Annotated in this window: 69 protein-coding genes (1 of these 69 cut by a window edge); 29 read left to right on the plus strand and 40 right to left on the minus strand. The window is 72.8% G+C overall.

Going from position 1 to position 82349, the window contains the following annotated elements; genetic code table 11:
* The 4 genes from ACH495_RS14960 to ACH495_RS14975 form a co-directional block, all read left to right on the plus strand.
* Positions 1 to 131: the end of a glycosyltransferase family 4 protein gene (locus tag ACH495_RS14960; protein WP_396858285.1), read on the plus strand. It extends 1663 nt beyond the left edge of the window; only the last 131 of its 1794 coding nucleotides appear in the window; the start codon falls outside the window, past its left edge; the stop codon is at positions 129 to 131.
* On the plus strand, positions 128 to 1696 hold the full coding sequence (locus tag ACH495_RS14965) for a glycosyltransferase family 2 protein (RefSeq protein WP_396858286.1): 1569 nt from the start codon (positions 128 to 130) through the stop codon (positions 1694 to 1696). Before ACH495_RS14960 ends, ACH495_RS14965 begins: the two co-directional genes overlap by 4 nt.
* Before the next feature lie 3 nt (positions 1697 to 1699).
* Positions 1700 to 2983 (plus strand): nucleotide sugar dehydrogenase, encoded by a 1284-nt coding sequence (locus ACH495_RS14970; RefSeq protein ID WP_396858287.1) that lies wholly within the window; start codon positions 1700 to 1702, stop codon positions 2981 to 2983.
* Between the two features lie 200 nt (positions 2984 to 3183).
* Positions 3184 to 4932, plus strand: coding sequence for a CDP-glycerol glycerophosphotransferase family protein (locus ACH495_RS14975; protein ID WP_396858288.1), 1749 nt, complete (start codon positions 3184 to 3186; stop codon positions 4930 to 4932).
* A 57-nt stretch (positions 4933 to 4989) separates the two neighbouring features.
* Here the strand turns inward: ACH495_RS14975 and ACH495_RS14980 are convergent, their stop codons facing one another.
* Together ACH495_RS14980 and ACH495_RS14985 are read right to left on the minus strand one after the other, a co-directional pair.
* On the minus strand, positions 4990 to 5532 hold the full coding sequence (locus tag ACH495_RS14980) for an acyltransferase (RefSeq protein WP_281939354.1): 543 nt from the start codon (positions 5530 to 5532) through the stop codon (positions 4990 to 4992).
* A 66-nt stretch (positions 5533 to 5598) separates the two neighbouring features.
* A complete protein-coding gene (locus tag ACH495_RS14985) occupies positions 5599 to 5937 on the minus strand; it encodes a DUF952 domain-containing protein (protein ID WP_396858289.1) in 339 nt (112 codons plus the stop codon).
* Positions 5938 to 6022: 85 nt separating this feature from the next.
* Here ACH495_RS14985 and ACH495_RS14990 point away from each other — a divergent pair, with 85 nt between their 5' ends.
* Positions 6023 to 6679, plus strand: a complete 657-nt coding sequence (locus ACH495_RS14990; protein ID WP_396858290.1) for a response regulator transcription factor — start codon at positions 6023 to 6025, stop codon at positions 6677 to 6679.
* Positions 6680 to 6689: 10 nt separating this feature from the next.
* Positions 6690 to 8141 (plus strand): sensor histidine kinase, encoded by a 1452-nt coding sequence (locus ACH495_RS14995; RefSeq protein WP_396858291.1) that lies wholly within the window; start codon positions 6690 to 6692, stop codon positions 8139 to 8141.
* 6 nt (positions 8142 to 8147) lie between these two features.
* Here the strand turns inward: ACH495_RS14995 and ACH495_RS15000 are convergent, their stop codons facing one another.
* The 4 genes from ACH495_RS15000 to ACH495_RS15015 all read right to left on the minus strand — a co-directional run bounded on the left by ACH495_RS15000 (position 8148) and on the right by ACH495_RS15015 (position 12325).
* On the minus strand, positions 8148 to 9101 hold the full coding sequence (locus ACH495_RS15000; RefSeq protein WP_396858292.1) for a TAXI family TRAP transporter solute-binding subunit: 954 nt from the start codon (positions 9099 to 9101) through the stop codon (positions 8148 to 8150).
* Between the two features lie 55 nt (positions 9102 to 9156).
* The gene (locus tag ACH495_RS15005; protein WP_396858293.1) at positions 9157 to 9807 is read right to left on the minus strand and encodes a hypothetical protein; all 651 of its coding nucleotides are present in this window, start codon (positions 9805 to 9807) and stop codon (positions 9157 to 9159) included.
* Between the two features lie 108 nt (positions 9808 to 9915).
* Positions 9916 to 10713, minus strand: a complete 798-nt coding sequence (gene yaaA / locus ACH495_RS15010; RefSeq protein ID WP_396858294.1) for a peroxide stress protein YaaA — start codon at positions 10711 to 10713, stop codon at positions 9916 to 9918.
* A gap of 22 nt (positions 10714 to 10735) precedes the next feature.
* The gene (locus ACH495_RS15015) at positions 10736 to 12325 is read right to left on the minus strand and encodes a hypothetical protein (protein ID WP_396858295.1); all 1590 of its coding nucleotides are present in this window, start codon (positions 12323 to 12325) and stop codon (positions 10736 to 10738) included.
* A gap of 118 nt (positions 12326 to 12443) precedes the next feature.
* Here ACH495_RS15015 and ACH495_RS15020 point away from each other — a divergent pair, with 118 nt between their 5' ends.
* Positions 12444 to 13484, plus strand: a complete 1041-nt coding sequence (locus ACH495_RS15020; protein WP_396858296.1) for an App1 family protein — start codon at positions 12444 to 12446, stop codon at positions 13482 to 13484.
* Positions 13485 to 13599: 115 nt separating this feature from the next.
* Here the strand turns inward: ACH495_RS15020 and glgB are convergent, their stop codons facing one another.
* The 4 genes from glgB to ACH495_RS15040 form a co-directional block, all read right to left on the minus strand.
* A complete protein-coding gene (glgB, locus tag ACH495_RS15025) occupies positions 13600 to 15702 on the minus strand; it encodes a 1,4-alpha-glucan branching protein GlgB (protein WP_396858297.1) in 2103 nt (700 codons plus the stop codon).
* Positions 15690 to 17786, minus strand: a complete 2097-nt coding sequence (locus ACH495_RS15030) for a maltotransferase domain-containing protein (RefSeq protein WP_396858298.1) — start codon at positions 17784 to 17786, stop codon at positions 15690 to 15692. The genes glgB and ACH495_RS15030 overlap by 13 nt, the downstream gene beginning before the upstream one ends.
* A gap of 220 nt (positions 17787 to 18006) precedes the next feature.
* Entirely contained in the window at positions 18007 to 18234 is a 228-nt protein-coding gene (locus ACH495_RS15035) for a winged helix-turn-helix domain-containing protein (protein ID WP_396858299.1), read from the minus strand.
* A gap of 7 nt (positions 18235 to 18241) precedes the next feature.
* Positions 18242 to 18469 (minus strand): winged helix-turn-helix domain-containing protein, encoded by a 228-nt coding sequence (locus tag ACH495_RS15040; RefSeq protein WP_396858300.1) that lies wholly within the window; start codon positions 18467 to 18469, stop codon positions 18242 to 18244.
* 171 nt (positions 18470 to 18640) lie between these two features.
* On the opposite strand from ACH495_RS15040, the gene ACH495_RS15045 reads away from it, so the two are divergent.
* Together ACH495_RS15045 and ACH495_RS15050 are read left to right on the plus strand one after the other, a co-directional pair.
* Entirely contained in the window at positions 18641 to 18799 is a 159-nt protein-coding gene (locus ACH495_RS15045) for a hypothetical protein (RefSeq protein WP_396858301.1), read from the plus strand.
* A gap of 31 nt (positions 18800 to 18830) precedes the next feature.
* On the plus strand, positions 18831 to 19925 hold the full coding sequence (locus tag ACH495_RS15050; protein WP_396858302.1) for a helix-turn-helix domain-containing protein: 1095 nt from the start codon (positions 18831 to 18833) through the stop codon (positions 19923 to 19925).
* On the opposite strand, the gene ACH495_RS15055 is transcribed toward ACH495_RS15050, so the two are convergent.
* From ACH495_RS15055 to ACH495_RS15070, 4 genes are all read right to left on the minus strand, one after another.
* Positions 19922 to 20695, minus strand: a complete 774-nt coding sequence (locus tag ACH495_RS15055) for a phosphotransferase family protein (RefSeq protein WP_396858303.1) — start codon at positions 20693 to 20695, stop codon at positions 19922 to 19924. The two genes, ACH495_RS15050 and ACH495_RS15055, sit on opposite strands and share 4 nt — an antisense overlap.
* Positions 20696 to 20842: 147 nt before the next feature.
* Positions 20843 to 21568 (minus strand): class I SAM-dependent methyltransferase, encoded by a 726-nt coding sequence (locus tag ACH495_RS15060; RefSeq protein ID WP_396858304.1) that lies wholly within the window; start codon positions 21566 to 21568, stop codon positions 20843 to 20845.
* 42 nt (positions 21569 to 21610) lie between these two features.
* Positions 21611 to 21973 (minus strand): Uma2 family endonuclease, encoded by a 363-nt coding sequence (locus tag ACH495_RS15065; RefSeq protein WP_396858305.1) that lies wholly within the window; start codon positions 21971 to 21973, stop codon positions 21611 to 21613.
* 109 nt (positions 21974 to 22082) lie between these two features.
* Complete coding sequence (locus ACH495_RS15070) at positions 22083 to 22448, minus strand: winged helix-turn-helix transcriptional regulator (RefSeq protein ID WP_396858306.1); 366 nt, start codon at positions 22446 to 22448, stop codon at positions 22083 to 22085.
* Positions 22449 to 22569: 121 nt separating this feature from the next.
* Between ACH495_RS15070 and ACH495_RS15075 the strand changes: the two genes are divergently transcribed.
* A complete protein-coding gene (locus ACH495_RS15075) occupies positions 22570 to 22959 on the plus strand; it encodes a VOC family protein (protein ID WP_396858307.1) in 390 nt (129 codons plus the stop codon).
* A 29-nt stretch (positions 22960 to 22988) separates the two neighbouring features.
* Here ACH495_RS15075 and glgA read toward each other — a convergent pair whose 3' ends face one another.
* Entirely contained in the window at positions 22989 to 24176 is a 1188-nt protein-coding gene (gene glgA, locus ACH495_RS15080; RefSeq protein ID WP_396858572.1) for a glycogen synthase, read from the minus strand.
* 103 nt (positions 24177 to 24279) lie between these two features.
* Between glgA and glgC the strand changes: the two genes are divergently transcribed.
* Positions 24280 to 25512 carry a glucose-1-phosphate adenylyltransferase gene (glgC, locus tag ACH495_RS15085; protein ID WP_396858308.1) on the plus strand — a complete coding sequence of 411 codons (1233 nt, stop codon included), beginning with the start codon at positions 24280 to 24282 and terminating at the stop codon, positions 25510 to 25512.
* 33 nt (positions 25513 to 25545) lie between these two features.
* Positions 25546 to 27189: a phosphoglucomutase (alpha-D-glucose-1,6-bisphosphate-dependent) gene (gene pgm, locus ACH495_RS15090; protein ID WP_396858309.1), complete on the plus strand. Its 1644-nt coding sequence runs from the start codon at positions 25546 to 25548 to the stop codon at positions 27187 to 27189.
* 3 nt (positions 27190 to 27192) lie between these two features.
* Here pgm and ACH495_RS15095 read toward each other — a convergent pair whose 3' ends face one another.
* Together ACH495_RS15095 and wecB (ACH495_RS15100) are read right to left on the minus strand one after the other, a co-directional pair.
* Positions 27193 to 28059, minus strand: a complete 867-nt coding sequence (locus ACH495_RS15095; protein WP_396858573.1) for an NAD(+)/NADH kinase — start codon at positions 28057 to 28059, stop codon at positions 27193 to 27195.
* Between the two features lie 123 nt (positions 28060 to 28182).
* On the minus strand, positions 28183 to 29265 hold the full coding sequence (gene wecB / locus ACH495_RS15100) for a non-hydrolyzing UDP-N-acetylglucosamine 2-epimerase (RefSeq protein WP_396858310.1): 1083 nt from the start codon (positions 29263 to 29265) through the stop codon (positions 28183 to 28185).
* Positions 29266 to 29421: 156 nt separating this feature from the next.
* On the opposite strand from wecB (ACH495_RS15100), the gene ACH495_RS15105 reads away from it, so the two are divergent.
* Positions 29422 to 31566 carry a bi-domain-containing oxidoreductase gene (locus ACH495_RS15105; RefSeq protein WP_396858311.1) on the plus strand — a complete coding sequence of 715 codons (2145 nt, stop codon included), beginning with the start codon at positions 29422 to 29424 and terminating at the stop codon, positions 31564 to 31566.
* On the opposite strand, the gene ACH495_RS15110 is transcribed toward ACH495_RS15105, so the two are convergent.
* Genes ACH495_RS15110 through ACH495_RS15120 form a run of 3 tightly spaced genes read right to left on the minus strand, consistent with a single transcriptional unit; the run spans position 31560 to position 36492 of the window.
* On the minus strand, positions 31560 to 33293 hold the full coding sequence (locus ACH495_RS15110; RefSeq protein ID WP_396858312.1) for an ABC transporter ATP-binding protein: 1734 nt from the start codon (positions 33291 to 33293) through the stop codon (positions 31560 to 31562). The genes ACH495_RS15105 and ACH495_RS15110 overlap by 7 nt on opposite strands.
* 56 nt (positions 33294 to 33349) lie before the next feature.
* A complete protein-coding gene (locus ACH495_RS15115; RefSeq protein ID WP_396858313.1) occupies positions 33350 to 34525 on the minus strand; it encodes a glycosyltransferase family 4 protein in 1176 nt (391 codons plus the stop codon).
* Entirely contained in the window at positions 34522 to 36492 is a 1971-nt protein-coding gene (locus tag ACH495_RS15120) for a heparinase II/III family protein (RefSeq protein ID WP_396858314.1), read from the minus strand. Before ACH495_RS15120 ends, ACH495_RS15115 begins: the two co-directional genes overlap by 4 nt.
* Before the next feature lie 358 nt (positions 36493 to 36850).
* On the opposite strand from ACH495_RS15120, the gene ACH495_RS15125 reads away from it, so the two are divergent.
* On the plus strand, positions 36851 to 38377 hold the full coding sequence (locus ACH495_RS15125; RefSeq protein WP_396858315.1) for a hypothetical protein: 1527 nt from the start codon (positions 36851 to 36853) through the stop codon (positions 38375 to 38377).
* Here the strand turns inward: ACH495_RS15125 and ACH495_RS15130 are convergent.
* From ACH495_RS15130 to ACH495_RS15145, 4 genes are read right to left on the minus strand one after another with little or no spacing between them, the layout of a single operon-like run.
* Positions 38374 to 39747 (minus strand): glycosyl transferase family 1, encoded by a 1374-nt coding sequence (locus ACH495_RS15130; RefSeq protein ID WP_396858316.1) that lies wholly within the window; start codon positions 39745 to 39747, stop codon positions 38374 to 38376. The two genes, ACH495_RS15125 and ACH495_RS15130, sit on opposite strands and share 4 nt — an antisense overlap.
* An 18-nt stretch (positions 39748 to 39765) precedes the next feature.
* Positions 39766 to 41049, minus strand: coding sequence for an O-antigen ligase family protein (locus ACH495_RS15135; RefSeq protein ID WP_396858317.1), 1284 nt, complete (start codon positions 41047 to 41049; stop codon positions 39766 to 39768).
* Positions 41046 to 42269 (minus strand): glycosyltransferase family 4 protein, encoded by a 1224-nt coding sequence (locus ACH495_RS15140; protein WP_396858318.1) that lies wholly within the window; start codon positions 42267 to 42269, stop codon positions 41046 to 41048. The genes ACH495_RS15135 and ACH495_RS15140 overlap by 4 nt, the downstream gene beginning before the upstream one ends.
* An 11-nt stretch (positions 42270 to 42280) precedes the next feature.
* Positions 42281 to 43615 (minus strand): glycosyl transferase family 1, encoded by a 1335-nt coding sequence (locus ACH495_RS15145; RefSeq protein ID WP_396858319.1) that lies wholly within the window; start codon positions 43613 to 43615, stop codon positions 42281 to 42283.
* Between the two features lie 236 nt (positions 43616 to 43851).
* On the opposite strand from ACH495_RS15145, the gene ACH495_RS15150 reads away from it, so the two are divergent.
* Genes ACH495_RS15150 through wecB (ACH495_RS15160) form a run of 3 tightly spaced genes read left to right on the plus strand, consistent with a single transcriptional unit; the run spans position 43852 to position 47154 of the window.
* Complete coding sequence (locus ACH495_RS15150) at positions 43852 to 44865, plus strand: polysaccharide biosynthesis protein (RefSeq protein WP_396858574.1); 1014 nt, start codon at positions 43852 to 43854, stop codon at positions 44863 to 44865.
* Positions 44862 to 45986, plus strand: a complete 1125-nt coding sequence (locus tag ACH495_RS15155; protein WP_396858320.1) for an NAD-dependent epimerase/dehydratase family protein — start codon at positions 44862 to 44864, stop codon at positions 45984 to 45986. The genes ACH495_RS15150 and ACH495_RS15155 overlap by 4 nt, the downstream gene beginning before the upstream one ends.
* A gap of 43 nt (positions 45987 to 46029) precedes the next feature.
* Positions 46030 to 47154 carry a non-hydrolyzing UDP-N-acetylglucosamine 2-epimerase gene (wecB, locus tag ACH495_RS15160; RefSeq protein ID WP_396858321.1) on the plus strand — a complete coding sequence of 375 codons (1125 nt, stop codon included), beginning with the start codon at positions 46030 to 46032 and terminating at the stop codon, positions 47152 to 47154.
* 78 nt (positions 47155 to 47232) lie between these two features.
* On the opposite strand, the gene ACH495_RS15165 is transcribed toward wecB (ACH495_RS15160), so the two are convergent.
* From ACH495_RS15165 to ACH495_RS15175, 3 genes are read right to left on the minus strand one after another with little or no spacing between them, the layout of a single operon-like run.
* Entirely contained in the window at positions 47233 to 47871 is a 639-nt protein-coding gene (locus ACH495_RS15165) for an acetyltransferase (RefSeq protein ID WP_396858322.1), read from the minus strand.
* Positions 47868 to 49016, minus strand: coding sequence for a DegT/DnrJ/EryC1/StrS family aminotransferase (locus tag ACH495_RS15170; RefSeq protein ID WP_396858323.1), 1149 nt, complete (start codon positions 49014 to 49016; stop codon positions 47868 to 47870). Before ACH495_RS15170 ends, ACH495_RS15165 begins: the two co-directional genes overlap by 4 nt.
* Entirely contained in the window at positions 49013 to 49720 is a 708-nt protein-coding gene (locus ACH495_RS15175; protein ID WP_396858324.1) for a sugar transferase, read from the minus strand. Before ACH495_RS15175 ends, ACH495_RS15170 begins: the two co-directional genes overlap by 4 nt.
* Positions 49721 to 49926: 206 nt before the next feature.
* Between ACH495_RS15175 and ACH495_RS15180 the strand changes: the two genes are divergently transcribed.
* Positions 49927 to 50934 carry a DUF389 domain-containing protein gene (locus ACH495_RS15180; RefSeq protein ID WP_396858325.1) on the plus strand — a complete coding sequence of 336 codons (1008 nt, stop codon included), beginning with the start codon at positions 49927 to 49929 and terminating at the stop codon, positions 50932 to 50934.
* On the opposite strand, the gene ACH495_RS15185 is transcribed toward ACH495_RS15180, so the two are convergent.
* Positions 50897 to 51331: a hypothetical protein gene (locus tag ACH495_RS15185; protein WP_396858326.1), complete on the minus strand. Its 435-nt coding sequence runs from the start codon at positions 51329 to 51331 to the stop codon at positions 50897 to 50899. The genes ACH495_RS15180 and ACH495_RS15185 overlap by 38 nt on opposite strands.
* A gap of 205 nt (positions 51332 to 51536) precedes the next feature.
* On the minus strand, positions 51537 to 54053 hold the full coding sequence (locus ACH495_RS15190) for a Tex family protein (protein WP_396858327.1): 2517 nt from the start codon (positions 54051 to 54053) through the stop codon (positions 51537 to 51539).
* A gap of 167 nt (positions 54054 to 54220) precedes the next feature.
* On the opposite strand from ACH495_RS15190, the gene ACH495_RS15195 reads away from it, so the two are divergent.
* Together ACH495_RS15195 and ACH495_RS15200 are read left to right on the plus strand one after the other, a co-directional pair.
* Positions 54221 to 55483 carry a nucleotide sugar dehydrogenase gene (locus tag ACH495_RS15195; RefSeq protein WP_396858328.1) on the plus strand — a complete coding sequence of 421 codons (1263 nt, stop codon included), beginning with the start codon at positions 54221 to 54223 and terminating at the stop codon, positions 55481 to 55483.
* 45 nt (positions 55484 to 55528) lie between these two features.
* On the plus strand, positions 55529 to 57040 hold the full coding sequence (locus ACH495_RS15200) for a deoxyguanosinetriphosphate triphosphohydrolase family protein (RefSeq protein WP_396858329.1): 1512 nt from the start codon (positions 55529 to 55531) through the stop codon (positions 57038 to 57040).
* A 4-nt stretch (positions 57041 to 57044) separates the two neighbouring features.
* On the opposite strand, the gene ACH495_RS15205 is transcribed toward ACH495_RS15200, so the two are convergent.
* The 6 genes from ACH495_RS15205 to ACH495_RS15230 form a co-directional block, all read right to left on the minus strand.
* Complete coding sequence (locus tag ACH495_RS15205) at positions 57045 to 58190, minus strand: MBL fold metallo-hydrolase (RefSeq protein WP_396858330.1); 1146 nt, start codon at positions 58188 to 58190, stop codon at positions 57045 to 57047.
* Positions 58191 to 58270: 80 nt separating this feature from the next.
* A complete protein-coding gene (locus ACH495_RS15210) occupies positions 58271 to 59218 on the minus strand; it encodes an SDR family NAD(P)-dependent oxidoreductase (protein WP_396858331.1) in 948 nt (315 codons plus the stop codon).
* Entirely contained in the window at positions 59215 to 60399 is a 1185-nt protein-coding gene (locus tag ACH495_RS15215) for a zinc-dependent alcohol dehydrogenase (protein WP_396858332.1), read from the minus strand. The genes ACH495_RS15210 and ACH495_RS15215 overlap by 4 nt, the downstream gene beginning before the upstream one ends.
* 485 nt (positions 60400 to 60884) lie before the next feature.
* A complete protein-coding gene (locus tag ACH495_RS15220; RefSeq protein ID WP_396858333.1) occupies positions 60885 to 61646 on the minus strand; it encodes a succinate dehydrogenase/fumarate reductase iron-sulfur subunit in 762 nt (253 codons plus the stop codon).
* Complete coding sequence (locus ACH495_RS15225; protein ID WP_396858334.1) at positions 61643 to 63577, minus strand: fumarate reductase/succinate dehydrogenase flavoprotein subunit; 1935 nt, start codon at positions 63575 to 63577, stop codon at positions 61643 to 61645. Before ACH495_RS15225 ends, ACH495_RS15220 begins: the two co-directional genes overlap by 4 nt.
* Position 63578: 1 nt before the next feature.
* Complete coding sequence (locus ACH495_RS15230; RefSeq protein ID WP_396858575.1) at positions 63579 to 64310, minus strand: succinate dehydrogenase cytochrome b subunit; 732 nt, start codon at positions 64308 to 64310, stop codon at positions 63579 to 63581.
* Positions 64311 to 64345: 35 nt separating this feature from the next.
* Here ACH495_RS15230 and ACH495_RS15235 point away from each other — a divergent pair, with 35 nt between their 5' ends.
* Entirely contained in the window at positions 64346 to 65278 is a 933-nt protein-coding gene (locus ACH495_RS15235; RefSeq protein WP_396858335.1) for a LysR family transcriptional regulator, read from the plus strand.
* Here the strand turns inward: ACH495_RS15235 and ACH495_RS15240 are convergent.
* Positions 65275 to 65853 (minus strand): TetR/AcrR family transcriptional regulator, encoded by a 579-nt coding sequence (locus ACH495_RS15240; protein WP_396858336.1) that lies wholly within the window; start codon positions 65851 to 65853, stop codon positions 65275 to 65277. The two genes, ACH495_RS15235 and ACH495_RS15240, sit on opposite strands and share 4 nt — an antisense overlap.
* A gap of 67 nt (positions 65854 to 65920) precedes the next feature.
* Here ACH495_RS15240 and ACH495_RS15245 point away from each other — a divergent pair, with 67 nt between their 5' ends.
* Complete coding sequence (locus ACH495_RS15245; RefSeq protein WP_396858337.1) at positions 65921 to 66412, plus strand: FBP domain-containing protein; 492 nt, start codon at positions 65921 to 65923, stop codon at positions 66410 to 66412.
* Between the two features lie 134 nt (positions 66413 to 66546).
* Here the strand turns inward: ACH495_RS15245 and hrpA are convergent, their stop codons facing one another.
* Positions 66547 to 70542 carry an ATP-dependent RNA helicase HrpA gene (gene hrpA, locus ACH495_RS15250; protein ID WP_396858338.1) on the minus strand — a complete coding sequence of 1332 codons (3996 nt, stop codon included), beginning with the start codon at positions 70540 to 70542 and terminating at the stop codon, positions 66547 to 66549.
* A 129-nt stretch (positions 70543 to 70671) separates the two neighbouring features.
* Here hrpA and ACH495_RS15255 point away from each other — a divergent pair, with 129 nt between their 5' ends.
* Positions 70672 to 71145 carry a cytidine deaminase family protein gene (locus tag ACH495_RS15255; protein ID WP_396858339.1) on the plus strand — a complete coding sequence of 158 codons (474 nt, stop codon included), beginning with the start codon at positions 70672 to 70674 and terminating at the stop codon, positions 71143 to 71145.
* 157 nt (positions 71146 to 71302) lie between these two features.
* Here ACH495_RS15255 and ACH495_RS15260 read toward each other — a convergent pair whose 3' ends face one another.
* On the minus strand, positions 71303 to 72235 hold the full coding sequence (locus ACH495_RS15260; protein ID WP_396858340.1) for a MerR family transcriptional regulator: 933 nt from the start codon (positions 72233 to 72235) through the stop codon (positions 71303 to 71305).
* Between the two features lie 119 nt (positions 72236 to 72354).
* Here ACH495_RS15260 and ACH495_RS15265 point away from each other — a divergent pair, with 119 nt between their 5' ends.
* The 4 genes from ACH495_RS15265 to ACH495_RS15280 all read left to right on the plus strand — a co-directional run bounded on the left by ACH495_RS15265 (position 72355) and on the right by ACH495_RS15280 (position 76388).
* Positions 72355 to 73401 (plus strand): FecCD family ABC transporter permease, encoded by a 1047-nt coding sequence (locus ACH495_RS15265; protein WP_396858341.1) that lies wholly within the window; start codon positions 72355 to 72357, stop codon positions 73399 to 73401.
* An 80-nt stretch (positions 73402 to 73481) separates the two neighbouring features.
* A complete protein-coding gene (locus ACH495_RS15270) occupies positions 73482 to 74537 on the plus strand; it encodes a FecCD family ABC transporter permease (protein ID WP_396858342.1) in 1056 nt (351 codons plus the stop codon).
* Positions 74534 to 75406 carry an ABC transporter ATP-binding protein gene (locus ACH495_RS15275; RefSeq protein ID WP_396858343.1) on the plus strand — a complete coding sequence of 291 codons (873 nt, stop codon included), beginning with the start codon at positions 74534 to 74536 and terminating at the stop codon, positions 75404 to 75406. The genes ACH495_RS15270 and ACH495_RS15275 overlap by 4 nt, the downstream gene beginning before the upstream one ends.
* 37 nt (positions 75407 to 75443) lie before the next feature.
* Complete coding sequence (locus ACH495_RS15280) at positions 75444 to 76388, plus strand: ABC transporter substrate-binding protein (RefSeq protein ID WP_396858344.1); 945 nt, start codon at positions 75444 to 75446, stop codon at positions 76386 to 76388.
* Positions 76389 to 76489: 101 nt separating this feature from the next.
* Here the strand turns inward: ACH495_RS15280 and ACH495_RS15285 are convergent, their stop codons facing one another.
* Entirely contained in the window at positions 76490 to 77386 is an 897-nt protein-coding gene (locus tag ACH495_RS15285) for an endonuclease domain-containing protein (RefSeq protein WP_396858345.1), read from the minus strand.
* A 175-nt stretch (positions 77387 to 77561) separates the two neighbouring features.
* The gene (locus tag ACH495_RS15290) at positions 77562 to 78209 is read right to left on the minus strand and encodes a hypothetical protein (RefSeq protein WP_396858346.1); all 648 of its coding nucleotides are present in this window, start codon (positions 78207 to 78209) and stop codon (positions 77562 to 77564) included.
* A 209-nt stretch (positions 78210 to 78418) separates the two neighbouring features.
* On the opposite strand from ACH495_RS15290, the gene ACH495_RS15295 reads away from it, so the two are divergent.
* Entirely contained in the window at positions 78419 to 78661 is a 243-nt protein-coding gene (locus tag ACH495_RS15295; RefSeq protein WP_396858347.1) for an ABC transporter permease, read from the plus strand.
* A gap of 70 nt (positions 78662 to 78731) precedes the next feature.
* A partial coding sequence (locus tag ACH495_RS15300) for an FG-GAP-like repeat-containing protein (protein ID WP_396858348.1) occupies positions 78732 to 82349 on the plus strand: 3618 nt, incomplete at its 3' end.

The raw sequence follows: 82349 nt of genomic DNA on the forward strand, positions 1-82349 counted from the left end.
CGGGGCGGGGGGGCGGGGGGGGGGGGCGGGGCCCCGCGGGGGCCCCGCCGCCGCCCCCCCCCCCCCCCCCCGCCCCCCCCCCCCCCCCCCCCCCCACGCCGGCGCCGGCGTCGGTGGAGGTGGGCGCGTGAGCCAGCCGGACGTGACGGTGGTGGTGGCCGTCTACAACACCATGCCCTACCTGACCGCCTGCCTGGACTCGCTGGTCGGGCAGACCATCGGCCGCGACCGACTGGAGGTCGTCGCGGTCGACGACGGCTCCACCGACGGCAGCGGCGCCGAGCTGGACCGCTACGCCACGCGCTACCCGGAGACGGTCCGGGTGCTGCACCAGGCCAACTCCGGTGGCCCGGCGGCGCCGAGCAACCTGGCGCTGGACCACGCCCGGGGCCGCTACGTCTTCTTCGTCGGCTCCGACGATCACCTCGGGCCGGAGGCGCTGGAGCGCCTGGTCGCCGCCGCCGACCGGTGGGACTCCGACGTGGTGCTCGGCCGGATGGTCGGCGCCAACAAGCGGTACGTGCACCAGGCGGCGTACGCCTGCACCGCGGAGCGGCTCGACCTGTTCGACAGCGCGCTGCCCTGGTCGCTGTCGAACACCAAGCTGTTCCGGCGGGACCTGGTCGAACGGCACGGGCTGCGGTTCCGCACCGACATGCCGATGGGCAGCGACCAGCCGTTCACGCTGGAGGCGTGCTTCCGGGCGAAGAAGATCTCGGTCCTCGGCGACTACGACTACTACTTCGCCGTCAAGCGGGACAACGCCCAGAACATCACCTACGCCAGCCGCTTCGAGGAGCGGTTGCGCTGCGCCGAGGAGCTGATCGCGTTCGTGGCCGGCCTGATCGGGCCCGGCCCGAAGCGGGACGCGGTGCTGGTGCGCCACTTCAGCTGGGAGGTGGCGAAGCTGCTCCGCGAGGAGTTCCTCACCCTCTCCCCGGACGTGCAGCAGCACGTCCACGACCGGGTCCGCAAGCTGGCCGAGGCGTACCTGACCGAGGGCGTGCTCGCCCGGATGGCGTCCGAGGAGCGGTTGCGCCTGGTCGTGGCGCGCGACGGCGGGCTCGACGCGCTGCGCGAGCTGATCGGGCAGCAGGCCGACAAGACGCTGCCCGAGGTGACCGTCGTCGACGGTCGCTGGTACGCCCACCACGTCGGGTTCCGCGACCCCGCGTTCGGCTACCCGGACGACTGGTACGACGTCACCGACCGGGCCGCCGCCCAGCTGGCGAAGCTGACCGCGACCGGGCTGGCCTGGGGGCGGGACGCGGCCGGCGCGCGGGCCCTGGTGGTCACCGCCCGGAGCCGGTGGGCCGAGCTGGCCGAGCTGAGCGCCGAGGCGCTGAAGGTCAGCGTGGGCGATCTCACGGGTGCCACGTCGGTGACGCCGGACGGGCCCGGTACCGTCGTACGGACCGACTTCGCGGTGGACCGGCTGTTGGCGGTCGTCGCGCCGAAGGGGGAACGGCGGACGGTCCGCGCCGAGGTGTCCGCGCTGGGCGGGGCCGGCTCGGCGCCGATGCGCACCGACCGACCCGTCGTCGCGCCCAAGCTGCTGGCCCGCCACGGCACCCGGCTGCACCTCGTCACGCCCACCACGAACCACAAGGGCCACGTGATCGTCGCGATCACACCGGTGACCCCCGGTCGGTTCCTTGCCCGCCTGCGCCGCATCTGGCCCTCTGGAGGAAAGTAGTTCATGAACATCTGCGTCGTCGCGCTCGGAAAGATCGGCCTGCCGCTCGCCGTGCAGTTCGCCTCGAAGGGGCACCGGGTGATCGGTGCCGACGTCTCCGAGCGGGTCGTCCAGCTGGTCAACGACGGTGCCGTCCCCTTCCCGGGCGAGGCCGACCTGGACGTCAAGCTGAAGGAGGCGGTGGCCGCCGGGCTGCTGTCGGCCACCACCGACACCGCCGCCGCGGTCGCCGAGTCGGAGGCGGTCGTCGTGGTCGTGCCGCTGTTCGTGGACGCCGAGGGCGTACCGGACTTCGGCTGGATGGACGACGCCACCCGGGCCATCGCCCGTGGTCTCAAGCCGGGCACGTTGGTCAGCTACGAGACCACGCTGCCGGTCGGCACCACCCGCAGCCGCTGGGCGCCGATGCTGGCCGAGGGTTCCGGTCTCACCGTGGGCACCGACTTCCACCTGGTGTTCAGCCCCGAGCGGGTGCTGACCGGCCGGGTCTTCGCCGACCTGCGCCGCTACCCGAAGCTGGTCGGCGGCGTGGACGAGGCGTCCGCCGCGCACGGCGTGCGGTTCTACGAGGCGGTGCTCGACTTCGACGCCCGCGCCGACCTGGACAAGCCCAACGGCGTGTGGGACCTGGGTTCGGCGGAGGCGTCCGAGCTGGCCAAGCTCGCCGAGACGACCTACCGGGACGTGAACATCGGCCTGGCGAACCAGTTCGCCCGCTTCGCGGACACGGTGGGCGTCGACGTCACCAAGGTGATCGAGGCGTGCAACACCCAGCCGTACAGCCACATCCACTCGCCGGGCATCGCGGTCGGCGGCCACTGCATCCCGATCTACCCGCGGATGTACCTGTGGAACGACCCGGCGGCGACAGTGGTCCGCTCGGCGCGCGAGGCCAACGCCGCGATGCCGGACTACGCGGTCGACCTGCTCGCCGCCGCGTACGGCGACCTGACCGGGGTGGGCGTGCTGGTGCTGGGCGCCGCCTACCGGGGCGGTGTCAAGGAGACCGCCTTCTCCGGCGTCTTCCCGACCGTGGAGGCGCTGCGTCGGCGCGGTGCGACGCCGTACGTCGCCGACCCGATGTACTCGAACGAGGAACTGGCCGCGCACGGCCTGCCCGGTTACGACGGTGAGCCGGTCGGGGCGGCGGTCATCCAGGCCGACCACGCGGAGTACCGCAACCTCACCCCGGCCGACCTGCCGGGCGTGACGGTGCTGGTCGACGGCCGTCGGGTCACCGACCCGGCCCGCTGGGCGGGCGTCCGCCGGGTGGTCATCGGCGGTTGATCCGGATGTGTGGTGGGCCCCGGCCGGACGGCCGGGGCCCGCTTCGTGCTGTGTCCGGTCGGGCACCGGGCGTGAAAGTCGTCGTCCGGTGTTCACCTGTCGGACACCCCGGCAATACTTGCGTCACTTGACCCGTTTAGGGTCGCAGCCGTCCGGTATCGGGCCTTGCCGACATCGGCGGGCAGACAGGGAGCGTGTCGTTGTTCAGCAGAGTACGCAGCCAGCAGGGCCTCGCCGCGGTGGGCGCGACGCTCCTCGGGTACGGCGTCATGATCCTCGCCGGGGCGTTCGGCCTGGTGGTCCCGTACGCGGTGGCCGCGGTGGTCGCGCTCGCCGGTGAACTGGCGCTCGCCACCCGGTACGCCGGGACCGCGGAGCTGCTCGCCAAGGCCGGGGTGGGGGCCACGTTCCGGCGGCTGCTGCGGGACCTGTCGGTGGTCCTGCTGGTGGTCGCCGCCGTGCGGCCCGCCGTCGCCGGCACGGTCGCGGTGCTGCTGCTGCCCGCCGCGCTGTGGACCCTCGCTGTGCTCACCACCGCCGTGACGAAGGCGATCGACGGGCGGGTCGACCCGCCGGCGTACACCCGCAACATCGACCTCGGCGCGCTGCGCCGGGTCCCGGTGCCGCCGGCCTGGGCGCGCGGGCTGGCCGGGCTGCGGATGCCGCTGCTCAACGTGCTGCTGGTGCCGGCGGCGGTGGTGGCCGCCGCCGTCGACCGGGTCGCCCCGGTGGTGCTCACCGCCGCCGTCACGCTGGTCGCCGGCCTGGTCACCGCCGCGGTGCTCGCGCTGACCGCGCTGCGCGGCCGGGGCGGGGCGCCGGGCGTGCTGCCCGCCGTGCACGCCTGGCTGGCCCGGGAGCAGCCCGAGGTGGCGCTCTACTTCGCCGGCCCGGCCAAGGACGTCTACCAGGCCAACATGTGGCTCGCGCCGCTGGCGGCGACCGGCCGCCGCACGGTGGTGCTGCTGCGCGCCGCGGACGCGTTCGACCAGCTCGCCGACACCCGGCTGCCGGTGGTCTGCGTGCCGGCCGGCGTCGACTTCATGAACCTCGACCTGGGCTCGCTGCGGGTCGCGCTCTACGCGGCAAACGTCGGCGCCAACATCCACCTGCTGCGCGAGCCGGGCGTGAAGCACGTCTTCGTCGGGCACGGCGACAGCGACAAGGCGGCCAGCGTCAACCCGTACAGCAAGGTGTACGACGAGGTGTGGGTGGCCGGTCCGGCCGGCCGGGAGCGGTACGCCCGGGCCGCCGTCGGCGTGCTGGACCGCGACATCGTGGAGGTCGGCCGCCCGCAGCTCGCCGGCGTGCACACGTTCGGCTCCGGCGCCACCGACCACACGTTCACCGTGCTCTACGCGCCGACCTGGGAGGGCTGGCTGGACGACGACCCCTACCACACCTCGCTGGTGCTGATGGGGGAGCGGATCGTGGCCGGGCTGCTGGCCGCCGGGAACCTGCGGGTGGTCTACAAGCCGCACCCGTTGACCGGCACCCGCTCGCCGAAGGCGAAGGCGGCGCACGAGCGGATCGTCGCCCGGATCCGGGCCGCCGGCGGCGACACCGATCCGACCTCGCTCGACGGTGCCGCGCACCTGGTGGTCACCGGCCGCACGCCGGCGCTGTTCGACTGCTTCAACGTCACCGACCTGCTGGTCAGCGACGTGTCCAGCGTGGTCTCCGACTTCGTGCAGAGCGAGCGGCCGTACGTGGTGGCGAATCCGGCCGGCCTGCCGGAGGACGAGTTCCGCCGGCAGTTCCCCACCGCGCGGGCGGCGTACCTGCTCTCGGCGGACTGCGGCGAGCTGGCCAAGATCCTGGACGTGACCCGGGCCGGCGACGACCCGATGACCGAGGCGCGGCGGGAGCTGAAGGAATACCTGCTCGGCCCGGCCGGGGCCAACCCGATGGACCGCTTCCGGGACGAGATCGGCCGGCTCTGCGGCTGACCGGCGCACCGACGCGCGGGGGCGACGACCGGTCCGGTCGTCGCCCCCGTGGTGCGTTCAGCCCTGCTGCGGCGGGTTGTCGACGTCCCGGGAGACGACCTCGCCCTTGGCGTCGACCCAGCCCTTGGGCCGGGCCGGGTTGCCGGCGACGAGCTGGTAGGGCTGGACGTCGCGGGTGACCACCGAACCGGCCGCGATCATCGCGTACTCGCCGACCTCGATGCCGCACACCAGCGTGGCGTTGGCGCCGATCGACGCGCCGCGGCGGACCAGCGTCGGCGTGATCGTCCAGTCCGGATTCTGGGCGCGTGGCCGGAAGTCGTTGGTGAACACCGCGCACGGGCCGACGAACACCTCGTCCTCGATGGTCACGCCCTGGTAGACCGAGACGTTGTTCTGGATCTTCACCCGGTCGCCGACCGTGACGCTCGCGTCGACGTACACGTTGCGGCCGATCACACAGCCGGCACCGACCTGGGCGCTCGACCGGATGTGGGCCAGGTGCCAGACCTTGGTGCCGTCGCCGACCCGGGCGCCGTCCTCGACGTCGGCCGTCGGGTGGACGAAGACGGAGGCGGACCGGTCGTTGCTGTCAGTCATTTCCACTCGCATCATTGCGGGGCGCGTCGCGCCGTCGGGCGGGGCTCGACGCAGCATAACGACCGCTCACCCGAGCAGTTCGGCCACCGCGTCGGCGGCCGGCCGGTCCGCCGGCAGCGCATGCGCGGCGATCACCGCGTCGACCGGCAGCGCGGCGTACAGGTGCGGGAAGAGCGCGCCGTCGCGGGACGCCTCCCAGCGCACCGCGTCGCCGAGCCGCGCCTCGTCCACCGCCAGCAGGGTGAGGCCGGTGACGCCGGCGAAGTGCCGGCGCGCGGTCTCCACCACCTGCTCGGCGGCGGAGAGGTGGAGGTAGCCGTCCTGCCGGTCCAGCGCGGTGCCGGCGAAGCTGCCGGCCGCCCGCGCCGCCCGCCACTCGTCGTCGGCGAGAATCTTGTAGATCACCACCGCAGCCTAGAACGGCCCTCGCGTCCGGGCGGCGCGTCTGCCACCATTCCGGGGGCAACTCGTCGAGCGGACGGAGACACGGGTGCGGATCCTCCTGGTCGAGGACGACCGTCGGGTCGCGGCGGCGCTGTCGTCCGCGTTGACCCGCCGGGGCTACCAGGTGGAGCACGCCGCCACGGTCGCCGCCGCGCTCTCCGCCGCCCCCTGCGACCTGGTGCTGCTGGACCTGACGCTGCCCGACGGCGACGGCACCGACCTGTGCCGTGAGCTGCGCCGGCGCAGCAGCCAGCTCGGCATCATCGCGGTGACCGCCCGGGGCGAGGAACGCGACCGGGTGCTGGGCCTGCGGCTGGGCGCCGACGACTACGTGGTCAAGCCGTTCTCGATGGTGGAGTTGCAGGCGCGGATCGAGGCGGTGCTGCGCCGCGCCGCGCACACCGTGCCGGAACGCCACCTGATCGAGGCGGGCGAGGTCCGCATCGACGTGGGCGGTCGGACGGTCAGCGTGGCCGGGCGGGCGGTGACGCTGACCCGCAAGGAGTTCGACATCCTGCTCTCGCTGGCCCGCCAGCCCGGGGTGGCGGTGCCCCGGGACCGCATCCTGCTCGACGTGTGGGGCACCACCTGGGCCGACCGGCACACCGTCGAGGTGCACGTCGGTTCGTTGCGCGGCAAGCTGGGCGACCCGACGCTGGTGGAGACCGTACGCGGGGTCGGCTACCGGCTCCGCGGCGCGTGAGGAGGCCCCGGTGCGCCGCCGGTTGGTGATCAGCTACCTGCTGCTGATGGTGCTGGTGCTGCTCGCGCTGGAGACGCCGCTGGCGGTCACGCTGGCCTCCCGGGAGACCGACCGGGTCCGCGCCGACCGGCTCGCCGACGCCACCCGCTTCGCGTCGCTGGCCGGCCCGGCGCTGCGCGGCGGCAGCCCCGGCCCGCTGGACGGGGAACTGGCCGCCTACGACGACCTCTACCGGATCGGCGCGGCGGTGGTGGACCGGGACCGCCGGACGGTGGCCGCGTCGTCCCGGTGGGAGCCGGGCGCGGGCACCGGCCCGGCGGTCGACACCGCGCTGTCCGGGCAGCAGTTCAGCGGCCCGGAGTCGGTCTGGCCGTGGGTGGACGGCCCGCTGGTGACCGCGGTCCCGATCAACGACGGCGGCGAGGTGCTCGGCGCGGTGGTCACCACCACCCCGGCGGACGCGGTACGTCGCACCGTCACGGTGTGGTGGCTGATGCTGGCCGGCATCGGCCTGCTCGCGGTGCTGGCCTGCGTCTCCACCGCGTTCGGGCTGGCCGGCTGGGTGCTGCGCCCGGTCACCGAGCTGGACGCGGCGACCCACGAGATCGCCGAGGGGCGCCGCACCGCCCGGGTCCGGCCCCGGCTCGGCCCGCCGGAGCTGCGCCGGCTGGCGACCAGCTTCAACCACATGGTCGACGCGGTCTCCGACGTGATGGACCGGCAGCGGGCGTTCGTCGCGCACGCCAGTCACCAGCTCCGCAACCCGTTGACCGCGTTGCGGCTGCGGGTGGAGGAGCTGGGGCCCAGCCTCACCGACCCGGACGGCCGGGCCGAGCACCGGTTGGCGCTCGAGGAGACCGACCGGCTGGCCACCGTGCTCGACGCGCTGCTCACGCTGGCCCGGGCCGAGCGGGAGGAGAACCAGCGGGTCACCGTGGACGCGGGCGCGGCGGCGGCGTCCCGGGTGTCGGCCTGGCTGCCGCTGGCCCGGCACCGGGCGGTCACGCTCCGGCTCGACCCGGTCGACACGCCGGCGTACGCCCGGACCGTGCCGACCGCCATCGACCAGGCGCTCGACGCGCTGATCGACAACGCGGTCAAGTTCAGTGGCGCCGGGGGAGAGGTGACGGTGACCGTACGCCCGGCCGACGGCGGGACGACGCTGACCGTGACCGACACCGGTCCCGGCATGACGGCCAGCCAGCTCGACCAGGCCACCGAGCGGTTCTGGCGGGCACCGGACGTGCAGAACGTGGACGGCGCGGGGCTGGGGCTGACCATCGCCGCGGTGCTCGTCGATGCCTCCGACGGGCGGCTCACCATGCGTCAGGGCGAGCCCCGGGGCCTGGTCGCCGAGCTGTGGTTCCCGGCGCCGCCGGACGATCCGGGCGCCCCCGGCGGCCTCGACGCGGCCGACGAGCCGGCCGCGCCGGAGCGCCACGACGAACCGGTCGGCCGCTGACCCGGGTCAGGGCTTGGCGTCGCGATACCACTGCACCGCGCCCGGGTGCAGCGGCAGTGGGGTGGTCACGATCGCCGACCGGGGGCTCATCCGGCCGGCTGCCGGGTGCGCGGCGGCCAGTTCCTCCCGGCGTTCCATCAGCAACCGGGTCACCTCGCGCACCAGCTCGGCGGGCAGGCTGGCGCGGACGATCAGGTAGTTCGGGTTCGCCACCGTGCTGACCGGATCCGCCTGGTAGACCGAGCGGGGAATGTCCCGGGTGACGTAGACCTGCCCGTACGCGCGCCGCAGCGGCTCGGTCCAGTCGCCCAGGTCCACCATCCGCAGCGAGGTCCGCTGGGCCAGCTCGGCGACGCCGCGCACCGGCAGGCCGCCGGAGAAGAAGAACGCGTCGATCCGCCCCTCGCGCAGCGCGGCCACCGAGTCGTCCAGCCCCAGGTGCTCCTGACGGACCCGGTCACCGCCGAGCTGCGCCACCGCCAGCAGCCGGGTGGCGGTGACCTCGGTGCCGGAGCCGTCGGCGCCCACCGAGATCCGCCGGCCGCGCAGGTCGCCGAGCGTGCGTACCGGGCCGCCGGCGGTGGTGACCAGGTGCAGCAGGTCGTCGTAGACGCGGGCCACGGCGAGCACGGCCGGGTGGGCCGGCTCCCGGGGCGGCAGCACGTCGGCCTGGGTGAAGCCCAGTTCCGCCTCGCCGGCGCCGACCAGCCGGACGTTCTGCGCGGAGGCGGCGGTCACCACCACGTCGGCCCGTACGCCGGGCAGCTCCCGGTTGAGCAGCGCGGCCAGCGACTGGCCGAAGGCGTGGTAGACGGCGGTCGGGCTGCCGGTGGCGATCCGGATCCGCACCGGCTCGGTGGGCTCGTCCCGGCAGCCGGCCACGCCGACGACGAGCAGCAGCAGCAACGCCAGCGGGGCCGCGGTCCGGCGCCGGCCGCGCACAGACCAGTGTCGGCTCACGCGCTGCACTCTGCGCCGTGCACCCGCCGCCGCGCAAGCCCGCTGGCGGTGACGGTCAGCCCAGGGCGGCGCTCTCGGTGATCCGGGCCCGGTGCTCGCCGTTGGCGACGCTCACCAGGAAACAGCCCGAGCCCGGCCGCAGCGCCGCCGGCACCTCCAGCAGCGCCGCGCCGCGCACCAGCACCGCCGCCAGGTCCCGGTCGGTGAGCCGGATGCCGAGGCAGTGCCGGCGTACGTGCCGGCCGCCGGCGAGCAGCGCGGCCCGCCAGACCGCGGTGGCCAGTCGGGGACGCCAGATCCGGCGGGCCGCCGACGCGCCCGGGAACGGCCCGCCGAGCAGCTCGCGGCGACCCTGCCGCCAGCCGGCCGCCAGCAGGTTCGCGTACGTCGGCCGGTGCTCCGGGGGCACCGACAGCCGGTGCAGCTCGTACCGGCGGCGCAGCCCACCGGTGGCCAGCTCGTGCCCGACCGGCACGTCGAGCCGGCGCAGCAGCTGCCGCATCCGGTGCGCCGCGTCCTCCCGGTTGAACTCGGCGATCCCGCCCCGGTACGGGTCGACGTCGAGCCGGCGGCCGGCGGCGGCCGGCGGCGTCGTGCAGCGCACCAGGCAGGCGAGTTCGAAGGCGTCGGTCAGGGTCGGCCAGTCCAGCGGCGGGGGCGACGACGGGCGCGGCCGGTCGAGCAGCGTGGTGGGCTCGGAGAGCATCGGCACAGCTCCTTGGTCGGCGTGGGGGTTCCCCTACCGTGGCCCCTGCCGTCCGCCCGGGAAACCGCTACGCCCGAGCCTTGAGCAAAACTTGCGCGAAGCCGCGCCTCAGAGTTCGGTGACGACCACGTCGAGCTGCCGGGGTCGCCCGGCCGCCCGAGGGCCCTCCTCGACCGTGTACTTCAGCTCGCGCAGCGCCCCCACCAGCGCGTCCGCGCTGCGCGGGCGGGCGTCGGCGAGAAGCAGGTCCCGGACCAGCCGGCCCTTGGTGGCCTTGTTGAAGTGGCTCACCACCGACCGCACCGGTGCGGTGTCCACCAGCCGCTCGTGCAGCACCCGCACCGTCACCGTGCGGTCGGCGACCGGGCCGCGGGGCGTCCAGGTGGCCGCGTACGCGCCGGAGCGCAGGTCCAGCACCGGGCCGCGACCCGCCGCCGCCGTCACGGCCGGCTCCAGCGCGGCCCGCCAGTATGCCGACAGCGCCCCGAGCCCGGGCAGACGCGCCCCGATCGGGCAGCGGTACGGCGGCACCCGGTCGGTGAGCCGCACCGCGCCCCACAGGCCGGAGCTGATCAGCACCGACCGGCGGGCGGCCCGCTGCGCCGCCGGGGTAAGCGTGGCCAGGTCGAGCGCCTCGTAGAGCACCCCGGTGTAGAGCCGCCCGGCCGGGGCGGTCGCCGCCGCCCGCAACCGCGCGTTGCGCCGCAGCTCGCCGCGCTGCCCCTCGCTGAGACCCAGCGCGCCCAGGGCGGCGGCCTCGTCCGGCCCGGCGCACAACTCGACGAGCGCGTCGAGCACCGCGTCCCGGGCCGGGTTCAGCTCGGGCAGGGAGAGCCGGGACAGGTCCAGCCGACGGCCGGTGCCGGCCTCGGCCTTGCCCTCGGACGGGGGCAGCAGGATGAGCATCGGCACAGCGTACGGCCGGACCTCAGCGCCACGGCCGCACGGCGTGCTCCGGGTGGTACACGCGACTGTGCCCGACCTCGGCCACCACCGCCGCGTCGGCCCGCCCGCCCAGCAGCCGCCGCAGGCCCCGCTCGGCCGGCGACCCGACCGCCACCACGTACCCGGGCCGGGCCGCCCGTCCCACCCGCTGCCAGTACGCCGGACAGCGGTTCTGCCCCGGCCTCAGGTTGTCGTCCAGCACGCCGCAGGCCACCGCCTCGCCGGTGTTGAAGATCAGCCGGTGGCAGGTCCAGTAGTCGCCGTACACCTCGTGCAGCCCGGCCCGCAGCACCGCGCCGGCCAGCCGGCGGGCGTCCCGCTCGTCGGCGCGTACCCCGGGCAGGCCGGCCAGGAACGCCGCGGTGCCGGCCAGCGTGGCGGCGGTCAGCCCGGCCAGCACCGCGGCGGCCGGGACGCCGCGCAGCCGGGCCGCCCGGCCGGCGGTGGCGCGCAGCGCGGGCACGGCGGCCCGCCACAGCGGCCAGAGCACCGCCGGCAGCGAGATCTGCAACACCGACAGGTAGCGCGCGTTGGCCAGCGGGTCGGTCGCGGCGAGCGGGCTGCGTACGTACGCCAGCAGCGTCAACGCGGCGCCGGCGACCAGCGCCAGGATCGCCGCGGCCCGGACCCGCGCGGCCTGGTCCGCGGCCCGGCGGTACGCGACCACGCCGAGCCCGGCGGCGGCCAGCAGCAGCACCGGGTAGAGCGCGCCGAACCACTGCGCCCAGCCCGCGCAGCCGTCCATCGGGCAGAGCCCGGAGGCCAGCGGCACGCCCTCCAGCAGCCCGCCGTGCAGCCGCTCCGCCAGTGTCGGGGCGACCCCCTGCTTCGTGCTGATCTCCCGGAACACCGACAGCGAGTCCTGCCCGGGCGGCGCCACCAGGTTGTCCTTGACCACCGGCGCGATGCCCACGGCGAAACCGACGACCAGCAGCACGCCCGGCCAGCCGACCAGGTCCCGGGGGGCGGCCAGCACCAGCACCACGCCGGCCACCAGCAGGTAGGGCGTGATCAGCCAGTCCGACCAGAGCGCCAGCCCGGTGAGCAGCCCGAACGCGCCGGTGGCGAGCCAGCGGTGCCGGACCCGCCGCTCGCCGAGCGCGACGGCGAGCAGCAGCAGCGCCAGCACCGCCGGCTTGACCTCGGGCCGGCCACCGACCACGGTGAGCTGGTCCCGGACCACCCGCTCCGAGCCGAGCGCCAGCAGGCCCACCACGGCCACGGCCAGCCCGGGGGAGAAGAGCCGGCGGGTCAACCGGTACGCCAGCCACAGGAAGATCGCGTAGAGCGCGAGCAGCGGCAGCCGCAGCACCGGCCAGCTCGGCCCGGCCCAGCCCACCAGCGGCGCGGCGAGGTAGGACTCCAGCACCCCCATGTAGTGCTGGCCGTAGAGGAAGACCGGCCGTTCGTGGCCGCCGGCGATGTGCAGGGCGGCCAGGCCGAACGTGGCCTCGTCGCTGTTCGAGGCGGGCACCGTGAACAGCGTCAGCACCAGCCGGTAGCCGACCCCGACCGCGCCGAGCAGCAACGCCACCAGCGCCGACGCGTCCGGGTTGCGCTTCGCTGTCGACACGACCCTGCCCCCGTCGTCGCCCCGACCGCAGTGTGACACGCCGGCCGCCGGGTTCCGGGACGGATCGGCGTAGATCACTCGCGTGGCCGGGCCCGGCCGGTTGTGGCAGGGTTGCTACGTGCCACCCACACCACCGGACCAGCTCGCCGTGCCCCAACTGCACCGCGCCGCGCGCATCGAGGACGCGCTGCACGGCCTGTTGGAGCGCCGGTTGCAGCGCACCGGATGGCAGCCCAACATCATCGCGTACGCCGGCTACGGCGCGCCGGGCTGGGCGCGGGTGCTCTGCCGGGTGCTGCTGGGCCGCCCGGACACCCGCCGGCGAGGCCGGCTGGACAAGGTGCGCGGCTGGCGCAGCTTCGCCACCCTGCCGGCCAAGCACGCCCGGGTGACCATCGAGGTCAACGGCGTGCGCCAGGAGGTGACGGCGGACCGCAGCGGCTTCGTCGACACCGTCGTGGAGGGCGACTTCACCCCCGGCTGGGGCTGCGTACGACTGAGCGTGGCGGACGCCGAGCCGGTGGAGGCGCTGGTGCGCATCCTCGACCCGAACGTCCGGTTCGGCATCCTCTCCGACATCGACGACACGGTCATGGTGACCGCGCTGCCCCGGCCGATGCTGGCCGCGTGGAACACGTTCGTGCTCGACGAGCACGCCCGTAACGCCGTCCCCGGCATGGCGGTGCTCTACGAGCGCCTGGCCACCGCCCACCCCGGCGCGCCGGTCTTCTACCTCTCCACCGGCGCCTGGAACGTGGCGCCGACGCTGACCCGGTTCCTGTCCCGGCACCTCTACCCGGCCGGGCCACTGCTGCTCACCGACTGGGGGCCGACCGCCGACCGCTGGTTCCGCAGCGGGCGGGAGCACAAGCGGGCCACGCTGGCCCGGCTGGCGCGGGAGTTCCCCGAGGTGCGTTGGCTGCTCATCGGCGACGACGGGCAGCACGACCCGGAGATCTACCGGGAGTTCGCCGCCGCCCACCCGGACAACGTGGCCGGCGTGGCGATCCGGCGGCTGTCGCCGACGCAGTCCGTGCTCGCCGGCAGCCTGCCCGCGCCGCAGGGACGGTCCTCCTCCGGCCCGGTGGGCCAGAAGTGGCTGAGCGCCCCCGACGGCGCCGGCCTCTGGAAACTCCTCCGCGAAGCCGAGCTCGTCTAATCTCCCCCCACCCCCTTTTCGCGCGCTGATTCACGGAAAGTGTGGCTATTCCGCGCCGCTTAGCCACGCTTTCCGTGAATCAGCGCGCAAGAGGTGGGGGTGGGGTGGTGGGGGGTCAGTGCTGGCGGAGCCAGAGGACGCCCAGCGGGGGGACCTGGAGCGCTGCCGAGGCGGGGAGGCCGTGCCACGGGACGTTTTCCGCGTGCACCTCGCCCAGGTTGCCCACCCCCGACCCGCCGTAGTGGTGGGCGTCGGTGTTCAGCGCCTCGGTCCACGTGCCGCCGGCCGGCAGGCCGATCCGGTAGTCCGCCAACGGCGTCGCGGAGAAGTTCGCCACGCACACCAGCGTCCCGCCGTCCGGGGCGATCCGGATGAACGACACCGCGTTGTTGGCGACGTCGTCCCCGGCGATCCAGCGGAAGCCGGCCGGGTCGGTGTCCTGCGCCCAGAGCGCCGGCGTGGCCCGGTAGGCGCGGTTCAGGTCGGCGACCAGGCGCTGCACCCCGGCGCGCGCCGGGTCGTGGGTCAGGTACCAGTCGAGGCCGCGTTCCTCGCTCCACTCCCGGTCGTCGGCGAGTTCGCAGCCCATGAAGAGCAACTGCTTGCCGGGGTGCGCCCACATGTACGCCAGCAGCGCCCGCGTGGTCGCCAGCCGCTGCCAGGTGTCGCCGGGCATCTTGCCGGTCAGCGACCCCTTGCCGTGCACCACCTCGTCGTGGCTGATCGGCAGCACGTAGTTCTCGCTCCACGCGTACGCCAGGGAGAACGTGAGCTGATGGTGGTGGTGCTGCCGGTAGATCGGGTCCTTCGAGGTGTAGAGCAGCGTGTCGTGCATCCAGCCCATGTTCCACTTGAATCCGAAGCCGAGCCCGCCTTCGGAGGTCGGCCGGGTGACGCCCGGCCAGGCGGTGGACTCCTCGGCGATCATCAGCACGCCCGGGTGGTGCCGGTAGACCGTGGCGTTGACCTCCTGGAGCAACGCGATGGCCTCCAGGTTCTCCCGACCGCCGTGCACGTTCGGGGCCCACTGCCCCTCCTGGCGGGAGTAGTCGAGGTAGAGCATCGAGGCGACCGCGTCGACGCGCAGCCCGTCGACGTGGAACTCGTCGAGCCAGTAGAGCGCGTTGGCGACCAGGAAGTTGCGCACCTCGTTGCGCCCGAAGTCGAAGACGTACGTGCCCCAGTCGGGGTGCTCGCCGCGACGCGGGTCGGGGTGCTCGTAGAGCGGGGTGCCGTCGAAGCGGGCCAACGCCCACTCGTCCTTGGGGAAGTGCGCCGGCACCCAGTCGAGGATGACCCCGATGCCGGCGGCGTGCAGCCGGTCGACCAGGTGGCGGAAGTCGTCCGGGTCGCCGAACCGGGCGGTGGGCGCGTAGTAGCCGGTGACCTGGTAGCCCCACGAGCCGCCGAACGGGTGCTCCATCACCGGCAGCAGCTCCACGTGGGTGAAGCCCAGCTCGGTGACGTACGCGGTCAACTGCTCGGCCAGCTCGCGGTAGCCGAGGCCGGGTCGCCAGGAGCCCAGGTGCACCTCGTACACGCTCATCGGCTCCTGGTGCGGCTGCCGCGTCGCCCGGCGCTCCAGCCAGCCCGCGTCGTCCCACTCGTACCGGGAGTCGTGCACCACCGACGCGGTGGCCGGCGGCACCTCGGTGCGGACGGCCATCGGGTCGGCCTTGTCCCGCCACCGGCCGTCGGCGCCGAGGATGCGGTACTTGTAGCGGCTGCCGACCGGCACGCCGGGCACGAAGATCTCCCACACGCCGCTGGAGCCGAGCGACCGCATCGGCCAGCCGTCGTCCGGCCCCCAGCCGGTGGCGTCGCCGACCACCCGCACGCCGCGCGCGTTGGGCGCCCAGACCGTGAACGCCACGCCCTCGTCGAAGACCCGGGCGCCGAGCGCCGCCCAGAGCCGCTCGTGCCGGCCCTCGCCGATCAGGTGCAGGTCCAGGTCGCCGAGCGTGGGCGGGTAACGGTACGGGTCGTCGAGCGTCGCGCCGTCCACCTCCACCCGGTAGTCGAGCACCTCGCCGGGGAGCACCGCCTCGAAGACGCCGGCGTCGTGCACCCGCTTCATCGGGTGCCGGTCACCGTCGACGAGCAGCGTCACCTCGCCGGCGCCCCGGCGCAACGTGCGGATCGTGGTGCTCCCGTCGGCCGGGTGCGCGCCGAGCACGGCGTGCGGGTCGTACGCCTCGCCGGCGATCAGCTGGTCCATCGTGCGTCGTCCTTCTCGGCCGGTGCGGTCGGTGCGGTGCCGCCGGACAGCTCGGCGGGTACGTCTTCCACGGTCAGGTCCCGCGCGGCCGGGTGCTCCGGCTCGGCGGTGGCCGGTGGCGCCGGGCGGCGCACGGTGAGCACGTGCGCCGGTTGCAGGTAGGGATCCAGGCGCACCGCGTTGCGCTGCCCCCAGTCGTACTCCGCGCCGGTCAGCTCGTCGCGCACGGTGAACCGTTCGTGCCAGTCGAAGCCGAGCGCCGGCATGTCGAGCGTGGTGTTGCCCCACTGCACCGTGCGGGAGTCGAACGAGCACACCACGATCACCGTGTTGCCGGTCGCCGGGTCGTGCTTCGACCAGCACAGCAGCGCGGGATTGTCGATGTCGTGGAAGCGCAGGTTGCGGAGCTGGTGCAGGGCCGGGTTGTCGCGGCGGACCCGGTTGAGCGTGGTGATGAACGGCGCCAGCGACCGCCCGCGCGCCAGCGCGCCGTCCCAGTCGCGGGGCCGCAGCTCGTACTTCTCGTTGTCCAGGTATTCCTCGGCGCCGGGGCGGGCGACGTGCTCGAACAGCTCGAAGCCAGCGTACATGCCCCAGGACGGGCTCAGCAGCGCGGCCAGCACCGCCCGGATCTTGAACATCGGCGGCCCGCCGTGCTGCAACGACTCGTGCAGGATGTCGGGCGTGTTGGGCCAGAAGTTCGGCCGCATCCAGTCGGCCGAGGCGACCAGCTCCTCGCAGTACTCCCGCATCTCGGCCGCCGTCGTGCGCCAGGTGAAATAGGTGTACGACTGGGTGAAGCCGATCTTGCCCAGCCCGTGCATGATCGCCGGGCGGGTGAACGCCTCGGCCAGGAACAGCACGTCCGGGTCGACGCGCTTGACCTCGGCGATCAGCCAGTGCCAGAAGTCGAACGGCTTGGTGTGCGGGTTGTCGACCCGGAAGATCTTCACGCCCTCGCCGACCCAGTGCCGGACCACCCGCAGCACCTCGGCCCGGATGCCCTCCGGGTCGTTGTCGAAGTTCACCGGGTAGATGTCCTGGTACTTCTTCGGCGGGTTCTCCGCGTACGCGATGCTGCCGTCGGCGCGGGTGGTGAACCACTCCGGGTGCTCGGTGACCCACGGGTGGTCCGGCGCGCACTGCAACGCCAGGTCCATCGCCACCTCCAGGCCCTGCTCGGCGGCGGCGGCGACGAAGTCGCGGAAGTCCTCCGGCGTACCCAGGTCGGGGTGGATGGCGTCGTGGCCGCCCTCGGCCGCGCCGATCGCCCACGGCGAGCCCACGTCGTCCGGCCCGGCGGTCAACGCGTTGTTGCGGCCCTTGCGGTTGACCCGGCCGATCGGGTGGATCGGCGGCAGGTAGAGCACGTCGAAGCCCATCGCGGCAACGCCGGGCAGCCGGTCGAGCGCGGTGACGAACGTGCCGGAGCGGGCCGGCGCGTCCACGGTGGCCGGGATCGCGCCCTCGGAGCGGGGGAAGAACTCGTACCAGGCGGAGAACAACGCGCGCGGCCGGTCCACCCACAGCGTGCGCTCGTCGCCGGTGGTGACCAGCTCGCGGACCGGGTACGCCCAGAGCAGCGGGGCCAGGTCCAGCGCCGGGCTCACCCGCCGGCCAAGATCCTCGTTGTCGTCGCGCAACGCCTTCGCGGCTGTCCGCACGCGCTTCCGGTCGGCCTTCGGCACCAGGTCGAGCGCGGCGGTCAGCACGCGCGTGCCCTCGGCCAGGTCGTTTGCGAGCTCGGCCGCGCCCTGGCCGGCGGCGAGCTTCTTGGTCACCGCGTTCTGCCAGGTCAGGTAGGGATCCTGGAACGCCTCGACGGCGAACCGCCACTCGCCGACCGCGTCCGGGCAGATGGTGGCGTGCCAGCGGTCCTGCCCCGGCTCGCCGGGACGCATCCGGGTGAACGGGCGGGCCGCGCCGTCGGGGCCGAGCCAGACCACGTTGCAGCCGAGCGCGTCGTGGCCCTCGCGGTAGGCGCGTGCCGACACCGGTACGACCTCGCCGACCACCGCCTTGGCCGGGTAGCGACCGCAGGCGACGACGGGGGAGACGTCTTCGATCGGGAACCGTCCAGTCACCCGCTCAACCTACTGCGCGAGATCGTCTCGCGCTCGGCAGCGCCCCCGATGCCCTCCTCGGTGCCCTCCATCGCGGCGGGTGGAACGCCATGGGTGTCAAACGGGCGTTGAGACACCCATGCCGTTCCACCGAGTCGAGCAGACGGCGGCGGATGGAACGCTATGGGTGTCAAACGGGCGTCGAGACACCCATGCCGTTCCACCCGCCGAGCGGGGCGGCTCAGGCGGGTGGGTTCGGGGCCACGAACGAGCCCTTGCCCTGGTGGGTGATGATCCAGCCCCGCTCGTCCAGGATGCGCAAGGCGAGTCTGATGGGCGTGGCGCTCGCGCGATACTGCTCGCAGAGCTCCGCGATGGAGGGCAGCTTGTCCCCGGGCTGCAACGTACCCGCCTGGATCGACGCGATGACGTCGGTAATGACCTGCTCGTACAGCGGTTGTCTGGGCATGGCCAGCTCAGGCGGGTGGGTTCGGGGCCACGAACGAGCCCTTGCCCTGGTGGGTGATGATCCAGCCCCGCTCGTCCAGGATGCGCAGGGCGTATCGGACCGGCCAGGCGCTTGACTGGTACTGCTCACGCAGTTCGGCGATGGACGGCAACTTGTCGCCGGGATGCAGGGTGCCCGCACGGATCGAGGCCGTGACGTCGGCGATGATCTGCTCGTACAGCGGTACCTGCGGCATCGGGGCGCCACCTCTCGTCAGCGATCCGATCTTCGCACTCGGAGTGACACGCCGTGCATGCTCTGTTGACTGTGCAGGCTATGCCTTCTAAGTTGGAGTGGTCGGGGTGCTCTCGTCAGCAACGGAACTTCCCGATTCGTCAGTTCCCGGTGGACCGTTCAGGAGGCGTGGATGCGTGAGCGACCGCACGAGGGGCGGGTGCCGGACGGTGACCGGGTGCTCGGTCCACCTCCACCCGAACGCGCGGCGCTGACCCGGCGGCAGTACGCCTACGGCGGGACCGTCGCGTTGCTCGTACTCGCTCTGCTCCTGCTGGGGTTGGTCCGGTGAGCGGGACGGGCCGGCGGTGAACGAGCTGCCGGTGGGTCGCCGTGTCGCCCAGTGGCGGGTGCGCCGCAACCTGACGCAGCAGCAGTTCGCCGACCGTCTCGGCAAGTCGAAGAGCTGGGTGGACAAGGTGGAACGCGGGGTACGCCGGCTGGAACGGGTGTCCAACCTCCGCGAGATCGCCGACGCGCTCCGGATCGACCTGGACGTTCTGCTCGTCGAGTCGTCGGGCCGGCCGGCCCCGGCCATCGTCGACGTGGAGCGCCTGCGTGCCGCACTCGCCCGCTACCACCTCCCGACCGTCACCCCACCGCCCGACCCGGCGCGGCTGCGGGCCCGGCTGGAACACGCGGAGCAGAGCTACCGGCACGCCCGCTACCCGGCGCTGCTCGAGCTGTTGCCCGACCTGGTGGACGACGCTCGCGCCGTTCCCGCCGGCCCGACGGCCGACGCGCTGCTGGTCCCGGCATACGGGCTGGTCGCCCTGGCCCTGGTGAAGCTCGGCCGGGCGGAGTTGGCCTGGCTGGCCGCCGACCGGGCGATCGCCGTCGCCCGGTCCGCCGCCGACGTGCGGCTCGTCGCCGTCGCCACCGTCCCACTGGCCCAGGCCCTGCGGGCGGCCGGCCGGCGACGGTCCGCGCTGGACGCCGCGCTCGTCGCCGCCCGCCGCGCCGACGACCCCTGCCTCCGCGGCGCGCTGCTGTCGCAGGCCGCACTCGCCGCCGCCGCTCAGGGGAACGGGACCGCCGCCCGCGAACTGCTCGGCCGCGCGGCGCGAGCCGGCGACGAGAAAGGCGACCGCGCGGCGGTCGAGGCCGCGCGGGTGGTCGCCGAGGCGACGCTCGGCGAGGTCACGGCGGCGACGGTACGACACGAGCGGCTGACCGCCGGCGACGAGTGGCGGTGGCTGCCGGCCGAGCACCGGGCCGCGTACCTGCTCGACGTGGCCCGGCTGCACGCCTCGGTGGGCGACGGGCTCCGCGCCGGTCGGGCGCTGCTGGAGGCCGAGCGCACCGCGCGCGGCGAGGTCCACGACCGGCCGGCCGCGCGGGACCTGATCGCCGTGGTGGCGCGGTCGCCGGCCGCCCCGCCCGGCCTGCCCCGTCTCGCCGCCGGCCGGCACGTCTAGGGTTCCCGCATCCGTGCGCGGAGCACGTCGAACTCGCACCCCGGCGCGTCCGGATCGAAGCCGTGCTCGATCAGCCAGGGCGACGCCACCAGGCTGCGCAGCGACCACCAGGCGCGGATCACCTCCCGGTCCGCGTCGGGGCCGTAGCCCGCGAGCAGGTCGTCCAGGCGTTCCTCGTGCCCGAGCGTCAGGATGGCGAGGTCGTACATGGCGTCGCCGGGAGCGGCCTCGGACCAGTCGATGACGCCGGTGACCTCGTCGCCGTCGACGAACACGTGGGTGATCTGCAGGTCACCGTGGATGAACGCCGGTGTCCACGGGCGGAGCGCGGCCCCGGCGATCTCCCGGTTGCGCCGGATCACCTCGGCGGGCAGGGCGGCGTTGGCGAGCAGCCACGCGCACTCGCGGTCGAGTTCGGCCGCCACGTCGTCGAGCCGGCGCCCCGGCCACGGCGGCAACGGCGCGTCGTGCAGCCGCCGGACGGCGGCGCCCGCGGCGGCCCACGCCGCCGGCGACGCGGCCGACGGTTCGCCGAGGAGGCCGAGCGCCGTGCCGGGCACGGCGGCGATCGCGAGGACGGGCGGTTCGTGCCAGCGGACCGCCGGGGTCGGTATCGGCGCCAGGGCCATCGCCCGCACCTCGATGTCGGCGTGCGTCGGGTCGCCGTCGACCTTCAGGAACACGTCGCCGACGCGCAGCGTCGCACGCTGGCGGTGGGCGACGACGACTTCGACGTCCTGCGTGCCGGCCGGCCGGGCGGGATCTGCCATGTCGACCATCCTGGCGGGGACGGTCGTCGATGTCGCCGGAGTTTGCCGGGCGGGACGCGCCCGCCGGTCGGTGACACCGTCACGGCGCACCGCGGCCACCTGCTCGCCTCGTCATGCTGGACCAGCGCCGGCTTCGGCGTCCGGGGCCTACATCGACCGTTGGGCGACGAACACGAACTCCCGGCCGGGGCGGTCGGGCGCCTGCCGCACGTCGAGGATCCGGTAGCCGTTGGTGGCCAGGCTCGACTCGACCTCGTCGCGGTCGCGGAACCGCAGCGTCGAGTCCGAGGTGAGGACCGCGCCGTCGGCGAGGAACCGGTACGTGTGCCGGAACGAGACCAGCGGCAGGTCGACGCCGGTGACGTGGAGGTGCTGCTCCACCGGCCCGACGCCCGGCACGTCCCGGGTGACCGGAGCCGTGGTGGCCCACTCCTCCCAGGCGCGCCGCTCGGGCCGCCGGGTCTCGAGGACGAGGTGCCCGTGCGGGCGGAGCGCGGCATGGATGCCCTGGAGCGTGCGGGCCCAGTCGGTGTCGGTCAGGAAGACCTGCGCCACGTTCCCGGTCATCGTGGCCAGGTCGACGTCGAGCACCGGCAGTGTCGTGGCGTCGCCGTGCAGCCAGCGGACCCGGTCCGCCCCGTCCTTGGCGCGGGCGACGTCGAGGGACGCCTCGGCCGGGTCGACGCCGACCACCGCATGCCCGTGCCGGGCGAGCAGCACCGCCAGGGACCCGGTCCCGCAGCCCACGTCGAGCACTGTGCGCGCGCCCAGTTCACCGGCGATCGCCAGGTAGGCGGCCAGGTCGCCGCGGTCGTCGTCGAAGGCGTCGTAGACCGCCGCGAGACGCGGGTGGGCGAAGATCGCGTCGGGCATCCGGCGACCGTACCCCGGTGCCGCGCCTCGGCGACGGAGTTCTCAGCCGAGGTCGTACTCGGCCGGGCCGGTGTTGAGCACCCAGGCGAGCGGCATGGTCGCTCGCACCTCGTAGCGCTCGCCCGCCAGGCGATGCATCGCGACCGTCTGTGCCGGATCCTGCTCCACGATCCAGTACTGCGGGATGCCGGCGGCGGCGAACTCGCTCCGCTTGGTCACCGTGTCGGTGCCCTCGGAACCGGGCGAGACGATCTCGACGACGAGAAGGACGTCGGCCGTCGGCAGCCACACACCGTCGGCCTGAGCCTTGCTCCAGACCACCAGATCGGGGATGCGTCCGCCGACCCCGCCGCGCCGGCCCGGGATACGCAGCCCGACCGCCTGGGCGATGTGGTCCGCCGACATCGTACCGGCCCCGACGCGCTCGCCGGCCGGTCGACACCGGTTAGGAAGGGCCCCGCCTCTACCGAATGCGTTAACCGGGGGCCCCTCCTTTCGAGCGCCTGGCGGGCGCTCAGGCTCGATCGAACCGTCGGCGCGCGGCCAACACCTCGTCCAGGTGGCGGCGGCTCCACTGACAGAAGCCGTTGATCGTGTCGTGCATGTCCCGCCCGGCGGTGGTCAGCCGGTACTCGGTCCGGGGCGGCAGGGTCGGGTGAGCCGTCCGGTGGACCAGACCCTGCCGTTCCAACTGGCGCAGCGTCACGGTGAGCAACCGGTGGCTGATGCCTGCTACCTGTCGGTGCAACTCGCCGAAGCGGGGCGAGTCCACGCCGATGGCCTCGATCACCGGCAGCGCCCACTTGGTGCCCACGACGTCGAACACCTCCCGGGCGACCGCCTGCACCCGCGCCACATCGGTCGCCGTCGGCGTACCCACGACCTCATCCACTCGGTGTAACCCGCTCACGTGTGCCGCCTCTTACCAAAAAGTGCGTACTTTCCCTGGTCGGAACCATTGTCCTACGGTCTGGTCGGGAACCTTGACGAGAGGGAGAAGCGTGACCGTACTCAAGACGTACGCCCGGCTGTGGGTGGACGACCTGGACACCTCGCTGCCGTTGCTGCGGACGCTGGTCGGCGCGGAACCGGATCTGCGGTTCGGGTTCGGCGCGATCGAGCTGGCCGCGATCGGTGACTTCCTGGTCATCGCCGGCCCCGCCACGCAGCGGGCCACCTACGCGCATGCCTCGGCCACCGTGATCGTCGACAGCCTGGACACGATCGTTGAGGAACTGGACGCCACCGGCGGCGAGGTCACCACGCCGGAGGCGACCAGCCCGACCGGTCGTTACCTCTACGCCCGGCACGCGGGCGGCGCCGAGATCGAGTACGTCGAATGGGTGCCTGAACTGGTCGACCGGATCATCACGCGGGTCCCGCCGCGCTGATCCTCGACCGGCTGCGCGGAGCCCGCGCCTCAGCGCGCGCGGACCGAGCGGTACACGTCGAGGGTCTGCCGGGCGATGCTGTCCCAGGAGAAGTGCTCCACCGCGCGCCGCCGGCCGGCCAGGCCGAACCGCTCGGTGCGCGCCGGGTCGGCGAGCAACGCGTTGATCGCCGCCGCCAGGTCGGCCACGAACGTCTCCGGGGCCAGCGGCGTGCCGGAGCCGTCGGTGGCCTGCTCGATCGGCACCAGCAGCCCCGTCTCGCCGTCGGCGACGACCTCGGGGATGCCGCCGGTCGCGGTCGCCACCACTGCCGTCTCGCAGGCCATCGCCTCCAGGTTGACGATGCCCATCGGCTCGTAGACGGACGGGCAGACGAAGACCGTCGCGTGCGTGAGCACCTGGATCACCTCGGGCTTGGGCAGCATCTCGGCCACCCAGACCACGCCCGAGCGCTTGGCCCGCAGCTCGGCGACCAGATCCTCGACCTCGGCGGCGATCTCCGCCGTGTCCGGCGCGCCGGCGAGCAACACGAGCTGCGTGTCCGCCGGCAGCTCCCGGGCGGCGCGCAGCAGGTACGGCAGGCCCTTCTGCCGGGTGATCCTGCCCACGTACACCACGCTGGGCAGCGCCGGGTCGATGCCGAGCCGGTCGAGCACGTCGGTGCCGGAGTCCGGGGCGTACTGGACGGTGTCGATGCCGTTGTAGACCACCTGGACCTTCGACGGGTCGACCTGCGGGTACGCGGTGAGCACGTCGGCGCGCATGCCCCCGCTGACCGCGATCACCGCGTCGGCGGCCTCCATCGCGGTGCGCTCGATCCAGGAGGAGAGCGCGTACCCGCCGCCGAGCTGCTCGGCCTTCCACGGGCGCAGCGGCTCCAGGCTGTGCGCGCTCACCACGTGCGGCACCCCGTGCAGCAGCTTCGCGGTGTGCCCGGCGAGGTTGGCGTACCAGGTGTGGCTGTGCACCAGGTCGGTGCCGGCGGTGCCGGCGGCCATCTCCAGGTCGACGCCCATGACGCGCAGCGCGGCGTTCGCGCCGGCCAGCCCGGCCGGCTCGGCGTACGCGGTGACGCCCGGCTCGTCGCGCGGCGCGCCGAAACAGTGCACCCGCACGTCGGCGAGGCGGCGCAGCTCGCGGGCCAGGTATTCCACGTGCACCCCGGCCCCGCCGTAGACCTCCGGCGGGTATTCACGGGTGAGCAGGTCGACGCGCATCGGTGCCATGCCCGCACCCTAGTGCAGTGCGCCGGATCGCACCGGGTACGCAAGTGTGGCCGTCCGAGTGGTGAAGTCGCGTCCGGGTGGATAGCGTCTGACCATGGCTGCCAAGGTGCTCGCGATCGTCCTGGCCGGCGGGGAGGGCAAGCGCCTGATGCCCCTGACCACCGACCGGGCGAAGCCGGCCGTCCCCTTCGGCGGGATGTACCGCATGGTCGACTTCGTCCTCTCCAACCTGGCGAACGCCGGCTTTCTCAAGATCGTCGTGCTGACCCAGTACAAGTCCCACTCCCTGGACCGCCACATCACCAAGACGTGGCGGATGTCGACGCTGCTCGGCAACTACGTCACGCCGGTGCCGGCGCAGCAGCGTCGCGGCCCGTGGTGGTTCGCCGGCTCGGCCGACGCGATCTACCAGAGCTTCAACCTGATCAACGACGAGCAACCCGACCACGTGATCGTCTTCGGCGCCGACCACATCTACCGGATGGACCCCCGGCAGATGGTGGAGGACCACATCGCCTCCGGCGCCGGGGTGACAGTGGCCGGCATCCGCCAGCCGCTGAGCATGGCCGACCAGTTCGGCGTGATCGAGGTCGGCGAGGACGGCAAGCGGATCCGGGCGTTCCGGGAGAAGCCCACCGACGCGGTGGGCCTGCCCGACGCCCCCGACCAGATCTACGCCTCGATGGGCAACTACGTCTTCTCCACCCGGGCGCTCTGCGAGGCGGTCGAGCGCGACGCGGAGGACAAGACCAGCAAGCACGACATGGGCGGCAGCATCATCCCGATGCTGGTCGAGCGCGGCGAGGCCAACGTCTACGACTTCAAGGACAACGAGGTGCCCGGCAGCACCGACCGGGACCGCGGCTACTGGCGCGACGTGGGGACGCTCGACTCGTTCTACGACGCGCACATGGATCTGATCAACGTGCACCCGGTGTTCAACCTCTACAACTTCGACTGGCCGATCTACACGGACCAGCCGCCGTACCCGCCGGCCAAGTTCGTCCACCAGTGGGGCGAGCGGGTCGGCCGGGCGGTCGGCTCGATGGTCTCGCCCGGGGCGGTGATCTCCGGATCGCTGGTGGAGAACTCGGTCGTCTCGCCAAAGGTGAAGGTGCACTCCTGGGCGCACGTCGACGGCGCCGTGCTGATGGAGGGCGTCGAGATCGGCCGGCACGCGGTCGTCCGCCGCGCGATCCTGGACAAGAACGTCTACGTTCCGGAGGGCGCCGAGATCGGCGTCGACCTCGAGAAGGACCGCCAGCGTTACACCGTCTCCGACAACGGCGTCGTCGTCATCGGCAAGGGTCAGCGCGTCGAGCCCTGACCGGCCCCACCCATCTTCGAGGAGGATCCCGCAGTGGCCCACCCCCGTGCCGGGCAGCCCGCCGAGCCCGCCGACCTGGTCGACGTGCCGCGGCTGGTCACCGCCTACTACGCCGAGCACCCGGACCCGAGCGACCCGGCGCAGCAGGTCTCCTTCGGCACCTCCGGGCACCGCGGGTCGAGCCTGCGCAACGCGTTCAACTCCGACCACATCCTCGCCGTGACCCAGGCGCTCTGCGACTACCGGCGGGAGCACGGCGTGGACGGGCCGCTGTTCCTGGCCCGGGACACCCACGCGCTCTCCGCGCCGGCCGAGGCCGACGCGCTGGAGGTGCTGGCCGCCAACGACGTCACCGTGCTGCGCGACAGCCGGGACGGCTACACCCCGACCCCGGCGGCGTCGCACGCCATCCTCACCCACAACCGGGGCCGCACCAGCGGGCTCGCCGACGGCATCGTGATCACCCCGTCGCACAACCCGCCGTCCGACGGCGGGTTCAAGTACAACCCCACCAACGGCGGGCCCGCCGACACCGACGTCACGAGGTGGATCCAGGACCGCGCGAACGCCATCCTCGCCGCCGGGCTCAAGGAGGTGAAGCGCGTCCCGTACGCGCGGGCCCGCGCCGCCGACACCACCGGGGAGTACGACTTCCTCGCCCGGTACGTCGACGACCTGCCCGCCGTGCTGGACATCGACGCGATCCGGGACGCCGGGGTGCGCATCGGGGCCGACCCGATGGGCGGGGCGAGCGTCGCGTACTGGGGGGAGATCGCCGAGCGGCACCGCCTCGACCTCACCGTGATCAACCCGGAGGTGGACCCGACCTGGCGGTTCATGACGCTCGACGGCGACGGCAAGATCCGGATGGATTGCTCCTCGCCGAACGCGATGGCCTCGCTGATCGCCGCCCGCGACCGGTTCGCGGTCTCCACCGGCAACGACGCCGACGCCGACCGCCACGGCATCGTCACGCCGGACGGCGGGCTGATGAACCCCAACCACTACCTGGCGGTGGCGATCGGCCACCTGTTCCGTACCCGCGAGCAGTGGGGCCCGGCCGCGGCGGTGGGCAAGACGCTGGTCTCCTCCTCGATGATCGACCGGGTCGCGGCCGACCTGGGCCGGCCGCTGCTGGAGGTGCCGGTCGGCTTCAAGTGGTTCGTGCCCGGCCTGCTCGACGGCGCGGTCGGCTTCGGCGGCGAGGAGAGCGCCGGCGCGTCCTTCCTGCGCCGCGACGGCAGCACCTGGACCACCGACAAGGACGGCATCCTGCTCTGCCTGCTGGCCGCCGAGATCATCGCGGTGACCGGGCGGACGCCCAGCGAGCACTGGGCCGAGCTGGCCGAGCGCTTCGGCGCGCCCGCGTACGCCCGGATCGACGCCCCCGCCAGCCGCGAGCAGAAGGCGGTCCTCGGCAAGCTCTCGCCGGAGCAGGTGACCGCTACCGAGCTGGCCGGCGAGCCGATCACCGCGACGCTCACCAGCGCCCCGGGCAACGGCGCGCCGATCGGCGGCCTGAAGGTGACCACCGAGTCGGGCTGGTTCGCGGCCCGGCCGTCGGGCACCGAGGACGTCTACAAGATCTATGCCGAGTCGTTCCAGGGGCCGGAGCACCTGGCCCGCATCCAGGACGAGGCGAAGTCGCTGGTCGACGGCGTGCTCGCCACGGCCTGACGGTCAGCGGTACGGGGGCAGCTCACGGCGGTTGAGCTGCTCCCGCAGCCCGTCCGGCAGCAGCTCGCGGAGCTGGTCGGGCAGCAGCGGCAGGTCCAGCAGGCTCAGCTTGAGCTGGTTGCGCTCCTGGTGGCGGCGCGGGTCGAGGCGGACCACCCGGCCGGCGTCGCGGACGTACCGCACGTGCACCGACCCCTCGGTCGCCGCCTGCCGGATCAGCAGCCCGTCCATCTCCACCGCCACCGGCGCCGAGTCCGGGCGCAGCTCCAGGTGGACGCTCTCGTGCGGGGAGAGCAGCACCGAGCGGGAGATCCCGGCCATCGGCGCCGAGGGCGTCACCACCAGCGCCTCCGTCGCCGGGGAGACCAACGGCCCGCCGGCGGCGTAGCTGTACGCGGTCGAGCCGGTCGGCGTGCTCACCACCAGCGCGTCGCACCGGTAGTAGCCGTAGCGCTGGCCGTCCACCGCGAGCGTGGCGGTGACGAAGCCGGCACCCGGCTGCCGGACCAGCGCGATGTCGTTGAACGCCACCACGTCGTCACCGCACACGTCACAGGCCAGGCAGGCGTGCGACTCGATGGTGAAGTCGTGCGCCACCAGCCGTTCCAGCGCCCGGGGCAGCTCCGGTGGCTGCACCTCGACCAGGAAGCCGACCCGGCCCAGGTTGACCCCGAGCACCGGCTTCGGAGCCCGGACCGCCAGCCGCAGCGCGCCGAGCATGGTGCCGTCCCCGCCGATGCTGATCAGCGCGTCGCAGTGCGCGGCCAGCTCGTCGGCGGCCACCGCCTCCACCGACGGTGGCACGCGGTGCCGGTCCTCGGCGCGGACGGCCAGCGTCTTGCCGTGCCGGGCGGCCCAGCCCGCGATCATCTCCACCACCTCGGAGACGTCCCGGGTGGGGTGCAGCACCAAGCCGAACACGTAGCCCGCCACCGGTACAGCTCATCACATCCGCCGGCGGGCCGTGGCGGCACGGGGCGGAGATCGGGTGGGCTACCCGAGGTGGCTGGCCAGGACGTCGGCGATCCGCTGGCCGGCGTGACCATCCCAGAGCGGGGGAGTACGCCACGTGGGTGGCCGGTCCCGGGCGATCGTCTCCGCCACCACCTCGGTCAGGTTGCTCCGGGTGACGAGGCGATTGGTGCCGTGCGTGACGGTGATCGGGCGTTCGGTGTTCGGCCGGAGGGTCAGGCAGGGCACCCCGAGCATCGTCGTCTCCTCCTGGACGCCTCCGGAGTCGGTGACGACGGCCGCGGCGCCGCGCACCAGGCTGACGAATTCGAGGTAGCCCAGCGGCTCGACGACGCGGAGCGCGCGGTGGGTGAGCAGTCCCGCGTCCTCCAGGTGGCGCCGGCCCCGGGGGTGCAACGGCATCACGACGGGGATCTGGTCGGCCACGGTGTGCAGCACCTTCACCAGGTCCACCGCGTCGGCGGCGTCGTCCACGTTCCCGGGGCGGTGCAGCGTGGCCACGAGGTAACGCTCCGGCAGGGCGAGCGCGGCCCGGACGGCGGCGTTGTCGAAACGGTCGAGATTGGCGAGCAACGTGTCGATCATCGGGTTGCCGACCAGGTGGACCTTGTCCGCCGGGATCCCCTCGTTCCCCAGGTGCACGGCGGCGTCGGGGCTGGTGGCGAAGAGCAGGTCGGCGACGTGGTCGACGACGATGCGGTTGATCTCCTCCGGCATGGCACGGTCGAAGCTGCGCAGACCGGCTTCCACGTGTGCCACGGGGATGCTCAGTTTCGCCGCCACGAGCGCGGCGGCCAGAGCGGAGTTCACGTCACCGTAGACGACCGTCAGGGCCGGGCGTTCCACGCTCACCAACCGGTCGAGGCCGGCCATGACCGCGGCTGTCTGGCTCGCGTGACTGCCGGATCCGACGCCGAGGTTGACGTCGGGCTCGGGCAGGTGCAGTTGACGGAAGAAGACCTCCGACATCCGCTCGTCGTAGTGCTGTCCGGTGTGGACGAGTCGCTGGCGGATGCCGCGTTGGTCGAGGGCCCGGATCACCGGGGCTGCCTTGGGGAAGTTGGGGCGTGCGCCGGCGACGTGCAGGACGGTGGGTGCGGACATGGCGATCCTCGGAGATTCGGGTACGAGCGAGGCGCGCCAATAGTACTAGATATGCCATTAATTGCTCTCGACGCCGATAACATCCGTACTGACCGAATCGATGTGATGCGCGCTTGTCGACAGATTGGCGGACCCGTGAAGCAGATCGTCCAGTCCGTGTCCAACGGGGACCTGAGGGTGGTGGACGTGCCGCAGCCCGCGCCGGAGGCCACCGAGGTGCTCGTCGCGACACGCCGTTCCCTGCTCTCGGCCGGCACCGAGCGGGCCGTACGCGAACTGGCGTCGGCGAGCCTGCTGCGCAAGGCTCGGGCGCGACCGGATCTGGTCCGTCAGGTCCTGCACAAGGCCCGCACCGGCGGGGTGCGATCGACGATCACGGCGGTGCGCAGCCGGCTCGACGAGGACATGCCGCTCGGATACAGCGCGGCCGGCGTCGTCGTCGCCGCCGGGGTCGCCAGCGACGGCCTCCGGCCCGGGATGCGTGTCGCCACCGCGTCGGCCGGGCACGCCGAATACCAGGTGGTGCCGGGTCTGCTCGCGGTGCCGGTACCGGAGGCGGTGTCCGACCAGGCAGCCGCATTCGGCGCGGTCGCCGCCATCGCCCTCCAGGGTCTCCGGCAGGCCGACGTGGGAGTCGGCGGCTCGGTGGCCGTCGTCGGCCTCGGCCTGGTCGGGCAGTTGGCGGTACGCCTCGCGCAGGCCGCCGGCCTGACCGTGATCGGCGTGGACCTCCGCGACTGGACCGCCGAGCTGGCCGCGGAGAACGGTGCGGTGGGCCTCGTCGAGGCCGGCGCGGCCACCACGGAGCGGATCATGGAGATAACCCGGGGACACGGTGTCGACGCGACCCTGATCACGGCCGCCACGTCCTCGTCGGAGCCGATCTCCCGCAGCGCGCTCATCTCCCGGGACCGGGCCCGCCTCGTCGTGGTCGGAGACGTCGGCCTCGACCTCGACCGCCGGCAGTTCTACGAGCGGGAGCTCGATCTCCGCTTCGCCCGCAGCTACGGCCCCGGCCGGTACGACCGCAGCTACGAGGAATGGGGAGTCGACTATCCGGTCGGACACGTCCGCTGGACCGCCCGACGCAACATCGAGGCATACCTGGACCTGGTGGCGAGTGGCCGGATCGCGGTCGACGACCTCGTCACGCACGTCTTCCCGGTCGATGCGGCGGCGGCCGCCTACGACGTGCTGGCGAGCGACTCGCGCGCCCTCGCGGTGCAGCTCAGCTACGACGCCCCCGCGCAGTCGTCCCGGCAGCCGGTCACCGTCGCCCCGCGCCGCGGCACGTCGTCGCCGCGGGCCGGCCTCATCGGCGCCGGCAACTATGCCCGCGCCACCTTCCTCCCCGCGCTCACCTCGTCGGGGTGGGCCGACCACCTCGCGGCCATCACCTCCGCGAAGGGCCTGTCGGCACGTCACCTGGCGGAGCGCAACGGCATCGGCCTGGTCCTGCCGACCGCTGAGGACCTGCTGGGGCGCGACGAGATCGACACGGTCTTCGTGCTCAGCCGGCACGACTCCCACGCCGACCTGGTGGTGCGGGCGCTCGACGCCGGCAAGCACGTCTACGTGGAGAAGCCGCTGGCGCTGACGCAGCAGGAACTCGACGACGTCCGGTCCGCCTACCACCGCAACACCGGCCATCTCTTCGTCGGTTTCAACCGCCGGTACGCGCCGATGGTGGCTCAGGCCCGGTTGGCGCTGGCCGCCGGTAGCGGGCCGCTGACCATCACCTACCGGATCAACGCCGGCCGGCTGCCCGCCGCCCACTGGTACCACGATCGGCGTCAGGGCGGCCGCATCCGGGGCGAGGTGTGCCACTTCATCGACCTCGTGTCCTGGCTCGTCGGCGCGCAGCCCGAGGCGGTGCACGCCGTCGGCGTCGGGCGCGGCGAGGCAGGGCTGGAGGAGGACGTGAGCGTCCTCCTCGGATACCCGGACGGCTCGACCGCGACGATCTCCTACTGCACGGGCGGCCACGAACGTACGCCGAAGGAGCGGCTGGAGATCCTCGGACGGGGGCACACCGTCTCGATCGACGACTTCCGGCGTCTGGACATCGACGGCCGGGAGGCCAGACGGGTCGCGGCCGGCAAGGGGCACCACGAGATGCTCGCGCACGTACGGGCGACCCTGGCGCAGGACAGCGGGGACGAGGCGGCGCTGGAGGCGTCGATCGGCGCGACGAGTGCCGCCCTGGCCGTGGTGGCCGCGCTGACCGGCGCCGGATCCGCGCGGCTGCCCGCCCAACCGGAGCCCGGCGAGCACGGGCTCGCGCAGCTCTCGCCCTACTGAGACACCGGGGTGAGATCGGTCGCGTCCGGACCGGCCGCGGTCCGGACGCCGACGCTGCTGATCCGGCCCCGGTCGAGTGCGACGCGGATGTCACACCGCTGAACGGTGCTCAGCCGGTGGGCGATCACGAAGACCGTGGTCTTCCCGTACAGCTTCTCGATGGTCTCGACGATCTGCTTCTCCGTCTCGGTGTCGAGCGCCGCCGTCGCCTCGTCGAGGACCAGCACGTCGGGCTGGCGGTAGAGCGCCCGGGCGATCCCGATCCGCTGGCGCTGGCCGCCGGAGAGACGGACGCCGTGCTCACCGAGCACGTGGTCGAAGCCGTCCGGCATGGCCAGCACGGTGTCCAGCAGTTGGGCCTGCACGACCGCCCGCTCGACCGCCGCGTCGTCGATGTCGGCGTCATCCAGGCCGAGCGCCACGTTACGGCGTACCGTGTCATCGACGATCACCGTGTCCTGCGGGACGTAACCGATCCGGGCCCGCCAGCCGGGCACCAGCTCCGGGGTGATGCGCACCCCGTCGACGTAGATGCCGCCCGCGCTGGGTGGCAGCAGCCCCAACAGGACGTCCACCAGGGTCGTCTTGCCCGACCCGGAGGCGCCGACGATGCCGACGGACTCGCCGGCCCGGACGGTCAGGTCGATCGCGTCGAGTGCGGGTACGGGCGCCGTCGGGTAGTGGTAGGTCAGCTCGCGGATCTCGATCTGCCGCTCGAACACCACCGGCGGTGCGGGCTCGCCGTCCGACGCGGAGATCTCGCTCTCCGCCCTCGCCGCGGTCAGGTCGTTCCGCACCTGGTCGAGGCTCCCCCTGCCGATGCGGACCTCATTGATCATCGTGCCGAAGCGTTGCGCGGCGGGGAGCAGCCGCATCGACCCGGCGAAGATGACGCCGACCGAGGTCAGCAGCTGGCTCGCGTCACCCATGATGGCCACGCCGCTGATCGCCGCCACCACGAGCAACACGACGGCTTCCAGGTAGTAACGGGAGATGCTGGACAGGAAGAACAGACCGCGGGTGGCGTGCGCATGCTCGCTGCGTGCCTCTTCGAACCGCCTGACGACGGCCTCCCGCCGGCCCAGCGTGGTCAGGATCTTCACCGCGTGCAGGCCCTCCTGGACGAGTCGGCCGTCGCGGGACGTCAGCCGCTCGTCGTCGACGCCGATGCGGCGTACCGCCCGGCGGACCAGGACGAGGTACATCGCCATCGCGCCGGCCAGCGCGCCGATGGCTACCAGCGCGGGCACCGGTGCGATGACCAGCAGCGCCGTGGCCAGGCCGACGATCATGAAGGCGTCGATGACGATCGTGGTGCTGGCGAACAGGACCCGGAAGGTGAGCAGTCGAACCGACTGGATGACGGTACGGATCAGGTCGGCCGAGTGGTGTTGCAGGTGGTACTCGTAGCTCGCGCCCATGAACGTGCGGAACAACTGGGCCGACAGCATCGCCTCGGCGCGGGCCAGCAACCCGGACTGCCACCACGCCAGGGCCGAGGCGGCCACTCCGCGCCCGATGAGCAGGGCGATGCCGCCGCCTCCCACGATCGCCACGAAGTCGGCGAGGTCCTGCGCGTGCGTGATCCGGCGGGCGAGGCCCACCAGCCCGTCCGTGCCCGCCTCGGCCCACGTCTGGGGGGAGGCGAGCACCTGGACGACAGTTGCCAACGCCAGGAATCCGGTCAACTCGAGCAGGGTGATGCCGAGCGCCAACGGAACGCTCAAGGCGAGCCCACGACGCGTCCTGGGCTCCAGCAGCCTGGCTGCCCGCCAGGCGACGGTCAGCACGGCGCCTCGACCAGCGAGTCGAGCAGCCGGCCCAGGATCTGCGCCATCGCCGTGCGCGACTGATTCTCCCGTATCCACTGCTGGCCCGCGGTGCCCATCTTCGTCAACTCCTCCGAACTTGCCTGACTCATCTGGCTGAGGCCATGCGCGAGGTCCCCGGGGGCGACCGTGTGGCCCGCGCCGACCCCGGTGACGAGATCACCGACGACGCCCGGGCTGTTGGTGACGATCGGCAGACCGGCGGCCATGCAGTCGAACACCTTGTTCGGACTCACCCCGGCGCGAAACAGCTCGACGTCGGCGAGCACGTGCACGCCGACGTCCGCGGCGTGGAGGATGTCGGCCATCTCGGTCTTCGGCACCGGGTCGAGGAAGCGGACGTTCCCCAGGCCCGTGGCCGCCGCCCGCAGGCGCGGCTTCTCCACGCCCGACCCGACGAGCACGACATCGAGGTCGGGCACCGCCCGCGCGGCCGCCAGCAGCAGGTCGAGGCCGTTGGCCGGGCCGTGGGCGCCCGCGTAGACGGCGGTGCGCCGGGTGAACCCGTACCGCCGCCGCAGCTCGGCCCGATCGGCACCGGGTACGAAATCCTCGGGGTCGGCCGCGTTGGGGATGAAGACGATCTTCTCCGGTGGGACGCCCTGGCCGACCAGGACCGCGCGCAGGCCCGGTGCCATGATCACCACCCGCGCGGCGTGCCGGTACAGGAAGTGCTCCAGGCGCGTCAGGAGCCGGTAGGTCGACGAGTCCTCCGCCAGCCGTCCCATGTCGACGAGCACGCGCGGCCACAGGTCCCGCACCTCCAGCACGAGTGGGACGCGCCGAACCCTGGCCACGGCCCAGCCGGCCAGGCCGGCCAGCAGATGGGGCGAGGACGCGTACACCACGTCGGGGCGGGGCTGTCGCAGGCCCGCCAGCGTGGCGGTCACCGCGTAGCTGGCCCAGTTGACCACCCGGCCCGGGCCGTTGCCCCGGTACGGCGTCACGGCGACCGGGCGGAAGCCGGGCTCCGCCCGCTGCGACTGCCCGGTCGCCAGGTTGCGGCGGCCCGCGACGATCACGTACGACCAGTCGGACAGTCGGCTGAACAGCTCGACGTGCCGGGTGCCGCCCGGATATCCCCGGGGTACGGCGAAATGGTTGAGGACGAGGACTCTGCGTCGTGTCATGCGGCTGCTTCCACCCGGTGTGTCTGCCCCGATGCGATGTGGGTCACCGCAAGGGTCGCGCCGGTGCGATGCCAGGTCACCCGGAACCGGAGACCGTCGAGCGCGGCCGGCCCGACCCCCGACCCGGGCGCCGTCCCGACCCCCCAGACAGCGGTGTCCTCCCGACTGTCGGCGGTGATCCAGGTCGCCGGCTCCCACTGCCCGTAGGTGTGGCTGTGCCAGCCGGCGAACGGGTCCGACCGACCCCGCACCGGCGTGGGGTCGGCCAGCCCGAAGAGGCCGACCTTTCGTCCGCCGACGACCAGGACGTCACCGTCCACCACCACGTCCGGATGAAGGGGAACGGTCAGCGACCAGACGGCGGCGGCGCCCGGCGGATCGGCGAACTCGACAACCGCCACGTAGTCGGTGGACACGACCACCGCACGTCCGACCCGCACCGGTCGTGGCCCGTGCGTGTAGGCGTCGTGCCAGCCGAAGACGACCGTCTGGTCCGCCAGCACGAGCGGACGCCCGAGGTGGCCGCGGCCGGCGTTGAGCCAGCGGAACGCGCGGTGCGGCACCAACTGGTCCCGACCGTCCGGCCGGCGCACCGGGTGGGCGGCGGAGGTGCGGAACCCGTTCCGGACCTCGAGTGGCCCGTTGTACGTGCCGGTCCCGGGGTCGGCGATCAACCAGTGGCCGGCATGGTTGACCCAGACCGAGGTCAGGTCGGCGTGCCCGTGCGACGGACCGGCGTCCACCTTGAACCAGACCCGCCAGGGCCCCCGGCTGACCAGCGCGATTCCGCCGGAGACCGTCGCCGTGGGCCGGCCGGACGGTGCCGGTGCGACGGTGTGGGACGCGGCCTCGCCCGAGGGGCGCGGTGCGTACCACGCCAACTCGTCGAAGTCGGCGTACCAGCCCGGCGGCACCCGTTCGCCGGACAGCACCAGACCGAGCGCGACGGAGCCGGCCACGTCGAGCGGTGCACCCGACGACGCGAGGACCCGCCCCTCGTCCCAGTCGCCGTACTGGGGGAGAGCGCCGTCGAAGACGCCGAGGCGGGTCAGGTGCAGACTCGCCGCGTGCAGGCCACGTCGCACGTCCGCGGGCGCGTCGCCCAGCATCGACCGCACGATGAGCATCTCGAGGACGAACCGGTGGTAGGACAGCGAGTCCTCGATCATCCGGCCGTCCGGTGCGAGGTGCCGGCGCAACTGGGCGGCGAACATCCGCTCGCCCACGCGTGCCCACCACGCCGCCCGCCGTGCGGTGGGGAACATCCGCGCCAACACGAGCAGGCCGAGCGCGTCGCCGAGCATGTGGTTGTTGCGCATGCTGCTCAACGTGTACGGCAACTCCAGCACGAGGTGCCGGGCGCTGGCCAGCAGCAGCCGCTCCATGTCGGCGCGCACGTCGCGGGGCAGCCGGTCGCCGACCAGCACGAGGACCTGGTCCCACGCGATGGCGCGCAACGCGAGTTCGAGGCTCGAATACCAGTTCACGCCCCGCTCCGGCGGTGACTGGTCGCACCAGGACCGGAGCAGACCGGCAAGGCCGTCCAGCCACGGGCCGGACTCGTCGAGGCGCGCCGCCCGCGCCAGCACGACCAGGTCGCGGTGTCGCGCCGCCTCCCAGGCGTACTTCACGTCGGAGAGCCGCGCCGCCGAGCGGATGTCGATGCGCCACCAGGGCTGCTGCGCCGGCCACTGCCGGCCGGTCAGCGGATCGGTGCACCAGGGCGTCCGTACCCCCGTCGCCACCCGGCGCCCGAAGACGCGGAGGCCCTGGTCCAGGATGCGCCCGGCGTCGTCGACGCACCGTCTTTCCGCCTCGTGACCGCCGGGCCGGACATTGGTCAGCGGCACCGGCGTGGCGGCGTGGTGGCCGGGTGTCGCGGCGCGGAACAGGACGCGGTGGAAGTGCGTCCGCTTCGACGCCTCGTAGGCGGCGCGCACCGGCGCGGACAGCCCCAGGGCACGCACGTCCCTGGCGATCGTCGGAATCCTCGGCCCCGCCATCAGGTCTTCCGGCGGGCGCGCTGATGCGGGCCGGGGGACCCCAGGAGTCTCAACATCGATGACAGGACCTCAGACCCAGAGAACGAACGGAAACTGCCGGCACGTGGCGGCCGGGAGCCACCACCTAGGTGAACGCGACAGCCGGTCATTCGGTGACGACCGGGCGGGTCGTCGCTGCCGGCGGGGGTCGGCGGGCGCGCCCGCCGGCGTCCTCGTCCCGTGACGTCAGGCACGCTGGCTCGTTGAGCTGATGCTGGCCGGAGCCCGCTCGATACCGAGGTGCGCAGGACCGCCATACGCCAGACCCCCGGAGGTGCCGATGGTGTCACCCCGTCCCGCCCGCGCCGCCGTGCCGGCGCGGTGGGCCGCGAGGGACCGTCCGACCCGGCCGTGGCATCCGTCGAGTGACGCCTACGCGGTGACCGACGTCCGGCGGGCGCCCGCTCCGGAGATCGCCGGGACGATGCCGGGGGTGCCGTGGTCCGCCGACCGCGCGTACCCGATTCGCCCGGCAGATCTCCGGCGGCCCGGGTCGTCGATACCGGTCTGGCTTCCGCTGCGGCTGGCGCTCGCCTGGCTGCTCGGCACGTTCGCCGTGTTCTGGCTGACCGAGCCGGCCCGCCGTGTCGAGAACCCCGGCCAGCTCTGCACGTTCGTGCTCAGCGCGACAGCACTCTTCGCGATGGGGTACGCGGCACGGATCAGGCGGCGCCGGCCGCTGTCCACCGTGACCGGGTGCACCGCCGACCAGCTCCGCGGGGTGCGTCAGCTCGTCCTCGCCGGCGCGATCTACTACGGGGTGCTGAACCTCGCACGACTGCGGGACTTCGGCGCGACCGGCCCGCAGAGCGTCTGGGCGAGCATCCAGGACCCCGCCACGGCGTACGCGAACAAGTTCGACGTCTACCAGCAGAACATGACCAGCGGGAGCGCCCTGCTCGCGTTGCTGATGCCGCTCGGCGTGCTCAGCACGGTGCTGGTGCCGCTGCTGGTGGTCCACTGGCGGGAGCTTCCGGCCTGGTTGCGCCTGGCGGGGTTCGTCGGGACCGCACTGCACCTCGCCTTCTATCTGTTCATCGGCACCATGAAGGGTCTCGGTGACGTCGCCATCATGGTGGTGGCGGGCTTGCTGGTGGCGGTGGCCACGGCACGGCGCCGGGGTCGAGCCGGCTCCCGCAGCCGACTGGCGCTCCTGCTGGTCGCGGGCGTGTGCGCGCTGACCGCCACCTACATGGTGCACAGTCACGCGATGCGGGCCGCCGAGTTCGGCTCCGCGGGCGCGCTGGTACGAGCCAGTCCTGCGGTGGAACGTGCGGTGGGGCCGGACACGGCCGAGGGGGTGGCCGCGCTCATCGGCTACCCGACCCACGGCTACCTCGGCCTCTCCTACAACCTGCGGCTGCCGTTCGAATGGTCGCGCGGCCTCGGCAGCGCGCCGGCGGCGACGATGCTCGCCGAGGACGCCGTCGGCGTGGACCCCACGGCCCACCCGACGTATCCGGACCGGACGGAGGAGGCGACGGGCTGGCCGGCCCGTCTCTACTGGGCCACCATCTATCCCTGGCTCGCCTCGGACCTGACGTTCGTCGGGGCGGCGCTGTTCATGGGCCTGGTCGGCTGGCTCTTCGCCAGCAGTTGGTGCGCGGCGCTGACCACCCGCCGGGTGGTACCGACAGTGATCTTCGGTCAGGTGTGCATCCTCATCGTCTACGTGCCGGCCAACAACCAGCTCGGCATGGCACCCGAGTCCGTGGTCGGGATCGTCACCCTCCTGGCGCTCTACCTGATCCAGCGGCCGACACCGGGTCACCCGCCCGCTGCCCCCGCCGGGCGCACCCGGCGTGCCTAGCGACGCGCGTGGTGGTGTCGTGCGGTGTTGAGGGTGGTGGCGAAGTGGTGGGTGACGGTGGTGGTGGTGTGGTGGTGGCGGGCGTAGGTGTGGCCGTTGTGGGCGAGTTGGTGGCGGAGGTGGGGGTCTTGGCAGAGGGTGGTGAGGTGGTGGGTGAGGGTGGTGGGGTCGCCGATGGTGATGCCGGCGTTGGCGGTGCGGATGTGGTTCATGGAGGCGACTTCGGTGGGTCCGTAGCCGAGGATGGGGCGGCTGGCGGCGAGGTATTGGGGGATTTTGGTGGAGATGGAGTAGCGGGTGTAGCGGCGGATGTCGGGGTTGAAGGATTCGACGTGGACGAGGATGTCGGCGTTGTGGAGTGCGGTGGGGACGTGGTGGGCGGGGAGGGGGTTGCCGAGGCGGATGCGGGGGAGGTGGGTGAGGTGTTTGCCGTATTGGTGGAGGTCGTCGGCGGGGGCGTGGATGGTGAGGCGGGCGGGGTGGCCGGTGCCGGTGATGGTGTCGAGTGCGGTGCCGATGTCGCGTAGTGATTCCCAGCGGTTGAGGTGCAGGGCGCCGATGTAGACGAGTTCGGTGGGGTGGGGTTGGGGTGTGGGTGGTGGGGGTGGGGCGAAGTAGGTGTCGTCGACGCAGTTGGCGAAGGGGGTGAAGGGGATGTGGTAGCGGTGGGTGTATTCGTCGGCCATGGGTTGGCTGATGACCATGCCGAGTGGGGCGTGGTGGAGGAGTTGGTGGATGGCGTGGCGGGCGGTGCGGTTGGCGAGGCCGAACAGTTCGCCGTTGGCGTAGAGGGTGGCGGGCCAGTCGTCGGTGAAGTGGGGGACGATGGGGATGGTGAGGGTGCGGGCGGCGGCTGCGGCGATTCTGGTGAGTCGGACGCTGCCGAGCATGGAGTAGATGAGGTCGGGTTGGAACGCGCGCATCCACCGCGCCAACCCCGCCGTCATCCGTACGGGAACGAGATCGAGGATCGTCGGCTTCTGCGCGTGCAGCATGGCCAGCGCGGTTCGTCGTCGGGCCGCGTGCGCCGCCACGGCGGTGGGGGCGTCCGCCGGCGCGACCGGCTGGCCGTCCCATCCCAGCACTCGCCGGCTGGCCCGTCCCACCATCCGCATCGAGCGGTATTGCAGCGGGAAGTGCTGCTGCGCCAGCGGAAGAGGGAAGTAGTTCTCGCACACCTCGGTCGACGGGATGCTGTCGGCGGTGTAGATCTGTGCGAGGCGGTCCTTCGGCCAGCCGGTGAAGAGGTTCGACAGGGTCATCGCCGTCCCGGTGCTCCGGCTGAACGGCGTGTGCCCGACCACCAGCACCCGGGGGAACTCCTCGTCCCGCAACGGACGGGCCCGGCGTGACAGGTCTGGACTCGACATCGGAATATCCCTCCTGCTCTACGAACGGTCCGGCGTGAACGGCGAGATGCCGGAAGGCGGCGGGGACTGCCGGTCGCCGTCGCCGACACCCTTCCGGTACGTGTCGTCGAGGTGCTGCGGCTGCAACCTGGACAGCAGGCCGAGCAGGATCCAGGCACCCTGCGACGACTCCCAGTGCCCGGTCAGCCAGATCGGCAACAGGGCGATCAGGAAGAGGCCGGCCAGCCGCTGGATCGGCGGCACCGACCGCACGAGCGGCGCGGCGAGAGCGGTGGCGAAGGTGCCCGCGTACAACACCATTCCGACCAGGCCGAGATCGTTCCCCAGGGTCAGCAGCAACGTGTGCGGCCCGATGCCGTGGAACGCCGCGAAACCGCCCGCGCCGATGCCCGTGATCGGTGCCTCCAGCCAGCTCGACAACGCCACCGGCCAGATCTCGAGCCGTCCCGACAGGTCGCCCGTCCGCCGCCCGAAGAGATCGTCGAACCACAGCATCCACGCGTCGGAGAAGACACCCAGCGGTACGAGAACCAGGAGCACCGGGGTGGTGACGCCGGCGAACACCCGCATCGACCGCGGTGCCATCACACTCAGGGGAAGGTAGACCGCCGCCAGCGCCAGCGCGATGGTCGCACCCTTCGTGCCGTTGAGGAGCACGCCGAGGGCGAGCACCGGCAGACACGCCAGCAGGCAGACGCGAACGGCGCGGGGTGACGGTCGGAGCCGGACGAGCACCAGCGCGATCAGGGCGCCGGTGACGAACGTGTACGCCGTGTAGTTGTAGTTGACGCCGTCGACGCCGAAGCGGACCGAGTAGTCCAGGGCGTTGTCGCGGGCGAGCGCGACCCCGGAGGAGGCGTGCCGCATCACCGTGTCCACGGCCGTCACGCAGCCGAGAAGATAGGCGCAGCCGATCGCGAGGATCTGTCGGGTCGACCGGACGACGTGCCGCACCGCGAGGAAGACCAGACAGGCCGACGCGTACTGGGGAGCGGAGATCGAGGAGTACGCGGCGTCGACCGTCCACAGGCGGGTGGCGTAGGCCCACCCGGCGGTGACCAGGGCGAACAGATCCGGCGCGCGAAGGTGGGGGAGCCGGCTGGTCAGGATGACCGCGGCGCAGGCGAGCGGGCCGCCGTAGGACATCGCCCAACTCGGCGACTCCGCGGCGAGGAACGCGACGATGCACAGGGCAGCCGTGCCGAGCGCGTCGCCGGTCGCCGAAGCGCCGCGACGGATCCGTTCCGGGCCGACGCCGACGATCCGGGGAGGTGGGACGGTGAGCAACCCGCGGGACGTCATCGCGCCACCCCTCCTCGTCGACCTCGGTCCCACTGGCGCAGGAACGCGCCCAGCGGTTCCGCGTAGGTCCGGTAGTCGAAGGACTCCAGTGCCTGGCTACGCGCGGCCTGGCGCATGAGCCCCCGTCGGGTGTCGTCCAGTCGTACGGCCGTGTGGAGCGCCTCGGTGACGGAGGCCACCGAGTGGTCGGCACAGACCAGGCCCTCGACCTGGTGGCGCAGATAGCGCCCCAGGTCGCTGGTGAGCGTGGCGATCACCGGTGTGCCGCTGGCCAGGCTCTCGCAGAACTTCGTCGAGAAGCCGGCCTGCATGGCCCGGTCCGGACGGCGGACCAGCACGCTGAAGTCCGCCTCCTGCAGGGCGTTGGTCACCATGGGTTGCGGTAGGCGGCCCAGGCAACGCACCGCGCTCGGTGTCGGCCGGCCGCCGAGCAGGTGCCGTACCTCGTCCGGAGTGGGCCCGTAGACGCGTAGCTCGATCCGCGCGCCCGCCCGGTCGACCTGCCGTACCGCTTCGACGACGGTGGCCAGGAGGTCCTTCTTGTTCCCGTGCGGGTTTCCCGCGTACACCAGTGTGAGGTCGCTCGTGCGGTCGGCGCGCTGCCGGGCGTGCACGTCGAGGTTCTTGACGTCGAGCGTGGGCGGGATCCGGATCACCGGTGTGCCGGAGCGCTGGTAGTGAGCCTCCAGCCGGGAGCTGATGGCGATGATGCCGTCACAGCGGGGGTAGTAGTAGCGCAGGGCCAGCTTCATGCTGGCGTGCAGCGGGCCGAAGTATCCCCCACGCACGTGGCGGCCGTTGTACCAGTCGACGACGTCGACGATCAGCGGCACGTCGTTGCGGCGACACCAGCGCTGAAGATGGACCATGTACTGCGCCTGGCCGCCGTTGACGACGACGTGCGACGGGCGGGTCGGTTGGGCGTCCAGCCAGCGGACCGTACGGCGGCCCCAGAGGAGCAGCGTCTGCGCCGAGCGGGCCAACATGCCCGCCGTGGGTGGTGGGACCTCGCCCAGGCCGACATGGTGGACCGAGCCCGGCCCGTCGAGCCCGGGCAGGGGAGTCGCCTCCCGGGGTTCCGGGCCGCCGGAACCGACCACCACGTGGTAGCCGGCGGCGGCCATCGATCCGACCAGGCCGTGCACGCGTCGTGCGCCCGCCTCACCCCACGGGAAGAGGAACGGTCCGACGCACGCGATCCATCGGGAGGGAAGTGTCATCGCCGTGGCCCCTACCGGTGGACGGGTGTGTCGGTGGTGGCGTGGTGTCGTGCGGTGTTGAGGGTGGTGGCGAAGTGGTGGGTGACGGTGGTGGTGGTGTGGTGGTGGCGGGCGTAGGTGTGGCCGTTGTGGGCGAGTTGGTGGCGGAGGTGGGGGTCTTGGCAGAGGGTGGTGAGGTGGTGGGTGAGGGTGGTGGGGTCGCCGATGGTGATGCCGGCGTTGGCGGTGCGGATGTGGTTCATGGAGGCGACTTCGGTGGGTCCGTAGCCGAGGATGGGGCGGCTGGCGGCGAGGTATTGGGGGATTTTGGTGGAGATGGAGTAGCGGGTGTAGCGGCGGATGTCGGGGTTGAAGGATTCGACGTGGACGAGGATGTCGGCGTTGTGGAGTGCGGTGGGGACGTGGTGGGCGGGGAGGGGGTTGCCGAGGCGGATGCGGGGGAGGTGGGTGAGGTGTTTGCCGTATTGGTGGAGGTCGTCGGCGGGGGCGTGGATGGTGAGGCGGGCGGGGTGGCCGGTGCCGGTGATGGTGTCGAGTGCGGTGCCGATGTCGCGTAGTGATTCCCAGCGGTTGAGGTGCAGGGCGCCGATGTAGACGAGTTCGGTGGGGTGGGGTTGGGGTGTGGGTGGTGGGGGTGGGGCGAAGTAGGTGTCGTCGACGCAGTTGGCGAAGGGGGTGAAGGGGATGTGGTAGCGGTGGGTGTATTCGTCGGCCATGGGTTGGCTGATGACCATGCCGAGTGGGGCGTGGTGGAGGAGTTGGTGGATGGCGTGGCGGGCGGTGCGGTTGGCGAGGCCGAACAGTTCGCCGTTGGCGTAGAGGGTGGCGGGCCAGTCGTCGGTGAAGTGGGGGACGATGGGGATGGTGAGGGTGCGGGCGGCGGCTGCGGCGATTCTGGTGAGTCGGACGCTGCCGAGCATGGAGTAGATGAGGTCGGGTTGGAACGCGCGCATCCACCGCGCCAACCCCGCCGACACCTGCACGGGGCTCAGATCCGCGGTGGTCCGGATGTGGGAGTAGAGGCGAGCCATTGATTGACGCCGACTGCTGGCCTTCTCCACCATGGCCACGGCTCGGCTCTGTTGCAGGGGCGATCGGCCGTTCCACCCCAGCATCCGCATGCCGTAGTACTGCGCGGGGTGGTAATGCTCGCGCGGCGCGTAGGGGTAGTAGTTCTCGCACACATCGGTCGACGGCGTGATCCGGGTGCTGGTGTAGACCTGCGCGAGGCGGTCCTTCGGCCAGCCGGTGAAGAGGTTCGACAGGGTCATCGCCGTCCCGGTGCTCCGGCTGAACGGCGTGTGCCCCACCACCAGCACCCGGGGGAACTCCTCATCCCGCAACACCCGAACCCCATTCCGCGTCGACCAATACCAGGATGGACAGCACGTAACATACCGACTGGAAGGCCTCATCGGAGTAATATGCGATATAGCCGGTTCATGTCCGATTAGACCGTTTCTTGCGGGGCGGAAACTCGTTGCCCGTCATGTGGTGTCGGCCGCCACCAGGAAGAACGCCGCCGGCACCTGACCAGTGACGACGAGGAGCTACCTTGAATACTTTGCCCACTGGCCGCCGCGTGTTGATCACCGGTGGGACCGGTTCCTTCGGCCAGACCATGGTTCGCCGGTTGCTGGATCGTGACGTGGCCGAGGTCCGGGTGTTGAGCCGGGACGAGGCCAAGCAGGACGCGATGCGGCGCGTGCTCGGCGACGACCGGGTGCGGTACCACGTCGGTGACGTCCGCGACTACGACACCGTGCTGCGGTCGACCCGCGGTGTGGATCACGTCTTCCACGCCGCGGCTCTCAAGCAGGTGCCGTCCTGCGAGTTCTTCCCCCTGGAAGCGGTCCGCACCAACGTCCTGGGCAGCACGAACGTGATCGAGGCCGCCGAGCGTAACGGCGTGCGGTCGGTGGTCATGCTCGGCACCGACAAGGCCGTCTACCCGGTCAACGCGATGGGGATGTCGAAGGCGTTGATGGAGAAGGTGGGACAGGCCCACGCCCGCAACAACCCGGACAGCGCCACGACGGTCTCCAGCGTCCGGTACGGCAACGTGATGTTCTCCCGTGGCTCGGTCATCCCGCTGTTCATCGAGCAGCTCAAGGCAGGTCGGGCGCCGACGGTCACCAACCCGGCGATGACCCGGTTCCTGATGTCGCTCCAGGACTCGGTCGACCTGGTGGAGCACGCCTTCCGGGAGGCCCGGTCCGGCGACATCTTCATCCGCAAGGCCGGCGCCTGCACGGTCGGGGACCTGGCCGCCGCGCTCTGCCAGCTCTTCGACGTGCCGGCCAAGCTCGACCTCATCGGGGTGCGCCACGGCGAGAAGATGCACGAGACCCTGGCCAGCCGCGAGGAACTGGTCCGGGCGGAGGACTTCGGGGACTTCTTCCGGGTGCCGGTGGACGACCGGGATCTCAACTACGCCCGCTACGTCTCCGAAGGCGACCCGGCCACCGCCGAGATCGCCGACTTCAACTCGGCCAACGCGACCCAGCTCGACGTACCGCAGATCATCGAGCTGCTGGTCACCCTGCCGGAGGTGCGCGCGGAACTCGCGGCACGCGAGCTGGCACTCGCGTCGTGAAGCTCGCCCTGACCGGAGCCGAGGGCTTCCTGGGCTGGCACGTACGCGTGCTGGCGCGCGCCCTGCGCTGGCCCGACCCGGTGGTGGTGACGCGCTCGGATCTCGCCGAGCCGGCGGCGCTGGCCGGGAAGCTGGCCGGAGCGGACCGGGTGCTGCACCTGGCCGGGGTCAACCGGGGCGATCCGGCGGAGGTGGCCGCCGGCAACGTGGAGCTGGCGACGGCGTTGGTGCGGGGACTACGACGGTGCCCGACGCCGCCGAAGACCCTGGCGTACGCCAACTCGGTCCAGGCGGGCAACGGGACGCCGTACGGGGATTCGAAGTCGGTCGCCGCCGACATCCTGTCGCGGGCCGGTGAACTCGGCACCGAGGTGGCCGACCTGCGCCTGCCGAACCTCTACGGCGAGCACGGACGCCCGTTCTACAACTCCGTCGTCGCCACGTTCTGCCGGATGCTCGCCGACGGTGACGAGCCGGAGGTACGGGAGGACCGCGAGCTGCACCTCGTGCACGCGACCGACGCCGCCGCGCGGCTGCTCGACGCGCCACCGGGCGGCTCGTGGGATCCGACCATGCCGGCCCTGCGGATCGGCGTGCGGGCGTTGGCCGAGTTGCTCGCCGACCACGCCGCCGGCTACCGGACCGGGCAGATCCCGCCGTTGCCCGACCGGCACCACGTCCGGCTCTTCAACACGTACCGGTCGCACTGCTTCCCCGCCCAGCAGCCCATCGCCCTCACCCGACGCGGCGATGCGCGCGGCGACCTGGTCGAGGTGGTCCGGGCGGGCGCCGGAGCCGGGCAGACCTTCTGCTCGACCAGCCACCCCGGCGTCACCCGGGGCGAGCACTTCCACCTGGCCAAGGTGGAGCGGTTCGCCGTCGTCCGCGGCACGGCGGAGATCAGTCTCCGCCGGGTCGGGCACGACGAGGTGGTCCGGTTCCCGGTCGACGGTGACGACCCGGTGGCCGTGGACATGCCCACCATGTGGGTGCACAACATCGTCAACACGGGATCCACCGAGCTGCTCACGCTCTTCTGGACCAACGAGCTCTTCGATCCGTCCCGGCCGGACACCTACCCGGAGCCGGTGACCGCGCGCGAACCCGCGACTGTCGGATGACGGCGGTGCGGCACCGGACGGCCAGCAGGAAGAAAGGACGAGGATGACGCGGGTGATGACCGTCGTCGGCACCAGACCGGAGATCATTCGCCTCTCCCGGGTGATCGACCGGTTGGACGACACCGTGGACCACGTACTGGTCCACACCGGGCAGAACTGGGACCCGGCCCTCTCCGACGTGTTCTTCAAGGAGCTGCGGCTGCGGGAACCGGACCGGTTCCTCCGGGTCGACACGACCTCGCTGGGGCGGGTCCTCGGCGGCGTGCTGGTCGGCACCGAGGAGGTGCTCGACGAGGTGCGGCCCGACGCGCTCCTGGTGTTGGGTGACACCAACAGTTGCATCGCCGCGCTGATGGCGCGTCGGATGCGGGTCCCGGTCTATCACATGGAGGCCGGGAACCGCTGCTTCGACGCCAACGTGCCGGAGGAGACGAACCGACGCCTGGTGGATCACGTCGCCGACTTCAACCTCGTCTACACCGAGCACGCCCGGCGCAACCTGCTGGCCGAGGGACTGCATCCGCGCCGGATCCTGCACACCGGCTCGCCCATGCGGGAGGTGCTCGAGCACTACCGGGCCGACATCGAGGCATCGGGGATCCTGCGCCAGTTGGAGTTGACGCCGGGACGCTACTTCCTGGTCAGTGCGCATCGTGAGGAGAACGTCGATCGCCCGGACCGGTTGACCCGGCTGCTGGAATGCCTGCGCGCGGTCCGGGACCGGTGGGGTTTCCCGGTGCTGGTGTCCACCCACCCGCGGACCCGCAAGCGGTTGGAGTTGCTGGCGCCGGACCCGGCGGCGCTGGACGGGATCGCCTTCCACGAGCCGTTCGGCCTGCTCGACTACGTGCATCTGCAGACGAAGGCGTACTGCACGTTGTCCGACAGCGGCACGATCAGCGAGGAGTCGGCGATCCTCACCTTCCCCGCGGTGACGCTGCGCGAGTCGATCGAGCGGCCGGAGGCGTTGGACGTCGGGGGCATCATCATGACCGGCCTCGATCCCGCCGGCGTGGTGGAGGCGGTCCGGGTGACGGTCGACCAGGTTCGGGCCGACGGCGTCCCCTGCCCGGCCGACTACCAGGTACGGGACACCTCCCGCCGGGTGGTCGACTTCGTCCTGTCCACGGTCCGCCGGCATCACGACTGGGCGGGCATCCGCCGCTGAGCGACGCGGCACACGGCGGGCCGGCGACCACGGCGTCGGCCCGCCGTCCGTTCCGCCGGCCCGGAACCGGTGCGGGGATCAACGCGCCGGGACGCCCTTGACCACGACGCCGTCGGGCACGTCCCGTACCACGCAGGCCCCCGCGCCGACGGTGCTGTCCCGCCCCACCCGGAGCCCCTGCAACACCGCCGCCGTGGTTCCCACCAGTACGCCCTCCGCGAGCTGGCAGTCGCCGGAGACGGCCGCGAGCGGGTTGACCGAGACGAAGTCGGCGAGCACCGAGTCGTGTCCCACCGTGGAGTTCTGGTTGAGGTGGACGTGCCGGCCCATGGTCACGTTGGTGGTGACCCGGGCCCCGGCGAAGACGACGAGGCCCGGACCGTGCCGGGTGTCCGGCCCGACCGTCGCGTCCGGGTGGATCAGGCTCGCGGCCGGCATGCCGTACGCGTCCAGCCGCGCCGCCACGGTGCGCCGCACCCGTGGATCACCGATCCCGATGACGTGGTGGGTGTCCGTCGGCGCGTCCCGAAGCCACGACAGCCCGCCCAGGTAGGGCACCTCCAGGCGCGTCACCCGCTTCAGGTTCTGCTCCGACGGCCGGTCGTCGACGAAGCCGAGCAGGTGCCAGTGTCGGCCGCCGACCGCCGTCACCGCCCGCGCGATGGCCAGCGCCTCCCGGCCGTGGCCGCCGCAGCCCACGATGACCAGCGGCGTCACGCGGACGTCGCTCCGGCCCTCGCGGTCAGGAACTCGTCGATCAGGTCGAGCACGGTGGCGATCTGCCGCTCGGTGAGGGCACTGCCGCTGGGCAGGGTCAGTCCCTCGGCGAACAGGTCGTCGGCAGCGCCGGTGAGCAGGCGTTCGGCGTCGGCGTACGCGGGCTGCCGGTGCATCGGCTTCCACACCGGTCGCGTCTCGATGTGATGGGCGGCGAGGTGGTCGGCCAGGTCGACAGCCCGCCAGCCGCAGCGGTCCGCCCGTACCCGGATGACGGTCAGCCAGCAGTTCGACTCGGTGTCCTCGGCGCCCACCAGTTCCACGCCCGGGACCGGGGCGAAGAGCTTCGCGTACCGGTCCCGCAGCAGGCGGCGACGCCCGATCATGCCGTCGAGCCGGACCAGTTGGGCCCGGCCCAGCGCGGCCAGCAGATTGCTGAGGCGGTAGTTGTATCCGACCTCGCGGTGTTCGTAGTGCGCAGCCGGCTCCCGGGCCTGGGTGGCGAGGTGGCGGGCACGGGCCAGCAGCGGCAGGTCGTCGGAGAGCATCATCCCGCCGCCCGACGTGGTCATGATCTTGTTGCCGTTGAACGACAGCGTGCCGACGCGGCCGAACGAACCGGCAGCCCGCCCGTGGTGGCCGGCCCCGAGCGCCTCCGCCGCGTCCTCGACCACGGGCACCGCGGCGTCGCGGCAGGCCGGGAGCAGCGACGTGTAGTCGACGCAACTGCCGAACATGTCGACCGGAACCACCGCGCCGATCCGCTCGCCCCGGGCGCGCAGCCGGTGCAGCAGCTCCGTCAGGAGCGGGACGTCGATGTTGCCGGTGCGCGCGTCACAGTCGACGAACACGGGCCGGGCGCCCGTGTACCGGACCGCGTTCGCGGTGGCCACGAACGTCAGCGTGGGGACGACGACGACGTCGCCGGGTGCGACGCCCACCCCGAGCAGGGCCAGGTGCAGCGCCGCGGTGCCCGAGCTGACCGCGACCGCGCCGCGGGTGCCGACCCGCGACGCGACCTCGGTCTCGAACGCCGCCAGGTCGGGACCGACGGGCGCGATCCAGCCGGAGCGCAGGGCCGCGATGAGGTACGACTCCTCGAGCGGCCCGACGTCGGGTGGGGAGAGGTGCACGGTCTCGGTCATCGGAGGGTGGCCGGCCCCATCGTCGCCGTGGCGTGGTAGCCCGCGAGGACGGTGTCGCGTGCGGTGGTGGCGCCGGCCGGGGTGCCGAGGAATTCCGGAGCGGTCGCCACGCCGGTCGCCGAGATCCCCTCCCGGCGGAGCACGGTGCGGACCGTCGCGGCGAGGATCGACAGGTCCCGCCGGAGACAGCGGGTGTCGACGTACTCGACGTCGAGGTCGAACTTCGCCTCCCAGCTCAGCCCGTTGCGACCGCGCACCTGGGCGAGACCGGTGATGCCCGGCCGCACCTCGTGCCGGCGGGCCTGCCCGGGTGAGTAGCGCGGAAGGTACTCCGGCAGCAGGGGGCGAGGGCCGACGAGGCTCATGTCGCCCCGCAGCACGTTCCAGAGCGTGGGCAGCTCGTCGAGGCTGGTGGAGCGCAGCCAGCGTCCGAGCGACGTGAGTCGCTCGGCGTCCCCGACCAGCCCGCGGCGGGGATCGGGCGGCCGCATCGTGCGGAACTTGACCAGTTCGAACGGCTCGCCGTGACGACCGGTGCGGCACTGCCGGAAGAGCACCGGCCGGCCGAGCCCGACGGCGACGAGCAGGGCCACCGTGGCGATCACCGGTGCGAGCAGCACGAGCAGGACGACGGCGCTGACGAGGTCGATCGCGCGCTTGCCCGGGTCCGATCGGCCCGGCCGCCGGGGACCGTCGATTGTCACGCTGCCAGCAACCGGCACTGCTCCCACCTCCCGATCAGGCAAAGCTCCTTTAAAGGATTTAGCACAGCAATCGGCGTCACATGCCCCAAATAGTGCACCGAGTGATGATCCCGGTCGGATCAACGCCGACTCGAACCCGAGGACACGGGTAGCGATAGGGTGCTGCCGTCCCGCCCCGCCCCTCCCCGAGAACCAGGAGGCAGCCCGTGCTGCACCTGAGGGTGATCGCACCCAGTGCCCAGTCGTCGACGGTGGTCGACCTGCTGGCCGCCGACCCCGGCGTGACGCACGTCGTGGTGCTGCCCGGCGCCGCGCGCCAACCGGCCGGCGACTACGTCACCTGCGACGTGGTCCGGGAAAGCGCCGACGGCGTGCTGCGGAAGCTGCGCGAGCTCGGTATCGAGACGCACGGGGCGATCGCCGCCGAGGACGTGGAGCTGACGCTCTCCGCAGCGGCCGACCGGGCCGCCGACAACGCTCCCGGCCAGGGCGAGGACGCCGTGGTCTGGGACGAGATCGCCGCGAAGACCGGGGAGCAGACGGTGCTCACCGGCACCTTCCTCGCGCTGATCGTGGTGGCCACCATGATCGCCGGGATCGGGGTGCTGCTCGACCAGCCCATCCTGATCGTCGGCGCGATGGTGGTCGGCCCGGAGTTCGGGCCGCTCGCCGCGCTCTCCGTGGCGCTGCTGCGGCGTCAGCCGCGCGTGGTCGGCCGTTCGGTCCAGGCGTTGACTGTCGGTTTCCTCGTCGCCATGGTGGCGACCGTGCTGAGCACCTGGGCGCTCACCGCGGCCGGCCTGGTCAGCCGGGACATGCTGCTGGACGATCGTCCGCTGACCGACTTCATCTGGCGGCCGGACGCGCTCTCCTGGGTGGTCGGGCTGCTCGCCGGCGTCGCCGGCATGCTGTCGTTGACCTCGAAGAAGTCCGGTTCGCTGGTCGGCGTGCTGATCTCGGTGACGACCGTGCCGGCGGCCGCGAACGTGGCAGTCGCCACGGCGTACGGGGTGTGGCACGAGGCGACCGGCTCCGCCCTCCAGTTGGTGATCAACCTGGCCGCCATCGTGCTGGCCGGCCTGCTCACCCTGGTCGTGCAGCTCCTCTGGTGGCGGCGGGTCGAGCGGCGGTCCGCCCGGGGCGTGCCACGCCAGCGGGCCGGCCGGCCGGAGCCGGTCAGCGCCAGTCGTCGCCCGCCTCGAGACGCCGGTTGAGCAGCGTCGCCAGTGGAACGGACTCGCCGTCCCGGCCGCCCCGGCCGACCACCAGCGGGGGCGCGCTCGGCGGCGGCTCGGCGCCGAGCAGCCGCGACCGCAGGCTCGGCGGCACGCTGAGCAGATAGAAACGGCCCTCGGTGTCCACCGCCCGGCTGCGCGCCCGGTCCACGTACCAGCCGGTGATCCGGGTGCGGTAGCGACCGCGGCCGTCGTGGGCGGTCGCGATCAGCCGGTCGGTCGCCAGCCCGCGCCGCAGCGCCTCGGCCGCGAACGCGGCTGCCAGCTTCGCGGCCTCCGCCTGCTCCGCGGCGCGTTCCCGGGCGTCGGCCACCGCGTGGGCCGCCACGGCCCGGCGCTGCCGCTCCCGCCACTCCGAGTCGTCGTCCACACCCACGCCCGCGAGGGTACGCCCGCGCCGCGTGACCCACGCGTGCACCGTGGTCGCCATGCCCGGCGGACGCCACCCCGGGGCCTGGTGCGCCACGTCGCCTCGCGGCACTGCCGAGCTGACTCGCGGCACTGTCGAGCTGACTCGTTCCTGACCTCACCGCGCTGAGTCGTTCGTGCCATCAGCTCGACAGTGCCGGGACCGGCGACGGTCAGGCCAGTCCGGCGCGGCGCAACGCTTCCGCCATGGCGTCGTTGACCGGCGCGGAGGCCCCACCGCCGCGCCCCTGACGCGGCTGCGAACCGCCCCGGTCCCCACGCTGGCCGCTGCCCTGACCACGGTCCTGGCCGCCCCGGCTGCCGCCTTGCCCGCCGCGCTGGCCGCCGCCTTGCCCGCCGCGCTGGCCGCCGCCTTGCCCGCCGCGCGGGCCGCCCTGACCGCCGCCTTGGCCGCGGCCCGAACCGCCCGGACGGCCGTCGCCCGTACCGCCTCGGCTGTCGCGGTCCCGGCGGCCCTCGCCGCCGGCCGGGCGTCCGCCGCCGGCCGGCGCCTCGTCGTCCAGGCGCAGCGTCAACGAGATCCGCTTGCGCGGCACGTCCACGTCGAGCACCCGCACCGTGACCACGTCACCGGACTTCACCACGTCGCGCGGGTCCTTGACGAACGTGTGCGACATGGCGGAGACGTGCACCAGGCCGTCCTGGTGCACGCCCACGTCGACGAACGCGCCGAACGCGGCCACGTTGGTGACCACACCCTCCAGCACCATCCCGGGCGTCAGGTCGCCGATCTTCTCCACGCCCTCGACGAACGTCGCGGTGCGGAACTCCGGGCGCGGGTCGCGGCCGGGCTTCTCCAGCTCGGCGAGGATGTCGGTGACGGTGGGCAGGCCGAACGTGTCGTCGACGAAGTCGGTCGCCCGCAGCCCGCGCAGGATGGCCGACCGGCCGATCAGCGCGCGCAGGTCCTGCCCGGTGGCGGCGAGGATGCGCCGCACCACCGGGTACGACTCCGGGTGCACGCTGGACGAGTCGAGCGGGTCGTCGCCGCCCGGGATGCGCAGGAAGCCGGCGCACTGCTCGAACGCCTTCGGGCCGAGGCGGGCCACCTTCCTCAGCTCGGTCCGGGTGCGGAACGGCCCGTTGGCGTCGCGGTGCAGCACGATGTTCTCGGCCAGCCCGGCGCCGATGCCGGAGACCCGGGTGAGCAGCGGCGCGGAGGCGGTGTTGACGTCCACGCCGACCGCGTTGACGCAGTCCTCGACCACCGCGTCGAGCGAGCGGGACAGCTTCACCTCGGACAGGTCGTGCTGGTACTGCCCGACGCCGATCGAGCGCGGGTCGATCTTCACCAGCTCGGCGAGCGGGTCCTGGAGGCGCCGGGCGATGGACGCCGCCCCGCGCAGCGACACGTCGAGCCCGGGCAGCTCCTGCGAGGCGTACGCGGAGGCGGAGTAGACCGACGCGCCGGCCTCGGAGACCACCACCTTGGTCAGTTTCAGCTCCGGGTGCTGCTTGATCAGGTCACCGGCCAGCTTGTCGGTCTCCCGGCTGGCGGTGCCGTTGCCGATCGCGACCAGCTCGACGCCGTGCGCCGCGGCGAGCGTGGCGAGCGTGTGCAGCGAGGCGTCCCACTGCCGGCGCGGCTCGTGCGGATAGATGGTGTCGGTGGCGACCACCTTGCCGGTGGCGTCGACCACCGCCACCTTCACCCCGGTCCGCAGTCCCGGGTCGAGACCCATGGTGGGCCGTGCGCCGGCGGGCGCGGCGAGCAGCAGGTCGCGCAGGTTGGTGGCGAAGACCCGCACGGCCTCCTCCTCGGCCGCCTGCCAGAGCCGCATCCGCAGGTCCGCGCCCAGGTGGATGAGGATCCGGGTACGCCAGGCCCAGCGCACCGTGTCGGCGAGCCACCGGTCGGCGGGCCGCCCCTGGTCGCTGATGCCGAAGCGTCCGGCCACGGCGGCCTCGTAGCGGCTGGGTCCGGTGACCGCGGCGTCGCCGTCGGCCTCCGGGTCCATGGTCAGCTCCAGCACACCCTCCTTCTCGCCGCGGAACACGGCGAGGATCCGGTGCGACGGCAGCTTCGGGTACGGCTCGGCGAAGTCGAAGTAGTCGGCGAACTTGGCGCCGGCGGCCTCCTGGCCCTCGCGTACCCGGGAGACCAAGCGGCCCCGCGACCACATCTGCTCGCGGAGCGTGCCGATCAGGTCGGCGTCCTCGGCGAACCGCTCGATCAGGATGGCCCGGGCCCCGTCCAGCGCGGCGGCGGCGTCCGCCACGCCCCGGTCGGCGTCGACGAAGCCGGCCGCTACCGTCTTCGGGTCCTGGGCCGGGTCGGCGAGCAGGGTGTCCGCGAGCGGCTCCAGCCCGGCCTCGCGGGCGATCTGCGCGCGGGTCCGCCGTTTCGGCTTGTACGGCAGGTAGATGTCCTCCAGCCGGGACTTCGAGTCCGCCGCCAGGATCTGGGCTTCCAGCGCCTCGTCGAGCTTGCCCTGGCCGCGGATCGACTCCAGCACCGCGGCGCGTCGCTCGTCCAGCTCCCGCAGGTAGCGCAGTCGCTCCTCCAACGTGCGCAGCTGCGCGTCGTCGAGGGTGCCGGTGGCCTCCTTGCGGTAGCGGGCGATGAACGGCACGGTGGCGCCGCCGTCGAGCAGCTCCACGGCCGCCCGCACCTGACGCTCGGCGACGCCGAGCTCCTCGGCGATCCGCTGGTGCACAGACTGAGTCACGATCTTGATCCGCCTTCTCGGGTGGGTTCGTCGTGCATTCTGCCGTCCCGCGCGAACCGGCCCGCAGCCCGGCGGGTCCGGTGCCCGCGAATATCCCGAAAAGGGACTTAAAGCACCAGAGGTCCCACTAGCCTCCACACAGATGATCCTGCGTCCCTGGAGCAAGCGTGAGCGGTGAGAAGCTGGTCGTGATCGGCCAGGGATACGTCGGCCTGCCGCTGGCGATGCGGGCGGTCGAGGCCGGCCTGGACGTGGTCGGGCTCGACGTCGACTCCGACCGGGTGAAGCGCCTCGCCTCGGGCGAGTCCTTCGTGGAGGACATCCCGGCCGACCGGCTCGGCCGGGCGCTCGGCAGCGGCCGCTACCTGCCGAGCACCGACTACGCCGACGCCGAGGGCTTCGACTTCTGCGTGATCACGGTGCCCACCCCGCTGCGGGACGGCACACCCGACCTCAGCTACGTGGAACAGGCCGGCAACCGGATCGGTCCCTACCTCCGGCGGGGCTGCGTGGTGGTGCTCGAGTCGACCACCTACCCGGGCACGACCGAGGAACTGCTGCGCCCGCTCCTGGAGTCGACCAGCGGACTCCAGAGCCCGGACGACTTCCACCTCGGCTACAGCCCCGAGCGCATCGACCCGGGCAACCCGACGTGGCGACTGGAGAACACCCCCAAGGTGGTCTCCGGCGTGGACGCCGCGTCGCTGGCGCGGGTGGACAGCTTCTACCGCCGGATCGTGGCGCGGACGGTGCCGGTGTCGTCCACCCGGGTCGCGGAGCTGACCAAGCTGATCGAGAACACGTTCCGCCAGGTGAACCTCGGTCTGATCAACGAACTCACGATCCTCTCCCACCACCTCGGCATCGACGTCTGGCAGGCGATCGACGCGGCCGAGACGAAGCCGTTCGGGTTCATGCCGTTCCGGCCCGGACCCGGCGTCGGCGGCCACTGCCTCCCGATCGACCCCTGCTACCTGTCCTGGCAGGTCAAGCGGCGGCTGGGCCGGCAGTTCCGGTTCATCGAGCTGGCCAACGACGTCAACCACGAGATGCCCGAGCACGTCACCCAGCGGATCATGGCCGGTCTCAACCGGGCCGGCCGGGCGGTCAGTGGCGCCCGGCTGCTGATGCTCGGCCTGGCGTACAAGAAGAACACCGGCGACATGCGCGACTCGCCGGCGGTGGACGTCGCGCGTCGGCTGTGCGACCTCGGCGCGGACGTCCGGGCCGCCGAACCGTACGCCGAGCCGCACCAGATTCCCGCCGGCGTGCTGGTCGTCCCGCTGACCGAGCACGAGGTCGACGCCGCCGACGCGGTGATCGTCGCGACCGACCACGACGTGTTCGACTACGAGATGGTCGCCGGTCGGGCCCGCTACGTCTTCGACGCCCGCAACCGGTGCTCGGGACCGGTCGTGGAGCGGCTCTAGGAGCACCCCGCCCCGACCGCCGGCGGCTGCGCTAGCGTGGCGATCATGGAGGCACCTGCGGATCCCCGGGCCCGGCGACTCTTCGGGGGCAGCGCCCGGGCGCTCGGCGACCTGGCCGCCGGCCCGTTCCGGGCCGACCGGGACCGGATCGTCTCGTCGCCGTTCTTCGCCCGGCTCAACGGCGTCACCCAGGTGATCAGCCCCGGCGGCTCCGGGCTGCTGGTGCACAACCGGCTCACCCACAGCCTGAAGGTGGCCCAGGTCGCCCGCGCGATCGCCGAACGGCTGACCGCCGATGAGGCCCACCGGGACCTGCTGGAGAAACTGGGCGGCTGCGACCCGGACGTGGTCGAGGCCGCCGCGCTCGCCCACGACCTCGGACACCCGCCGTTCGGGCACCTGGGGGAGCGGGTCCTGGACAGGCTGGCGCGGCAGCGGCTCGGGCTGCCGGACGGCTTCGAGGGCAACGCCCAGTCGTACCGGATCGTCACCAGCACCGAGATCCGCGGCGCCGCGACCACCGGGCTGGACCTGACCGCCGCGGTCCGGGCGGCGATGCTGAAATATCCGTGGACCCGCCTGGACCACCCCGACCCGCATCCGCGGCACCTCGACCCGGCGCCCCGGGGTGCCGCGTCGCCGCCCGACGACCCGGAGAGCGGGTCGCTGAAGTTCGGCGCGTACCGGACCGAGCTGGACGACCTGCGGGCGGCCCGGGAGCCGTTCGCCGGGCGGATCCCGGACTGGCAGCAGACGCCGGAGGCGTCCGTGATGGACACCGCCGACGACATCGCGTACGCCATCCACGACGTGGAGGACTTCTATCGCGTCGGGGTGCTCCAGCAGGGCGCGGTGGCCGCCGAGCTGATGGCCTGGCAACGCGAGTCCGGGCACCTGCGGTCGATCACCGCCTCGGCGCTGGACACCGCCGGCCGGCGACCCGGCGCGGCGATCGAGCGGCTCCGCCGCCAGTTGCACCGCAAGGACGGCTGGATCGCCGACGACGAGGCGTTCGCCGCGGCGGTCGAGCACGTCCGCGAGGAACTGGTGGAGGGGCTGCTGGCGCTGCCGTTCGACGGATCGATCGAGGCGGAGCAGTACGTCGCCCGCTTCTCCGCCCGCTGGTCCACCCGCTTCGTGGACGCCATCACGGTGACCGGCGAGCCGGACGTCCGCTCCGGGTACGTGCTGCTGGGCAAGGCGCAGTGGCACGAGGTGCAGGTGCTCAAGTTCGTCCACCACCGGTTCGTGCTCGCCCGTCCGGACCTGGCGCTACACCAGCGCGGCCAGGCGCGGCTGCTGGACACGCTGGTGGAGGCGCTCTGGGAGTGGCTGCTGGACCCGGAGGAGGAGTCCCGGCTGCCCCGCCGGCTGCACGACCTGGTGGAGCTGGCCGAGGCGGAGCTGCACCCGCGTACCCCGGACCGGATCGGTCGGGCCCGGGGCCGGGCCATCGTCGACTTCGTCGCGCAGCTCACCGACGGTCAGGCGGTGGCGATGCTGGACGCGCTCTCCGGGCGTTCCGGCGCGCTGTGGACCGACGCGTTCGTGCTCTGAGGCGTCAGGCGACCGCCTGCCACCAGCCGTCCACCGACGGCGGCTCGTCGACCACGACCCGCTCGCCGGGGCGCGGCACCGCCAGCCGGACGCCGCGGGCCTTCGCCTCGGCCCAGAGCCGGTCCACCGGCTCGGACCAGTCGTGCAGGGCCAGGTTGAACGTGCCCCAGTGCACCGGCACCAGCAGCTCGCCGCGCACGTCGAGGTGGGCGGCGACCGCCTCCTCCGGGAACATGTGGATGTTCGGCCAGGCCCGGTCGTACGCGCCGATCTGCATGAGCGTGACGTCGAACGGGCCGTGCTCGGCGCCGATGCCGGCGTAGCCGTCGAAGTAGCCGGAGTCGCCGGTGTAGAACACCTTCCGCCGTGCGCCGGCCACCACCCAGGAACTCCAGAGCGTGCCGTCGCGGCGCAGCCCGCGCCCGGAGAAGTGCTGCGCGGCGGTGGCGGTCAGCGTCAGGCCGCCGACCCGGTGGCGCTCCGACCAGTCCAGCTCGACGATGCGGTCCGGCGGCACGCCCCAGCGGTCGAGGTGGGCGCCGACGCCGAGCGGCACCAGGAACGGCGCGGACTGGTGGGTCAGCAGCCCCCGGACCGTCGCCATGTCCAGGTGGTCGTAGTGGTCGTGCGAGATCAGGATGGCGTCCAGCCGGGGCAGCTCGTCCAGGCGGACCGGCGGCTCGTGGATGCGTCGCGGGCCGACCAGCGTCGACGGCGAGCACCTGTCGCTCCACACCGGGTCGAGCAGCACCCGGTGGCCCTCGATCTCGACCAGCGTCGAGGCGTGGCCGTACCAGATCACGTTCAGCTCGTCGGCCGGGTCGGCGGGCGCGGCGTCGGCCGGGCGCAGCAGCGGCACGGCGCTGCCCGGCCGCCGCTTCTGCTTGCCGAAGATCAGCTCCCGGACCAGGTTGCGGCCCGGGTCGGCGACCATCGTGGCGTTCGTGCCGGTCGGGTTGTGGAACGTGCCGTCGCGGAACCGCGGTGACCGGGCGGCCCGTTCCGCCCGGGCGCCGGTGAGCCGGCCACCGAGCTGGGCCGGCACGTCACGCGCCGCCCACGCCAGCCCGGCCACGGCGGCCAGCCCGGCGATCCGCCACCCCCGCCCGCCGCCTGCCGTGCCCGGTTCGCGTTCCGCTGGTGCCCGCATGGTCGTCCCCTCCGCCGTGTCCCGCAGTACACGGTAGCCACCCCCGCGCCCGTCCGTGGAACGACGGGCGTGGGGACGACTCAGCTCAGCCGGCGCCGTACCGCCGACCCGACCGTCGCGGTCGCCCCGCCCACGGTCCGGACCACTCGCGACAGGTCGGGCAGCCAGCCGCCCCGGACCGCCTCGCCGGCCGGGTTGGGCGTGAACACCACGCCCTCGGTCGGCGGCACCGGCCGGCCGGTGAGCCCACCGAGCCGCATCAGCGGGCCGACCAGCACGTCGTAGACGGCCGGCAGCGCGGTGAAACCGACCCGCATGAACAGGTTGACCCGCCCCACCGAGATCTCCCGGCGGGGCTTGTCGGCGCAGTGCGCGATGGCCCGGGCCACCCGTTCCGGCGTGGTGATCGGCAGCGGTGGCCGGCCGATCCGCCCCACGTAGTTCGCCGCCTGCTGGTAGACCGGGGTGTCCACGCTGCCGGGGGTGACCAGGCAGACGTTGACGCCGGGCAGGTCCCGGGACTCCTGCTGCAACGCCCGGGCCAGCCCCTGCAGGCCCCACTTGCTGGTGACGTACCCGCTCATGTAGGGCGCGGTGATGTGACCGAGCACCGAACCGGTGAGGATGAGCGTGCCCGCACCGGCCTCCTTGAAGTGCCGCAGCGCCACCCGCGCCACGCCGGCGGAGCCGAGCAGGTCGGTGCGGACCACCTGCTCGAAGACCTCCGCCGGGATCTCCTCGAAGCGCCCGTACGCCATCACGGCGGCGGTGTGCACCCAGACGTCGATCCGGCCGAACCCGGCGACCGCGGTCGCCGCCAGCGCGTCGAGCGCCCCCGGTTCGGTGACGTCTGTGGGCACGACCCGCACGTCCGCGGCGCCGGCGTCGGCGCACTCCCGGCGTACCTCGTCGAGGGTTTGCCGGGCGCGGGCCGCGAGGACCAGACGGTCCCCGCGGCCCGCGAACTCCCGGGCCGCCGCCCGACCGATCCCGCTGGTCGCGCCGGTGACGACCACCGTCCGGGTCACGGCGCGAGCACGACCTTGACGCAGCCGTCCTCCTTCTTCTGGAACATCTCGTACGCCTGCGGCGCCTGCGCCAGCGGCAGCCGGTGGGTCCGCAGGTCCTCGACGCCCAGCGGGTCGTCGTCGCCCTCCAGCAGCGGGATGATCTCGTCCACCCAGCGGCGCACGTGGCACTGGCCCATCCGCAACTGGACGCCCCGGTCGAACATCTCCATCAGCGGCATCGGGTCCTGCTCGCCGCCGTACACCCCGGAGATCGAGACGGTGCCGCCGCGCCGGACCGCCTTGAGCGCGGCGTGCAGCACCACCAGCCGGTCCACGCCGGCCGCGTCGATCATCGGCCGGGCCAGCTTGTCCGGGAGCAGACCCGCGGCGGCCTGGGCGATCTTGCCGACCGGCGCGCCGTGCGCCTCCATGCCGACCGCGTCGATCACCGCGTCCGGGCCGCGCCCGTCGACCAGGTCGATGAGCGCGCCGGGCACGTCGTCGAGCTGGCTGACGTCGAGCACCTCGATGCCGTGTCGGCGGGCCATCTCCAGCCGCTCCGGCACCAGGTCCAGGCCGATCACCCGGCCGGCGCCGAGGTGCCGGCCGATCCGGGCGGAGAACTGCCCGACCGGGCCGAGACCGAACACGGCCAGCGTGCCGCCGGGCGGGGTGTCCGCGTACTTCACCGCCTGCCAGGCGGTGGGCAGGATGTCGGAGAGGTAGAGCCAGCGCTCGTCCGGCCCGGTGTCGGGGATCTTGATCGGGCCGAACTGGGCCTGCGGCACGCGCAGGTACTCGGCCTGACCGCCCGGGACCGAACCGTAGAGCGAGGTGTAGCCGAACAGCGACGCGCCCTTGCCCTCGGCGGTGACCTGGGTGGTCTCGCACTGCGCGTAGAGCTGCCGCTCGCACATCCAGCAGTGCCCGCAGGAGATGTTGAACGGGACGACCACCCGGTCGCCCTTCTTCAGCCGGGTCACCCCGGAGCCGACCTCCTCGACGATGCCCATCGGCTCGTGCCCGAGGATGTCGCCGGGCTTCAGGTACGGTCCGAGCACCTCGTACAGGTGCAGGTCGGAGCCGCAGATGGCGGTCGAGGTGATCCGGACGATCGCATCGGTCGGCTCCTCGATCCGGGGGTCCGGGACGTCCTCGACCCGGACGTCACGCTTGCCTTGCCAGGTCAGTGCCTTCATGCCTGAATGTCCCTCCTCGGTGCCGTCCATGGGACTGCTACCCGCGCGGAGTGACTTGAACCGGCTCGGTTCCGCCCGGCGTCACCGACATCTCTGTGGGGCGGACGGCATGGCCGCCGGCGCCTTTCGAGCTGATAGCAGAAACGACTCACCGGCCGTGCGCCGGTCCGAGCGATCCGAACCGGTCGCGCCCGGCGGGGATCCGCGCGGGAGCTCACGATCGTCGTGGTCCGGTCGCCGAGCCTACGGCGCGGTGTGCTGCCGTGCGCGCTCCGGAGGAGGCGACCTCCCGATAGCAGAAACGACTCAGCTCGAAAGGCAGCGGATGGCTCTGATGTTTGTCGGTGCGCCAGGCCGGGCCAGACCCGGGCCGGAACGGCGAGCCCACGGCGGTCGGCGCGTGCCGCGTACCCCCGGAAACGGCGACCGCCGCGACCCGGGATGCGGGGCGCGGCGGTCGTGGTGGGCGGCGGGTCGTCGCCGGCTCAGGAGCCGGGGGTGCCGGCCCGCTTGGTGGTCGCCTTGAGATAGTCCCGGTTGAGCCGGCCGATGGTGTTCAGCGGGATGCCCTTCGGGCAGGCCGACGCGCACTCGCCGATGTTGGTGCAGCCGCCGAAGCCGGCCTCGTCGTGCGCGTCCACCATGCCGATCACCCGGGTGTAGCGCTCGGGCTGGCCCTGGGGGAGCAGCGAGAGCTGGGTGATCTTGGCGGCGGTGAACAGCATGCCGGAGCCGTTCGGGCAGGCCGCGACGCAGGCGCCGCAGCCGATGCAGGCGGCCGAGGAGAACGCGGCGTCCGCGTCGTCCTTGGCCACCGGGGTGGAGTGCGCCTCCGGGGCGCTGCCGGTCGGGGCGGTGACGTAACCACCGGCGGCGATGATCTTGTCGAAGGCGTTCCGGTTCACCACCAGGTCCTTGACGACCGGGAAGGCCCGGGCCCGCCAGGGCTCGATGTCGATCGTGTCGCCGTCGGAGAACTGCCGCATGTGCAACTGGCAGGCGGTGGTGCCGCGCTGCGGGCCGTGCGCCTCGCCGTTGATCATGAGGCTGCACGCGCCGCAGATGCCCTCGCGGCAGTCGTGGTCGAACGCGACCGGCTCCTCGCCGTCGAGGATCAGCCGCTCGTTGAGCACGTCGAGCATCTCCAGGAAGGACATGTCCGGGGACACGTCCGGCACCGGGTAGGTCACCATCCGACCCTTGTCCTCGGGGCCGGTCTGGCGCCAGATGCGCAGGGTCAGGTTCACTTGTAGCTCCGCTGCGAGGGGTGGACGTATTCGAAGGTCAGGTCTTCCTTGTGCAGCACGGGCTCGCCGGCGCCGGTGTACTCCCAGGCGGCCACGTACGCGAACCGGTCGTCGTCGCGCTGCGCCTCGCCGTCCGGGGTCTGGTGCTCGGCCCGGAAGTGGCCGCCGCAGGACTCCTCGCGGTGCAGGGCGTCGATGCACATCAGCTCCGCCAGCTCGAAGAAGTCGGCCACCCGGCCGGCCTTCTCCAGCGACTGGTTGAGCCCCTCACCGTCGCCCGGAACGCGTACCCGCTGCCAGAACTGCTCGCGCAGCGCGCGGATCTCGTCGATCGCCTTGCGCAGGCCGGCGTCGGAGCGCTCCATGCCGCAGTGCTCCCACATGATCTGGCCCAGCTCCCGGTGGAACGAGTCCACCGTGCGGTCGCCGTTGATCGCGAGCAGCTTGCGCAGCCGCTCCTCGACCTCGGTACGCGCCGCGACCGCCTCCGGGTGGCTGGCGTCGACCTTCTCCAGCGGGTTGGCGGCCAGGTAGTTGGCCAGCGTGCTCGGCAGCACGAAGTAGCCGTCGGCCAGGCCCTGCATGAGCGCCGAGGCGCCGAGGCGGTTCGCGCCGTGGTCGGAGAAGTTGGCCTCGCCGATCACGAACAGGCCCGGGATGGTCGACTGGAGGTCGTAGTCGACCCAGAGGCCGCCCATCGTGTAGTGCACGGCGGGGTAGATCCGCATCGGCACCTGGTAGGGGTCCTCGCCGGTGATCCGCTCGTACATCTCGAAGAGGTTGCCGTACTTGGCCTCGATGGCCTGGCGGCCGAGCCGGTCGATGGCGTCGGCGAAGTCCAGGTAGACGCCGAGGCCGGTCGGGCCGACGCCGCGCCCCTCGTCGCACACGTTCTTGGCGGCGCGGGAGGCGATGTCGCGCGGGACCAGGTTGCCGAAGGACGGGTAGATCCGCTCCAGGTAGTAGTCCCGCTCGTCCTCGGGGATGTCCCGCGGGCCGCGGTCGTCGCCCTTGGCCTTCGGCACCCACACCCGGCCGTCGTTGCGCAGCGACTCGCTCATCAGGGTCAGCTTCGACTGGTGGTCGCCGGAGACCGGGATGCAGGTCGGGTGGATCTGGGTGTAGCAGGGGTTGGCGAAGTACGCGCCCTTGCGGTGCGCCCGCCAGGAGGCGGTGACGTTGCAGCCCTTGGCGTTGGTGGAGAGGTAGAAGACGTTGCCGTAGCCGCCGGAGGCGAGCACCACCGCGTCCGCCATCTCGGTGCTGATCTCGCCGGTGACCATGTCGCGGACCACGATGCCGCGGGCCCGGCCGTCGACGACCACCAGTTCGAGCATCTCGTGGCGGGCGTTCATCTCCACGTTGCCCAGGCCGATCTGTCGCTCCAGCGCCTGGTACGCGCCGAGCAGGAGCTGCTGGCCCGTCTGGCCCCGGGCGTAGAAGGTGCGCTGCACCTGCGCGCCGCCGAAGGAGCGGGTGTCCAGCAGGCCGCCGTACTCGCGGGCGAACGGGACGCCCTGGGCGACGCACTGGTCGATGATGTTGACCGAGACCTCGGCCAGCCGGTGCACGTTCGACTCGCGGGAGCGGAAGTCGCCGCCCTTGACCGTGTCGTAGAAGAGCCGGTGCACCGAGTCGCCGTCGTTGCGGTAGTTCTTGGCGGCGTTGATGCCGCCCTGGGCGGCGATCGAGTGGGCCCGGCGCGGGCTGTCCTGGTAGCAGTAGGACTTCACGTGGTAGCCCTGCTCGGCCAGCGTCGCCGCGGCGGAGCCGCCGGCCAGGCCGGTGCCGACCACGATCACGGTCAGCTTCCGGCGGTTGGCCGGGTTGACCAGCTTCATCTCGAAGCGGTGCCGGTCCCACCGGGTCTCGACCGGGCCGTCCGGCGCCCGGGTGTCGGCGATCGGGTCGCCCTCGGTGTACAGATCCATGTCAGGCCACCAATCCGGTGAGTACGGCGAACGGGACCACCAGGTAGCCGGCGCAGAGCACGACGGCGAAGACGAGCGCGACCGCGCGGGCCCGGCGCTCACCCCGCGGCGTCTGCTGGCCGAGGCTGCGGAACGCGCTGAACGCGCCGTGCCGCAGGTGGAAGCCGAGGGTCACGATGGCGAGCGTGTAGAAGAGGGTGACGTACCAGCGCTCCGGGGCGAAGTCGGCGACCACGTTGCCGTAGGGGTTGGCCGGGTCGCCCTGCGGGTTCAGGTGACCGGTGGTCAGGTCCAGGATGTGGTAGATCACGAAGAGCAGGATGATCACCCCACCCCAGCGCATGGTGCGGGCCGCGTAGTTCACGTGGATCTTCCGGCGGTGCGCGTACGCCACCGGGCGAGCGGCCCGGGCGCGCATCGCCAGCACGGTGGCCGCGCCGATGTGGGCCAGCACCGCCACGGTGAGGATCGTGCGCTGGATCCACAGGTACCAGGTGGTCGGCAGCAGCGGCGTGCCGAGGTCCCGCAGCCAGTGCGCGTAGTGGTCGAACGACGTCTCGCCCGTGAAGATCTTCAGGTTCCCGAGCATGTGCACGATCAGGAACAGCACCAGGAGGATGCCCGTCACCGCCATGACGGCCTTCAGGCCGACGTTGGAACGGATGGGCGACCGAGTTTTCGTGATTACCACACGACCGACGCTAGGAGCAGTTCGATCAGGCGTCCAATGCATCAAAATCGCAGTCTTGATAGCCATAAGCTATGTAGATGCAGCTCCATCAGCTCCGGTACTTCGTCGCGGTCGCAGAAGTACGACATTTCACCCAAGCGGCCGATGTCGTCGGCATAACGCAGCCCTCGTTGAGTAAGCAAATTCACGCCCTGGAGGCCGACCTCGGGGCGCCGCTCTTCGAGCGGGTAAGGGGCAACATCACGCTCACCACGGCCGGCGAGGTGCTGCTGCCGCTGGCCAAGCGGATCCTCGCCGACGTGGACACCGCGACCCGCGAGGTCCAGGAGCTGGTCGGGCTGCGCCGGGGTCGCGTCCGGCTCGGGGCCACGCCCAGCCTGGCCACCTCGCTGGCGCCGCCGGTGCTGCGCCGGTTCCGCGACGCCCACCCCACCGTCGACCTGCGCGTCGAGGAGGGCGGCTCCCAGGATCTCGTCCGCGACCTGCTCCGCGGTGACCTCGACCTGGCGCTGGTCATCATGCCGTCGGGCGGCGCCGATCCGGGGCTGCGCGTCGACCCGATCCTGCGGGAGAGCCTGGTGGTCGCCTCGGTCGACCCGCTGCCGGGCGTCTCGGCCGGCGGCGAGCTGCGCATCACCGACCTGCGCGACCAACCGCTGGTCATGTTCCGCGAGGGCTACGACCTGCGCGACGCCACGCTCCAGGCCTGCCGGGCGGCCGGCTTCGAGCCGACCCTGTCGGTGGACGGCGGCGAGATGGACGCCGTGCTCAGCTTCGTCGAGGCCGGGCTCGGCGTCGCGCTGGTCCCCGGCATCGTGGTGGCCCGCCGGCCCGGCATCCGGGTCACCCGGCTCGCGCCGCCCGGCGTCCGACGCACCATCGCGGTCGCCCGTCGCCGCGACGTGGTGCCCACCCACGCCGGCCGCGAGCTGCGCCGCATCCTCCTGGAGTACGTCCACGACGCGACCGCCGCCGACCAGCTCCCGGCCGGGGTGGAGCCGCTGGCCTAGGTGGCGTCGGCCGCGGGCCAGTTGCGCAACAGGGCGTCGACGGCGTCCAGCACCCGTTCCCAGCTCTCCGGCGGAGCGGGGTCGCTGTGGTCGAAGCCGCCCCCCAGCTCCAGCCCGACGAAGCCCTGGAAGACGCTGCCGAGCAGGCGGACGGCGTGCGTCTGGTCCGGCTCGGTCAGGTGGTAGCCGCGCAGGATCGCGCGCGTCATCTGGGCGTGCCGGACGCCGGCGCTGCCGGCCGCGGTCTGCGGATCGAGCCGCAACTGGGCCGCGGCCCAGCGGCCCGGGTGACGGTGGGCGTAGTCGCGGTAGACGTTCGCGAAGGCGGTCAGCGCCTCCTTGCCGGCCCGCCCGGCGAGCGCGTCGGCGGCCTGGTCGGCGAGTTCGCCCAGGGCGAGCACGGCGATCCCGGTCCGCAGGTCGTGGGAGTTGCGAACGTGCGAGTACAGGCTGGCGACCGTGACGCTGAACCGCCTGGCCAGGGCCGAGACGGTGACCTGGTCGAAGCCGACCTCGTCGGCGAGCTCCGCCCCGGCCCGGATCAGGCGTTCCCGGTTCAGTCCCGCACGTGCCATGAGTCCCCTCTCACCAAGGCCCATTATGCCTTTGCCTAATACCTTTAGGCAAACTACCCTCGGTTTTATGCAACCCTTGACCGAACCCGAGATCCGCGCCGCCTTCGTGAACTGCACCAAGGGCGAGGCGAAGCGGATGCACGTCCCGCGTGACCTCGGCACCCGCCCCTGGGACGACCTCGACTACCTCGGCTGGCGAGATCCGCAGGCGCTCGACCGCGCCTACCTCGTCACCGTCCTGGACGGCCGCCCGACCGGCCTGGCCCTGCGCCGCCCCAGCCCCGGACCCGGGCTGCGCCGCCGCAACATGTGCTCGGTGTGCCTGACCAACCCGGCCGGCGGCGTCAGCCTGATGGTCGCGCGCAAGGCGGGCAAGGCCGGCCAGCAGGGCAACTCGGTCGGCATCTACCTCTGCGACGACCTCGCCTGCTCCCTCTATGTCAGGGGCCGCAAGGACGCCGGCCCCGGCGCCCGCCTCCCCGAGTCGCTGACCCTGGACGAGAAGATCGAGCGGACCCTCGCGCACCTCACCGCCTTCGTGGCCCGGGTCACCGCCTGACCCCCCACCCCCCTGTCCCGCGTCGATCTTGCGCTTGCTGCCCCGACAAACAGTGCGAATGCCCCGGATAGGGGGCACCAAGAGCAAGATCGACGAGGTGGGGCGGGGCAGGGAGGGGAGGGAGGGAGGAGGGGTCAGCGGGACTCGGCGTCGTCCATGGCGCGGTAGATGCGCTGCTCGGAGACGGGGTAGGGGGTGCCTAGGGCCTGGGCGAACACGTTGACCCGCAGCTCCTCGATCATCCAGCGGATCTGGCGGGCCGCCGTCGACTGCCGCTTCGCCACGGGCAGCGCGGCGAGCATGTCCTGGTACTCCTTCTGCACCACGGCGATGCGGTCCTGCTGCTGCTTGTCCCGCTGCGGGTTGCCGGGCAGCCGGTCCAGCCGGCGCTCGATCGCGGTCAGGTAGCGCAGCAGGTCGGGCAGGCGGGCGTAGCCGGCCTCGGTGAGGAAACCGGCGTGCACCAGGCCGGTGAGCTGGGCGCGGATGTCGGCGAGCGCGGCCACCACGGCCAGGTTCCGGGTCGCGCCGAGCCGCTGCTCCACCGCGTACCCGGCGGCCAGCACCTGCCGGGCCCGGGCCATCACCTCGACCACGGTGTCGACCAGGTCGGCGCGGACCCGCTCGCGCAGCGCGGCGAAGCCGTCGGCGTCCCAGGCCGGGCCGCCCGCGTCCGCCATCAGCTTGTCGATGGCGGCGCCGGTGGCGTCCTCGATCAGCGCCGGCACCCCGCCGTGCGGGTTGCGGGACAGCGCCAGCTTCGCCTCGTTGCTCAGCCGGCCCTGGAGGAACCGCGCCGGCGACGGCAGCGTCAGCCGCAGCAGCCGGCGGGTGCCGGCCCAGTGCGCGGCCTCCTGCTCGCCGGCGGAGTCGAACACCTTCACCCCGACGGTAGTGCCCTCGTCCACCAGCGCCGGGTAGGCGGTCACCGCGAAACCGGCGCGTACCTGCTCGATGGTGCGGGGCAGGCTGCCGATCGACCACTCGGTGAGCCCGCTGCGGGCCACGTCCGGCGCGGCGGCGGCGACGACCTGGCGTACCTCCTGGCGGAGCCGGCGTTGCAGCGCCGGCAGGTCCTTGCCCTCGGCGACCGGCTTGTCGTCGTCGCCGAGCACCCGGAACGTGACCCGCAGGTGCGGCGGTAGCTTGCCCACGTCCCACGCGTCCGGCGGCACGGTCACCCCGGTCATCCGGCGTAGCTGCCGGGTCAGCGCGGCCAGCAGCGGCTCCTCGCCGGGCGTGATGGCGGCCAGCGCCGCCCGCGCGTAGTCGGGCACCGGCACGAAGTTGCGCCGGACCGGCTTGGGCAGCGAGCGGATCAACGCGATCACCAGCTCCTCGCGCAGCCCCGGCACCTGCCAGTCGAAGCTCTCCGCGGGCACCTGGTTGAGCAGCGGCAGCGGGATGTCGACGGTGACGCCGTCGGTGGGCGCGGTCGGGTCGAACGTGTACGTCAGCGGCAGCGTGACGCCCTCGGCCCGCCACTCGTCCGGGTAGTCCTCCTCGTCCACGCCGCCGCGACCGGCGTTGACCAGCAGCTCGCGGGTGAACGTGAGCAGGTCCGGCTGCTCCCGGCGGGTCTTCTTCCACCAGGTGTCGAAGTGCCGGCCGGAGACGACGTCGGCGGGGATCCGCTGGTCGTAGAAGGCGAAGATGGTCTCGTCGTCGACCAGGATGTCGCGCCGCCGGGCCCGGTTCTCCAGCTCCTCGACCTCGGTCAGCAGCTTCTGGTTGTCCCGCCAGAACTGGTGGTGGGTCTGCCAGTCGCCCTCCACCAGCGCGTGCCGGATGAACAACTCCCGGCTCAGCGCCGGGTCGATCCGGCCGAAGGTGACCTTGCGGGAGGTGACCAGCGGAATGCCGTAGAGCGTGACCTTCTCGTAGGCCATCACCGCGGCCTGCTTCTTCTCCCAGTGCGGCTCGCTGTAGCTGCGCTTGACCAGGTGCTGGGCCAGCGGTTCGACCCACTCCGGCTCGACCCGCCCGGCGACCCGGCCGAAGAGCCGGGACGTCTCCACCAGCTCGGCGGCCATCACCCACCGCGGCGGCTTCTTGAACAGCGCCGAGCCGGGGAAGATCATGAACTTCGCGCCACGCGCGCCGAGGTATTCGTGCTTCTGCGCGTCCTTGAGCCCGAGGTGGGACAGCAGGCCAGGCAGCAGAGACTGGTGCACCTTCGGGGTGTCGATCTCCTCGGGCAGGTCCGCGCCGGCGCCGCGCCGGCCCTCACCCTTCTCCGAGGTACGCAGCACCTGGCGCACCTGGCTGACGATGTCCTGCCACTCGCGTACCCGCAGGTAGTTGAGGTGTTCGGCCTTGCACATCCGGCGGAACGCGCTGGAGGACAGTTCGCGCTGCTTCTCCCGCAGGTAGCGCCAGAGATTGAGGAACGCGACGAAATCCGACTCCTTGTCGGCGAACCGGGCGTGCGCCTGGTCGGCCTGGGCCTGCCGGTCGGCGGGGCGCTCGCGCGGGTCCTGGATGGAGAGCGCGGCGGCGATCACCACCACCTCGGTGGCGCAGCCGTTGCGCTCGCCCTCGATCACCATCCGGGCCAGCCGCGGGTCGACCGGGAGCTGGGCCAGCCGCCGGCCCAGCGGTGTCAGCCGCTTCGCCGGGTCGGTCTCGGTCGGGTCGAGCGCGCCCAGCTCGTGCAGCAGGTTGACGCCGTCGGCCACGTTGCGCCGGTCCGGCGGGTCGATGAACGGGAACGCGGCGACGTCGCCGAGCCCGATCGCGGTCATCTGGAGGATGACCGAGGCGAGGTTGGTGCGCAGGATCTCCGGGTCGGTGAACTCCGGACGGGAGTCGAAGTCCGACTCGTCGTAGAGGCGGATGCAGATGCCGTCGGAGGTGCGCCCGCAGCGCCCCTTGCGCTGGTTGGCGCTGGCCTGGGAGACCGGTTCGATCGGCAGCCGCTGCACCTTGAGCCGGCTGGAGTAGCGGGAGATCCGGGCGGTGCCCGGGTCCACCACGTACTTGATGCCGGGCACGGTCAGTGAGGTCTCCGCGACGTTGGTGGCGAGCACCACCCGGCGCCCGGCGTGCGGGGCGAAGACCCGGTGCTGTTCGGCGCTGGAGAGCCGGGCATAGAGCGGCAGGATCTCGGTGCCGAGCAGGGAACGCTTGTTCTGCACCAGCTTGCCGAGCGCGTCGGCGGTGTCCCGGATCTCCCGCTCGCCGCTGAGGAAGACCAGGATGTCGCCCGGCCCCTCGGCGGCCAGCTCCTCGACCGCGTCGCCGATGGCCTGGATCTGGTCCCGGACGTTCTCCTCGTCGGCCTCGTCCTCCGCGTCGGCCTCGGTGACCTCGACCAGCGGCCGGTAGCGCACCTCCACCGGGTAGGTGCGACCGGAGACCTCCACCACCGGCGCCGGGTTGCCGTCGGCGTCGGCGAAGTGCTTCGCGAACCGGTCGGTCTCGATGGTCGCCGAGGTGATGATCACCTTCAGGTCGGGTCGGCGGGGAAGGAGCTGCCGCAGGTAGCCGAGGATGAAGTCGATGTTGAGGCTGCGCTCGTGCGCCTCGTCGATGATCAACGTGTCGTACTGCCGGAGCATCCGGTCGGTCTGCAGCTCGGCCAGCAGGATGCCGTCGGTCATGAGCTTGACCAGGCTGTTCTCGCCCACCTGGTCGGAGAAGCGGACCTTGTAGCCGACCACGCCGCCCAGCTCGGTGCCGAGCTCCTCGGCGATCCGGTCGGCGACCGTCCGGGCGGCCAGCCGGCGGGGCTGGGTGTGCCCGATCAGGCCGGTGACGCCGCGCCCCAGCTCCAGGCAGATCTTGGGGAGCTGGGTGGTCTTGCCGGAGCCGGTCTCGCCGGCCACGATCACCACCTGGTGGTCGCGGATGGCGGCGGCGATGTCGTCCTTGCGCTCGCTGACCGGGAGCTGCGCCGGGTAGGTGATCGTCGGCACCGCGGCCCGCCGGGCCGCCAGGCGTGCCTCGGCCCGGGCCACCTCGGCCCCGATCTCGGCCAGCGCCGCCTCCCGCCGCTGCGGGTCCCGCAGCTTCCGTGCGCCGTCGAGCCGCCGCTGGAGCCGGCGCTGGTCGCGGAACATCAGGGGGCCGAGGCGGCGGTGCAGGTCGCGGGTGGTCTCTTGAGCGGCGGGTACGGCTGGATTCTGCATGTCGTCGCCAAGGATAGGCAGCCGCGCGCCGGACCGCTCCCGGGTTACCCGCGCGTGGGCGTGCCGTCCGGGTCGGCACCCCCGGCCCGGATAGGGTTGCCGCCGACGAGGGTCGACGAGGGGACGGGGATGATCATGCGGGACACCGACCGGGCGCTCGTGCAGGCCGCCACCGCCGTCGCCAAGCTCCGCTGCCGCAGCGACAACCACACCGTCGCGGCCGCCGTGCGCAGCGCCGACGGACGGGTGTTCAGCGGCGTGAACGTCTACCACTTCACCGGTGGCCCGTGCGCCGAGGTGGTGGCGCTCGGCGCCGCCGCCACCCAGGGCGCCGGCGAGCTGGAGACGATCGTCGCGGTGGGGGACCGGGGCCGGGGCGTCATTCCGCCGTGCGGGCGCTGCCGGCAGGTGCTGCTCGACTACTTTCCGTCGATCCGGGTGATCGTCGGGCCGCCGGAGGCGTTGCGCGCGGTCCGGGTGGCCGAGCTGCTGCCCGAGACGTACGTCTGGGCGGACCATCAGCTCGACGCGCCGGCCGCCCCGCGCACCGGGGTGTGGCCGCTGCCGGTGGTGCCCGGGAGCCGCCAGTCCGCGGAGGACTGAGTCCCGCGCTTGCGGGCTCTTTCCAACGTTGGAATACTCGGGTCCCGTCCTCAGGAGGCCCGATGACTCCGCACCCCGCGCCCGACGACGAGACCCCGGTCGAGGCGCTCGGCGACCTGTACCGCGACGGCATTGGGCGCGGAGTAGGCCCGCCGCGTCAGCCACCGCCCGCTCGGGCGCGCAGTGCCCGGATCGCCCAGTCCAGCACCGGCGCCAGGCTCTCGGCCGGCGGCCACCCGTTCACCACCGAGAGCAGGTGCTCGTACCGCTCCCGCCGGGGGTCGTGGGCGGCCTCCAGCCGGTCCAGCAGCCGCCGCCGCAGGTCCGCGTCGTCCGGCCGGCCGCAGAGCCGGGCGTAGCGGGCCGTCGCCCGGTCGAGGGTCGCGTCGGCCCGGGGCGAGACCGGGTCCACGCCCGCGGCCAGCGCCGGGGCCGCCTCCTCCCGGACCACGGTGACCGCGTCCCGGCGTACGCCCTCGACGCCCTCGCGGTCGGTCGCGTGCAACTCGGCCAGCCGGCGCAGGGCGGCCCGGAAGCCCGGGTCCAGCGCCAGCTCGGCCAGCTCCACCCAGGCTTCCAGCCGGGCGTCGTCCGCGTCGGCCGGCAGTTCCGGGGTGAGCGAGCGGCGGACCCCCACGAAACCGGGATCGGTCAGGCCGGTGAAGGTGGCGTCGAGGAACTCGTCGACGAGCCGCCGGCGCTCCCGCTCGGCCAGCCCGGCCAGCCGATGCAGCAGGTCGGCCTGGGCCGCTGTGGACCCGCGCCGGGCGATCATGGTCAGCACCGCGCGACGCGACCGCAGCACCCGGATCTGGGCGGCCAGGGCCTCCGCGTGCGTGGCGGCGGCCTCGGGCAGGGTGACCTCCAGGGCCACCACCCGGCGCACCGTGGCCAGGTCGACGCCCAGCTCGCGCAGCGTCCGCACCAGGTCGATCCGGGCCGCCGCCTCGGGACCGTAGCGGCGGTGACCGGTCGGGCCCCGGTCGGTCGCCGGCACGATCCCCCGGTCGGACCAGAACCGGATGGTCTTCACCGGCACGCCGGTCCGCCGGGCCAGGTCGCCGATCGAGTAGCGCTCTCCACCGTCCATGTCGCCCACCCTGCCGCCTCCCCCCGGTGGAGGCGCAAGCCCATCGACAACGCCGAGTTAGGTGTGCCTTACCTGGTCAGTTAAGGTAAGGCGTACCTAATCGGAAGGCGAACACCCCCGTGACCACCGTCGCCGTCCGGCCCGCCCGGGCCGACGCCCCCGCCCGCCCCGGCGCGCCCCGTCGCGTCGCGGTCACGCTGGCGGCGGCGCTCCTGCTGGTCGCCGCGCTGCTGGCCAGCCTGGCGCTCGGCAGCCGCCACCTGCCGGTCGACCAGGTGTGGCAGGCGCTGGTGGCCCCGGACGACGGCGACGCCACCACCGTGGTCCGCGAGCTGCGGGTGCCGCGTACCGCCCTCGGCCTGGTCGTCGGGCTCGCGCTGGCGCTGGCCGGGGTGCTGTTCCAGGCGGTCACCCGCAACCCGCTCGCCGAGCCGCGCATCCTCGGCGTCAGCGCCGGCGCGTCCCTCGGCGTGGTGCTGGCCATCGCCGTGTTCGGGGTGAGCACGCTGGCCGGGTACGTCTGGTTCGGCATCGCCGGCGCGCTGCTCGCCGGGCTGCTGGTGTTCGCCGTCGCCAACCGCACCCGCGACGGCGCCAGCCCGGTCACGCTCGCGCTGGTCGGCGCCGCGCTCGACGCCGGTCTCGGCGCGATCGTGTACGCGCTGCTCAGCATCGACGCCCGCACCTTCGAGGAGTACCGCTTCTGGGTGGTCGGCGGGCTCACCGGCCGGGACGTGGGCGTCGCCGGTCAGGTGCTCCCGTTCGTGCTCGCCGGCGTGCTGCTGGCCGCGCTGGCCGCCCGGGGCCTGGACGCGCTCGCCCTCGGCGACGACGTCGCCCGGGGACTGGGGCACCGGATCGCAGTGGTCCGGCTGGCCGCCGGCGGCGGGGGCGTGCTGCTCACCGGCGCCGCGGTGGCCGCCGCCGGCCCGATCGCGTTCGTCGGGCTGGCCGTGCCGCACCTGGCCCGGGCCCTGGTCGGCGCCGACCACCGCTGGACCCTGCTGGTAGCCGCGCTGCTCGGCCCCGCGCTGGTGCTGGCCGCCGACGTGACCGGCCGGCTGGTCGCCCCACCCGGCGAGATCCCCGCCGGCATCATCACCGCCCTCCTGGGCGCCCCCGTCCTGGCGATCCTGGTCCGCCGCGCCAAGGCGGTCACCACATGACCACCCCCCGCCCCCCTCTCCGCGATCTTGCAGTTGCTGCCTCGGCAAAGCAGACAAATGGCGCGTCAGAGGGGCTGCAAGTGCAAGATCGCCGAGGGCGGGGCGGGGCGCTGGCCGGGAAGGCGCTGCTGCGGGTGGGGCCGGTGGCGGTGCCGTTCCGGTGGCGGCCCATCGTCGTGGCGGGGGTGCTTCTGGTGCTGCTGCTGGCGGCGGTGGTGGTCAGCCTGTCGCTCGGGACTCCCTACGTGGCGCCGGGTGACGTGGTGCGGTCGCTGTCCGGGGCCGGCACGCCGTACGACCTCGTGGTGCGCGACCTGCGACTGCCCCGCGCGGTGCTCGCGGCGCTGGCCGGGGCGGCCTTCGGCGTGGCCGGCACGCTGATCCAGAGCGTGGCCCGCAACCCGCTGGCCAGCCCCGACGTCATCGGCGTCACGCAGGGTGCCGGACTGGCCGCCACGGTGGCGCTGACCAGTGGGGCGGCGGCGGTCCTGGTGGCCCCGGCCGCGCTGCTCGGCGGCCTGGCCGCGGCGGTGCTGGTGTTCGCGCTCGGCGCCCGGCACGGCCTGGCCGCCCAGCGGTTCGTGCTGGCCGGCGTGGCGGTGGCGTTCGCGTTCCGGGCGCTCATCGAGGTGGTGATGCTCACCGCCGACCCGATCGACGGCCTGCGCGCCCAGCTCTGGCTGATCGGCACGCTCGCCGGCAAGGGCTGGACCGAGGCCGGCTGGATCGCCGGCACACTCGTGGTGCTGCTGCCGGTGCTGATCTGGGCCGGCTGGGCGCTGCGCGGCTCCGCCCTGGACGACGACACCGCACGGGGGATCGGGCTGCGCCCGGTGGCCCGGCGGATCGGGCTGGCCGGCACCGGCGTGCTGGCCGCCGCCGCGGTCACCGCCCAGGTCGGCGCCGTCGACTTCGTGGCGCTGGTCGCGCCGCAGGTGGCCCGCCGGCTGGTCCGTGCGGAACGCCCGCCGATGCTCTGCGCCGCGCTGCTGGGCGCCCTGCTGCTGGTGCTCGCCGACCTGGCCGGCCGCCGGCTGTTCGCGCCCACCCAGTTGCCGGCCGGCGTGCTGACCGCGGCCATCGGCGGCCCGTACCTGATCTACGTGCTGCTGCGTACCCGAGGGAGGCGGTCGTGACCGCGCTGCTGTCCACCCGCGACCTGGTCGTCGGCTATGAGGGCCGGACCGTGCTGGACGGGCTGGAACTCGACCTGCCCGCCGACGCGTTCACCGTGATCGTCGGCCCGAACGCCTGCGGCAAGTCGACGCTGCTGCGCACCATGGCCCGGCTGCTCACCCCGCGTCGCGGCGCGGTGCTGCTCGACGGCGCGCAGATCCGCGACCTGCCCACCCGGGACGTGGCGCGGCGGCTCGGTGTGCTGCCGCAGAGCCCGCTGGTGCCCGAGGGGATCACCGTGGCCGACCTGGTCGGGCGCGGCCGGCAGCCCTACCAGCGCTGGTGGCGGCAGTGGTCGACCGAGGACGGCCGGGCCGTCGACGAGGCGATGCGGCTGGCCGACGTCACCACGCTGGCCGACCGCCCGGTGGACACGCTCTCCGGCGGGCAGCGCCAGCGGGTGTGGATCGCCATGACGCTCGCCCAGGACACCGACGCGCTGCTGCTGGACGAGCCCACCACGTTCCTCGACCTGGCCCACCAGGTGGAGGTGCTGGACCTGCTGCACCGGCTGCGCACCGAACGGGGCCGGACCGTGGTGGCCGTGCTGCACGACCTCAACCAGGCCGCCCGGTACGCCGACCACCTGGTCGCCATGCGCGACGGCGCGGTGGTGGCGGCCGGCCCGCCGCGCGAGATCCTCACCGCGGACCTGGTCCGCGACGTGTTCGGGCTCGACTGCGTGGTCGTGCCCTGCCCCGTCACCGGCGCTCCACTGGTGGTGCCCGCCCGCACCCAGACGTCGGCCGCTCCGGCCGCCGGCACCCCGACCTCGGCCGCTCCGGCCGGTACGCCGGCCCCGGCCGGCGCCCCCGTCGGCGACGCCTGAGCGTGCCGACCGCACCCGTACCACGGAAAGGAACCTGATGCGTCGCCTCGCCGCCGTACTCACCACCGCCCTCGCCCTCGGCGTCGGCCTCACCGCCTGCGGGGAGAGCGACCCGGTCGCCGACGCCGGCGCCGGGGAGACCCGGGAGATCACCCACGCGATGGGCGCCACCAAGGTGCCGGCCGCGCCGAAGCGCGTGGTGGTGCTCGACACCGACAAGATCGACACTGCGTTGTCGCTGGGCGTCACGCCGGTCGGCGCGGCGACCGCCGGCGAGGCGAAGAGCTGGCCCACCTACTTCGGCGCCGAGAAGCTCGCCGGCATCACCGAGGTCGGCGTGCTCACCGAGCCCGACCTGGAGGCGATCAACGCGCTCAAGCCGGACCTGATCCTGGGCAGCAAGTTCCGCCAGGAGAAGTTCTACGACGAGCTGTCCGCCATCGCGCCGACCGTGTTCACCGAGAAGGTGGGCATCACCTGGAAGGAGAACTTCCTCCTCGACGGCAAGGCGCTCGGCAAGGAGCAGGAGGCGAAGGACCTGCTGGCCACGTACGAGAAGCGGGCGAAGGACTTCGGCGCGAAGCTCGGCGACGCCTCCGCGCGGAAGATCTCCATCGTGCGCTTCATCCCGGGCAACATCCGGGTGTACGGGCCGGACTCGTTCTCCGGCATCGTGGTCGGTGACACCGGCCTGGGCCGCCCGGAGCGGCAGCGCCTGGAGGGCAAGGAGGACAAGCGCTTCGACCTGGTCAGCGCCGAGCGGGTCAACGAGGTCGACGGCGACGTGGTGTTCGTGACCGCGTACGGCGAGAAGGCCGCCGGTGAGCAGGCGAAGGTGACCGCCGGACGCCTCTGGCAGGGGCTGTCCGCGGTCAAGGCGGGCAAGGCGCACGTGGTCTCCGACGAGACGTGGATGACCGGCATCGGCGTCACCGCCGCCAACAAGATCCTCGACGACCTCGAAAAGTACCTAGCCGCCTAGCCCACCCCCCGCCCCCTTCTGGGGCGCGCTGATTCACGGAAAGAGTGGCTATCCGACGCTGGATGGCCACTCTTTCCGTGAATCAGCGCGGGTGGGTTCGGTCAGCGGGGACGGCGAGTGGTCAGGGCGGTGCGGATCTCGGTGAGGACGCCGTCGAAGTCCTCGGCCATGCGTTTCGCGGTGACGTGCAGGACGATCCAGTCGTCGCCCAGGATCTGATTCAGGCGGCGACGGTCGCGGTGGAACTGCTCGGCGTCATGGTGCCAGAGCCCGTCGTACTCGACAGCCACCTTGCGGTCCGGCCAGGCGAGATCGACCCTTGCCACGAACCGCCCGTGCCGCGAGATGACGTGTTGGGTCACCGGCCGGGGCAGGCCGGCGCGGACCAGCCGAACCCGCAGCCGGGACTCGGGTAACGACTCCGCGCCGCCGTCGACGAGCTGCAACGCCTCGGCGAACCGTCGGGTGCCCCGTTCCCCACCGCGTCGTCCCTGGTACGCCATCAGTTCGGCGTGATCGGTGGCGCCCCGACGAAGTAGCGCGTCGATGTGCGCCACCGCCTCCACGGCGTCCAGCCAGCGGGCGAGATCCCAGCAGGTGCGCACCGGTGTGGTGACCGGGGCCCGATCGACCCGGAGCACCTCCCCCTCCTGCCAGTTCGCGACGTGGATGCGGAGCCCGGCCACCGGTCCGAAGCGGGCCGACGGCTCCACCAGCACCTCGACGGGTTCGTCCGGACGGGGCTGTGGTCCGCCGAGCAGCGCGACCGCGGAACGGCCGGCGATGGCGCAGCCCGGTGGGAACAACCACGAGGCGGCCGCTCGGCAGCGCATGACGTGCGAGATCTCCACCCGCGCATCGGCGTAGACGTTGTGGAACACCTGCCGCCAGGCGCTGCTCCGGAGGTCGTTTCGAGTGAGCAGCCCACGATGAACCGCTTCCCGCGCGAAGAAGATCTTGCCGACCAGTTCGGCCGGCCGACGAGGATGACGAGCCACCCCCCAACCCTCCCGCTCCCCCCACCTTCCCCATAACCCCCTGTGGACAACCCCCGCCGGCACCCCGCTGATTCACGGAAAGAGTGGCCATCCGACGCCGGATAGCCACTCTTTCCGTGAATCAGCGCGCTCGGGACGGGGAGGGGGAGGGGGCGGGGGAGGGTGGGGGTGGGGGTCAGGCGGCGGTGGACCAGATGGCGCGGAAGGCGGCGGCCTCGCCGGCCAGCCACTGCTCGATCCGCTCGGACTTGGCGTCGGCCGGCATGCGGTGCGCCTCGCCTCGCCGCACGTCGACCAGCACCGGCTCGGCGTGCGGCAGCACGGCATCCATGTGCCGGGCCATCAGGTGCAGCGTGGCCAGCGTCGCCTCCTCGCTCGGCGGCGCCTCGTCGAAGTGCAGCCGGACCGCCTCGGCCCGGCCGTCGGCGAAGCGCACGCCGAACTGCGGGTTGATCTTCACGGGCAGATCGCCGAGCATCGCCAGCGCGTCCCGGGTCTGGGCCAGGTCGACGCCGGCCGGCTCGCCCAACGAGTGCAGCCAGCGGGTCGCGCCGGGCACGAGTGCCTCGTAGAGCGGGCGCCAGCGCGGCTTGACCAGGTCGACGACCTGGGCCAGGTGGGTGCCGCCGGTGTGGAACGCGACGTCGGCCTTGAGCGCCTTGACGAACTGCCCGTGCGGGTTGAAGCCGTGCCGGCTCGCCCGCTGGCGGCGCAGGCCGCCGACGAACGTCGCCTTGGTGGGGCCGGTGCGGTCGACGTAGCGGGTGAAGCCGAGAAGGGTGGCGTAGGGGGTGAGAGGGGCGGCTGAGGTGGGCGCAGTCACGAGCATCCTCCCAGGTCAAAAGCTCGTTTAGTACATACATTCTAATCGACGGGTGTGACATCGCCCAGCGTTCCGGACCGTCCCGGCGTGCGGATGGCGCACGTTCGCCGGCGGTGTCGGCCAGCCGACGGCGCCCCACCCGGCACCGGCCTACGCTGAGCGCCGTCACCCCCTCCGTGACCTGGACGGACGACGTCGAGGAGCGAGACATGAAGCCGCCGCACCGCAGGTTCCGCGCCCGGTTCTGGGTCGAACTCGTCGCCGCGTCGCTGTTCGGCGCGCTGTTCCTGGTGACGCTGTTCTGGAGGGACTGGCTCGAGGCGTTCGGCATCGAGCCCGACAACCACGACGGCACGGTCGAGTGGCTGCTGGTCGCCGGCCTGTTCGTGCTGTCCGCCGCGTGCGCCGTCTCCGCCCGCCTGGAGTGGCGCCGGACGGCACTCGCGCAGTAGGGCCCCGGGCCGGCGCTTCGGCCCATCACCAGCGCTGCCCCTGGAGGCCGCCGTGCCCACGATCGACGATGTGAGCCCCACCCGGGACAACACCCCACAGCGCAAGTCCGGGCAGTTCACCACCGGCCGGATGCTCTCGCTCGACAGCTCGGACGACGGCCGGCTGGTCTTCGCGGGGTCGTTCTCCAGCAACCTCTGGCGGTCCGAGGACGGCGGCGAGTCCTGGTCGCAGATCGCGCGCCCCGAGCCGGACGCCGGCCGGTTCGGCGTGCCGGGCGCGATCGGCGGCTACGGCGTCACCTCGATCGCCGTGGCGCCGGACGTCGCGCGCTGGTCGGTCGAGCGCACTCCCCGCCTGCTGGGCGTCATCTCCGCGGCCCCCGGCGCCGGCATCGTCGGCTTCGGCGAGACCGGTGTCTGGACGGCGACGAGTGGATCGGACGGGACGTTCGCCGCGCCGCGCCTGCTGGCCGCGGACTTCGGCGCGCAGGCCGGCGGCTGGCGGGTGGACCGGCATCCGCGGTTCCTGGCGGATGTGACGGGTGACGGTCGGGCGGACGTCGTGGGGTTCGGGGACGACGGGGTGTGGGTGGCGTTGAACAACGGCGACGGCACGTTCGCGCCGCCCCGCTTCGTGCTGGCCGATCTGGGCTACCACTCCGGTTGGCGGGTGGAGAAGCACGTCCGGGTGCTGGCGGACCTGACCGGGGACGGGAAGGCCGACATCGTGGCGTTCGGCGACGCCGGGGTGTACGTGGCGCTCAGCCAGGGGGACGGCTCGTTCGCGTTCACGCCGGTGCCGGCGGTGCCGGGCTTCGGGACGCAGGCCGGTGGTTGGCGGGTCGACCGGCATCCCCGCTTCGCGGTGGACGTGACCGGGGACGGGAAGGCGGACATCGTCGGGTTCGGCGACGACGGCGTGTGGGTGGCGGTGAACAACGGCGACGGCACGTTCGCGCCGCCCCGCTTCGTGCTGGCCGACCTGGGCTACCACTCCGGTTGGCGGGTGGAGAAGCATCCCCGGTTCCTGGCGGACCTGACCGGGGACGGAAAGGCCGACATCGTCGCCTTCGGCGACGCCGGTGTCTACACCGCCCGCAGCAACGGCGACGGCAGCTTCACGTTCCGCCCCACGCCCACGCTGGCCGACTTCGGCTACGCCGCCGGCGGCTGGCGGGTCGAGCGGCATCCCCGGCTCGTCGCGGACGTGACCACCACCGGGCACGCCGACCTGGTCGGCTTCGGCAACGCGGGCGTCCACCTCGCCCGCAACAACGGCGACGGCACGTTCCAGCCGCGGCAGCTCGTGGTCCAGGACTTCGGCTACGACCAGGGCTGGCGGGTGGAGAAGCATCCCCGGTTCCTGGTCGACGTGACCGGCGACGGTCGCGCCGACGTCGTCGGGTTCGGCGACGCCGGCGTCTACGTCAGCCTCGCCAACGGGACCGGTTTCGACCCGCCCCGCTTCGTGCTGCCCAACTTCGGCGCCGAGGCGACCGTCCTCGCCCTGGCGCAGAGCGACCGGGAGTCGCAGGACGCCGGCGTCTGGCGGTCGAGTGACCGGGGGGCCACCTGGGCCCGCGTGCACATGTTCCCCCGGGGCGCCGGCCAGGCGCGGCTACCCGGGGCCGGCCAGCTCGTCTGGGCGCCGGGCACCGCCAACCTGGTCTACGCCGCCGGCGGCAGCTCGCTGGCGGTCAGCACCGACGGTGGCGCCACGTTCGCCGACGTGCTGCGCCGGCCCGGTGGTGGACTCCAACCGGTGAACCACGTGGCGGTCGCCGAGACGCCCGCCGGCAGCCTCCGACCCCCGACCGTGTACGCGCTGACCGGCGGGCAGGTCTTCGTCTCCGTCGACGCCGGCCTGACCTGGGTTCGCGACGCCGGCCCGGTCCCCACCACCGTCGGTGGTGCGACGGGCCTGTCGAACGCCCCCAACGAGCGGGTCATGGTGGTGTCCCCGCGCTCGCCGCTGGAGGTGTTCGTCACCGGCAACGCCAACCTGGTGCCGCCCCAGCTCTGGCGCGGCGACTACGCGCAGTTCGCGCAGACCGGCGCGGCGCGGTGGACGCCGATGCCGCTGCCCACGCTGGGCAAGCAGTACAGCGGCAACGTGTTCGTCGCCGCCACCCGGCCCGGCCACGGCGAGGTGCTGTTCTACGGCCCGCAACGCGCCAAGGTGTTCGCGGCGCCGCTCGACCCGACCTCCGCCGCCGACTGGCAGGAACTCGACGACGGGCAGCACGCCCATGTGGACCTGCACGGCATCTTCCTCTCCGGCGACTTCGCGGCCACGTTCTCGAACGGCGCGTACCAGCCGACCGCCGGCACCGTCTGGATGGCGAGCGACGGCGGCATCTTCCGCAGCACCGACGGCGGCCGGCACTTCCACGCCGCCGGCAGCATCAGCACGCTCTCCGTGGTGAACGTCGCCGGTCTCGCGCTGCCCGGCCGGGGCCCGGTCATCTCGCTCAACACCGGTGACAACGACGGCTTCGCCTCACCCGACGGCGGGCGGACGTGGCGACCGCAGGACTACGGCGGCGGCGACAACGACTGCTCGTTCGCCGACCCGCTGCGACCGTCGCAGATGCTGGTCTTCACGCCACGGTGGAACACCGACGGCGAGTTCGCGGTCGGCGGCACCGGGCAGACACTGGCCGTGTACGGCGCGGACGCCGGGGAACTCCCGGACGTCACCAGCACGTCGCACCGGCAGATGATCCCCGGTCCGCCGCTGCGCCCCGGGTCGACGCTCTGGAACGCGACCAGCCCGTTCGTCATCCGCGGGTACCGCCCGATCGTGCCGGACCTGCCCGGCGAGGACCCGCAGCCCGACGACCACGTCTTCGTCCGCTTCTTCGGCAACTTCTCCTCACCGGATCTGGGTTCGTTCCCGAACAACCTGGCCGTGCTGCTGCGCGTCCGGAACCTCCGCGGCGTCACGAAGCGCACGGACTGGGACACGCCCGGCGGCTGGCGGGTGGACCGGCACCCACGCCTGCTCGCGGACCTGACCGCGGACGGCCACGCGGACATCGTCGGCTTCGGCGACGCGGGCGTCTGGACGGCGTTGAGCACGTCCGGCGGCTCGTTCGCCGATCCGCGGTTCGTGCTGGCGGACCTGGGCTACGACTCGGGTTGGCGGGTGGACCGGCACGTCAGACTGCTCGCGGATCTGACCGGTGACGGCCGGGCCGACATCGTGGCGTTCGGCGACGCCGGTGTCTACACCGCGCTGAGCAACGGTGACGGCACGTTCGCGTTCACGCCGGTGCCGGCGGTGGCGGGGTTCGGGGCGCAGGCGGGTGGGTGGCGGGTGGACCGGCATCCGCGGTTCGCGGTGGACGTGACCGGTGACGGTCGGGCGGACATCGTGGGGTTCGGCGACGACGGGGTGTGGGTGGCGTTGAACCACGGTGACGGCACGTTCGCCGAGCCGCGGTTCGTGCTGGCGGATCTGGGGTTCAACTCGGGTTGGCGGGTGGACCGGCACGTGCGGGTGCTCGCGGATCTGACCGGTGACGGCCGGGCCGACATCGTGGCGTTCGGGGACGCCGGGGTGTACGTGGCGCTGAGTCAGGGCGACGGGTCGTTCGCGTTCACGCCGGTGCCGGCGGTGGCGGGGTTCGGGGCGCAGGCGGGTGGGTGGCGGGTGGACCGGCATCCGCGGTTCGCGGTGGACGTG

The sequence above is a fragment of the Micromonospora sp. NPDC018662 genome (assembly GCF_044391475.1).
Lineage (GTDB): Bacteria > Actinomycetota > Actinomycetes > Mycobacteriales > Micromonosporaceae > Micromonospora.

Coding starts and splice junctions, on each gene's coding strand:
- ACH495_RS14970 (WP_396858287.1), top strand. CDS start 1,700: ATGAACATCTGCGTCGTCGCGCTCGGAAAGATCGGCCTGCCGCTCGCC.
- ACH495_RS14980 (WP_281939354.1), bottom strand. CDS start 5,532: ATGACTGACAGCAACGACCGGTCCGCCTCCGTCTTCGTCCACCCGACG.
- ACH495_RS15005 (WP_396858293.1), bottom strand. CDS start 9,807: ATGCTCTCCGAGCCCACCACGCTGCTCGACCGGCCGCGCCCGTCGTCG.
- yaaA (WP_396858294.1), bottom strand. CDS start 10,713: ATGCTCATCCTGCTGCCCCCGTCCGAGGGCAAGGCCGAGGCCGGCACC.
- glgB (WP_396858297.1), bottom strand. CDS start 15,702: ATGGACCAGCTGATCGCCGGCGAGGCGTACGACCCGCACGCCGTGCTC.
- ACH495_RS15035 (WP_396858299.1), bottom strand. CDS start 18,234: ATGCCCAGACAACCGCTGTACGAGCAGGTCATTACCGACGTCATCGCG.
- ACH495_RS15040 (WP_396858300.1), bottom strand. CDS start 18,469: ATGCCGCAGGTACCGCTGTACGAGCAGATCATCGCCGACGTCACGGCC.
- ACH495_RS15045 (WP_396858301.1), top strand. CDS start 18,641: ATGCGTGAGCGACCGCACGAGGGGCGGGTGCCGGACGGTGACCGGGTG.
- ACH495_RS15055 (WP_396858303.1), bottom strand. CDS start 20,695: ATGGCAGATCCCGCCCGGCCGGCCGGCACGCAGGACGTCGAAGTCGTC.
- ACH495_RS15060 (WP_396858304.1), bottom strand. CDS start 21,568: ATGCCCGACGCGATCTTCGCCCACCCGCGTCTCGCGGCGGTCTACGAC.
- ACH495_RS15065 (WP_396858305.1), bottom strand. CDS start 21,973: ATGTCGGCGGACCACATCGCCCAGGCGGTCGGGCTGCGTATCCCGGGC.
- glgA (WP_396858572.1), bottom strand. CDS start 24,176: ATGCGCGTCGACCTGCTCACCCGTGAATACCCGCCGGAGGTCTACGGC.
- glgC (WP_396858308.1), top strand. CDS start 24,280: ATGGCTGCCAAGGTGCTCGCGATCGTCCTGGCCGGCGGGGAGGGCAAG.
- ACH495_RS15095 (WP_396858573.1), bottom strand. CDS start 28,059: ATGATCGCGGGCTGGGCCGCCCGGCACGGCAAGACGCTGGCCGTCCGC.
- wecB (WP_396858310.1), bottom strand. CDS start 29,265: ATGTCCGCACCCACCGTCCTGCACGTCGCCGGCGCACGCCCCAACTTC.
- ACH495_RS15115 (WP_396858313.1), bottom strand. CDS start 34,525: ATGACACGACGCAGAGTCCTCGTCCTCAACCATTTCGCCGTACCCCGG.
- ACH495_RS15130 (WP_396858316.1), bottom strand. CDS start 39,747: ATGTCGAGTCCAGACCTGTCACGCCGGGCCCGTCCGTTGCGGGACGAG.
- ACH495_RS15135 (WP_396858317.1), bottom strand. CDS start 41,049: ATGACGTCCCGCGGGTTGCTCACCGTCCCACCTCCCCGGATCGTCGGC.
- ACH495_RS15140 (WP_396858318.1), bottom strand. CDS start 42,269: ATGACACTTCCCTCCCGATGGATCGCGTGCGTCGGACCGTTCCTCTTC.
- wecB (WP_396858321.1), top strand. CDS start 46,030: ATGACGCGGGTGATGACCGTCGTCGGCACCAGACCGGAGATCATTCGC.
- ACH495_RS15170 (WP_396858323.1), bottom strand. CDS start 49,016: ATGACCGAGACCGTGCACCTCTCCCCACCCGACGTCGGGCCGCTCGAG.
- ACH495_RS15200 (WP_396858329.1), top strand. CDS start 55,529: ATGGAGGCACCTGCGGATCCCCGGGCCCGGCGACTCTTCGGGGGCAGC.
- ACH495_RS15205 (WP_396858330.1), bottom strand. CDS start 58,190: ATGCGGGCACCAGCGGAACGCGAACCGGGCACGGCAGGCGGCGGGCGG.
- ACH495_RS15215 (WP_396858332.1), bottom strand. CDS start 60,399: ATGAAGGCACTGACCTGGCAAGGCAAGCGTGACGTCCGGGTCGAGGAC.
- ACH495_RS15225 (WP_396858334.1), bottom strand. CDS start 63,577: ATGGATCTGTACACCGAGGGCGACCCGATCGCCGACACCCGGGCGCCG.
- ACH495_RS15230 (WP_396858575.1), bottom strand. CDS start 64,310: ATGCATTGGACGCCTGATCGAACTGCTCCTAGCGTCGGTCGTGTGGTA.
- ACH495_RS15235 (WP_396858335.1), top strand. CDS start 64,346: ATGCAGCTCCATCAGCTCCGGTACTTCGTCGCGGTCGCAGAAGTACGA.
- ACH495_RS15240 (WP_396858336.1), bottom strand. CDS start 65,853: ATGGCACGTGCGGGACTGAACCGGGAACGCCTGATCCGGGCCGGGGCG.
- ACH495_RS15245 (WP_396858337.1), top strand. CDS start 65,921: ATGCAACCCTTGACCGAACCCGAGATCCGCGCCGCCTTCGTGAACTGC.
- hrpA (WP_396858338.1), bottom strand. CDS start 70,542: ATGCAGAATCCAGCCGTACCCGCCGCTCAAGAGACCACCCGCGACCTG.
- ACH495_RS15255 (WP_396858339.1), top strand. CDS start 70,672: ATGATCATGCGGGACACCGACCGGGCGCTCGTGCAGGCCGCCACCGCC.
- ACH495_RS15260 (WP_396858340.1), bottom strand. CDS start 72,235: ATGGACGGTGGAGAGCGCTACTCGATCGGCGACCTGGCCCGGCGGACC.
- ACH495_RS15280 (WP_396858344.1), top strand. CDS start 75,444: ATGCGTCGCCTCGCCGCCGTACTCACCACCGCCCTCGCCCTCGGCGTC.
- ACH495_RS15295 (WP_396858347.1), top strand. CDS start 78,419: ATGAAGCCGCCGCACCGCAGGTTCCGCGCCCGGTTCTGGGTCGAACTC.